This window comes from Streptomyces diastaticus subsp. diastaticus (assembly GCF_011170125.1).
GTDB lineage: Bacteria > Actinomycetota > Actinomycetes > Streptomycetales > Streptomycetaceae > Streptomyces > Streptomyces diastaticus.
In genome coordinates this window covers 57672-171162 of the sequence record NZ_BLLN01000001.1, presented here as the reverse complement: position 1 = coordinate 171162, position 113491 = coordinate 57672, and the positions used below count along the sequence as shown (strand labels likewise).

Genomic DNA, 113491 nt, shown 5'->3' with positions numbered 1-113491 from the left:
GGCGCGCCCCGTCCCGCTCGCCCGCTCCCGCCGGGCGGCCACACGCCGCACCTCCCGTCGCGGGGCACTGGCCGCCGGGGGCGCCGCCCTGCTGGTGGTCCTGCTGCTCGGGGGCGTGGCCGGACGTGCCGGCGGGATCGCCGGGGTGGGCCTCGGACTGGCCCTGTTCGCCGCCCTGGTGGCCACCGCCCGCCCCTGGCGGTACGTGCTGCCGCACTTCCTGGCCGGACTGTGGATCATCGGCTTCGCCTCCGCCGCCTTCCAGGACGCCCTGCTGCTGACGCGCGGCGAATGGGTCCCCGCCGTCGTCACCCGCGACCTGCACGCCCGCACCGGACCCCGCTGCGACCTCGCCGACCTCCAGGGCCACGCCCTGCCCTCCACCACCACCGGCTGCCGCACCCACCGCGTGGGCGAGCGGGTACGGGTCCTCGCCGATCCTCTGCGCCTCGTCCCCAGCCGCTTCGAGGCTCCGCCGGTCCGTGACGCCCGCCTGACCTGGGGGGTGGCCGGAGGCGTCCACGTGGTGGCGGGGGTGGCCGCCGGACGGGCCGGGCCGGGCCGCGTGTTCAGGCCGTACCGCGAACGGCGGCCGGGCCCCGCGTGACCTCGCCGGCCGGTGCCGCCGACGCGGTGCCAGGACGTTCCGGCACAGGCGGAACCACGTGTGCCGGCCCCCTTGTGACCCGCCCGGCTTTACGGTTTCTTGATCTCCTCGACCGTACGCCGACCGCGCCCCCGGGCGCGTCCACCACAGCGGGGAGCAGGCAGATGACGGAGACGGACGGCGCGGCGACCGCGCCACAGGCGGCGGACCCGGGGCCGCGCAAGGCGAGTTGGAAGTACATCGGCCCGGGCATCGTGGTCGCCGCCACCGGCGTCGGCGCGGGCGACCTGGTGGCGACGCTCATCGCGGGCAGCAAGTTCGGCTACACGCTGCTGTGGGCGGCGGTCGTCGGCTGCCTGGTGAAGATCTCGCTGGCGGAGGCCACCGGCCGCTGGCACCTGGCCACCGGCCGCACCATCTTCGAGGGCTGGCGCAGCCTCGGCCGCTGGACCACGTGGTACTTCGCCGTCTACATCGTGGTCTGGGGCTTCGTCTACGGCGCCACCGCCATGTCGTCCTCGGCGCTGCCGGTCGTGGCGCTCTTCCCCGACGGCCCCGGCCTGAAGGTGTGGGCCGCGATCACGGGCGTCCTCGGGCTGCTCTTCGTCTGGTTCAACCGGTACGCGGTCTTCGAGAAGGTCATGACCGCGATGATCGGCGTGATGTTCGTCGTGGTCGTCCACGTCGCCGTCCGGGTCGGCCCGAGCCTGCCGAGCACCTTCTCGGGCCTGGTCCCGGCGCTGCCCGACGGCTCGCTCCTCTACACGCTGGGCATCGTCGGCGGCGTCGGCGGCACCATCACCATGGCGGCCTACGGCTACTGGGTGAACGCCAAGGGCTGGACCACCAGCGGCTGGATGAAGGTGATGCGCCTGGACAACAGGGTCGCCTACGTCACCACCGGCATCTTCGTCGTCGCCATGCTGATCATCGGCGCCGAACTGCTGCACTCCACCAACCTCGTGCTGACCTCCGGCGACAAGGGCCTCGTCGACCTCGGCGACGTGCTGGAGAAGCGGTTCGGCTCCGCCACCGCCACCCTCTTCCTGGTCGGCTTCTTCGCCACCTCCTTCTCCTCGCTGATCGGCGTCTGGCACGGCGTCAGCCTGATGTTCGCCGACTTCGTGGAGCGGCTGCGCAAGGAGGCCGTGCGCGCCGAGGCGGCTGCGGAGGGCGGCGCCGCCGAGGTCGCCAAGGGCGAGCGGGAGAAGTCCGCACCGTTCCGCGCGTACCTGCTGTGGCTGACCTTCCCGCCGATGGCGCTGCTCTTCCTCGACCAGCCCTTCGGCCTGGTCCTGGTCTACGGCGTGCTCGGCGCCTTCTTCATGCCGTTCCTCGCCTTCACCCTGATCGCCCTGCTCAACTCCGACCGCACCCCGCGCGAGTGGCGCAACGGCCGGCTCAGCAACGTCATGCTGGCCGCCGCCGGACTTCTCTTCGTGGTCCTCTGCGTGCAGCAGATCCGCGACCTGTTCTGACGCACGGACGGCTGAGCGGCGGGCCCGGGGCGGCCCCCGGCGGGAACGCCGGGGAAATCGTCCCCGGCCCACCCCCAGGAGGCCCCCGGAGGAGACGGGGCGGGGGTGTGGCGCGGCGTACGCACCGGGTCCGGGACTCGGTGTCGGGCCTGGGCGGCCAGGTCCGCCCAGGCCCGCCGGTGCTCTCCCGCCGGCCGGGCTGACCTGGTACTTCGTGGCCCCCGGAGCTACCTTTCCCGCACCGCGAGGAGAGGGGAACCTGATGGAGCGCTCCGGGGCACAGGGCCGCGAGGTGCGGTCGGTGGAGGACGTGCTGCTGTTGCTGGACGGGTTGTTCACCGCGGACGCCGACCGGTGGACGGCCGGGGCCGCCTCCTTCTGGGACGGCTTCTACGCGGACCGCGAGCGGCCCGTCCCCTTCTTCGTGGCCGCACCCGACGCCAATCTCGCCCGCCACCTCGGCCGGGGCCTGGTCCGCCCCGGCGGGCGCGTCCTGGACCTCGGCTGCGGACCGGGCCGCAACGCGCTGCTCCTGGCGGCCGAGGGGTACCGGGTCGACGCCGTGGACCTGTCGCCGGCCGCCGTCGACTGGGCCCGCGACCGCGCCCGCGAGGCCGGGGCCGAGATCCGCTTCCACCTCGGCGACGCCTTCGCCCCCGACGCGGCCGGGCTGGACGGCCCGTACGACCTCATCCACGACTCGGGCTGTTTCCACCAGCTCCCGCCCCACCGCCGGGTCAGCTACCTCGCCCTGCTCGACCGGCTCCTCGCCCCGGGCGGCCACCTGGTCCTCAACTGCTTCGTCGCGGGAGCGGAGGGCTCCGGCACCTGTGCCTCCGACGCCGAGCTGTACCGCCGTCCCGGACTCCTGCGCGGCGGTCTCGGCTACACCGCCGACGCCCTGCGCCGGGTCTTCGCCGGGCTGGAGGAGATCGAGCTGTGCCGGATGGACGAGGAGCCGGTCGACTCCCCCCACTTCGGCGTGCCGTTCCTGTGGAACGCCCTCTTCCGCAGGCCCGGGGGCTGACCGGGCGTTCGCCGTGACCGCCGGCGCTCCCGCGCACGGCTCAGGAGAGCTGGACCTCGTCGAAGAGGGCGAGGGTTTCGGCGGGGTCCGGGCGCCCGAGGCTTCCCAGGCAGGCCCTCGTGATCTCCACCCTCCCGCCGGTCCGTGCCGACCTCCGTTCCCCGAACGCGCGGACGGTCTCGTCCAGAGCTTCGGGGCGGGCGGTGGTCCCGGCGTCCGCGGCACCGAGCGGAGTGCTCGCTCGCCCCGTGGGCACACCCCACAGACCGGCGGGGCCCGCGCGTCCCCGGGCCCGGCCGGCGCGCGACGCACCGCAGCGCCGCCGGGGGAGCGGCGGCGCTGCGGGGAGCGGGAGGAGCGGGTGCGGCGGCCCGGCCCGGTTACGGCAGGTCGTCGACGTGCGGGCCGACCGCGTTCGACCAGGCGTTCCCGTTGTCGGCGTCCCAGTTGGTCGACCAGGTCATGGCGCCGCGCAGAGCCGGGTAGGTCTTCTCCGGCGTGAACGAGCCGCAGTCGGTGCCGCGGGTCAGACAGTCCAGGGCGTCGTTGACGACGGAGGGCTCGACGTAGCCGCCGCCGGCCGCCTTCGGGGAGGCGGGGACGCCGATGCCGACCTGGGAGGCGTCGAGGCCGTTCTCCAGCTGGATGCAGGCGAGTGCGGTGAGGAAGTCGACCGTGCCCTGGGAGTAGACCTGGCCGTCGCAACCGAGCATCGAACCGCTGTTGTAGTACTGCATGTTGACGACGGTCAGGAAGTCCTTCACCGCCAGCGCCGTCTTGAAGTACTCGTTCTCGGGCGACTGCATGTCGATGGTCTGCGGCGCCATGGTGAGGACCAGGCCGTCCCCGGCCTTCTCGTGGAGCTTGGTGAGGGCCTCGGTCATGTAGGTGGAGTTGAGGCCGTTCTCCAGGTCGATGTCGACGCCGTCGAAGCCGTACTCCCGCATCAGGGCGTAGGTGCTGTCCGCGAACCGCTGGGCGGAGGCGCTGTCGTTGACGGCGACCGCGCCCTTCTCGCCGCCGACGGAGATGATGACCGACTTGCCGTCCGCCTGCTTGGCGGCGAGGTCGGCGCGGAACTGCTCGTCGGTGTAGCCGCCCAGCCCGGCCGAGTCGAGGGTGAAGGTGATCTCGCCCGGTTCGGCCGTCGCGTCGGCGAAGGAGACGGCGATGATGTCGTAGGCGTCCGGCACGTCGGCGAGGGTCTGCACGGTCGCGCCGTTGTTGAAGTTCTGCCAGTAGCCGGTGACCGCGTGCGCCGGCACGGCGGCCGGGGCGGCGACGGGCGCGGGCGCGGCCTCGGCGGCGCTCGCGGGTCCGGCGAGGGCCAGTCCGGAGGCGCCGATGACGGCCGCGGCGAGGGCGGCGGTGAGGCGGGCTCCGCGGTGCATACCGGGCGTGGTGGGGCGTCGGCCGGGGTGGGAGAGGGGGGAAGTGCGTGCCACTGCTGCCTCCGGTGGGGGGAGTCACGGACGTGGGGGGACGCGCCGGCGGGCCGCCGCCGGGAGAGGCGGGGGAGCCGGCGCACGGTGGCCACCGCGATGGGACCAAACTGGTCCAGACCAATGGGGTTGTCAAGGGTTCCGGCAGAGGCCGGGCAGCGGGGTGTGGGGCCGGTGATCCGGGGCCCTCGACGGGCGGGGCCCCGCCGACCGGTCAACTTCGGTGATTCTCCGTACGATTCCGGCCAAGTTGGGGGGCCGCCGGGGGTGGCGGCCCGGCGGCGTGATCCCGTCTGACCCGGATGAACCCGGTGGTGGCGGGCGGCGGCACCCGCGGGCGCGGAGGCGCGTGTGGCGGGGCGTGAGGCGGGAATCCGACCCCCACGGCGGGTGAACGCCCTTGACCGGAACGGAGGATACCGAAGTAGACACACGAACACCGGTGTGGCGGGACAGTTTTGCGGCCATGATGAGGGGCGTCCGGCCGCAGTCGGCGGGTGGCCCGACCGCCCCCGCCCAGGCGGACGGACGGACGGCGGGCGACCGCCGGGCAAGCACGGAGGCGGCCCATCCGGCCGCCGAGGGGATCGGGGGTGTCCTGGATGCCGACCGCCGTCGCGGTCACCAGTCCTGAACTGGTGCTGCCCTCACCCGACCGGCACACCCCGCCCGCCGCCGTCCTCCGGTCCACCGGCCCCGGCGAGCGCGGCGGCGGCCTGGAGCAGACGCTCACCGAGATCCACACCCTCGTCGAGCACCACGGCCACGTCCTCGTCGTCCACCCGGCCGCGGCCCCGTCCGCCCTCGTCCACCGGCTGCACGCCGCCCGAGCCGCCCTGGAGACCGACCGGCTCGCCCTCGTCGGCGTCGACCTGCCACCGCTCGGCACCGCGCTGCTCGCCCTGCAACTGCGTCAGCTCTCCATCTGCGACTTCTCCCCGGGCGTCCTCGCCAGCGCCGCCCGGCTGCTCGCCCACTACCTGCACGCCGGCGCGGTCCTCGGCTCCGTCGCCCGCCTGGACCAGGTCCCCGTCGGCCTGAAGGCGCACGCCAAGTCCTGGCTGCCCGGCAGCCAGTTCGCCGTCGTCGCCCGTCCCGAACCCCAGCTCGTACGTCTCGGCGGCGACCAGGACCCGCGGCTGGAGGGCCCCGGCTTCCCCACCCGCCTGGTCGTCGCCGAGGGCGGCCTGCCCGCCGAGCGGGTCACCGGCGCGCTCGCCCGCGCCTGGCGCGTCCGCGAGGTCACCCACGCCAGACTGCCCGCCGCGTCGCCCGGCTGGTGGGGCACGGCCAAGCTCACCGAGTTCGCCGCCGCCATCCCCGACATCTCCGTCCTCTACCAGCTCGTCTCCTCCGTCCGCCGCGAGGAGTGCCACTGGTGCGGCCTCGAACTCATCGGCGACCGCTGCGCCTTCTGCGCCGCCCCGCTGCCGCCCCCCGGCGAGCGAGGCCGCCGGGCCCTGCCCGCCACCCGCCCCGCCCCCGGCCGCCTGCGCGGCCGCGAACGCGCCCCGGCGCTCGACCGGACCGCCCCGGCGCCCCCCGACCGGGCCCTGCCCGCCGCCTCCGACCCGCGGTTCACCCCGGCCCTCGACCCCGGCGCGGTGCCACCCGGCGCCGCCACCCCGGCGGGCCCCACCGGCGGCCCCGCCACCGGCGTCCACGCCCTGCGCCCCGCCCACCGCGCCGCCCCCGCCGACTGGGGCCCGCAGCGGCCGCGGATCCCCGACCCCCGCCAGGCCGGCCCCGGCGCCCCGGCGCCCGCGCACCAGCCTCCGTACGCGGCGACGCCGCCCCACGAGGAACACGACCAGCCGCCCCACCAGCCACCGTCGCCGTCCCGATCAAGGAATCCCCGCCCATGAACGCACGCCAGCGTCGAGGTGTTCTGCTGCTGCTCCTGTCGGTGCTCTGCGCCGTCGGGGCCTTCGCCGGAGTGCTCTCGGTCGTCCGGGACGTCAACGCCAAGGTCGGCCCGGAGGTCCCCGCCTACCGGCTGAAGACCGACGTCGCGCCCTACAGGGAACTCTCCGCCGACCAGTTCGAGAAGGTGTCGATGCCCGAGCGGTGGCGCTCGGAGAACGCCGTCACCGACCTGCGCCAGATACGCGGCAAGATCGCCGTCACCACCCTGCGCCAGGGCTCCCTGCTCCAGACCGACATGATCGTCGCCCGCCCCGAGGTCCGCCCCGGCGAGCAGGAGATCGCCATCATGATCGACGCGGCCACCGGCGTCGCCGGCAAGATCACCCCCGGCTCGGACGTCAACATCTACGCCACCTTCAAGGCCGAGAACGACGGCGAGAAGGACCAGTCGCGGATCATCGTGGAGAAGGCCCGCGTCATCGACGTCGGTAAACTCACCGCCCTCGAACCCGATCAGGACGACCGGCGCCGCCAGCCCGTCGACGCCGTCCCCATCACCTTCGCCCTCTCGGCCGCCGACGCCCAGCGCGTCGCCTACGCCGAGTCGTTCGCCGCCCACGTCCGCCTCGCCCTGGTCGGGCCCGGCAGCGAAGAGGGCCTGCGCCGCGGCGACCGCACGTACACCCTCGACGAGGACAAGTGAGAGGCGGCCGATGACGCTACGCATTCTCCCCGCCGCCGGTGACCAGGACGCCGCCCGCGCCCTCGCCACCCTCCTCGCCCAGCTTCCCGACGCCGAACCGGCCCAGGCCCTGCCCGACTCGACCGCGCTGCTCGACACCCTCGCCGCGCTCGCCGCCGAGTCCCTGGACGAGTTGCCCGAGGTCGTCCTCGTCCACGAGCGGATGGGCCCGGCGCCCGCGCTCGACCTCGTCCGCGAGGTCACCCGGCGGTTTCCGTCGGTCGGCGTCGTGCTGCTCACCACCGACACCGGCACCGCCGTCATCACCGCCGCCATGGACGCCGGGGCACGCGGCATCGTCGCTCTCCCGATGAGCTACGAGGCGCTCGCCGAACGCGTCCAGGCCGCCGCCGCCTGGTCCCTCGACATGCGCCGCCACCTCGCCACCGGCAGCGGCCGCGAACTCCTCGCGGCGGGCGGCGGCGGCCGCGTCATCACCGTCTCCGGCGCCAAGGGCGGCGTCGGCACCACCCTCACCGCCGTCCAACTCGCCCTCGCCGCACAGGCGTCCGGACGTTCCACGGCCCTGCTCGACCTCGACCTCCAGTCCGGCGACATCGCCTCCTACCTCGACGTGCAGTTCCGCCGCTCGGTCGCCGACCTCGCCGCCATCCGCGACGTCACGCCGCGCGTCCTCGCCGACGTGGTCTTCACCCATGAGAGCGGCCTCGCCGTCATCCCGGCCCCCGCCGAGGGCGAACGCGGCGAGGACGTCACCGACCGCACCGCCCGCCAGGTCGTCACCGTCCTGCGAGGCCGCTACGACGTCGTGATCGTCGACTGCGGCACCCAGATGGCAGCGCCCAACGCCGCCGCCGTCGAACTCGCCGACGACGCCCTCCTCGTCCTCACCCCCGACGTGGTCGCCGTCCGCGCCGCCAAACGCCAGATCCGCCTCTGGGAACGCCTCCAGATCCGCAAGGCCGAGGAGACCACCACCGTCGTCAACCGGTACGGCAAGGGCACCGAGATCACCCCCGCCCTCGTCGCCCGCATCACCGGCACCCGTGTCGCCCGCACCACCGTCCCCGCCCACTACCGAGAACTCCAGTCCGCACTGGACGCCGGACGCGTCCAGGACCTCGACGCCAAGAGCACCGTCAAACAGGCACTGTGGGGCCTCGCCGGCGAACTGGGCCTCGGCCCGAGCACCCCCGAGCGCCCGGCGGGCCGCAAGCGCCGCGCCCACGGCGACCGGGGCGCCGTCACCCTCGAGTTCGCCGGGATCTTCCCCCTCGTCCTCGTCGTCCTCGCCCTGCTCTGGCAGTGCGCCCTGTACGGCTACACCTACAGCCTCGCCGGGAACGCCGCCGACGAAGGCGCCCGCGCCGCCACCGCCGCCCACGCCGCGGGCGACTCGGGCCCCGCCGCCTGCCGCACCGCGGCCACCCGGCACCTGCCCTCCGCCTGGTCCGGCGCCGCCGTCACCTGCACCGACGCGGGCTCCGTCTGGCAAGCCACCGTCAAGGCCGACGTCCCCCTCTTCTTCCCGGGCGTCAACCCCGGGTGGAAGGTCACGGGGCGCGCGGGGGCGGCCTTCGAGGGGGAGCGGTGAGGGGGCGGGGGCGGCCGCCCGCCAGGCCCGGCACCGGCCACGCACGGACGCCGCACGACCGGGGCGCCGCCGTCCTGGAGTTCGCCGGGTTCCTCCCGGTCCTCCTGCTGATCGGCCTCGCCGCCATCCAGCTCGGCCTCGTCGGCTACGCCGCCAACCAGGCCGGGTCGGCCGCGCGGGCCGCCGCGCGCGTCGCCTCGCAGGAGGACACCGGTGCCGGGACGGCGGCCGGACGGGCGGCCGTCGGCGCCGGGACGGACGTCAGCTTCAGCTGGGGCGGCGGCGACGGCACCACCAAGGCCACCGCCGCCGTCAAGGTCCCCACCCTGCTGCCGTTCGTCGGCACCGGCTGGACCGTGACCCGCTCGGCCACCATGCCCGACGACGACCGGTGACCCCGCCCGCCATGTCCCGCCCGCACCCCGCCCGCACCGGCCGCCCGGCCCCCGCCCGAGGAGGCGACACCGCATGAGCCTCAGGTCACGTATCACCGGCCCCCAGGAGCAGGGCGCCGCCCGGCCCGGGCGGGAGGACGGACACCTCGTCGCGGTGTTCCGGGCCAAGCTGCTGGAGGAGATCGACCTCGCCGAGATGTCCTCGCTCGCCGCCGCCGACCGGCGGGCCCGGCTGGAGCGCGTACTCGGCCACATCATCAGCCGGGAAGGGCCGGTGCTCTCCGGCGCGGAACGGACCCAGCTCATCCGCCGGGTCGTGGACGAGGCACTCGGACTCGGCGTCCTCGAACCACTCCTCGAAGACCCCTCCATCACCGAGATCATGGTCAACGGCCCGGACGCGATCTTCGTCGAACGAGCCGGCCGCGTCGAGCAGTTGCCGATGCGGTTCGCCTCGCACGAGCAACTGATGCAGACCATCGAGCGCATCGTCTCCACCGTCAACCGCCGCGTCGACGAGTCCCACCCCATGGTCGACGCCCGGCTGCCCTCCGGCGAACGCGTCAACGTCATCATCCCGCCGCTCTCCCTGACCGGCGCCACCCTCACCATCCGCCGCTTCCCCCGCGCCTACACCCTTCCCGAACTGATCCAGCTCGGCTCGCTCGACGAACACCTGCTGATGCTGCTCGCCGCCTTCGTGCGGGCCCGCCTCAACGTCATCGTCTCCGGCGGCACCGGCAGCGGGAAGACCACCCTGCTCAACGCCCTCTCCGGCCTCATCCCCGGCCACGAGCGCATCATCACCATCGAGGACTCCGCCGAACTCCAGCTCCAGCAGGCCCACGTGGTCCGCCTGGAGTCCCGCCCCGCCAACGTCGAGGGCAAGGGCCACATCACCATCCGCGACCTGGTCCGCAACTCCCTCCGGATGCGCCCCGACCGCATCATCGTCGGCGAGGTGCGCGGCGGTGAGACCCTCGACATGCTGCAAGCCATGTCGACCGGCCACGACGGCTCACTCGCCACCGTCCACGCCAACAGCGCCGAGGACGCCCTGATGCGGCTCCAGACCCTCGGCTCCATGGCCGAGGTGCAGATCCCCTTCGAGGCGCTGCGCGACCAGATCAACTCCGCCGTCGACGTCGTCGTCCAGCTCAGCCGCGCCGCCGACGGCTCCCGCCGCCTCGCCGAGATCGCCGTCCTCGTCTCGCACGGCCGCGAACCCTTCCGCATCGCCACCGTCTCCCGCCACCACCCCGGCCCCCCTGGCCCCGACCGCGCCGCCCCCGGCTGGTTCGAGCACCTCCCGCTGCCGCGTCCCGTCGCCGACCGCCTCCACCTCGCCGGCGAGGGCGTGCCCCCCGCCTTCGGCGTCACCGACACCGCCGACCCCGCCCACGTCCGAGAGGCGCTGGCATGACCGACCCCACCCGCCTCGCCCTCGGCGCCAGCCTGCTGTGCCTGCTGCTCGCCGTCGCGGGCGTCCACGTGTACGCCTCCGGGCGGGCCCAGCGCCAGGCCCTCGTCGACCGGCTCTCGGCCACCGCCGCACCGCCGGCCGGCCGGGGCCGCCGCTTCACCGCGCTCGACCGCCGGGTCCGCCGCACCCGCCTGGGACGCGACCTGTCGCTGCGGCTCTCCGCCACCGGCCTGGACGTCACCGTCGGCGAGTTCACCGTCTACGCCCTCGCCGCCACCGCCGCCCTGTGGCTCATCGCCTCCGCCGCCCTCGCCCCCTTCTTCGGGCCGATCGCCGCGCTCGCCGCCGCCTGGGGCGCCGTGGTCTTCCTCAACTGGCAGCGGCAGAAGCGCATCGAGGCGTTCATCAACCAACTCCCCGACGTGGCCCGGCTCCTCGCCAACGCCACCGCCGCCGGACTCGCCCTGCGCACCGCACTCGCCATGGCCGCCGAGGAACTGGAGGCCCCGGCGGGCGAGGAACTCTCCCGCGTCGCCGACCAGCTCGCCCTCGGCCGCTCCGTCGACGCCGCCCTCGGCGAACTCGCCGAACGGCTCCCCTCACGCGAACTGGTGGTCCTCGTCACGACCCTGGTCCTCTCCAACCAGGCCGGCGGCACCGTCGTCGCCTCGCTGCGCAACCTCACCGCCACCCTGGAGGAGCGCAAGGAGACCCGCCGCGAGGTCCGCACGATGCTCTCCGAGGTGCACGCCACCGCGCTGACCGTGCCCGCCCTCGGCCTCGGCTCGCTGCTGCTCATCAACTCCCAGAACGAGGGCGCCCTCGCCCGCGTCACCGGCTCCGCCCTCGGCCAGATCCTCATCCTGATCGCCCTGGGGCTGTACGCCGTCGGCTTCCTCGTCATCCGCCGCCTCGGGAAGATCGAGGTCTGACCGTGCCGACCGCCGCCGACACCACCGCCCCGCTCGCCGCCGGGCCCACCCTCCAGTCCCCGCTGCTCGCCCTCGGCCTGGCCCTGCTCGCCGCCGCCGCGGTCGCCGCCGCCCTGGCGGCCCTGCGGCTGCTGCGCGGCGAGGCGAGACTCCCCGACGACCTCGCCGTCGCCCTGGAGTCCGGCGCGGCCCGGGTCTCCACGGCCGAGTCCGCCGTCGACCGGCTCGGCATCCGCTTCGCCCCGCTCGTCCTCAAGCTGATGGGGCCGCGCCGCGTCGACGCCAAACGCCGCCGCATCGACATGGCCGGCAACCCCGGCGGCCTCACCCTCGACCGGTACGCCGCCCGCCGCGCCGTCTACGGCGTCTTCGGCCTCGTCCTCGGCCTGGTCTTCCTCACCAACGACTCGCTGCTCTTCGCCCTGCTGACCTTCGCCTTCGGCCTCACCGCCGCCGACGGCCTGATCTGGCAGGCGATCCGCGACCGGCGCGAGATCATCGACCGCACCCTCCCCGACTTCCTCGACGTCCTCGCCGTCGTCGTCAGCTCCGGCCTCGGCTTCCGCCAGGCCCTGGACCGCGTCGCCGAACGGTACGAGGGGCCCTGGGCCGACGAACTGCGCATCACCCTGCGCCAGATGGACATGGGGGTCTCCCGTCGCCAGGCCTTCGACGAACTGCGCCGCCGCAACTCCTCCGAGCAGGTCGCCCAGTTCGTCTCCGCACTCCAGCAGGGCGAGGAACTCGGCTCGCCCATCGCCGACACCCTCATCCAGATCGCCACCGACATGCGCCGCACCGACGCCCAGAACTCCCGGCGCCGCGCCGCCAAGACCATCCCCAAGGCCACCATGGTGACCCTCGTCTTCCTCCTCCCCGCCACGATGATCCTCATCGCCGCGGGCATGTTCCTCGGCTCGGGCTCCGACCTGGGCTCCATCCTCGGCGGATGAACGGGGACCGGGGGGCCGAGGGCGGCCACGAGGGCCCCGAGGAGCACGCGGGCCCCGGCGCGCACGAGGCGTACGAGGGTGCCGACGGGGGCCCGGCCCAGGCGGGGAACGCCGGCCGGGTGAACCGGAGGACGCCTGGCGACGGGGCCTTCCCGCCGGAGGAGCGCAGGGCGCGGGGGGCCGGAGGCGCCGGGGAAGCCGCCGGCGCGTCCTTCCCGCTGGCCCGGGACGCCCGGGACAGGCGACAGCCACCCGACCCCGACGAGGGCCCGTACGCCGCGACCCCGTACGCGGACGGGCGGCCGGCCCCTGCCCCCAGGCCCTCGCGTACCGACGCGCCCGAGGCCGCGAAGCCCCGCCCGGCCCCCTCGGCCGGGCGGGAGACGCACCGGGTGTTCGGCCTGGGCCCGTACCGGCTGCCCCGCTCCACCCCGCCCGGCCGACGGGACCGTACGGAATGGGGGCGCGCCGCCGCACCGGGCCGCCCGCCCCGCCAGCCCCCGACCGCCCCGCCCACCCTGTACGGCGGCCACGAGCCCGACCCCGGCCCCACCGCCTCCGCCCTCGCCGACGACGCCCCCGCCCCCAGCCCCCGCGTGCAGCTCAGCGCCCTCCAGGCCCTCTGCCGCCAGGTCTTCGGTGTCCGCCTCGCCCTGATCGCCCTCGGCACCCCCTTCGCCCTGCAGAACGCCGCCGACGGCGCCGCCCGCTACCTCGTCCTCGCCGCCGCGGTCACCGGCTTCATGGCCTCCTACGCCATGCTCCGCGACTGGGAGCGGTTCGGCCCCGCCGTCCTGCGCCACCCCGCCCTGCTCGGCCTCGACCTGTTCATCGGCGCCGTCCTCCTCCTCACCGCCTCACCCGCCTCCCCGCTCGGCTACGCCGCCGCCTGCACCCCGCTCCTCGCCGGCCTCCTCTACGGCTGGCGTGGCTCCGGCGTCCTCACCGGCTGCCAGCTCGTCGTCCTCCTCATCGCCCACCGTGCCTGGGGCGACGCCCTCACCAGCGGCGCGAGCACCCTTCTCGTCGCCGGCTTCTGCGTCGCCGCCGGAATCACCGGGGTGACCCTGCGCAACCTCATGTTCCGCTTCGGCGCCGCCACCACAGCCCTCGCCGAGGCCAACGCCCGGCTCGCCGTGGCCGGCGCCGTCGAGGCCGAACGCGCCCGCCTCGCCCGCGACCTGCACGACTCCCTCGCCAAGACCCTGCACGGCCTCGCCCTCACCGCCGACGCCCTCGCCGAAGGCACCGGCCACCTGCCGCCCGACACCCTCCGCGACCGCGCCGTCCAGGTCGCCGCCGCCGCCCGCCGTGCTGCCGCCGACTCCCGTGACCTGCTGGCCGGGCTGCGCCACGACGCGGCCGACCCCACCGACCCCGTCGACCTCGCCGAGACCCTGCGCGCGGGGCTGCCGCCCGGCACACCCCTCAGCACGGCCGGGCCCCTGCCGCCCGTGCCCCACGCCGTCGCCGGGCACCTGCTGGCCATCGCCGCCGAAGCCGTGGAGAACGCCCACCGCCACGCCGCCGGCCCCACCCGGGTCAGCCTCGCCGCCACCAGCCGTTCCCTGCGCCTCACCGTCACCGACGGCGGCCCCGGACTCCCGGCCGGTCTCACGCTCCGCTCCGCCGCCGAGACCGGCCACTTCGGTCTCGTCGGCATGGCGGAACGCGCCACCGCGATCGGCGGCCGGCTCCGCGTGGGACCCGCCGACGACCCGGCGACACACCACCCCGGCACGGAGGTACGGCTGGAGCTGCCCCTCGCCGGACTGGACGCGGCGCCACCGCCCCCGCGCCGCCCACCGACCCCGCCCGCGCCAGGAACGCCCCCTTCCGCCCGGCGGGAACACCTATCCGACCAAAACCCACCCACGAAGACCCCGGACTGAGGACACTCTTAACGCGAGCACCACACCCGGACCGCTCACATCCGGACGGAGCACCACCGACCCCGCCCCGAGAGGAGGCCACCATGCCGGACGCACCCCACACCGAGGCACACGGCCGAACCGCCGCACCCGAAGCGCGCACCACCCGCACCCGCCCGGACCCGCGCACGGCCCCTCTCCGCCCCCACCCCGCGCCCGGGGGCCGGACCCTGCGCGTGGTCGTCGCCGACGACAACCAGGTCGTCCGCGCCGGACTCAGCGCCCTGCTCGGCGCCCGCCCCGGCATCCGTGTCGTCGCCGAGGCCGGTGACGGCCACCGCGCCCTCGCGGCCACCCGCCACCACCGGCCCGACGTGGTCCTCCTGGACGTGCGCATGCCCGGCGTCGACGGCCTCGCCGCCCTGCCGCACCTGGTCCGCCTCGCCCCCGTCCTGATGCTCACCTACAGCCGCGAACGCGACACCGTCCAACGCGCCCTCGGGCTGGGCGCCGTCGGCTACCTCGTGCACGGCGAGTTCACCGCCGACCAACTGGCCCGCGCCGTACGCGACGCCCACGAGGGCCACGCGCACCTCACCCCGTCCGCCAGGAACGCCCTCCTCGCCCACTTTGTCGCGCCGGCCGTCCCCCACCGGCCACCCGTCTCGAACCCGCCAACCTCCGCCGAACCCCCTTCGCGACTGCAATCCGCTGTGGGAGAGTCGAACAGGGCAGCGCACGGGCTGAGTTCACGGGAGGTCGAGGTCATGGAACTGATCGCCTCGGGGATGAGCAACCAGCAGATAGCGGCGACGTGCTTCATCAGTGAGAAGACCGTCAAGAACCACATCAACCGCATCTTCGCCAAACTCCACGCCCCCAACCGCAGCGCCGCCATAGCGACGTGGCTGGGCACCAACCCGTCCTCGTCCCCCAGGACGGCACCGCGATGAACCGGCAGCCCCCTGCCCCGGGCACCGACGCCGGCCCGGACCGGCCCACCCGGGCCTCCGGTTGCGGCTCCGGTCGGCCCGCGCGCCCTTGTACCCCCGGCCAAAGGGCACGTCCCACCTCCGGCACCGGTTCCCACCCCGCTTGGGTCCCCGTGTGGGCCCCCGGGCCCTCCTCCGTTCGCCGCACCACCTCATACCGTCCCCGAAGCACCCCCGACCAAGGAGGCCCCCACCATGAGGAACTCGACCTTGAGGGCAGCACTGGCCCTGCACCGGGCGGCCCAGACCTGGACCACCCGCGCCCTGAACAGGGCGAACCGCGACCGGGGCGCGGGCTTCGTGGAGTACGCGGGGTTGATGATTCTGATCGCGGGGATCTTCGTTCTGATCGATCGACTGGCCTTGGATGCGAAGATTTCCGAAGCCATCGGGAAGGCGGTCAGCGACGTCGTCGGCCGTTGACTGTCGATACCCGGCGTCTTGACCAGGGGCAGGCCTTGCCTCTATTTATCTGGATTTCTGGGATGCTACTCTTCGTTGCATTCGCCTTCTTTGCATTTGCTCAAGCGGCGGTGGCCAGAAATGGCGCACAGTCTGCCGCTGATGCGGCGGCATTGGCTGCAGCGCAGGAGTCTCGTCTTGCCCTTTTCGACGGACTCGTGGAATCGATCGGCGACGGTGACGGATGGTTGGAATGGTTGTATGCGGAGTCCGCTGTCGGTGATGGGGCGGAGGTGGAGGCCAGCCGTCTAGCTTCCTTAAGAAGTCATCTCATTTGGTGAGCCTGCGGTAGCAGATGAGAGTGCAGGCGATGCTGGTGAAGGCGAGGAAGTGGTCGGCCTTGCGTTCGTAGCGTCGGTGGAGGCGGCGGCAGCCGGCAAGCCAGGCCATGGTGCGTTCCACGGTCCAGCGGTGACGGCCCAGCCGTTGCGAGGACTCGACTCCCTTACGGGCGATGCGGTGGGTGATACCTCGCTCGCGTAACCATCGCCGCAGATGGGCATAGTCGTAGCCCTTGTCGGCGTGAAGCTTGCCGGGCTTGCGCCGTCGTCGGCCGCGCCGCGAGCGGATTGGCGGGATGCCCTTCACGAGCGGGATCAGTGCCTGGCTGTCGTGGAGGTTGGCCCCGGAGATGCCGACGGAGACGGGCAGACCCGACCGTTCCGTGACCAGGTGGATCTTCGAGCCGTACTTGCCCCGGTCGACAGGATTCGGACCCGTCAGGTCCCCCTTTTCAGGGCCCGCATGTTCACCGAGTCGATTGCGCACCGCGACCAGTCCAGCTCCCCGCGGGCACCGAGTTCGTCGAGAACCAGGCGGTGGAGTTTGGCCCACACCCTGGCCTTCGACCACTCCGAGAACCGTCGGTGAGCAGTCGCTCCGGACGGGCCAAACGACGCCGACGGCAGCTGCTGCCAGGTACAACCCGACGTGGCTACGAAGACGATCGCGGCCAGCACCTCCCGGTCGCCGTGCCGACGCCGACCACCGCCCTGAGGTCGCGACGGCGCCTCCGGCACCACCCGCTGGAACAACTCCCACAACTCGTCCGGCACCAACCGCTCAACGATCCCCACCATGACGCACAGAATACCGAGTGCCCCAAATGAGATGGCCTCTAAATGGGGCTGACCTGGTTGGCTTCAGGGTGGAATCGAGGAAGAATCTTCCAGCTTTCTGGGCTCGAGTGCGGAACGTGGATGCGGTGGGGGAATCTGTTGTCCCCGGGACTGAGACTGCCAAAGCGAGCGCTGAAGCTGTCGCGGCGGTTGAGCCGCGTTGTGCGGTGGAGGAAGGAATTGATCCGGACGATGAGGTCGCCTTCCGCTGCGATGGCGAACGCTTCGTCATCGATCCGGAAGATTTCGACGAGAGTGACCTTCCGGAAGTCGACGAAATGTTCGCAGCTCGGCTAGTTGGGTGAGCCTGCACGTTTAGAGGGAGTCTCTGGTAATGGATCTTCGTGGCTTTACTGGAAGCCGTCATCGCGTTATGGCTGCGGCCTGCGCTGTGACGCTCTCCTTCGCCATCTCCGCCTGTGGAGGGAGTGAGGGAGAGGGAGAGGATGCGAAGGTTCCGAGTGCGGAGGTATCGAAGGCGCCCTCGGCTGACGTTGGCCGCAGCGCCCCCGAGGATGGCCCACTTGCTGAGGTGAATGGAAATGGAATCACTCTCACGGTCGATTCGGCAGTCCGGGACGGGGGTGGGTTTCTCACCGTCTCCGGAAAAGTGACGAATGGCAAGGGTTCATTTTGGACGGCGGGGGAATGGAAGAGTGATGAAAGCGAGTTGAGTAAGAGTGCTGGGTCCATGGCGGGGGCGACCATCGTCGACGCGGTTGGTAAAAAGAAGTACCTGATCCTTCGGGATACGGGAGGGCGATGCCTATGCACGCTGTTCGAAGGGGGAATTGACTCCAACGAGTCTGTTGACTGGTTCGCCCAGTTCCCGGCTCCCCCCGATGAGACGTCCAAGGTCCAACTGCAAGTCCCCACCATGCCCCCCGCCACCATCGAAATCTCCGAGGGGTGACCCCCGATGAAACCAGCACGCCATGTCGCTCTGGCCACTCTCGCCTGCTCGCTGGTTCTCTCGCTCGCTCTGCCCCTGCACGCGGCCCATGCCGACGATGACGACCCCGTGGCGCCGCCCGGCAGCACGACCAGTTCTCCGCCCCCGCGGATCTCCGAGGACAGCGCGGGGCTGAAGCTGGCGGACGGGGCGAAACTCGCGCCGCCGAAGGTGCTGGACATCAAGTCGGTGGTGGAGGATCTGGGAGGCGAGGAGCGCCGTGAGGACACCAACACCGATGTGAAGTTCGCACTCCAGGCCGAGGTCCTGTTCGGCAAGGACAGCGCCAAGCTGAACCCGGAGGCTCGCGGCCGCATCCAGGCCATCGCCGAGGAGGCGCAGGCTCAGCAGGCGAACAAGGTGCGGGTGTTCGGGTTCACCGACGACCTCGGCTCGTACGAGCACGGGAAGAAGCTGTCGAAGAACCGTGCCGACGCCGTCCACGAGGAACTGGTGAGGACACTCGGACCGAGTGTCACCTACGAGGTGCGCGGCTACAGCGAGGACTACCCGATCGCCGACAACTCCACCGAGGCCGGCCGGATGAAGAACCGCCGTGTCGAGGTGTCGTTCCCGCGCGGTGCCGCCGCTCCGCAGGCGCAGGAGTCCGGCGACCCGGCGGTGAGCTGATCCACCGCAGGGCCGCGTTGCCGGTGAGGATCAGGCCGACGCCGGCCAGGAACTTTTCGCGGGCGGGGCCGGCCCTGAGCTGCCCTGTGACGCCTCGGGTGAACGGGTAATGCTCGGCGTCGAGTTCGCCCCAGGTGTCGGCGACGGCGACGGCGTCGAGGTGGGCGGTGCGGTCGGTGCCGGGGGCACCGACCGGCTGCTCGCGGCGTCCTGCCCCGCCACCCCGAGGATGTAGCTCATCAGTGCCGGCGCGGAGGTGAACCGGGCGGTCTCCGGCACGCCCAGCGCCTCGACCTGGCGGCCGACGCGCTCGAAGACCCGGAGCAGGGGGACCGGCTTTCGGTGAAGTCGAGCTGCGGGCCGACCCACGGGGGTGGGCGTCCAGCGCGTCGAAGACGCCGAGCGTGAGCGTGCGGAGGGGCTTCCCGCGGGGCCGCTGCGGGGTCGGCCGGTGAGGCGGCGGGGGCGATGACGGCGTCGGGGGCGGCGGTCAGCGGTTCCGCCCTGCCGGTGACGTGCCAGTAGATCGCCCCGGGTCCGGTCGCGCGGCGCTCCGCCAGCGCGCGGAAGGTGAGGCCGCGCTCGCCCACCGTGTCGAGCGGTTCCGACGCGTGCGCCCCCTGGCCTCGGCGGCGACACCTCGTTATGTCGGCGTGGTCTTCGTGGAGACGTGGCTCTTCGACGGTGACGCGCGCCATCCCGGCGCGAAGGTGGTCGGTGGCGGCTCGATGACGGCGCTGGTGCCGGGCAGGGGGATCGTCGCCCACCGCGAGCCGGGCGGGGTGCTGCACACCTACGTGCAGCTCGCCCGGGGCCGGGCGTGGGCCGACGCCGCCGACCTCGCCGACCCGTCCGCGGTCGTACGGTGCGTCGCCGAGGAGTTCGAGGGGGTGGGCGCCGGAGCTGACCGCCCTCGTCACCGACGGGGACACCGCCCCGGTCGTACGCCTCCCGCACGCCTGCCCGCCGGGCACCGTTGGGCGCGGGTCCCGGGCGTCGCCCTGCTCGGCGACGCCGCCCACCTCGTGCCGCCCTCCGGTGAGGGCGCCAACCTCGCCCTGCCCGACGGCGCCGGACTCGGCGAGGCTCTCGCGGCCCCTCCCGGCGACGTCGAGGCGGCCCTCGCCGCGTACGAGGCGGCGCTCTTCCCGCGCGGCGCCAGGACCGCCGCCGACGCCGAGAAGGTTCTCACCCTCTGCGTCGGCGGCCGCGCCCCCTGCGGCCTCATCGAGATGTTCGCGGGGGCGGACGGGTGAGGAGAGGGGGGCGGGAGAAGCCCCTTCACTAATAGCCCGCGCTTGCAATCATCCCGCGTGTGCAATTAGTGTGTCCGCTTGTAAGGCGCTGTCAGCGGTTACCCGTCCTGTCGGGTCGAGCTCCTCGGAGCAGCGCTTCTCCCTCCCCTTCCAGGAAAGGCACACCCATGCCTCCAGCCCTCCTGGCCCTGGCCGTCGGAGCCTTCGGGATCGGTACCACCGAGTTCGTGATCATGGGCCTGCTCCCCGACGTGGCCGCCGACTTCGGCGTCACCGTCCCGACGGCCGGGCTGCTGGTCACCGGGTACGCGCTCGGCGTCGTCGCGGGCGCGCCGATCATGACCGTGCTCGGGACGAAGATCTCCCGCAAGCACATGCTGATGCTGCTGATGGGCCTGTTCGTCGCGGGCAACCTGCTCTCCGCCGCCGCCCCCGCCTTCGGCGTGATGCTGGCCGGGCGGATCGTCGCCTCCCTCGCGCACGGCGCCTTCTTCGGCATCGGCTCGGTCGTCGCCGCCGACCTGGTCGCCCCTCGTGAACGGGCCGGAGCCATCGCGCTGATGTTCACCGGCCTGACCCTCGCCAACGTGGCCGGTGTGCCGCTCGGCACCCTCATCGGTCAGAGCGCCGGCTGGCGGGCCACCTTCGTCGTCGTCGCCGGACTCGGCGTCCTCGGCCTGCTCGGTGTGGCCCGGCTCGTCCCGGCCCTGCCGAAGCCGGAAGGGGTGAGGCTGCGGCACGAGCTGGCGGCGTTCCGGAACGCGCAGGTCCTGCTGGCCATGGCGATGACCGTGCTCGGCTTCGGCGGGGTCTTCGCCGCCGTCACCTACGTGGCGCCCATGATGACCGAGGTCGCCGGCTTCGCCGACTCCTCGGTGACCTGGCTGCTGGTCCTCTTCGGTCTGGGCATGGTCGCGGGCAACCTGGTCGGTGGCAGGTTCGCCGACCGCGCGCTGATGCCGATGCTCCACGCCTCGCTCGGCGGCCTGACCCTGGTCCTCGCCCTGTTCACCGTCACCGCGCATCACAAGGCCGCCGCCGCGCTCACCCTCGCCCTGATCGGCGCCCTCGGCTTCGCCACCGTGCCGCCCCTCCAGAAGCGGGTCCTCGACCACGCCCACGGTGCCCCCACGCTGGCCTCCGCCGTCAACATCGGCGCCTTCAACCTGGGCAACGCCCTGGCCGCCTGGCTCGGCGGACTCGTCATCGCCTCCGGTCTCGGCTGGACCGCCCCGAACTGGGTCGGCGCCCTGCTCGCCGGCTCCGCGCTGCTGCTGGCCCTCCTCTCGGCCGCCCTCCAGCGCCGCGACGAGGCCCGCGCGGCCCGGGAGCCCGTGCCCACCGCCGCCACCCCGGCCGCCCCCGAACCCGTACACCACTGATGAAGGACAAGGCACAGCACGTGAACACCACTCCCGTCCCCACCGTCACCCTCCACAACGGCGTCACCATGCCGCAGCTCGGCTTCGGCGTCTTCCAGGTGCCCGACGAGGCGACCACGGCCGCCGTCGCCACCGCGCTGGAGGCCGGCTACCGCTCGATCGACACCGCCGCCGTCTACGGCAACGAAGCGGGCGTCGGCCGCGCTCTCGCCGGCTCCGGCATCCCCCGCGACGAACTCTTCGTCACCACCAAGGTGTGGAACGACGACCAGGGCTACGACGCCACTCTCACCGCCTTCGACGCCTCGCTCGCCCGGCTCGGGCTGGACCACGTCGACCTGTACCTGATCCACTGGCCGGCCCCGGCCCGCGACCGCTACCTCGACACCTGGCGCGCCCTGGAGAAGCTGCTCGCCGACGGCCGGACCCGTGCCATCGGCGTCTCCAACTTCCAGCCCGCCCACCTGACCCGCCTGATCGACGCCTCCGGCATCGTCCCCGCGGTCAACCAGATCGAGCTGCATCCCGGCCTCCAGCAGGCCGGCCTGCGCGCCCTGCACGCCGAGCACGGCATCGCCACCGAGGCGTGGAGCCCCCTGGCCCAGGGCGCCCTGCTGAAGAACGGCACGATCACCGGTCTCGCCGCCCGCCACGGCCGGACCCCGGCCCAGATCGTCCTCCGGTGGCACCTCCAGCTCGGCAACGTGGTGATCCCCAAGTCCGTCACCCCCTCCCGCATCCGCGAGAACCTCGACGTCCTCGGCTTCACCCTCACCGCCGACGAGATGGCCGCTCTCGCCACCCTGGACGAGGGGCTGCGCACGGGCCCCGAACCGGACAGCCTCGACTGAGCCCGCCCGCACCGGGCGGCGGACCACCGTCGAAGCTCCCTGCCCGGACCCGGGTCCGGGCAGGGAGCTTCGGCCGGCCGCCCCGGACTCAGCCGGGCAGCAGGCCCAGCGCCCCGGCCTCCTTGAGCCAGGAGGGGAACTCGGTCAGCAACGCGTCGTACAGCGCCTCGTCCGTCCAGGAGCCCGGCCGGGGCCCGGCCGCGAAGAACCCGGCGTTGTCGACGATCCGCCTCCTCGGTACGGCCAGCTCGTCCAGCTTGCGCAGGAAGGCGAACCGGTCGTCGCCGAAGCCGACGAACTGCCAGAACACCGGCAGGCGGGCGGCCCGGCACAGGACACGTTCCGCCTCCGGCCGGGAGTCGGGGCCGCCGTCGGTCTGGAAGATCACGAAGGCGGGAGCGGTCGCGCCGGAGGCGGTGTAGTGCTCGATCACCTCCAGCATGGCGGCCGCGTAGTTGGTCCTCCCCATGTGCCCGTACCGCTCGTGGAGTTCCTGGACACGGCCCTCGTAGGCGTCCAGGCTCACCTCGGTGGTGGGGTGGGCGTCGGTGTCGAAGAAGACCACCGGCACCGTGCCGTCGTCGTCCAGATGGGCGGCGAGCGCGAGGGCCTGTTCCGCCAGGCGCTGCACGGTGCCGTCGCGGTAGTAGCGGCGCATCGAGCCGGAGCGGTCGAGGACGAGGTACACGGCGGCCCGCACCCCCCGGTCGGCGAGGCCGCGCTTGCGCAGCGAGACGCCGGCGGTCTCGGTGAGGCCGACCAGACCGGGCGGGATCTTGTCGAGGCTGATCGGCATACAGGGCTCCCCTTGGCGCGGCGAAGGTCTCCGCATGGGGGGACGCTTGGTGGCGCACGGAGCCAGGAGCGGCAAGCTCCCGGCCCCATGGTGTGCCGCGCCGCCCCCGTCCGCAGGCGAACGCCCCAAGTACGGTCGGCGCACGCCCCGCCACCGCCGACCGCGCGCTCAGACGTGTACGGACTCCCCGGCCGGCGCCGGAGCGGCGCCCGGCGCCACCACCTCGCGGAACGCCGACGCGGCGAACAGGCTGACCGCGACCAGCACGGCCGCCGTCCAGAACGGGCCGCGGTCGCCGAGGGGCGTGGGGAGGGTGGCCGCGGCGGCGACGGGGCCGGCGGCGGCGCCGATGTTGAGGGAGGCCGTCGCGTACGAGCCCGCCATGGTGGGGGCGTGTGCCGCCTCGTGGAGGACACGGGTGATCAAGGTGCTGCCCAGCGCGAACGACAGCGCGCCCTGCACGAAGAGCAGGGGGAGCAGGGCGGCCGGCTCCCCGGCGAGCAGGGCCAGCGCGGGCCAGCCGGCGAGCAGCAGGGGGCCGGCGACCGCGACGACCAGGCCGGGCCGCCGGTCGGTGAGGCGGCCGGCGGCCGTCACTCCGGCGAAGGAGCCCGCGCCGAACAGGACCAGAGCGACGGAGATCCCCCAGGTGCCCAGCCCGGCCGTGCCGGTCACGACCGGGGCGAGGAAGGTGAAGGCGCCGAAGGTCGCCGCGTTCACCAGCGCGGTGAGCAGCATCACCAGGACCAGCCGGCCCCGGGCGAGCTGGGCGAGTTCCGCACGCAGGCTCGGGTGCGCGACCGCGTCCGCCCGTGCCCGCCCGGCCGGGACACCCAGCAGGACGCCGAGGGCGGCGGGCACGCAGAGCACGGCGACGGCGAGGAAGGTGGCGCGCCAGCCGAGCAGGGTGCCGAGCACCGCGCCGCCGGGGACACCGGCGACCGTGGCCAGCGTCGTGCCTCCCAGCAGCACGGCCAGTGCCCGGCCCTTCCGGGCGGGCGGCACCATCGACGCCGCGGCGGTCAGGGCGACGGCGAGGAACCCCGCGTTGGCGAGGGCGGCGACGACCCGGACGACGACCATGACCGGAAAGCTGGTCGTCACGGCCCCGACCACGTGCGCGGCCGCGAAGGCGAGGAGGAAGACGAGCAGGCTGGGCCGGCGGGGCCGGTCGCGGGCGAGCGCGGCCACCAGCGGGGCGCCGGCCACCATGCCGACGGCGAACGCGGAGGTGAGCACGCCCGCGGTGCCGACGGGCACGCCGAGGTCGGAGGCGAGGGCCGGCAGGAGGCCGGCCAGCATGAACTCCGAGGTGCCCATGGCGAAGACCGCCAGGGAGAGGAGGTGGAGAGGAAGAGGCATCGGGTGCTCCGAGGTGAGGGGAGATACGTGCACGGCATCTCGTCACCACGGCCGGGCCCCACCGGGCAGACGTGCCCCGCCGAGGGAGCGGCGGAACGGCAGGGCTGCGGGACCGGGGGTCAGGGGGCTGACGGCGGGTGACCGAAAGCCCCGACCCGGTCCGACTCAGGACACGACATGCCTGACACGCTACTCGGCCGAAGCCCGTCACCGCGCCCCGGTTCGCCGGACCGGGTCCCCGCCCGGAGGGAGACTCATGCCCCGTGCCCGCCTCGACGTCCTGCCCCCGTCCGCCCGTGCCCGCCTCCTCGCCCGTTTCGGCCCGGCCGCCGACGCCTGGTGCGACGCGCTTCCGGACCGGCTCGCCGCCCTGGCCGACCGCTGGGAGCTGGAACCACTGGCGGCCGGCGGCGGGAGCACCTCGCGGGTCTTGCGGTGCCGGCGGCGCGAGGACGGCGGAGCGGTCTGGCTGAAGCTGACGCCCGACCCGATGATCGCCGCCGAGGAGGCGGAGGCTCTGGCGGCCTGGGGGCGGACGCCCTCGGTGGTCCGCCTCCTCGCGGCCGACCCCGGAGCCGGGGCCCTGCTGCTGGACGGGGTGGCCCCGGGCGTGCCTGTGCACGGTCAGGACTGGGAGCCGGAGCAGCTCGCGACGCTGCTGCGCCGGCTCCGGGAGTGCGGGCCGGCCGAGCGCCCCTACGAGGGCTCGGCCGTGCGTCCGCTCGCCCACCGGGTCGGCTTCCTCTACGATCTCGCCCTGCGGCGGGCGGGCCCGGACCGGCCCGAGGCCGAGATCCGGCTCCGCAGGGCCCGCGCGCGGGCCCTGGAGCTGGCCGCCTCCGCGCCCGTGACCCGGCTAGTTGTATTGCCCTGTGAGGTTGGGGACGCGGCTGGCGGGTGGTTGCCCTTTCAGCGCGGTGTGTCCGCGGTGGTGATTGTAGGTGTGCAGCCATTGCGGGAACGCTTGGCGGCGCTCGGCTTCTGACCGGTAGGGGCGTGCGTAGGCCCACTCGTCCAGCAGGGTGCGGTTGAAGCGTTCGACCTTGCCGTTCGTCTGGGGCCGGTAGGGCCGGGTCCGCTTGTGGGCGATCCCGGTCGCTGCCAGGGCATCGCGCCAGTCGCGTGAGCGGTAGCAGGAGCCGTTGTCGGTCAGTACCCGTTCGACGGAGATCCCGGCCTGGGTGAAGAAGGTGTGGGCCCGCTGCCAGAAGGCGGTGGCGGTCTCCTTCTTCTCGTCCGCGTGGATCTCGCTGTAGGCGAGGCGGGAGTGGTCGTCGACGGCGGTGTGCAGGTAGCTGTAGCCGAGGTTGGGACGGCCGTGGACGGCGCGGGGCCGGGCGGGGTCGCGGTGCGCGGAGCTGTTGCGGCCGCCCTGAGCCCTGCCATGGACCTTGTGTCCGCCGCCGTCGGGGATGTTGCCCAGTTTCTTGATGTCGACGTGGACGAGTTCGCCGGGCCTGGCGCGTTCGTAGCGGCGCACCACGCGGCCGGTGGTCCGGTCGAGATGCGACAGGCGGGCCAGGCGGTAGCGGGTGAGCACGCGGTGCACGGTCGAGGGCACCAGGTGCAGGAAGTGCGCGATGCGGGCCGGTCCCCACCGGCGCAGCAGACGGACCTTGATGATCCGCCGCTCGGTACGGGTGGGAGTGCGGCCCGGGCTCGTGCGTGGGCGGCTGGAGCGGTCGGCCATGCCGGCTTCCCCCAGGCGGCGGTAGCGGTCGGCCCACCGCTGGGCGGTGGTGGGCGAGACCTGGAAGCGTTCGGCGGCCCGGCGCAGGGGCCAGCCGTCCTCGACCACGCAACGGGCCAGGCGCAGCCGTCCGGTCTCGGTCAGGGGTGCATTACGGTGGGGCACGAGGGCCTTTCTGGTTGGTGTAGACGTCGCAATCCACACCGAACCGGAAGGCCCTCACCCGTTCAAGATCCCTCGGCCGAGACCTGTCTCACCGTTCACAACCTCCCCGGACAGAACAGCTAGTCCACGGTGACCTGCACCCGGCCAACGTGCTGCACGGCCCCGGCGGCCGTCTGGTCGCCATCGACCCGAGACCCGCCTGGGGCGACCCCGACTTCGACGCGGTCGACTGGGCGCTGGACGGGGTCAGTTGTGCCGCTGAGCTGGCAGAACGGGCCGGGCGGCTCGCCGAGCTGGTCCCGGGGCTCCGCGCCGACCGGCTGCGTGACTGGGCGGGCGCGCTGGGCGCGCTGACCGGAGAGGCGCGCCTGCGGGCCGGGCACGAGGACGCACGCACTCGCTTCCTGCTGGGGTCCTGAGTACGCCCAGGAGGTGACCTCACCTGTCAGACAGGCCTTGGCCGGGTCGTCGCCTGCTCGCCCGGCCCACCGCCGTTTTCAGCGGGATCAGGGCCAGCCAGGTGTACATCGCGGCCGTCGGGTCGTGGAGGGCGACGAGCGCGGCGGCGCCGAACACCAGGACGGTCGAACCCGGTTCGGCGCTGAACCCCCAGGCGATGTGGCGGGGGACCGGGCGGGTACGCGGGCGGGGACTGCCGCGCAGCAGGGTGAACTGGGCGAGGTGGATCAGGTCGATCACGGCGCTCACGGCGGAGTACAGGGCCACGGCCACCGGCTCCCCGGTGTAGTCGGATTGCATGGAGGTCGGGAAGGGGACCAGGGCCACCGCCCCGAGTCCCAGCGCGGCCAGCCGGACGAAGCCCTCATCGACCTGGCGGACCAGTATGAGGATGCGCCGCTGGTCCTGCCAGAAGCCGACCAGCAGCGTGAAGCTCAGCCCGTAGGCGAGGAACTGGGGCACCGTGTCGCGCGGTTCGCGGTGGAACCGGCCGAGTCCCCTCGGGGAGGGAGAGGCCGAGGACGAGCAGGGTCATCGCGATCGCGTGGACGCCGTCGGAGAGTGCCGCCAGCCGCGCCGGGCCGCCCACCGCCATCGCCGAGGCGGCGGGGAGGCGTGCGCGGGAGGGGGCGACCACCGCGGCGGGGTACCTCGGGTACGGAACTCACCGCACGCGCACCCGGCGCACCCCACGCGCCCCGGTCCGCGCCCCGCGTGCGGCTCCGCCGTCCACTCCCCGCACACCCCCTCCTCGCACCGCCGCACCCGGACCCCGCCAGAAGGCCGCCGTGCCCGGGTGGCTCGCCCGATTGGGCCGACAGGCGGCGTGTCGCCGGGTCGCGCAGACGAGCCGTGGCGGTGCGCGCCGGGGGCGCGGACCTGCCGAGAGTGCTCCGGCGCACGCACCCGTAGGGGGTCCCTGACCCGTCAACCGGGGGGTATCCCCATGGAACGGCGCAGGCGGGGAGCTTACCGTCGGAGGGGGCCGGAGAGGGGCCGGCCCGCGCGTACGACCGTTCACGCGTCCGACCAGAGGGGGACCACCATGCGCCGCACCCGCAGTTCACCGGCCGGCACGGCCGCGTTCGCCGCGGTACTCGTCCTGGCCCTGGGCGGGCTCACCGCCTGCGGCCTGGCCCGGGCCGACGAGGCCCGCGACGACCAGCGGGTGGGAGGTGAGGTCAGCGCGGTCCGGATCGACTCCGCGGCCGGCGCCGTCACCCTGCGCGGTGACCGCGCCGCCACCTCGGTCCGCGTCCAGCGGGAGCTGCGTTACCAGGGGGAGAAGCCCGAGGGCGCCACCCACCGGGTCGAGGACGGCGTCCTCACCCTCTCCGGCTGCGGGCACCGCTGCTCGGTCGCGTACACCGTCGACCTGCCGGCCGGGGTCCCGGTCAGCGGCAGCACCGGCTCCGGGCGCATCACCCTGGCCAACGTCGGCGCGGTGGACGTCTCCACCACCGACGGCGCGGTCGAGGTGACCGGCGCCACCGGCAAGGTGTCGGTCCGCACCGGTGACGGCCGGGTCAAGGGGCGCGACCTGCACGGCGACGGCATCAGCGTCCGCACGTCGAACGGCGCCGTCGACGTCATCCCCGCCACCGCCCAGGACATCAGCGCCACCACGGCCAACGGCTCGATCATCGTCTCGGCCCCGCCCGCCGGCTACCGCATAGCCGCCGACACCGCCGGCGGCCGCAAGGCCGTCACCCTCACCGACGATCCGCACGGTGAGTACCGCATGGACCTGCGCACCGCCAACGGCGCGATCACGGTCCGGCCGTCCTGACCCGCCCTGACCCGTCCGGCGGGCCGGCGGTCCCTGCGGGCGTTCCGCTCCGGTCCGGGCCGTCGCGCCCGCCGGAGCGCTGCCGAGGCGTCGGCCGGACCGCGTGGTGCCGGAGACGGCGGGCTGACGGGGCACCAGGGGAGGAATGCGGGCAGACCGCCCCGGAGCGGAGTTGGTGATTCCGCATCGTTATCGAACGGGGCTCGTGGGGTGGCCGGCCCTCACGTAGGTTCAGACCATTGAGATGCGCGTCGGCGAAGGCGGCCGCTCCGAGTGCTGCTGCCGGAGCGCGTGCGCCCCGCGCGGATCACGGGCCCGGGGTGTCGTGCGGTGGAGGGGGCCGCACGACACACCCGCCGGGCCCCGGCTCCGGTCCGGATACGTCAAGTCGAGGACCGCAGGCGGCGTAACCCGTGCGGGTGGAGCGCGTCCCCTCCGTCACGTCCGGCCCGTACGCCCCACGGGCCGGGGAAACCGCCGGTGGGAGGGGGCTCGCTGCCCTGGGGGCGGCTCCCCGGCGCGTCGCGGGGCGACTGCGGAGCGTAATTTTTCTGCCGGAATGCACGCAGCATCACTTACGAAGGGTTATGGTGGAAACCCCCCCCTCGGGCCGGTCCGTAACCCCCCCCACGGACCGGCCCGCTTTCTTGGGTACGGCGCGCACCGCCCGTACCGCGAAGGGCGCCCCTCCACCGACGAGTCGGTGGAGGGGCGCCCTTTCCGCTGCCGGTCAGCTCCGGTCGGCCCAGATGTTGGTGCCCGGCGTCGAGACGGCGAAGGAGTCGATCTCCCGCAGCTCCTCGCCGGTGAGGGGCGGGCCCGAGAGCGCCGCCACGTTCTGCTCCACCTGGTGCGGACTGGAGGCGCCGATCAGCGCCGAGGTCATCCGCGGGTCCCGCAGCACCCAGCTCAGCGCGAGCTGTGCCAGCGACTGGCCGCGGCGGGCGGCGATGTCGTTGAGCCCGTTGAGGCGGCGGGTGACCTCCTCCGAGAGGAGGCCCGGGTCGAGCGACTTGCCCTGGGTGGCGCGCGAGCCCTCCGGGATCCCCTTCAGGTACTTGTCCGTCAGCAGCCCCTGCGCCAGCGGCACGAAGGAGATGCAGCCCATGCCGGCCGCCTCCAGCGTGTCGAGCAGGCCGTCGTCCTCGGTCCAGCGGTTGATCATGGAGTACGAGGGCTGGTGGATCAGCGGGCGCACTCCCATCTCGCGCAGGATGCGGGCGGCCTCGGCGGTCTGCTCGCTGTTGTAGGAGGAGACGCCGACGTAGAGCGCCTTGCCCTGCTGCACCGCGGTGGCCAGCGCGCCCATCGTCTCCTCCAGCGGAGTCTGCGGGTCGAAGCGGTGCGAGTAGAAGATGTCGACGTAGTCGGTGCCCATCCGCTTCAGCGAGGCGTCCAGCGAGGAGAGCAGGTACTTGCGCGAGCCCCACTCGCCGTACGGGCCGGGGTGCATGAGGTAGCCGGCCTTGGTGGAGAGGACCAGTTCGTCGCGGTACGGGGCGAAGTCCTGCTTCAGCAGCTTGCCGAAGTTCAGCTCCGCCGAGCCGGGCGGCGGTCCGTAGTTGTTGGCCAGGTCGAAGTGGGTGATGCCGAGGTCGAAGGCGCGGCGCAGGATCGCGCGCTGCGAGTCGAGGGAGCGGTCGTCACCGAAGTTGTGCCACAGGCCCAGCGAGATGGCGGGGAGCTTGAGGCCGCTGTGCCCGGTGCGCCGGTACTCCATGGAGTCGTAGCGGTCGGCCGCGGCCGTGTAAGGAGACGTGTCGGTCATGGTCACGAAACTACGGCAGGGCGGCCGGTTGTTCCGAAGGAGTTCCCTCCGCTCTCCCGGTACGGGGGCCGCGCCGCAAGGGTCCGGCGGGCGGCGGCCCGCGGCGCCCGGCCCCTTGCCGGGCCGAGGAGTTGAGGGAGGGCCCGGAGCAGGAGGAGGGGCCGCCGCCCCCCACGTCCACCGGGGGCGCGGTGCTATCGTCTCCACGGCGAACCCGGCGCATCCCGACGCGGCCACGCACCGCGCGGAGCGAGAAGCAGGCAGGCGCCACCTCTCCGGAACGTCCCCCCGCTCCCCGGGTGCGGAGCCGTCTCCGCCCGGGACGAGCACGCCGCACACGAACGGCCGGTTGCCGGCCGGCCGGGCCGGCGGCGGCACCCGGCGGTCCACACGTCCGCCAGGTCAGGCGAGCCAGGAGTCCGTTCCCGCGCACAGGAGCGGCGACAAACCCGACGACGGCCCCGACCGGCACAGCGATAGTGTGGCGGCCTCGGTGACCGGTCGATCCCAGGAGGGGCTGAACAGACGTGAATCTGCGCGACCTGGTGTACAAACTCTACGCACGCCGGGTGGAAGGCCGCCTCGACCACGACCAGGGCCCCGGCCACATCGGGGTCATCCTCGACGGCAACCGGCGCTGGGCCAAGGCGTCCGGCGGCACCACGGCGCAGGGCCACCGGGCGGGGGCCGACAAGATCACCGAGTTCCTGGGCTGGTGCGCCGAGACCAAGGTGCGCGTCGTCACCCTGTGGATGCTCTCCACCGACAACTTCGACCGGCCCGAGTCCGAGCTGACCCCCCTCCTCGGCATCATCGAGGACTCGGTCCGCGGCCTCGCCGCCGACGGCCGCTGGCGCGTCCACCACGTCGGCACCCTGGACATGCTCCCCGACCGGACCCGCACCGTCCTCAAGGAGGCGGAGGAGGCCACCGCCGCCAACCAGGGGATACTGGTCAACGTCGCCGTCGGCTACGGCGGCCGCCAGGAGATCGCCGACGCCGTCCGCTCGCTGCTGCTGGACCACGCCGAGCGCGGCACCTCCTTCGAGGAGCTGGCCGAGACCGTCTCCGTCGAGTCCATCTCCGAGCACCTCTACACCCGCGGGCAGCCCGACCCCGACCTCGTCATCCGCACCAGCGGCGAGCAGCGCCTCTCGGGCTTCATGCTCTGGCAGAGCGCCCATTCGGAGTACTACTTCTGCGAGGTCTTCTGGCCCGCGTTCCGCAAGGTCGACTTCCTGCGGGCGCTGCGCGACTACGCGTACCGCAACCGCCGGTTCGGCGGCTGACGGGCCCGCTCCCCACCCGCTGCGCGCCACCTGGACTCCCGGTACCGGACCCCCGTTCGGTGCCGGGAGTTCATCCGTGTGCGTGACACCGCCACGCATGGCGCGGCGACAAGGAGGGAATATCACTGCCAGGCCGGCGCCCGGGCAGTGCAGGGGCGGGCGCCGGAGCTCAGCGGGCGGCCCGGCCGTCCGCCCGGGAGGCCCTTTGCACCACCTCGACCGAGCCCTCGGCACGGACGGAGCGGAGGGCCGGCGCCCGGCCCGTGCAGGGGCCGCGCCCGGCCCGTCCTCCTCCTCGGGACACCTCCGTCCCCGGGGAGGCCCCCGCGACCCCGTCGCACCCCGACCTCATCCGAGGGGGTACGTCCTTCCGTGGTGACCAGCTCAAAGCGCCGCATGTCCGACAGGCGCACCTACGTACTCGACACCAGCGTGCTGCTGGCCGACCCGAACGCCATGATCCGTTTCGACGAGCACGAAGTGGTGCTCCCGATCGTCGTGGTCACGGAACTCGAGGCCAAGCGGCACCACCCGGAACTCGGCTACTTCGCCCGCCAGGCGCTGCGCCTGCTGGACGACTTCCGCGTCCGGTACGGCCGGCTCGACGCCCCCATCCCCCTGGGGGACCTGGGCGGCAGTCTCCGTGTCGAGCTGAACCACTCCGACCCGGGCGTGCTGCCCGCCGGATACCGCCTGGGGGACAACGACTCACGCATCCTCGCCGTCGCCCGGAACCTCCAGGCCGAGGGGTTCGACGTCACCGTCGTCTCCAAGGACCTGCCGCTGCGCATCAAGGCGTCGTCGGTCGGCCTGCTCGCCGAGGAGTACCGGGCGGAGCTGGCCGTCACCGACTCCGGCTGGACCGGGATGGCCGAGCTGTCCCTCTCCGGGGAGCAGGTCGACCTGCTCTTCGAGCAGGACGCCCTGCTCGTGCCCGAGGCCGCCGAACTGCCGGTGCACACCGGGCTGACCATCCAGTCCGAACGCGGCAAGGCGCTCGGGCGGGTCACCGAGAGCGGCGAGGTACGCCTCGTCCGGGGCGACCGGGAGGCGTTCGGCATCCACGGCCGCAGCGCCGAGCAGCGGATCGCGCTGGATTTGCTCCTCGACCCGGAGATCGGCATCGTCTCGATGGGCGGCCGGGCCGGTACGGGCAAGTCGGCCCTGGCGCTCTGCGCCGGCCTGGAGGCGGTGCTGGAGCGCGGCCAGCACAAGAAGGTGATGGTCTTCCGGCCCTTGTACGCCGTCGGCGGGCAGGAACTCGGCTTCCTGCCGGGCACCGAGGCCGAGAAGATGGGCCCCTGGGCGCAGGCGGTCTTCGACACCCTCTCGGCCGTCACCAGCCGCGAGGTCATCGAGGAGGTCGTGGCCCGCGGCATGCTGGAGGTCCTGCCGCTCACCCACATCCGGGGCCGCTCCCTGCACGACGCCTTCGTCATCGTCGACGAGGCCCAGTCCCTGGAGCGCAACGTCCTGCTGACCGTGCTGTCCCGGATCGGCGCCGACTCCCGGGTCGTCCTCACCCACGACGTGGCCCAGCGGGACAACCTCCGGGTGGGCCGGTACGACGGTGTGGTGGCCGTGGTGGAGAAGCTGAAGGGGCACCCCCTCTTCGCCCATGTGACGCTCACCCGCTCCGAGCGCTCCCGGATCGCCGCCCTGGTCACCGAGATGCTGGAGGACGGCCAGTTGTGACGGGGCCGACCGGGTGACCCGAAGCCGCCTGAACCGGGGCGAGTTGGGCACTCGGGTGGCGGTGCCCTGGGCCATTTGATCGGTAGGTCCGAAAAGTATGACCGGTGGTACAAAGTGCCGTCGCGGAAGGCCAAGCAGCCTAGCCCGGCGGCGCTTTGCTGCGCGCACGTTTCCAGCAACCCCATGGGGCAAACAACGTGTGAGGTTAAACACGCGGGAGAGAATTGCCTTGCGGCGGGGGCGTCCGGCAGAGTCTTGCTCCTGTCAGGCCCCGCATACGGCACGCGGTACCCCTAGCAGTACCAAGTAGGTCGAGAACTCCATAGAGACGCCGTATGCCACCCGAGTTGAACGGGGTGCTCCTCGCACGTGTGCGGGGGAGCCCTGTCGGGTCCGTGCTTCCCGTGACCACGTTCGAGAGGAAGCCAGCGACAAGGGCACGATTGCGTCCGCGAGGTCACCCATGCGGACGACGCTGGAAGGAAACCGTGTGAGCCGGATCTCGGTCCGGGGATTCGCTGTGGCATCGGCCACGGCGGTCACCACTGTCGGTGCTGTCGTGGGCGTTGCCTCCGGCGGTGCCCAGCAGCCCGCGAACGACTTCGAGGCAGCCGCAGGCGAGGCGACTCTCCTCGCGGACATCCCGGCGGGCCAGCAGGCCCAGGTGCAGACCGCGTCGCTGGCCCAGCAGGCCGACGCGCAGTCGATCGCCGCGGATGCCGTGACCAAGAAGGCCGTGGAGGAAGCGGCCCGCAAGGCCGCCGCCGAGGCGGCGACGGAGAAGAAGGCCGCCGCCGAGAAGGCCGCGGAGCAGGCCGAGCGTGAGGCCAAGGAGCGCAAGGAGGCCGAGGAGAAGGCCAGCCGCTCCGAGACCCGCGACGCCACCAGCTTCGCCACCCAGTCCTCGTACACGGTCGCCCAGGTGCAGGCCATGGCGCGGCAGATGGTCCCGGCGGACCAGTTCCAGTGCTTCAGCAACATCGTGAACCACGAGTCCACGTGGAACTACCGGGCCAGCAACCCGTCCTCCGGCGCCTACGGCCTCGTCCAGGCACTGCCCGGCTCCAAGATGGCCTCGGCCGGAGCCGACTGGCAGACCAACCCGGCCACCCAGATCAAGTGGGGCCTCAACTACATGGACCAGCGCTACGGTTCGCCGTGCGGCGCCTGGAGCTTCTGGCAGGCCAACAACTGGTACTAGGCCCGCGCAGGCCCTGAAGGCCCGGCTGCCGGACGCCTCACGACGGCTCCGCACCGTCAACCTTCCCCGGCCCCTCACCGTCCCTACGGTGAGGGGCCGCTGCCATGTACGGTCGACTCCGCGTTCTCGGGGTAACAGCACCGAACGCGGCACGGGGACGAGGGACGGGACGGAAGAAGATGTCACGACTGCCAGGGTGGCTGGAGCGCGCGGGCGCCGAGCTGACACGGATCGGTGAGGCGCTCGACGAACGCCGGGCCCGGGCGGAGGCGGCCGAGGAGGCCGCCGCCCACGGTGTCCCCCCGGTGCCGGAACGTCCCTCCGCGCCGCCCAAGCCCGCCGCGCCCCCGGTGGTCGGCGCCGTCCCCCTCGTCAAGGCCGGGGCGGAGGCCGAGGCGGAGGCCGCCCACGTACCGGCCCCGCCGGCCTACGCGCCGGCCGTCTCCGCGCGGCCCGACCCGGTCGACGCCGTGCCGTGGGGGATGCGGGTGGCCGCCGAGGCGGGGTGGCGGCTGCTGGTGCTCGCCGGGACCCTCTGGGTCCTGATGAAGATCATCACCTCGGTCCAGCTGGTCGTCTTCGCCTTCGTCGCCGCGCTGCTGGTGACCGCGCTGCTCCAGCCCACCGTCACCGCGCTCCGCCGGATGGGGATGCCCAGAGGGGTGGCGACCGCCGTCACCGCCGTCCTCGGCTTCGTCATCATGGGCCTGGTCGGCTGGTTCGTGGTCTGGCAGGTCATGGAGAACATCGACACGCTCTCCAGTCAGGTCCAGGACGGCATCGACGAGTTGCGCGGCTGGCTGCTGAACAGCCCGTTCCACGTGACCGAGGACCAGATCAACGACATCGCCAAGACCCTGCGCGACGCCGTCGGCACCAACACCGAGGAACTCACCTCGGCCGGGCTCGAGGGCGTCACCGTGCTGCTGGAGGTCCTCACCGGCATGGTGCTGGCGATGTTCTCCACCCTCTTCCTCCTCTACGACGGCAAGCGCATCTGGCGCTGGTCCCTCAACCTGGTCCCCGCGCAGGCGCGGCCGGGCATCGCCGGAGCGGGGCCGCGCGCCTGGCGGACCCTCACCGCGTACGTGCGCGGCACGGTGATGGTGGCGCTCATCGACGCGATCTTCATCGGCCTCGGCCTGTGGTTCCTCAACGTGCCGATGGCCGTGCCGCTCGCCGTCTTCATCTTCCTCTTCGCCTTCATCCCGCTGGTCGGCGCCGTGGTCTCCGGTGCGCTCGCCGTGGTGGTGGCGCTGGTGACCCAGGGCGTGGGGACCGCGCTGCTGGTCCTCGTGGTGGTGCTCGCCGTGCAGCAGATCGAGGGCCACATCCTCCAGCCGTTCATCCTCGGCCGGGCGGTCCGGGTCCACCCGCTCGCGGTGGTGCTGGCGGTCGCCGCCGGCGGCCTGGTCGGCGGGATCGGCGGCGCCGTCGTCGCCGTGCCGCTGGTCGCCGTCATCAACACGGTCGTCGGCTATCTGCGCGCCTACAGCCGGGAGACCGCCCTGCGGACCGCGCCCGGCCCGCACGGCGCCACCGCGCTGCCCGTCGCACCGGTCGGCGGCGACGGCCCGGACCGCGCGGACGCCCCCGTGCCGGGGTCCGGCGGGGCCGGCCGGGAAGGCGCTCCGGACCCCGAGACCGGTGGCACCACGCCGTCCCGGGGGGCCGGGGCCGGGGAGCGGGACGCCGAGGCCGGACAGGGCCCGCCGCCGCACGAGAAGTGAGGCGGTACGCAGCCGTGCCGAGAGCCCGGCCCCGCCCGCCGCGGGAGCCGGGCCCTCAGCCTTCCCGGACGCGCACCGGCAGCGGGCGCAGCGCCTCGCGCAAGGCGGCGGCCAGCTCCTCGTACTCATGGGCGCGGGCCGCGCCCGACCGCAGGACCAGGCCCACCCGGCGGCTCGGCGCCGGGGTGGTGAAGGTTCCGGTGAGGAGCTGCGAGCTGCGGCCCGCCTCGACCCTCAGGGCGGTACGCGGCAGCAGGGTGACACCCAGTCCGCCCGCGACCAGCTGGACCAGGGTGGCGAGGCCGGCGGCGCCGGTGGTGACCGGGCGGTCGGTGCGCCCGGCCTCGCGGCACACGTCCAGCGCCTGGTCGCGCAGGCAGTGGCCCTCGTCCAGGAGGAGCAGGTCGACGTCGCGCAGCGCCTCGCGGGGGACGCCCTCGCGACCGCCGAGCGGATGGTCCAGCGGGGTGATCAGGACGAAGTCCTCGTCGAAGAGGGGGAGTTCGTGCAGGCCCGGGACGCCGAGCGGGGTGGCGAGCAGCAGCAGGTCCAGCCGTCCGGCGAGCAGGCCCTCGACCAGGGAGGAGGTCTGCTCCTCGTGGACCTGGAGCTCCAGCCTGGGGTAGGCGGAGCGGATCAGGCGCAGCACGGTGGGGAGCAGGTAGGGGGCGACGGTCGGGATGACGCCGAGCCGGACGGTGCCGGTGAAGGGGGCGCGGACCGCCTCGGCCTCCTCCAGCAGGTTGCCGACCTCGTTGAGAACGGCCTTGGCGCGGGGGGCGAGCCGCTCTCCGGCGGGGGAGAGGAGCACCCGGCGGGTGGTGCGCTCCAGCAGGGTGACCCCGAGGATCTCCTCCAGGGTGGAGACGGCGCCGGAGAGGGCGGGCTGGCTCATCCCGATGGCGGCGGCGGCGTCCCGGAAGTGCAGGTGTTCGGCGACGGCGGCGAAGGCGCGCAACTGGGCGAGGGTCGGGCCCTTGGCGGCGCGGCCGGGGCGGGCCGGGGTGGGGCTGTGATGCATGGGGCTCAAGGTCTCCGGCCGGTGCTGCTGGTGCTGCTGGGTCGGCGGTCGGCGGTGCCGCCCGCCGCGTCCCCAGCCTACGGGCGGGGCGGGGTCCCGGGCCGGTGATGCCCGCCACGCCGGGGCGGCCGGCCGCGCGCGCCGGTGCCGGCAGGGTGGTGCCCGCCGGAACGCGGGCGGTAGGGCCGTCGGGCCCTCCTTCGATGCGGAGGGTGACCGTGCAGGCTGGCACTCCGGGCATGGAATGATGCCCTCCGGTCGCGTGCGGGGGTGCGTTCCGCCTTTCGGCGGCCGACGGCGCCGCGCTTCCGGCCGGGCGCGGGCGGTCCGGAGTCTTCGGGGAAAACGCCTGGTCGCGCGCGAGTGACTGATTCGTTCGCCCTATCGGTGGAACGTCACTGATCGATTTCTCGGCATGATCCTCCGTGTGGCACGCTGGGCCACAGTCCAACCCCTCAGCACTACCGGAGGACCACAGTGCTCACTGTCGGTGACAAGTTCCCCGAGTTCGATCTCACGGCCTGCGTCTCGCTGGAGAAGGGCAAGGAGTTCGAGCAGATCAACCACAAGACCTACGAGGGCAAGTGGAAGATCGTCTTCGCGTGGCCGAAGGACTTCACCTTCGTCTGCCCGACCGAGATCGCCGCGTTCGGCAAGCTGAACGAGGAGTTCGCCGACCGTGACGCCCAGATCCTCGGCTTCTCCGGTGACTCGGAGTTCGTGCACCACGCCTGGCGCAAGGACCACCCGGACCTGACCGACCTGCCCTTCCCGATGCTCGCCGACTCCAAGCACGAGCTCATGCGCGACCTGGGCATCGAGGGCGAGGACGGCTTCGCCCAGCGCGCCGTCTTCATCGTCGACCAGAACAACGAGATCCAGTTCACCATGGTGACCGCGGGCTCCGTCGGCCGTAACCCGAAGGAGGTCCTCCGGGTCCTCGACGCCCTCCAGACGGACGAGCTGTGCCCGTGCAACTGGAGCAAGGGCGACGAGACCCTGGACCCGGTCGCGCTGCTCTCGGGCGAGTGAGGTAACCCCATGGCTCTCGACGAACTCAAGTCCGCGATACCGGACTTCGCCAAGGACCTGAAGCTCAACCTGGGCTCCGTCATCGGCAACAGCCCCCTCCCGGAGCAGCAGCTCTGGGGCACCGTGCTGGCCTGCGCGATCGCCTCGCGCTCGCCGAAGGTGCTCAGCGAGCTGGAGCCGGAGGCCAAGGCCAACCTGTCGCCCGAGGCGTACCAGGCCGCCAAGTCCGCCGCCGCCATCATGGCGATGAACAACGTCTTCTACCGGACCCGGCACCTGCTGTCGGACCCCGAGTACGGGACGATGCGGGCCGGCCTGCGGATGAACGTCATCGGCAACCCGGGCGTGGAGAAGGTCGACTTCGAGCTCTGGTCGCTCGCCGTCTCCGCGATCAACGGCTGCGGCCAGTGCCTCGACTCGCACGAGCAGGTGCTCCGCAAGGCCGGGGTCGACCGCGAGACGATCCAGGAGGCCGTGAAGATCGCCGCCGTCCTCCAGGCCGTCGGCGCGACCCTCGACTCCGAGGCGGTCCTGGCGGGCGCGTGACGCGCCCCCGGTGACACCGGAACAGCACGGGAGCCCCCCACCGGCATCGGTGGGGGGCTCCCGTACGTCTCACGGACCGCGCGGGGTCACTCGGTCCGCAGGCCGTCCGGCCGGGTCATCCGCAGCAGCGGCGGCAGCGAGGCCAGCGTGATCAACAGGGTCACCCCGGCGCCCGTCAGCGCGTACGGCCAGAAGACCCACCAGGACTGGACGGGCTTGCCGATCACCCCGGTCATCACGGCGCCCAGGCCGAGCCCGCCGAGGACCGCCACGCCGATGCCGAGGACGACCGGGACGGCGGTCTGCCACAGCGTGGACCAGGCCAGCGTCCGGCGCGGCGTGCCGAAGGCGACCAGGGCGGCCAGCACCCGGCGCCGCTCCCGCAACTGCTCGGTCGTCGACACCAGCAGCGAGGCCGCGATCAGCACCAGCAGTACCGAGGCGCCGACCATGAGGGCGGTCTGGGCGCTGGCGTAGTTGCGGTCGCGGGTGACGGCGATGAAGTTGGTCACCCGCATCGTCGGGTCGATGGCGGCGGCGGTGTTGCGCACGTGCTCCACGCCGTCCGGGACCGACAGGTCCAGCTTGATCATGGCGGTGGTCATCGCCGGGGCGCGCTCCAGCTCCTTGCCGATGGCGCTCGGGGTGACGTAGATGCCGTCCCGGTGGTTGCCGCCCGGGTCCTTCCGGGTGCGGACCACGGGGCTGTCTGCGGGGAGGGTCCAGAGGATCTCGCCGGCCGGCTCGTGGTCGGAGAACCCGGCGTCCTCGGGGTTGTCACCGAGGTTGACCGGCTTGCCGGGGCGGGCCGACTGGTCGACCCAGGCGTTCATCTCCTCGTCCGGGCTGTGCGCGACGAAGGTGTCGCCGTCCTCGCACCGGTCGATCCGGGCCAGCTCGCGCAGGGTGGCGCAGTCGGCGACGTGCAGTTCGGTGGTGGGGCGGATGTCGCCCTTGTACGGGCCCGGCCGGGTCGCGTAGACGTTGACCGTGCCGATGACCTTCCGGACGCCCTCGGTGGCGCGGAAGTCGGCGATCATCCGCTGGGCCAGCTCGCCGTCGGCGTGGTTGGTGGCGACGCCGACCTCGGCGCGGGCCGGGTCCTGGCCGGTGAGCTTGATGAAGTCCTCGTGCATCGAACCGAGGAGCATCTGGATGGCGATGGCCCCCGCGACCGCCACCGTGATCCCGCCGACCGACCGGGAGACGGAGCCGCTCTCCAGCTGGAGCCGGCGGGTGGCGAGCTGCCAGGGGACGGGGCCGCCCCGCAGCCGCCGGACGACGGCCTCGACGGCCCAGGGAAGCAGGGCGATCAGGCCGATCAGGACCAGCGCGCTGCCGGCGCCGATCACGTACTCGCTGTACATGACATCGCGGAAGCCGACGTCCCCGCTGAACGGGAGCAGCAGGGCCACACCCAGCACCGGCAGCAGCAGGCGCCACCACAGGCGGCGGCGGCGCGGCTTGGCGTGGCGGACCACCCCGAGCGGTTCGATCGCCACCGACTTGAGCGAGACCAGCGTGACCAGCACCGCCGCGAGCGGCACCCCGAGGAGGACCACCAGGCCGAGCAGCGGGTCCGGCACCAGGTCGCCCGCGAAGACGCCGACGTCCCACACCTCGACGTACTGGGCCGGCGGCCGCAGCGCCAGGAACAGGACGCCGCCGACGGCGAGGCCCAGCAGCGCGCCGCCGAGTGCCTCGCCGGCCGCGATCCGGCGGACGGTGGGCCGGTCGGCGCCGACCAGGCGCAGCGCCGCGAGCCGGCGGTCGCGCCGCTCGCCGCCGAAGCGGACGGCGGTGGCGATGAAGACCGCGACGGGGGTGAGCAGGACCACGCACATCAGCGTGATCAGGATGACCAGCGAGGGAGCCAGGTCGTCCCCCTCGGAGGCCAGGCCGAACCCCTCGGTACGCCCGGCCTCCCCCGGGGTGAGCGCGTCGTGGCCCGCGTAGAAGAGGAGTTCGCGCGGGTTGACCAGCCCCGCGTCGCCGATGGTGCCGACGATCTTCTGGGGGAGGCGCTCGCGGAGGAGGGCGCCCTCCTCGGTGCCCAGCAGGTCGCGCAGGGCGGGCGAGGCGTACATCTCGCCGTCGGCGGGGAGCCCGGGCAGGCCCGGCGGGAGCGCCGGGGCGTTCCCCTCGGCCTTGAGGTACGTGCCCCAGATCGTCTCGGAGCGGTAGTCGGACTCCGTGGTGGAGTAGAGCACGGTGGAGTCGGAGCGTGCGGCGCTTCCCGGGTCCCTCACCGCGGAGGCGGTACGGGCGTCGCCGCGCGCGGCACGTTCGGCGAGCAGGTGCGGAGTGCTGGCGGCGCCGAGCAGCACGGCGACGGCGGCGCCGACCCCGGCGGCGGTCAGCAGCGTGCGCGACCAGCCCTCACGGCCGCCGCCGAAGGCGAACCGCAGGCCGGTGAGCAGGTCCTGGAACCATCCGCTGCGGCCGGAGCCGCGCGGGGCGGAGGGGAGTGGCGGCGCGGTTGCCGCCTGCGGTGCGGTGGTCGTCACACGTACCGCTCCATGTCCCGGCAGCGGCCGTCGCGGACGACGACCTCGCGGTCGGAGTAGGCGGCCACCCGGTTCTCGTGGGTGACCAGGACGACGGCGGTGCCGGCCGCCCGGGCCGACTCGGTGAGCAGTTCCATGACCCGCTCGCCGTTGAGGGAGTCCAGGGCGCCGGTCGGCTCGTCGGCGAAGACCACGCGCGCCCCGGTGACCAGGGCGCGGGCCACCGCGACCCGCTGCCCCTGGCCGCCGGAGACCTCGCCCGGACGCTTGTCGTGGACGTCGTCCACCTCCAGGCGCTCCAGCCAGGCGGTGGCGGCGGCCTCGGCGGTCCTGCGCCGCACGCCGTTCAGCCGGAGCGGCAGCGCCACGTTCTCCGCGCAGGTCAGCTCGGGGACGAGCCGGCCGAACTGGAAGACGAAGCCGAACTCGGTGCGGCGCAGCGCGCTCAGGCGCTGGTCGGACAGGTCGCCGAGTGGTGTGCCCTGGTAGGTGAGGGTGCCGCTGTCCGGGCGGACGACGCCGGCCAGGCAGTGCAGCAGCGTGGACTTGCCGGAGCCGGAGGGCCCCATGACGGCGACCACCTCACCGGCGTGGATGGAGAAGTCGGCGCCGTCCAGGGCGGTGGTCCGGCCGTACGTCTTGCGCAGCCCGGCGGCGGCCAGGAGCGAGCCGGCGGGGGCGGGGGCGGTCCCCGCCGGCGGTGAGGGGGAGGCAGCACTCACGCGCCGACCGCCTTTCCGAGGGCGCCGAGGCGGGCGGCGGTCAGTTCCAGCCAGCGCAGGTCCGCCTCCAGGTGGAAGAGGGCGTGGTCGCAGATGAGCTGGTCGGCGAGGTCGCCCTGACGCTTGCGGGCGGTCAGGGCGCGCATCAGCCGCAGGTGCTCGGCCCGCTGGGTGTCGAGCAGGTCACCGGCGTCGCGGCCGGTGAGCAGGGCGAGGACGACCTTCGTGTACAGGGTCGACTGGAGGTAGGGCTCGGGTTTCTCCGGGGTGGCGAGCCAGGCGGCGACATCGGTGATGCCCGCCTCCGTGATGGCGTACCGCTTCCGTTCGGGACCGGCGCCGGACTCCACCGCGTCGACCTCCACGAGGCCGTTCTTCAGCAGGCGGGACATGGTGGCGTAGACCTGGCCGTAGTGCAGGGGCCGGTCGTGGCCGAACTTGTCGTCGAAGGCGCGCTTGAGGTCGTAGCCGTGGCGGGGGCCGGACTCCAGCAGGCCGAGCAGGGTGTGACCGATGGACATGCCGCGCACTGTACATGGGGTGTATAGCCGGGGTGGATAGCGGGGTGGCCGGTGCGCGAACGCCCGCGCCGGGTGGGCCGAAGGGGTTCGGCCCACCCGGCGCGGGCGGTGGTGCGGGGGCGGTCAGCCGCCCGTCTCGGGCTCCTCGCGGCGGGGCGGGCGGCCGCGGCGCGGCAGGGGGCCGGTGGCCCCGGGGAGGCGGCCCGCTTCCAGGAGGGCGCGGCGGAGGAGGAACTCGATCTGCGCGTTGGTGCTGCGCAGGTCGTCGGCGGCCCAGCGGGCGAGGGCGTCATGGACGAGCGGGTCGAGCCGCAGCAGGACCTGCTTGCGCTGCCGGCGGGGGCGCCGCGGCCGGTCGGCCGCTCCGTCCTCCGTCGCCCCGGTCACTGGTAGAGCGTGCCCGTGTTGACGACCGGCTGGGCGGACCGGTCGCCGCAGAGGACCACCATCAGGTTGCTGACCATGGCGGCCTTGCGGTCGGAGTCGAGCTCCACGATGTCGTCCTCCTGGATACGGGACAGGGCCTGCTCGACCATGCCCACCGCGCCCTCGACGATCAGCCGGCGGGCGGCGACGACGGCACCGGCCTGCTGGCGCTGGAGCATCGCCGAGGCGATCTCGGGGGCGTAGGCGAGGTGCGTGAAGCGGGACTCGACGATCTTGACGCCGGCCGCCTCGACCCGGGCGTGCAGCTCGACGGCGAGCTTCTCGGTGATCTCCTCGGCGTTGCCGCGCAGGGACAGGCCGCCCTCGTCGTGGGCGTCGTAGGGGTACTCGATGGCGATGTGGCGGACGGCGGCCTCGGTCTGGGTGGAGACGAACTCCAGGAAGTCGTCCACCTCGAAGACGGCGCGGGCGGTGTCCTCGACCTGCCAGACGACGACGGCGGCCAGCTCGATCGGGTTGCCGTAGGCGTCGTTGACCTTGAGGACGGCCGTCTCGTGGTTGCGCACCCGGGTGGAGATCTTCTCGCGGGTGGTCAGCGGGTTGACCCAGCGCAGGCCGTCGGTGCGGATGGTGCCGCGGTACCGCCCGAAGAGCTGGACGACGCGGGCCTCGCCCGGCGCCACCATGTTCAGTCCGCACATCGCGAGGAAGGCGCCGATCGCCACCAGGATGCCGACGACGATCAGCACGGCCTTGACGGCGTCGGCGTCGGCCGCCGCGCCGAAGGCGATCAGGCCCGCCCCGACGACCAGGCCGAGGAGGCCGAGCAGCAGGGCCATCGCCCCGCCGATGCTGTGCGCCTGGAACTCGCGGACGGACGGCTGCGGCATGGCGGGCAGCTCCGGCGTCCGGTCGTCGGCTGGGGTGTGGGAGGAGGTGGTCACGGTGTCCCCGTTCCTGTGGTCGGTGCCGCGGTGGCCCTGCCGCGGTCGCGTTGCTCGCACTGGCCGATCAAACTGATATCACTTTATCGGAGTGGTGCTGCTCACGCCACCCCCGTCGCCGCCGCCGGGGGTGAAGGGGGCCTCCGCGCCTTCCCTGGCCGGAAATGAGCGGTGACGGCAACCTCGGGGCACGTTCGTGAGTCGGTTCCCTTGGTCGCGGGTGCTCATTCTCACGTCCGGAAAAGGCCGGATCGGCAACCGTTTGTCCTCGGCCGCGGTGTTAGCTTTCAAAGCTGACCGGACGGGTGTGGCCGCAGGGCACGGGTACCCGCCGAACGCGGATGTCCGGTCCAGCCGGGCGGGACCAGGCCCCGTACACCCCGGGGTTCTCGGAGCGGAAAGAAGCGGAGCGACTCATCATGAGCCGATCGGACGAAGGACGAGCGGGGCGGGGCGGCGACGGCCGGGCGCGCTCGTCGGGCGGCATACGCCGCTTCTTCACGCTCAAGAAACTGCTCGGTGCCTTCTTCACCGTCTGCCTGCTCGGGATGCTGGGCTTCGTCGGCCTCTACCTCGCCGTCGACGTGCCCGAGGGCAACGCCGACGCCACGCGCCAGAGCAACGTCTACAAGTACGCCGACGGCTCCCAGATCACCCACACCGGGTCCGTCAACCGCGAGATCGTCGGACTGGACCGGATACCCAAGGACGTGCAGCGCACGTTCGTGGCAGCCGAGAACAAGACGTTCTACACCGACGGCGGCATCGACCTGAAGGGCACCGCCCGGGGACTGGTCAACACCGTCTCCGGAAAGGGCAAGCAGGGCGGCTCGACCATCACCCAGCAGTACGTGAAGAACTACTACCTCACCTCCGACCAGACGGTCAGCCGCAAGGTGAAGGAGCTGGTCATCGCCCTCAAGGTCGACCAGCGGATGAGCAAGGACGACATCCTCGCCGGCTACATCAACACCAGCTACTACGGCCGCGGCGCGCACGGCATCCAGGCCGCCGCCCAGTCCTACTACGGCGTCGACGCCGACGACCTCACCGTCTCCCAGGGCGCCTACCTCGCGGCCCTCCTCCAGGCGCCCAGCCAGTACGACTGGGCCGTCGCCTCGGAGAAGGGCAAGAAGCTCGTCAAGGAGCGCTGGCGGTACGTCCTGGACAACATGGTCGACCAGGGCTGGCTCGACAAGGCGAGCGCCGCCGAGGAGGAGTTCCCCGTCCCGGACGAGCCGAAGCCCGCCCCCGGCCTCCAGGGCCAGAAGGGCTACCTCGTCAACGCCGCCAACAACGCCCTGCGCAAGCAGCTGATGGCCCAGGGCGCCACCGCCGAGGAGGCCCAGACCTCCGTCGAGGCCGGCGGCTGGACCATGACGCTCAACATCGACAAGAAGAAGCAGCGCGAGCTGGAGCGCTCGGTCGACAGCTCCCTCAACGACCAGCTCGACCCCGAGGCCCGCAAGGTCGACGCCCGCGTCCAGACCGGCGCGGCCTCCGTCGACCCGCGCAACGGCAAGGTCCTGGCCCTCTACGGCGGCCGCGACTACCTCGAGCACCAGCTGTCCAACGCCACGCGCCGCGACTACCAGGTGGCCTCGACCTTCAAGCCGTTGATCCTCGCCTCCGCCCTGGAGAGCGGTGCGAAGACCCAGGACGGCCAGGCCATCACCGCCGGCACCATCTACGACGGCACCAGCGAACGGCCCCTGGAGGGCTCGCCCACGCCGTACGCGCCGCCCAACGAGGACGACGTCGACTACGGTCCGGTCACCGTCCAGAAGGCGATGAACAAGTCCGTCAACTCCGTCTTCGCGCAGATGGGCGTCGACGTCGGCATGGACGAGGTGATGAAGACCGCGGGTGACCTCGGCATGGACGTCGACGGGCTGGAGGCGGTCCCCGCCCAGACGCTCGGCTCGATGGGCGCCAGCCCGCTGGAGATGGCCGGCGTCTACGCGACCTTCGCCAACCACGGCAAGCTGGTCACCCCGGCCGTGCTGAAGAGCGCCGAGAACCGCGACGGCTCCGTGGACCTGCCGAAGGCGGTCGGTGAGCAGGTGATCAAGCGCTCCACCGCCGACGCCGTCACCTCCGTCCTCACCGGCGTGGTCGACGACGGCACCGGCGCGGCGGTCCGCCACTCCGCGCAGGACGTGGCCGGCAAGACCGGCACCTCCGACGACAACAAGTCCGCCTGGTTCACCGGCTTCACCCCGAAGCTCGTCACCTCCGTCGGCCTCTTCGGGGAGGACATGGAGAAGAAGGGCCAGCAGGTCTCGCTTCACGGCGCGGCCGGCGGCGGCCGGGTCAACGGCGGCGGCTTCCCCGCACGGATCTGGGCCGACTACACCTTCGACGTGATGGGCACCCCGGTCGCCTTCGAGCTGGAGACCGACATGGGCGCGGGTGTCGCCCCGCCGCCGGAACCCGACCCGACGACGCCCCCGCCGCCGGAGGAGACGGAGCCCGCGGAGCCCAGCGGCGACCCCGAGCCCTCCGACGACCCGCCCTCCGAGGAGCCGACCGACCCGGACCCCTCGGACCAGCCCACCGGTGACCCGTCGGCCCCCGAGTCGCCCCCGGAGACCCCGCCGGGCCCGGAACTGCCGACCAACGACCCGGTCGCACCGGGCGCCGAGGAGTAGCGGCGCCCCGTCCCGGCGCACGGCCGCGGCCCGGCTCGCTTCCCCAGCGGAAGGGAGCCGGGCCGCGGCCGTCGGACACGGGGGCATCCCGCGGTGCGGGGTGCACGGACGCGGACGACACGCGGAGAGCACCGCCGCACCCCGTCGGGCGGTCAAGGCTCCCGTCAGGGCGTCGGCGACGCGGGCGGCCCGTCCGGTCCCCGACGTGCCAAGGCCGCCGGGGCGCGGCGAACCGGGGCACGCACGCCGTCCTCCTCACCCCGCCCGCTTGCCCGGGCGTCGCCCGGACCCGCCCCGGCCCCGCACGCGGCCAGGTGAGCCGGGCGCGGACGGGGCCGGAGGTGCCACGGGAGGCCGGCCACCGCTCAGGGCATCGACAGCTCGAACCAGACGATCTTGCCGTTGCTCAGCCGGGTCGCGTCCCAGCGCCGGGCCACCTTGTTGACCAGGTACAGGCCGCGCCCGCCCTCGTCGGTGGCGCGGGCCTGCCGCAGTCTCGGAAGCTGGGGCACGTCGTCGCCGACCTCCACCCGCAGCACGTCGGTACGGAGCAGCCGCAGCGTCACCGGGCGCGTGGCGTACCGGACCGCGTTGGTCACCACCTCGCTGACCAGCAGTTCCACCGAGTCCGTCAGCTCCTCCAGCTCCCACCGTGCCAGCGCCGCCCGGGCCAGGCGCCGGGCCCGGCCGGGCGCCGCCGGGTCGGGCTCCAGGAACCAGTACGCCACGTCGCTCGGCGCGATCCCGTCGAAGCGGGCCGCGAGCAGTGCGATGTCGTCGTCCCGGTCGCCCGGACCCAGCATGTCCAGCACGTCGTCGCAGAGCGCCTCCAGCGGCGGCGGATGGTCGGGGCCGGTCAGCCGGGCCGTCGCCGCCAGCCGCTCCCGCAGCTGCTCGATGCCGGTCCACACGTCCCGCAGCCGCGACTCCACCAGGCCGTCGGTGTACAGCAGCAGCGTCGCCCCGGCCGGCGCGTCCAGCTCGACCGCCTCGAAGTCGACCCCGCCGACGCCGATCGGCGCACCCGGCGGCACCCGCAGCACCTCCGCACGGCCCCCCAGGTGCAGCAGGACCGGCGGCGGATGCCCGGCGTTGGCCACCGTGATGCGGTGCGACACCGGGTCGTACACCGCGTACACGCAGGTCGCCATCCGGTCCGAGCCCAGCCGCTGCGCCTGTTCGTCCAGGTGGTGCAGCACCTCCTGCGGCGGCAGGTCCAGCCCCGCCAGGGTCTGCGCGGTGGTCCGCAGCTGGCCCATGATCGCCGCCGAGGTCATCGAGTGCCCCATCACGTCGCCGACCACCAGCGCCACCCGCGAGCCCGGCAGCGGGATCGCGTCGTACCAGTCGCCGCCGACGCGGGCCGACTCGGCGGCCGGCAGGTACCGGCTGGCCAGCCGGACCCCTGTCGCCTTCGGCAGGGTCTCGGGGAGCATGGTGCGCTGCAACTCGTCCGCGATGTACGCCTCGCGGCCGTACAGCACCGCCTTGTCGATGCCGAGCGCGCTGTGTGTCGCCAGTTGGGCCGCGACCAGCAGGTCGTCCGGATCGAAGGCGGGCCGGTCGGGGCTGCGCAGGAAGACGGCGGCACCGATCACCCGGCGGCGGCCGCGCAGCGGCGCCAGGATGGTGCGCATCCCGCCGGGCACCGTCGGCCCCTCGCCGAGCAGTTCGGGCAGGGCGGCGCGGGCCGCGGGCGTGTCGGAGAAGACCGGGCGCACCCCGCGCAGCACCTCGGCGAGGGCGCCGCCGGGGCGCACCTCGCACAGCTCGGGCGAGAGCAGCGCCTCCGGCGAGAGCGGGATCTGCGCGGCGAGCGAGCCCTCCCTCTCCTCCTCGGCCTCACCGAGGTGCCGCAGCCGGTCGGTGCGGCGCAGCCGCAGCACCAGCGGTCCCGCCGGCCGCTCGTCGCCGACCAGCAGCGGGTCGCTGAGGTAGACGAGGATGGCGTCGGAGAAGGTCGGCACCGTCGCCCGGCACAGGCCCATCACGATCTCGTCCGGGTCGATGCCGCGGGCGATGCGCCGGGTGGCCGCCCCGACGAACCTCAGCCGGTCGCCGTCGCGCCGCGCCGTGCCCGGCAGTTGGCCCGGCAGGTGGCCGCCGTCGCCGGGCCCGCCGCGCGGTGGCTCCTCGCGCGAGCCGCGGGCCGCGCCGGGGCCGGCCTGGGCGGGCGCGGGGCCGTGCTCGACGGGCGCGTCGGACGTGCCCTTACCGGACCGGCCGCGACCGCCGGAGCGTTTGGCGGGGGTGGTGGAGTCCTGCGCCGGTAAGGCCGCTGCGCGTCGGGAGCCGCCTTTGCGCCGCCGCCGTCCTTTGGCCGGGCGCGGTACGGGGGCCTTCTCGGTGCGGCCCCGTTCCGGTGGGCCGGCCGGCTCCTGGCCGTCCGCCCCCTCGGCTGGATCGGGGGTACGCAGGCGCGCCCCGCGCCGTTCGGCGGGGGCGGTCGGGCCGGCAGTTCTCTGCTGCCGGCCCTCGTGGGAGGTGGGGTGCTCCGTCACGCGTGTCGAATCCGTCCGTCCGGGGCTGCGCCGTGTCAGTCGCGCCGGCAGTTCAGGAAGAGCTGGTACTCGGGTGGGGCGTCGGTGCTGGCCGGCGCGTACGCGTAGTCGTCCTCGCCGGTGATCTCGAAGCCCGCTCCGGTCACCACCCGGCGCAGCTCCTCACGGAGGTAGCCGGAGACCCGCAGGGTGTGGCCGAGGAAGGGGATGCCCGCGTCGTCCAGGTCGGCCTCGACCATCGACAGGGCGAGATGACCGCCGGGAACCAGCAGCGAGCGGAGCATGCCGAGGGCGAGGGGGATCTCCTCGCGCGGCAGCATCAGCAGGGTGAAGAAACAGGTGATGCCGTCGAACCGGCCGAGCCCCCGCGGGCCGTCGGCCCTGAGCGAGGCCAGGTCGCGGTGGAGGAACTCGGCGCCGGGGACGTTGGTCCGGGCCAGCTCCAGCATCCCCGCGGAGAGGTCGACCCCGGTGACCCGGTGGCCGGCGTCGGTGAGCTGCCCGGCGGTCGGCAGGCCGGTGCCGCAGCCGACGTCCAGGACGCGTGCCCCGGCGGGGAGTTCGGAGAGCAGGCGCTGCACAGCGGCTATCTGGCCCTCCTTGTGCGGGAACGCCTCGTCGTACCGCTTGCCTATCGCGTCGAACGCCTCGGCCTGCCCGGTACGGTCCACGACCAGGCCCGCGGGGTAACCACCCGCCGCCGCGCCGCTCTGCTGCCCTGGACCCTCGTTCACGTCGTGTCCCGCCCCTCGATGCCTGTCTGCCTGACGTGCGCTTGTGCGTTGCGATCCTGCGACGGCGGGCGGCCCGGCCGGTAGGGGCCGGCCGCCGCCGTGTCGTGCGGTGCGGCCCACCGGTGGAGTCCGGGGGCTGCTGTGTCCTTGCGGACGACGATCCTACGTTTGGTGTACGGCCGTCTAGCAAGGGTCTCACGGCCCTTTGCCAGTGTCCGGCGGATCATGGCCGGGGCCACGGGGCCCGCTGGGGCACCTCGCCGCGCAGGTCGTGGCCTCCGCCACGGCTCAGGTCCACCGGCCGACCGGGTGCCCGGCGGATACCGCACGGTACCCGTCAGCCACCGCCCACTCGTACGCCCGTGCGATCCCAGTCGCCGGGGAGTACCGGAATCGGCCATCCCGGGTCGGGCCGCCACTCGGGCCAGCCGCCGTTGAACGGGGCCTCCCAGGCGGCGATCCGCTCCACCGCCCGGGCCCCGGCCTCCCGCACCGCGCGTGCCTGTTCCGCCCCCATCAGCCCGGCCGCCTGCGCCTCGGCGAACTCGTCCTCGTCCAGCCACCGCCAACTGCGGTCCGGGGCCACCGCGATGTCCAGGAAGTGGTCCTGGGAGTCGACGCCCTCGGACCACCTCTCCAGCGGCTGCTCCAGATTGACGTACCAGTTCTTGAACCGCCAGCCGGGTTCCCAGAAGAGCCACACCGACCACGGCTCGCCGGGGCGGGCCAGCTTCAGCACGCCGGTGCCGAACCAGTGGTCCCGGCGGACAGCGCGGGGCTTGGTGTACCGCGTCCGCAGCGGCTCGCGGTGCAGGGGGGTTCCGTCGGCGAGGACCGGGCGGACCACCTCGGTGCCCGGCGCCATCCACACGGCGAGCAGGTCGGGGGTGTCGCGGACCACCGTGACCGGGCGGCAGATGTGGAACCGCTCCCCGGCGTTCTCCCGGTACCGCCACAGGATCGGGGTGCCCGGCGCCCACCGCCCGCCCCGCGCCGCCGCACCGCCTGTCGCGCTCTCCGTCTCTGCCATGGCCAGATATTAGGCGGTGTCCCGCCGTCCGGACGGGCGCGCGGCGCACCCGCCGGTGCGCCGCGGGCCCGTCCGGCGGGCAGCCCCCACCGTCCCGCCGCAGGTCAGGGCCGGGTCATCCGCAGCACGTCGAGCGCCTCGTCGAGTTGTTCCAGCGTCAGGTCGCCGCGCTCCACGTACCCCCCGTCGAGGACCACCTCGCGGATGGTGCGGCGCTCGGCCAGCGAGCGCTTGGCGACCTTGGCCGCCTCCTCGTAGCCGAGGTACTTGTTGAGCGGGGTGACCACCGACGGGGAGGACTCGGCGTACTCGCGGGCGCGTTCGGCGTCGGCCGTGACGCCGTCCACGGTGCGGTCGGCCAGCAACCGGGAGACGTTGGCCAGCAGCCGGATCGACTCCAGCACGTTCTTGGCGATGACCGGGAGCATCACGTTCAGTTCGAAGTTGCCGGCCGCGCCGGCCGTGGCGACCGTCGCGTCGTTGCCGGTCACCTGGGCCGCCACCATCAGCACCGCCTCCGGGACCACCGGGTTGACCTTGCCAGGCATGATCGAGGAGCCCGGCTGGAGGTCGGGCAACCGGATCTCGGCCAGGCCGGTGCGCGGGCCGGAGGCCATCCACCGCAGGTCGTTGGCGATCTTGGTGAGGCCGACCGCGATCGTCCGCAACTGCCCGCTGGTCTCCACCACGCCGTCCCGGGCACCCTGCGCCTCGAAGTGGTCGCGCGCCTCGGTCAGTTCGAGGCCGGTGGCCCGCGCCACCTCGGCGATCACCGCGGCCGAGAACCCGGCCGGCGTGTTGATCCCGGTGCCCACGGCCGTCCCGCCCAGCGGCAGTTCGGCCAGTCGCGGCAGCGAGGCCCGCAGTCGTTCCACGCCGTACGACACCTGCGCGGCGTACCCGCCGAACTCCTGGCCGAGGGTGACCGGCGTGGCGTCCATCAGGTGGGTGCGGCCGGACTTCACCACGTCCGCGAACTCCGCCGCCTTGCGCCCCAGCGCCGCCGCCAGGTGCTCCAGGGCGGGGATCAGGTCGCGGGTGACGGCGGCGGTGGCGGCGATGTGGATCGAGGAGGGGAAGACGTCGTTGGACGACTGCGAGGCGTTGACGTGGTCGTTGGGGTGGACCGGGCGGCCGAGGCGCTCGGTGGCCAGGGTCGCCAGCACCTCGTTCATGTTCATGTTGGACGAGGTGCCCGAGCCGGTCTGGAAGACGTCCACCGGGAACTCCGCGTCCCACCGGCCTCCGGCCACCTCCTCGGCCGCCGACGCGACGGCCCGCGCGACCTCCTCGTCCAGCACCCCGAGCCGGGCGTTGACCGTGGCCGCCGCGCCCTTGATCCGGGCCAGCGCCTCGATGTGGGCCCGCTCCAGGCGCTGCCCGGAGACGGGGAAGTTCTCCACGGCGCGCTGCGTCTGCGCCCGCCACTTGGCCTCGGCCGGGACGTGCACCTCGCCCATCGAGTCGTGCTCGACCCGGAAGCCGCCGGCCGTCGCGTCCGTGCGGGAAGCGTCACTCGTCATGTCGTCCTACCTTCCGAAAACCGGCGGGCGAGGGGAGGCGCCGGGGGCGGGAAAGGACCTCTGGCGCGCGGGGCCCGCCGAGAAGTTGAGCGATTGTCTGGTTCTGCGTATTCCCCTCACCTCTACCGACCAGTAAAAACCCTCGGTAGCACCGGTACCCGCAACGTCACCGGACCCGTGGGGGATGTCCGGCACGGACACCCCGCACGGGCCACACGTGCCCCCTGGAGACGCCATGAAGCGCACCAGCACCGCCCGAGAGCCGTACGCACTCCGCGGACCACGCCGCGCGGCCGCCGCCCTCGCCGCCTCCGCGGCCGTCCTCGCCGCCCTGCTCACCCCGGCGACCGCGAGCGCCGCCCCCGCCGCCTCGTCCGCCGCCCCGCTCCCCGCCGAGCTGGAGGCGGTCCGCGCCGCCGAGGCCACCGCGCTCTACGGCGACCCGGCCGAACGCCCCCTCGACCAGCGCAAGACCTCCCTGATCTCGCTCGGCGACAGCCAGATCTCCGGCGAGGGCGTCGGCAACTACGAACCGGGCACCGACGGGCCCACCAACTGGTGCCACCGTTCCAAGGACGCCGCCGTCCACCGGACCAGCATCCCTGCCGACGTCACGTACAACGTCTCCTGCTCCGGCGCCAACTCCACCAACATCCGCATCGGCGGCACCCGCCAGTACGCCGACGAACTGGTCCAGAGCGACAGCCTCGCGATCAAGGCCCGCAACACCCGGATCAAGCAGGTCCTGGTGGTCGCCGGAGCCAACGACGACCTCCAGTTCGGCCCCGTCATGACCGACTGCGTCACCCGCTACCTGCTCCTCCAGGGCGCCTGCAACCCCAAGTACGACCCCGGCTGGCAGGGCCGCGTCGACGGCCTGATCCCCAAGGTCACCGCCACCCTCGGCGACCTCAGGAAGGTCATGGCCGACGCCGGCTACGCGGACGGCTCCTACGAACTCGTCCTGATGAGCTACTCCAGCCCCATCACCCCGGACTTCCGCGACAACCCCAAGTTCCCCGGCAAGCTCCCCGGCGGCTGCGTGGGGTACGACGCGGACGCCCGCTGGGGCCGCGACACCGCCGTGCCCGCCTTCCAGAAGGGGCTGCGCACCGCCGCCCGGCAGGCCGGCGCCACCTACCTCGACGGCTCCCGCCTCTTCCAGGGCCATGAGGTCTGCACCGACAACACCTGGGTCCGCGGCCTGACCGTCGACCTCTCGAACCCCTTCCCGCCGGACGCCAACTCCGTCCGCCAGTCCTTCCACCCCAACGGCCGCGGCCACGCCGCCTTCGCCGCCTGCCTCAGCGCCCTGCACGGCACCGGCCTGCGCGAGGCGAGCTGCGCCGACCCCGGCTCCACCGGCCAGGCCGTCCTGCGCGCCGGCGCCTGGGACGACGCCTTCGAGCCGCTGCGCGCCGGCACCGGCGTCTGCCTCGACGCCAAGAGCGGCGCCACCCTCAACGACACCGCCCTGATCGGCTGGGACTGCGCCGGTACCCGCAACCAGGGCTGGTGGCTGAGCCCCGACACCGGCAGCGTGCACATCGAGGCCACCCACGACCGCTGCCTCGACGTCCCCGGCGCCGACTACCGCGCGGGCCGCGCCCTCGTCCTCTACGACTGCGCCGGCCAGCCCAACCAGAAGTTCACCCGCACCGGTACCACCCTGCGCCCCACCGCCGCCCAGAACCTCTGCGTCACCCTGCCCGCCAAGGACGCCCCGGCCCGCCTCCAGAACTGCGACGGCTCGGCCGCGCAGAGTCTGGCGTAGCCCTCGTCCGTCCGGCGCCCGTCCCCGTACGGCAGGGGGCGGGCGCCGGCCCGTCAGGGCGAGAGCGAGGAGACCAGCGCCACCAGCACGTGGTCGAGGAACCGCCGCACGGGATGGACGAGGAAGTCCGCGAGCCCGGCCGCCTCGTGGAAGGCGAGGGCGAAGGCGACGGCCGCCTCGTCCTCGGGGGCGAGGGGCGCCCCGGGCAGCGACCAGCCACCGGACCCGCGTACGGCGAGGGGCAGGCCCGCTTCGTCCACCAGCACCACGCCGTCCCGCAGCCGGAACCACCAGGAGGTGCCGTCGGCGTGCCGCACCTCGACACCCCGGAGCCGCTTACGCCAGGCCCGGTGCCCGGTGATCCGGACCGGGCCGCCGCCGGTGTGCCCGTCCACGCCCGCGCGTACGTCGGCGAGCAGCGCCTGCCACGGCGGGCGGACCCGTTCCACGCGGCCCAGTTCGGCGCCGCCGCGCAACAGGAACCAGTCCTCCGCGCCGTGCAGCCGGGCCGCGAAGGAGGGCCCGGCCGCCGGGGCGCGGACGACGGAGGCCGCCTCGCCCCCGGGCAGCGTCACGCGCCCGCAGGCCAGGCGGCCCGGCACCGGACGCACCCAGGTGAGCCGGGGAACCTCACGGGCGAACAGGGAGTCGCGCGGGGTGCGCCGGGTGTCTGTCACGGGTGGGTCAGGCCAGCCCCGGCCCCCGCACCGGAATCGAGGTGAAGGTCGGCGAGGGCGCCGGCTCGGTGAAGAAGTCGTTGCCCTTGTCGTCGACGACGACGAAGGCGGGGAAGTCCTCGACCTCGATGCGCCAGACGGCCTCCATGCCCAGCTCCTCGTACTCCAGGACCTCGACCTTCTTGATGCAGTCCTGGGCGAGGCGGGCGGCGGGGCCGCCGATGGAACCGAGGTAGAAGCCGCCGTGGGCGTCGCAGGCCTCGGTGACCTGGCGGGATCGGTTGCCCTTGGCCAGCATCACCTTGGAGCCGCCCGCCGCCTGGAACTGCTCGACGTAGGAGTCCATCCGCCCGGCCGTGGTCGGGCCGAAGGAGCCGGAGGCGTAGCCCTCGGGGGTCTTGGCGGGGCCGGCGTAGTAGACCGGGTGGTCCTTGAGGTACTGCGGCATGCCCTGGCCCGCGTCCAGCCGCTCCTTGATCTTGGCGTGGGCGATGTCGCGGGCGACGACCAGCGGGCCGGTCAGCGAGAGACGCGTCTTGACCGGGTACTTGGTCAGCTCGGCCAGGATCTCGTCCATCGGGCGGTTGAGGTCGATCTTGACGACGTCGCCCGACTCGTCGAGGTGCTCCTCGGTGGTCTCCGGGAGGAAGCGGGCCGGGTCGGTCTCCAGCTGCTCCAGGAAGACGCCCTCGGCGGTGATCTTGGCGACGGCCTGGCGGTCGGCCGAGCAGGAGACGGCGATGGCGACCGGGCAGGAGGCGCCGTGGCGCGGCAGCCGGACCACGCGCACGTCGTGGCAGAAGTACTTGCCGCCGAACTGCGCGCCGATGCCGATCTTCTGCGTCAGCTCGAAGACCTTCTCCTCCAGCTCCTTGTCCCGGAAGCCGTTGCCCAGCTCGGAGCCCTCGGCGGGCAGCTCGTCCAGGTAGTGCGCGGAGGCGTACTTGGCGGTCTTGAGCGCGAACTCGGCCGAGGTGCCGCCGACCACGATCGCCAGGTGGTACGGCGGGCAGGCGGCCGTGCCGAGCGAGCGGATCTTCTCCTCCAGGAACTTCATCATGGAGGACTCGTTGAGGACGGCCTTGGTCTCCTGGTACAGGAAGGACTTGTTGGCCGAGCCGCCGCCCTTGGCCATGAAGAGGAACTTGTAGGCGTCGCCGTCGGTCGCGTACAGCTCGATCTGCGCGGGCAGGTTCGAGCCGGTGTTCTTCTCGTCCCACATGGTCAGCGGGGCCATCTGGGAGTAGCGCAGGTTGAGCCGGGTGTACGCGTCGTAGATGCCGCGCGAGAGGGCCGTCTCGTCGCCGCCCTCGGTGAGGACGTGCTGGCCGCGCTTGCCCATGACGATCGCGGTGCCGGTGTCCTGGCACATGGGCAGGACGCCGGCGGCGGCGATGTTGGCGTTCTTCAGCAGGTCCAGGGCGACGAACTTGTCGTTGGAGGACGCCTCGGGGTCGTCGATGATCTTGCGGAGCTGGGCGAGGTGGGCCGGGCGCAGGTAGTGCTGGATGTCCTTGATCGCCTCGGCGGCGAGCTTGCGCAGCGCCTCCGGTTCGACCTTGAGGAAGGTGCGCCCGTCGGCCTGGAAGGTGGAGACGCCCTCGGAGGTGACCAGCCGGTAGGGCGTGGTGTCCTCCCCGGTCGGCAGCAGATCGGTGTACGCAAACTCCGGCATTTCGCCCATTCCTCACTCAGGGGTCGCAGGCTGTCCTCCCTCGGGCAGCGCTCACCAGCGTAAGACGCACCGCGGACACCGGTCCTGTGAGGTAAGGCTCAGTGGGGGCGGGCCCCGGCGGCGGGACCGGAGGGGGCCGCTCCGGCCGGCCGCCGGGAAACCGCCCGTCCGCTCACGCCTCGGAAGCGTGACGGGCCGTCTAATCTGGCGGGGTCCATGAAGCGCACAGGGGGGTCGTATGCACGGCGAAGGCAGATCCAACCAGCCCGGCGGCGGGCCGGCGCCCGGTCCGCCGGCCCGCCACACCGTGATCGACGACCGCTACGAGCTGCTGGAGCCGGTCGGCAGCGGCGGGATGGGCGAGGTCTGGAAGGCGTACGACCGGCGGCTGCGGCGGTACGTCGCCGTGAAGGGGCTCCTCGACCGCACCGCGATGGCCGCCGAGACCCAGCAGACGGCGATGCAGCGGGCCCGGCGCGAGGCGGAGGCCATCGCCAAGATCGAGCACCAGAACGTGGTGACCGTCCACGACCAGGTCGAGACGGACAACCAGGTCTGGATCGTGATGAAGCTGCTGGAGGCGCGGTCCCTCGCCGACCTGCTGCGCGCTGAGCGGGTCCTGGGGGTGCCCCGGGCCGCCGACATCGGCCTCCAGATCGTCCAGGGCCTGCGGGCGGTCCACCGGGCCTCGGTCCTGCACCGCGACGTGAAGCCGGGCAACGTCCTCGTCCGCGAGGACGGCCTGGCGATCCTGGTGGACTTCGGCATCGCCACCTTCACCGGCGCGGACCGGGTGACCCGGCACGGCAGTGTCATCGGCACACCCCCGTACCTGGCGCCCGAGCTGTTCGCCCCCGCGTCCCCAGGCCCCACGCCCGCCTCCGACCTGTGGGCGCTGGGCGTCACCCTCTACGAGATGGCCGAGGGGCGGGTGCCCTTCGGCGGCCAGGAGGTGTGGGAGGTCCAGGAGAACATCCGGCAGTCCCCCGACCCCGTCATCCGGTACGCCGGTCCGCTCGCCCCGGTCATCCAGGGGCTGCTGATCACCGATCCGGCCGAGCGGCTGGACGCGGCCTCGGCCGAGGCGATGCTCCGAGAGGTCCTCCAGGACGACCCCGCCGCGCCGCACGCCGCCGTGGCCGCGCGCCCCACCCAGGCGGCCGACGGCCCCGCGCCGGAGTCCGCGGAGTCCGCCCCGGCCCCGGTCCCGCCCGCTCCCGGGCAGCCGTCGGCGGCGCCGGAGGCGAAGGCGGGCGGGGCCCGGGGTCTGAAAGCGGTGGCGGCCGTGGTGGCCGCCGCCCTGCTGGCCGGCGGCGGCTGGTTCCTCGCGCGCAACGCCGGCGGGGACGACCAGGCCGGTCCGCCGGGAGGCGGCGGCGAGGGGGCGGCCGGCAACGCCGCCGGGCAGCAGTGGGCGCAGTGGCGGAAGGACCACCCCGACCTGCGGATCGGCGTCAAGACCGACCAGCCCGGACTGAGCCTGTACGACAAGAAGGCCGACGCCTACGAGGGCTTCGACGTCGCCATGGCCCACGCCGTCGCCGATCACCTCGGCTACGGCGAGGACGAGGTCGTCCTCCGACAGGTGACCACGGACAACCGGAGCAGCAAACTGGCCAACGGCGACGTGGACCTGGTCGTCGCCTCGTACAGCATCACCGACGGCCGCAAGGAGAAGGAGGGCGTCGACTTCGCCGGCCCGTACTACAAGGCGGGCCGCAGCTTCCTCGTCCGGGAGAAGTCCAGGATGTACGACCTCGACAGCCCGCTCGACCTGAAGGTGAACAAGGTCGAGGTGTGCACCGCCCAGGGGTCGACGTACGAACAGGACCTGACCAAGCAGGGCTTCACCATGCGCAAGTGGCAGCCCGCCACGTACCAGGAGTGCGTGGACGAACTGCTGGACCCGAAGTCCGACGTGTACGCGGTCGCCTCGGACGACGTCCTTCTCGCCGGGTACGCCAACGACCGCCCCGGCAAGCTCAAGCTCCTGGAGAACGGCCGGGGGACGGAGGGCTACGGCGTCGCGATGCGGCTCGGCGACGGGACCCTGAAGCACAAGGTCTGCGAGGGACTCCAGGACATCCTCACCGGAAGCGGCTGGGAGGAGATGTACGAGGAGCACCTGGCCGGACTCATGAAGAACAAGCCGCAGCCGCGCAAGCCCCAGCCGCCGGAGTGCGCGAAGCCCTGACACCGGGCGGCGGCGGGCCATCCCGGGCGAGCGGCCCTTGCGCCGGGGCCAGTTCGGCCGGATTGGCCCGGCGCCGCCCCTGGTCGCGATCTATCGCGTCTGGGTACCCTGGCGGGGTGGACCTCCAGAAGCAGCCCCAGAGCTCACCCGAAGCGACCCCGCCGCCCCCCGCCCCGGTCACGGCGGAAGCGGAGCTGCGCGCCTCCGACGCCGACCGCGACCGCATCGCCGATCTCCTGCGCGACGCGCTCGCCGAGGGCCGCCTGACGGCCGAGGAGCACTCCGAGCGCATCGACGCGGTCTACGCCGCCCGCACTCTGGGCGAACTGGAGCCGCTCGTGCGGGACTTGCCCGGGGCGCGGCCCGCCCAGGCCCCCGCCGCCGGACCGGGCGCGGTCCCGGCGGAGCCGGACGAGAACCTCGTGGCCGTCTTCTCCAGCGCCGTCCGCAAGGGCCGCTGGCGCCCCGGCCGCCGCACCCACGCGTACGCGGTCTTCGGGAACGTCGAGATCGACCTCAGCGAGGCCCTGTTCGAGCACCAGCACATCGTCGTCAAGGCGTTCTCCGTCTTCGGGAACGTCGAGGTGACGGTCCCCGAGAACGTCACCCTGCGCGGGTCGGGCGGCGGCATCCTCGGAAACTTCGAGGTCGACCACCTGGAGTCCGGTGAGCCAGGCGCCCCGGTCGTGCAGATCAGCGGCATGGCCGTCCTCGGGAACGTCGAGGCCAAGCCGAAGCGCGGCTCGGTCCTGCGCGATCTGCACCACAAGTTGCGCAAGCATCTGGGCGGTTGAGTCCGGCGGCCGGTCGCGGTGTCCGGTGAGCGGTCCGGTACGTCCTGACGGCGGTGCGTGCCAACGCAGTGCATAGGCCCGCGCACAGCGGGTATTGCTTGGGGCATCGCCGCTCGCTCGCGAAGCCGTCGTCAGGAGTAGACCGTGCAGCATCCGCCGCGTCAGTCCCTGGTCGCCACCGTGCCGCCCCAGCGGGTGCCCGTGCGGGAACGCGATCAGGACACCCCATGGCATTCGGACGCCGTCTGCCGCCGGGACGAAGCGGGCCTCTTCTTCGCCCCCTCCAAAGAGCCCACCGCGGCCCGCCTCGCCCGCGAGGAGGCCGCCAAGCGGGTCTGCGCCCAGTGTCCCGTCATGATCCAGTGCCGCGAGCACGCCCTGCTCCAGCCCGAGCCGTACGGCGTCTGGGGCGGCCTCACCGCCGCCGAGCGCCGCGTGGTCCTGGCCCGCCGCAGGCGCCGCGACCTCGACCTCGCCCCGGGCCCGATAGCCGCCGCGGGCTGACGCCCGCACCGAAGGGGCGCCCCTCCGGCCGGGGGGCGCCCCTTCGGCATGTCCGCACGGGCCGGGTCTCCGGGCGCCACCGCACATGGCGCTCCCGGGCCCGGGTGCTACTTCGCCCGGTCGAAGTCCACCGCGCTGTAGGCGCGCAGCTTGGAGAGGCGGTGGGTGGAGTCGATGCGGCGGATCGTGCCCGACTTGGAGCGCATCACCAGCGAGGAGGTGGTGGCCGAGCCGGCGCTGTAGCGCACGCCCGGCAGCAGCTCGCCGTCGGTGATGCCGGTGGCCACGAAGAACACGTTCTCACCACTGACCAGGTCGTCGGTGGACAGCACCCGGTCCAGGTCGTGCCCGGCCTCCAGGGCGCGGGCGCGTTCCTCGTCGTCCTTGGGCCAGAGCTTGCCCTGGATGGTGCCGCCGAGGCACTTGATGGCGCAGGCCGAGATGATGCCCTCGGGGGTGCCGCCGATGCCGAGCAGCATGTCGACGCCGCTGCCCTCGCGCACCGCCATGACCGAGCCCGCCACGTCACCGTCGGAGATCAGCTTGATCCGGGCGCCCGTCTCCCGGATCTCCCGCATGATCCCCTCGTGGCGCGGCCGGTCCAGGATGACCACGGTGACGTCCTCGGGCGTCGCGCCCTTGGCCTTGGCGACCCGGCGGATGTTGACCGGGACGGGCGCGTCGATGTCCACGTAGTCGGCGGCGGCCGGTCCGGTGACCAGCTTGTCCATGTAGAAGACGGCCGACGGGTCGAACATCGTGCCGCGGTCGGCGGCGGCCAGCACCGCGACGGCGTTCGGCTGGCCCTTGGCGGTGAGCGAGGTGCCGTCGATCGGGTCGACGGCGATGTCGCACTCGGCGCCGGTGCCGTCGCCGATCCGCTCCCCGTTGAAGAGCATCGGGGCTTCGTCCTTCTCGCCCTCGCCGATGACGACGACGCCGTTCATCGAGACGGTGGAGACGAGGGTGCGCATGGCCTTCACGGCCGCGCCGTCGGCGCCGTTCTTCTCACCGCGGCCGACCCAGCGGCCGGCGGCCATGGCGGCGGCCTCGGTGACCCGTACGAGTTCCAGCGCGAGGTTGCGGTCGGGGGCCTCCGGAGAGACCTCGAGGGGGGCGGGCAGATGGTGCTCGGTCATCGGGCGCACCTTTCTGTACGACGACGGCCGGATGAGGGTGATGAACGGACTCTATCGGTAGGCCGACAATATGAGCAGACCGGGGCACGGATGAGCAGATCGTCCGGTCTTCCTACCGGTGAAGTCCGGAAACCGCTGCTCAGGGCGGGTTGGTCGGGGTGGGGGAGGGGTGGTCCGGAGCACCTGCGACGATGGTCCCGTGGCAGGTATGAAAGGCAAGCAGACGGTCAAGGACATGATCCTCTCGATGGCCGCCATCGGCATCGTGGTCGCGGGGATCTACGTCTTCATCCCGCACGACGGGACCGAGAGGCCCCCGGAGGCGATCAGCTACGACGTCGAGCTGAGCACCGCCCGGCGCGCGGCCTCGTACCCGATCGCGGCCCCGGTCGGACTGCCGGACGACTGGCGTGCGACCACCGTGCGCTACAAGGGCGACGACGGCGAGCGCTGGCACCTCGGCCTCCACACCCCGGACGGCAAGTACGTCGGGGTGGAGCAGTCGGTGGACAAGCCGGAGCGCTTCATCAAGGAGGCCACGCAGAACGCGGAGGCCACCGAGATCACCCAGACCATCAAGGGCGAGCCGTGGAAGCGGTACGAGGGTGAGCGGTACGACGCCCTGGTCCGCCAGGACGGCGACGCCACCACGGTCGTCACCGGCAGCGCCTCCATCGGCCAGCTCAGCAAGGTCGCGGCCGCCCTGGAGACGGCCCCGCCGGAGGATGCGGAGGGCCGGGCCTCCTGACCCCGCCCGCGCGGACGCGGGCACGGAAACGGCCACGCGAAAGGCTCCGCACCCCGGAGGGGGTGCGGAGCCTTTCGCGTGCCGGGTGGGCGAGCGGGCGAAGCGCGCCGAGCCGGAGAGGTCAGACCGTGGTGACGACCTCGTCGTACGCCAGGCGGGGGGAGCGCGGGAACCAGGCGTCCTCGCCGGGCTTGCCGATGTTGACGACCATCAGCGGGGTGTGGTCGGCGTCGAGGAACTCCTTCTGGACGCCGTCGAAGTCGAATCCGGTCATCGGGCCCGCGGCCAGACCGGCGGCGCGGACACCGACGATGAAGTAGCCGGCCTGGAGGGCGGCGTTCAGGGAGCCGGCGGCCTCACGGACGGGGCGCTCGGAGAAGAAGGTCTCGGCGAGGCCCGGGGCGTGCGGCATCAGCTTGGGGAGCTCCTCGTGGAACTCGTGGTCCGTCGAGAGGATGGCGACCAGCGGGGCCGTGGCGGTCTTCGGGCGGTTGCCCTCGGCCATGTGCCGGACCAGGCGCTCCCGGGCCTCGGGCGAGCGGACCAGGGTGATGCGCAGCGGGTTCTGGTTGAACGCGGTCGGGCCGTACTTGACCAGGTCGTAGATGGCCTGGACCTGCTCATCGGTCACCGGCTCGTCGGTGAAGGTGTTCGCGGTGCGGGCTTCGCGGAACAGCAGGTCCTGTGCGGCGGAGTCAAGGACGAGAGACATGCGTGGGGAACCTCTTCGTGTGGTGCGGTGACGTGCGTGACCGACCGTACGATGCGGACGTTTAAACTTCAACAAAAGCTGGGGGGCTGTGAGGGGGCTCACTCGGCACTGCCCTTGCCCGCCTTCCCCTCTGCGCGTATGAGCTGGCCTTTTACCCGCGCTTGGTGATCAAGGCCCGCCGGAGCCTCACTCCGCCTCGCCCTCCTCGGCCGCCTCCTCGGCCAGGGCCGCGTCCAGACGGGCGCGGGCGCCGTCCAGCCAGCGGCGGCAGACCTTCGCCAGCTCCTCGCCGCGCTCCCAGAGCGCCAGCGACTCCTCCAGCGTGGTGCCGCCGGCCTCCAGCTTGCGGACCACCTCGATCAGCTCGTCCCGCGCCTGCTCGTAGCCGAGCGCCGCCTCGCCGGTGGTGGGTGTCGTGGTCATCGTGTGGTCCTTCTCCCGGCCCGGCGCTCGGCCGGCCCGTCGTCGTCTCGGTGGCCTCGCGGCCTGTCGTGTCCCTGCCCCGGCGGACCCGCCCGCCGTCTTCCGGCCCGGCGGCGCACCCCGCCGGCCCCGGCTCACCCCGCGGCGTCCCCGGCCGCCTCCTCGGCACCCTCGACCCTGCGCACCACCAGCTCGCCCTCCGCGACCCTGGCCCGCAGCTCCGCGCCGTACGCCACCTCGGCCGGAGCCCGCACCACGGCGCCCTCGGCCGTCTGGAGGACCGCGTACCCCCGCTCCAGCGTCGCCGCGGGGGAGAGGGCCACGACCCGGGCGCGGGTGTGGGCCAGCTCGGAGTCGGCGCGGTCCAGGAGGTGGCCGAGGGTGCGCCGGGAGCGGCCCAGCAGGGCCGACACCCGCTCCTCGCGCTCCTCGACCATGCGGTACGGGTCCTGTATCGAGGGGCGGGCCAGTGCGTGGGCGAGGCCGCGCTCCTCGCGGTCGACCAGGCCGTGTGCGGCGCGGCGGGCCCGGTCGCGGAGCTGGCGTACCCGCTCGTGCTCCTCGCCGACGTCCGGGACGACCTTCTTGGCGGCGTCGGTCGGCGTCGAGGCGCGCAGGTCCGCCACCAGGTCCAGCAGCGGGGTGTCCGGCTCGTGGCCGATCGCGGAGACCACCGGGGTCCGGCAGCCGGAGACCGCGCGGATCAGCTCCTCGTCGGAGAAGGGCAGCAGGTCCTCCACACTGCCGCCGCCGCGCGCCACCACGATGACGTCGACCTCCGGGTGGGCGTCCAGCTCGCGGACCGCACCGGTGACCTGCGCCACCGCGTGCACGCCCTGCACCGCCACGTTGCGCACCTCGAAGCGGACGGCGGGCCAGCGGTGCCGGGCGTTCTCCAGGACGTCCCGCTCCGCGGCCGAGGCGCGGCCGCAGACCAGGCCGATCAGCTGCGGCAGGAAGGGCAGCGGCCGCTTGCGCTCCAGCGCGAACAGACCCTCCGCCGCCAGCGCCTTGCGCCGCTGCTCCAGCCGGACCAGCAGCTCACCCACGCCGACCGGGCGGATCTCGGCGGCCCGCAGCGACAACTGCCCCCGCGGCGCGTACCACTCGGGCTTGGCGTGGACCACGACGCGGGCGCCCTCGGTGACCACGTCGGCCACCGCGTCGAAGACCTTGCGGTAGCAGGTCACGCCCACCGAGATGTCGTGCGCGGGGTCGCGGAGCGTCAGGAAGACCACGCCCGCCCCCGGCCGCCGTGAGAGCTGCGTGATCTGCCCCTCGACCCAGACCGCGCCCAGCCGGTCGATCCAGCCCCCGATCAGCCGGGAGACGGCTCCGACGGGCAGCGGCGCGTCCGCAGACGTATTGACACCCATGCGCCCGAGCGTAACGGCCGCCACCGACACCGCGGCCGGGAGCAGGACGGTCCGGTCCAGGGACAGGACGGTCCGGTCCAGGGCCGGGGCGAGGACACCCCTACCCCTCGATCCCGCGTCCCCGCTGCACGAACAGCACCACCAGGCCGACCGCCAGCCACACCAGACCCACCACCTGCGCCGCCCCCGACGCCTCGACGATCACCGCGATCGTCACCGCCGCGCCCAGCACCGGCAGCAGCAGGTGCCGCCACCAGCTCACCGGCCCGCCGCCGCGCTTCACCACGAACCACCCCACGACCGAGGCGTGCAGCAGCGTGAAGGCGGTCAGCGCGCCGATGTCCACCACCGAGACCAGGTGGTCCAGCCCCTCCGCCTGGTCCGCCGCCCACACCGCCGCCACCATCGTCACCAACGCCGCGCTCAGCAGCGCCACCCTCGGCACCCCGGAATCGGTCCGCGCCAGCGCCTTCGGCAGCCGCCGCTCCCGCGCCATCGCGAACAGCAGCCGGCCCGCCGCCGCCTGCCCCGCCAGCGCCGCGAAGGCCGCCCCGATCGCCTTGCTCACCGCCACCAGGTCGTGCAGCCAGGTCCCCACCGAGGCGTCCACCGCGTCGTAGAAGGCCGAGCCCTGCTGCTCCGGCCGGTCCGCCAGCTCCGCGGAGGTGACCGGCTCCAACAGCGCCACCAGGTACGTCTGCACCACGAACAGCGTCCCCGCCAGCACCAGGCAGAGCAGCACGGCCCGCGCCACCCGCCGCGAGCCCCCGGTGACCTCCTCGGCGAACGAGGCGATGGCGTCGAACCCGAGGTACGACAGGACCGCCACCGAGACCGCGCCCAGCACGGCGCCCAGCGAGAACCCGCCCTGCGTCCCGTCCCCGGTCAGCGGCGACCACCAGTCCCGCGCCGCGCCGTCCTGGACCAGCACCACCACGGCCGCCGCCACGAAGACGAGCAGCACCGCGACCTCCATCGCCAGCACCGCGAAGCCGACCCGCGCCGCCGCCCGCACCCCCCACAGGTTGAGCAGCGTCGTCACGACCACCGCCAGCGCCGTCCAGACCCACGAGGGGACCGCCGGCACCAGCGCGTTCATCGCGATGCCGGAGAAGAGGTACGCCACCGCCGGGATCAGCAGGTAGTCGAGCATCGCCATCCAGCCGGCGATGAACCCCGTACCCCTGCCGAGCCCGGCCCGCGCGTAGGCGAAGACCGACCCGGCGCGCGGCACCACCCGCACCATCTGGGCGTAGCTGTAGGCGGTGAACGCCATCGCCACCGTGGCGCACAGGTAGACGAGGGCCACCGCGCCGTGCGACCGGGCGTCCAGCGCCCCGTACACGCCGACCGGCGCCATCGGCGCGATGAAGAGCAGGCCGTACACCACCAGGTCGCGGAAGCCCAGTGTCCGCCGCAGTCCGTCGCGCTCCGTCCCGGCCGACGCGCCCGCCGCACCCGCTCCGCTTCCGCCGTCCGCACTCGCCATCGGGCCGCACGCCTTTCGCCTGGCTGCCCCGCACGCCCCGGCGCACGGGCTGGAACCCCCTCCTCCACCGGCACCAGTCTCACCGCCGGGGCGCCCGCCGGGCCGTCCGACACGGCCTTACGATGGGTCCATGACTGCTACGCCCAGCCCGTCGCCCACCGCCAAGCGTGTCCTGCTCGCCGCTCCCCGGGGGTACTGCGCGGGTGTGGACCGTGCCGTGATCGCCGTCGAGAAGGCCCTGGAGCAGTACGGCTCCCCGATCTACGTGCGGCACGAGATCGTGCACAACAAGTACGTCGTCCAGACCCTGGAGCGGAAGGGCGCGATCTTCGTCGAGGAGACCGCCGAGGTCCCCGAGGGCTCGATCGTGATGTTCTCCGCGCACGGGGTCGCCCCGACCGTCCACGCCGAGGCCGCCGAACGCAAGCTCGCCACCATCGACGCGACCTGCCCGCTCGTCACCAAGGTCCACAAGGAAGCCGTCCGGTTCGCCCAGGACGACTACGACATCCTCCTCATCGGTCACGAGGGTCACGAGGAGGTCATCGGCACCTCCGGCGAGGCCCCCGACCACATCACCCTGGTCGACGGCCCCGAGGACGTGGCGAACGTCGAGGTCCGCGACGACTCCAAGGTCGTCTGGCTCTCCCAGACCACCCTCTCCGTGGACGAGACCATGGAGACCGTCGACCGGCTCAAGGAGAAGTTCCCGAAGCTCGTCTCCCCGCCGAGCGACGACATCTGCTACGCCACCCAGAACCGCCAGATCGCCGTCAAGCAGATGGGCGCCGAGGCCGACCTCGTCATCGTCGTCGGCTCCAAGAACTCCTCCAACTCGGTGCGCCTGGTCGAGGTCGCCCTCGGCGCCGGCGCCCGCGACGCCCACCTGGTCGACTTCGCCGAGGAGATCGACGAAGCCTGGCTGGAGGGGGTCGGCACGGTCGGTGTCACCTCCGGCGCCTCGGTGCCGGACGTCCTCGTCGAGGGCGTACTCGAATGGCTCAGCGCCCGGGGCTTCGCGGACGTCGAGGTGGTCAAGGCGGCCGAGGAGTCCATCACCTTCTCGCTGCCCAAGGAACTCCGCCGCGACCTGCGCGCCGAGGCCGCCGCTCTCGGCACGGCCGAGTAACACCCGCCCCACCGCGCACACCCGCACCGGGTGCCCCGGGCACCCGGTGACGGAGCGTGTTTCGCCGTACCGTGGACCGTATGCAGATCTTCGGCGTGGACATCGGCGGTTCCGGCATCAAGGGCGCCCCAGTGGACCTGGAGCGCGGGGACCTGGCCCAGGAGCGGCACAAAGTCCTCACCCCGCGGCCGGCCACCCCGGACGGCGTGGCCGACGGTGTCCGCGAGGTCGTCCGGCACTTCGACTGGCGGGGCCCGGTCGGCGTCACCTTCCCCGGCGTCGTCACCGGAGGCACGACCGTCCGCACCGCGGCCAACGTCGACAAGGCGTGGATCGGCGTCGACGCCGCCGCCCTCCTCTCCGAGCGCCTCGACGGCCTGCCGGTCACCGTCCTCAACGACGCCGACGCCGCCGGAGTGGCCGAAATGCGCGGGGGCGCAGGCCGGGGCCGCACCGGAACCGTCATCATGCTCACCTTCGGCACGGGTATCGGCAGCGCCCTGTTCACCGACGGCCACCTCGTGCCCAACACCGAGCTGGGCCACCTCGAACTGCACGGCCACGACGCGGAGAAGCGCGCCTCCACCAAGGCCAAGGAGGACCACGACCTCAGCTGGGAGCACTGGGCCCGCCGCGTCCAGAAGTACCTGACCCACGTCGAGATGCTCTTCTCGCCGGAACTCTTCATCATCGGCGGCGGCATCAGCCGCAAGGCCCACAAGTTCCTGCCGCTCATCGAGGGCGTCCGCGCCCAGATGATCCCGGCCGAGCTGCGCAACAACGCCGGGATCGTCGGAGCGGCGATGGCCGCCTCCGCCGCCGGCGCGGCCCCGGTCCTGGCCGTGGCGGAGAGCACCGAGGGCTGGGCCGAACCGGAAGGTCTGGCCTGAGCGGTGCGGCGGCCGAGCGCGCGGGACTTCCCGGCTACCGGGCCGCGTGGCTGCGTGGGGCCCGCTGCCCGGCGTCCGCCTGGACGGGGCGGGGCTCGACGGCCGCCCGCCGCTGCCCGCCGGGAGCGCCGACGGCACCCCTCGTCCGCCCCGCGGCCCGCTCGGCACGCCCCTTCCGGCGCGCCGCCCCCATCAGCCGCACCTTCCGTACGGTCACGATCACCCCGGCGACCAGGGTCCCGCCGTACAGCCACCCCGCGTTCAGCGCCAGCGTCGTCACCAGCCCCATCACCTGGCCGGTGAAGCCCCCGCCGCCCTCGGCCACCGGCAGGACACCGATCGCGTAGGCCGGCGGGACCACCACCGGTCCCATCGCCAGGTCGGCTGGCCGCACCCACAGCCCGGTCAGCGCGCAGACCGGCAGGAACAGCACACCGAACACCACGGTCTGCGCCCCGGCGGGCAGCAGCCACGCCAGCCCCCCGGCCACCACCATCGCCACGGTCGACAGCAGTCCCGCCCCGAGCCCCGTCAGCCGGGGCCTGGGCATCCGCCGGACTCCGGCCCGGCCACGCGCGGCCGGACCGGCGCCGGGCCGCGCCGGGCGAGCGGGACGGGCGGGACGCGGCCGGGCGCCACGCGCCGCCTCCTGACCCCGGCGGGGCGCCGGAGCCGTGGGCGGACGCGTGTCGGCGGGGGCGCCCTGCGCGGGCAGGGGTGCGGGGCGGCCGGCTTGCTGGGCAGGTGTGCTGGGTTGCTCCACCGGGCCAACGTAGGGGGCCGCCGGCGCCCACCCGCACCAGGAACACGCGTTTCGGCCGAGCTTGCCCGCACCTGGCGGGCACAGGGCAACCGGTACGGCGTACCCCCTTCGCCCGTCCGGCCGTCACCCCGGTGCCGGACCGGTCACCGGCGGGCCGCCGTAGACTGGGCCACCGGTCCGGCGCAGGACGCCGCCCGTACTACGCCACTCCACACACCACACCCTGGGAAGTCGCCACCGTGTCGCTCACGATCGGAATCGTCGGCCTGCCGAATGTCGGCAAGTCGACCCTGTTCAACGCCCTGACCAAGAACGACGTGCTGGCGGCCAACTACCCGTTCGCCACCATCGAGCCGAACGTCGGCGTCGTCGGCGTCCCCGACCCGCGTCTGGCCAAGCTCGCCGAGATCTTCGGCTCGGCCAAGATCCTCCCGGCCACCGTCGACTTCGTCGACATCGCCGGCATCGTGCGCGGCGCCAGCGAGGGCGAGGGCCTGGGCAACAAGTTCCTCGCGAACATCCGCGAGTCCGACGCCATCTGCCAGGTCATCCGTGCCTTCAAGGACGAGAACGTCGTCCACGTCGACGGCAGGATCTCGCCCAAGAGTGACATCGAGACGATCAACACCGAGCTGATCCTCGCCGACCTCCAGACCATCGAGAAGGTCCTCCCGCGCCTGGCGAAGGAGGCCCGGGTCAAGAAGGACGTCCAGCCGAAGGTCAAGGCCATCGAGGAGGCCAAGGAGATCCTGGAGACCGGCCAGACCCTCTTCGCCGCCGGCGTCGTCCAGGGCACCGAGAAGGCCGAGCCCCTCCACGACCTCCACCTCCTCACCACCAAGCCCTTCCTCTACGTCTTCAACGTCGACGAGGAGGAGCTGACCGACGACGCCTTCAAGGCCGAGCAGCGCGCCCTGGTCGCCCCCGCCGAGGCGATCTTCCTCAACGCCAAGCTCGAAGCCGACCTCGCCGAACTCGACGACGACGAGGCCCTCGAACTCCTCCAGTCCGTCGGCCAGGAGGAACCGGGCCTCGCCACCCTCGCCCACGTCGGCTTCAACACCCTCGGCCTCCAGACCTACCTCACGGCAGGCCCCAAGGAGACCCGCGCCTGGACCATCAAGAAGGGCGCCACGGCCCCCGAGGCCGCCGGAGTCATCCACACCGACTTCCAGAAGGGCTTCATCAAGGCCGAGGTCATCTCCTTCGAGGACCTGGTCGAGACCGGCTCCGTCGCCGAGGCCCGCTCAGCCGGCAAGGCCCGCATGGAGGGCAAGGAGTACGTGATGCGGGACGGGGATGTGGTGGAGTTCCGGTTCAACGTGTGACGGGTGACATGACACCACGTCGCTGAAGTGGCGAACATGCTGGTCGGATGGGGTCCGACCCTTCGGGGTCGGGCCCCTGGTTTTTTCCCGTGCTGGGATGGCGCTGGGGTGGCTGACCCCTCGTCACCTGTCGTCATCCCTGGGGACGTGGCCCGGTGGGCGAGGCGGGCCACCCGGGCCCGCAACGACCTGGCGCACGAGGGCAGAGCCCCCTCCCACCGCGACGAGGAACTGATCGCCGTCGTGGAAGTGACCACGGCCGTCGTGATCCTCAACCTGCTGCACGAGCTCGGGCTGCCCGCCGACCGGCAGCGCGAGATCGCGCGCGAGCATCCGCAACTCAAGGCGACGTCCCGTGCCGCCCACGCATACCTGGGCACGCCCGGCGGCTGATGGTCCAGGCCGCCCGCGACCGGGGCGCGCACAGCTTCGTGCCGCAGGGGCTTCGGAGGCTCACGGGCCGGCTCTTCCGGGCTGTCCCTCGGCCGTCCGCAGTGGCGGACATCTGTCCCATCCGCTCGCGAGCGCGCTCCAGGCGCCCACCCGAAGCCCCCGTGCGCACCTCCGCCCTCTGCTACCGTGCCCCCGAATCCGCGAGCACGGGGGGACGGATGGGAGGCGGCGGGCGGCGCCGGACCGGGGTGCGGGAGCGGGAGGGGCGTCAGGAACGGGCCCGGATCCTGCGGTACTGGCGGGCTGTGGAGTACTTCTCGCCGCCGAAGGTCGAGTCGGTCAATCCCCGGAAGCACCTCTACGCCGTGGGGGCGGGGCGGCCGTTGCCGTGGGAGGCCGGGTCGGCGGTCAGCCGGGTCCCGGCCCGGCCGAACCTGGTGTGGCGGCACACGGTCCACGCGGGGATCTTCAGGGTCGACAAGGTGCGGGACGTCTTGTTGCAGGCGTTCCGGGCGCCCGATTCCGAGCAGGATCTCGACGGGCGGAACGGTGGCGAGAGCGCCGTTCTCTGTTTCACGGTGAACCAGGACGGGCGGCTGGTCAAGGACAGCGTGACGCTCTCCTCGTGCGCCTGGGCGGTCGGGCGGACCTTGAGTCCGGGGCCGCACAGCGACCGGTGGCTGAGCGGGTTCGACGAGGACAGCGGGCGGCTGCTGGGGCGGCTGCTGGACCTCGGCGACGGGAAGGTCCAGGTCGAGCGGCGGTCCCCGGACGGTTCCGGTGGACCGGAGCAGGGGCTCGGGCCGGTCGCGGGGGTGATGTCCCGCCTCGTCGTCAGCGCGGCGAAGGGCGGGCTGGGGGTGGTGGCCGGGGCCGCGGGCGCGGGCCTGGGGCCGGTCGCGGGGGCGGTGGCCGCGAAGGTGATCGAGGAGGTCGGCGGGGAGCTGATCGACTCGGCCGCCGCCCGGTTGGCCCCACGGGTCCAGGGCGACGGTGCGGCGGCCGGGCCGGGCGAGGACGAGGGTGACGGGCAGGGGGACGCGGCCGAGCAGCGCACGGCCGAGGCGGAGGGGCCGCCGTCCGAGGTGGGTGTGAAGGTCCTGGACGTGGACGACCTGGCGGCCGTCACCCGGTGGGTGGCCGAGCAACTCGGTGTCGCCGTGGCGCTCCGGCCCGACGCCATCCGCGTCAAGAGCTACCAGGTCGCGGCCCGGAACGCGGACGAGAGCGGCGGTGACGCATTCCTCAACAGCTTCTACGCCGACGACCTGGAACAGGTCGCCGACGCCGTGGCGGCGGGCGGAGCCGGCACCGCCCTGCTGGACTACCTGCGGGCCGAGGCGGATCTGGACGCGATGCCCCGCTTCGACGTGCGGAGCCTGCCCGAGGTGGTACGGGAGAGCGTGCAGCCGTCGAGGATGCCGCTCGGGCGGTGGCCGGCCGATTCCGGCAAACCCCTGGTACTCAGTCAGCAGTTCGCGGTCAACCGCGTCATGGCGAGCCTCGGGCAGGACGAGGGCCGCGGACTGTACGCGGTCAACGGGCCGCCGGGGACCGGCAAGACGACGATGCTGCGCGACCTGATCGCGGCCCTGGTGGTCCAGCGGGCGGAACGGCTGGCCGTGCTGGCCCGGCCGGAGGACGCCTTCGCCCGGAAGCCGCGTACCTGGCGGACGGAGGAGACCGCGGGGAAGACCTACGCACGCGCCATCCACCCGCTGATCCCGGAGCTCACCGGCTTCGAGATCGTGATCGCCTCCTCCAACAACGGGGCGGTGGAGAACGTCACGCTGGAGGTCCCCGGCGCACGGTCGGTCGGCGAGGCGTGGCGCGGCCGCGCCGAGTACCTCGCGGGCCCCGCCACCCTCGCGCTGGAGGAGGACGCGTGGGGAGCGATCGCGGCACGGCTGGGACGGCGCGGCAACCGCTCCGACTTCGTGCAGCGCTTCTGGTGGGGTGAGCAGCCCAAGGGCAACGGCGCACCGAAGCGGGACGGGGAGGGGCGCGGGGGTCAGGACGACCCGGTGCTGGGCCTGCACAAGCTGTTGCAGCTCCAGGCCGGCCATCACCGTGCCGCCGCCACCCGCGACACCCCGCGACCGGGTCCGGAGGCGGACACGGCGCCGCCGCTGGGGCGGGAGACCTGGAAGCAGGCCGTACGGCGCTTCGACCGGGCCCGGGAGCAGGTACGTGCGCTGGCCGCGGAGCGGCAGGAGGTCGCGGAGCTGCTCGACCGGCTCGCGGGCCCCGACGCGCTCCTGGAGGAGCTGGAGACCAGGGAGTCCGGAGCCCGGAGCGCGCTGCTGCTCCTGCGGCAGGAGCAGCAGCGGCTGGCCGCCGAACTCACCGGCCACCGTGAGGAGTACGCCCGGCGCCGGGCCGCGGTCCCCGCCGAGCGGGCCCGGCTCGACCACGCCGAGGCCGCCGTCCGCCAGGGCGAGGAGGCCGTCCGGGTGGCGGAGTCCGCCCTCCACGCCCATGGCGAGGCCAGGCCCGGCCTGCTCAGGAGGGTGGTCACCCGCGAGCCCATGCGGCAGTGGGAGGCCGCGCGCCTGCCTCTGCTGGGGCGACGGGAGGCCGCGGACACCCGCCTCGCCGAGCTGGAGTCGGCTCGGGCCGCGCGGCAGGCCGTGCTGCGTTCGGCCCAGGCGGAGAGGGATCAGGCCCAGGGAGCGGTACTGCGCGCCGAGGCCCGGGCCGCCGCCTGTGAGCGGGCCGGTGCCCGTCAGGTCGCCACCGCCACCGATGCCGGGCAGCGAGTGGCCGGCCGGCGCCGCGAGCGGGAGGCCGAGCAGCGGCGGCTGGCCGAGGCCAGGGCGCGCTGGGGGGACCGGGTACCGGGTGACGCGTGGCTGGCGGCCCCGGACGACCGGGGGGCGATGGAGGCCCGGGAGCAGTCGGCGCCCTGGATGGACGCCGCGTTCGCCGACGCCCGCTCGGAACTCTTCCTCGCGGCCCTGGACCTGCACCGCGCGCTGCTGGCCACGGCGCCCGAGCGGATGCGGAAGAACCTGCTGGCCGCGATGGAGGTCGTCAAGGGCCAGGCACCGGGGGACCTGGACGCCGGGACCGTGCTGGCCGCCTGGCAGATGCTGTTCCTGGTGGTGCCCGCGGTCTCGACGACCTTCGCCTCGGTGGGCCGCATGTTCGCCGGCCTGGGCAGTGAGGCGCTGGGCTGGCTGTTCGTCGACGAGGCCGGGCAGGCCGCCCCGCAGGAGGTGGTCGGTGCCCTGTGGCGGGCGCGCCGGGCCGTCGTCGTCGGCGACCCGCTGCAACTGGAACCCGTCGTACCCCTGCCGTGGACCGGTCAGCGGCGTCTGGCCGGGCACTTCTCGGTGGACCGGCGGTGGGCCCCGGCTGCCGCCTCCGTCCAGACCCTCGCCGACCGGCTCAACCCGTACGGCACCTGGTTGAAGGACCAGGAGGGCGAGAACATCTGGCTCGGCTCGCCACTGCGGGTGCATCGCCGGTGCGACCGGCTGATGTTCGACATCAGCAACAAGATCGCCTACGACGGGATGATGGTCTACGGGGTCCACCGGGACCAGGACGACTTCGCGCTGGCCCAGCGCAGTGTGTGGTGGGACGTCCCGGCGCTGCCGGGCGAGGAGAAGTGGAACCCGGAGGAGGGGCGGGCCCTGGAGGCCACCCTCGAACGGATCCGTGCCCGGATCGAGGAGGCGGTCCGTCAGGAGTGGGGAGGCACGGGCGAGGTGGCCGGGAGCGGCCTTGTCGCGGAGCACAGGCGCCGCCTGAACGAGTCCGTCTTCGTCGTCAGCCCGTTCCGGGACGTCGTCCACGGCCTCGGCCGGGTGGTCGGCGGGTCCCTCTCCCCCAAGCGCTACGGCACGGTGCACACCACCCAGGGCAAGGAGGCGGACATCGTGATCCTGGTGCTGGGCACCGGAGCCGGGCAGGCGGGGTCGCGGGACTGGGCCGCCCAGAAGCCCAATCTCCTGAACGTCGCCGTCACCCGTGCCCGCCGGCGCCTCATCGTCATCGGTGACTTCGACGCCTGGTCGCGCCACCGGTACTTCGAGGACCTGGCGGGGCACGAGCTGATGCGCAAGTGGACCCCCCGGCGCTGAGCCGCCCGGCGACGCCGCGAAGCGGCCCGCCACCAGGGAGCCGGAGGCGGGGAGGAGGGACGTACGCGGGCGCGCCGGGCGGTCACGGCGTGACCGTGGACGCACGGTGCGGTCGTGGGGGAGCCCCCGCCCCGCCGGACGGTGCTCCGTGGGAGGCCGACAGGTGAGGCGGCGGGGGTCGGTGTGATGATGAGAGGCGGAGTACCACACGTACGGCGAAAGGCCCCGCATGGCACCGCGCATCCTGTTGGCCCGGCACGGACAGACCGAGTGGTCGCGGTCGGGGCGGCACACGGGCCTGACCGATCTCCCGCTGCTCGACGAGGGCCGGGCCGACGCCGGGCTGCTCGGCGGGCGCCTGGAGGCGGAGCCGTTCGCCGGGCTGCCCCGTGCCGAGGTGCGGACCAGTCCGCTGGTACGGGCGGGCGAGACCGCCGAACTGGCCGGATTCGGTCAGCGGGCGACGCCCTGGGACGCGCTCGTCGAGTGGCGGTACGGGGACTACGAGGGGCTGACCTCCGAGGAGATCCACGCCCGGCGGCCGGGCTGGCTGGTCTGGCGGGACGGGGCGCCCGGCGGCGAGAGCCCGCAGGAGGTCTCCGACCGGGCCGACGAGGTGGTCGCCTGGGCCAGGTCGGCCGACCGCGACGTGCTGCTCTTCGCGCACGGCCACATCCTGCGTGCCCTCGGCGCCCGCTGGCTCGGGCTGCCCGTCTCCTTCGGTGCCCGCATCCGGCTGGCGCCCGCCTCGCTCTCGGTGCTCGGCTGGTCGTACGGCGAACCGGCGCTGGAGTCCTGGAACGACACCGGCCACCTCGCGGCCTGAGGCGGCCCGACGCGGCGGCCTCACACCGCCAGCGCCTCGTGGCGGTCGAGGAAGGCGCCCACCGGGCGGTGGCGGCGGTGCGGGCCGAGCAGTTCGGCGGTGGCCGCCAGCCGTGACTGGACCCGGCTGGACCGCACCTCTCCCAGGAGGGCCAGGACGCGCGTGCCGGCGTCGGCTGCCTCGTCGGGGCGTCCGGCGCGGGCGAGGCCGGAGGCCAGCTCGGTGGTGTACAGGGCGATGTTGCGCGTCAGGTGAGGGGTGCGGGTCGCCGCCTGCGAGGCGGCGCGCCCGGCGTGTCCGGTGGCCCGGGTGTGGTCGCCGAGCGTGCCCCAGCACTGCGCCTGGAGCATCTCCAGCTCGGCCTCGCCGAAGAACGACATCCACTCCGGGTCGGCGTCGCGCGGCCCCCGGCCGAACAGCTCCCCGGCCCGCGCCACCGCGCCCGCGCAGCCGGCCCGGTCGCCGAGCCCGGCCCAGCCGCCCGCCTCGCGCAGCGTCAGCAGCGCCAGCAGGCGGGGCGAGCCGAGCCTGGCCGCGGCGCGCTGGGCGGCCTGGGCGGCGCGGACGGCCTCGCGGTGGCGGCCGGTGTCGCGGGCGAGGAAGGCGGTGTTGCAGAAGGCGTGGGCCTCCAGCGCCGGGTCGCCGGACATCCGGGCGGTGGCGAGGGCCTCGGCGTAGTGCGAGCGGGCCTCCTGATGACGGCCGGAGTCGTGGGCCAGCCAGCCCACCGAGATGGCCAGTTCACCGGCCCCGGCGTGCAGCCGGTCGGCGGTGGACCGGCGGGTGGTGCCGGCGTCGAGCAGGGCGTAGGCGGTACGCAACTGGCGGGCGGCCCTGCGGTACAGGCCGTCGGCGCCGTGCCGGTCGTCCAGCGTGCGGATCAGGCGTACGGCGTCCTCGACGGCGCCCGCCTCGGCCTCGCCGGGGCGTCGGCGCGGAAGGACGGGTGCGTCGCCTGTGAGGGTGCCGAGCGCACCCAGGGAGGCCGCCGCCACGGTGGCGGTCGAACCGGTCATGAACGCGCGCCGTTGCACGTCGCTCTCCTCGCGCATGGGTCGCCCGGAACCCGGGGGTGAGTCCGAAGGCTCCGGGGGGATCGGGTACTCGTACGGGGTGTCCGAAGGAGGGAGCGCGCCGCGCGAGGCGGCTCTGCCCCGCACGGCCTGGCGCGGGGTGAAGCCGAGCGCGGTGAGGTCCCGGCCGGGGAACATGTGCCGGAACACCCGTTCGTAGGCGTAGTTGGGGCAGCGGATCTCCCCTGCCTCCACCCGGCCCACGTACCGGGCGTCGCAACTCACCCTCTCGCCGATCTCGCGGCCCGCCCTGCGGACCGCGGCGGCGAACTCGGCCGGTGAGAGCTGACCGCGCAGTTCCCGGAAGACCCTGTTGGGCCTCGGGGGCTGGGCGGAGGATGCCACCGGTGACGACGTCATGGCCGACCCCTCTCCTGCGGATCACGCCGGAACGGTGACCGCCGGCTGCGGACCGTGTTCCGACGGAGCAGCAACGTACCTTCTGTGACCGGACGGGCACGCAGGGTTTGACTACAAAAGGGATATCCCTCCCGCGATCTGCCATGAAGTGCCATCCTTTGCGGCCAACCGGTGCCGTAGCCGTTGACGCTCCGGGGCGTTGGTTCTCCCGGAGGGGAGCGAAGCGGCCGCTTCCCGCGAGGAGGGATTCCCTTGTTGGACGCCGGAACGCACACCCACGCCCCCCGGACGCCCGCGCCGGACGGCCGGCGCGACGACCGTCGGCCCTGCGACCTGGTCACCGTCCCCGCCCGTCAGGGGCTGGAGGCGGTCGACATCCTCCGCCGGTGCACCGAGCCGGCCGTCGGACCCGTCCTGCTCGTCGGCCGCTGCGACACCCTCGGCTTCCTGGTGCCCCCCGGCACCGCCGAACGGTGGGACATGGCGGGCAGCGCCTGCACGACCGCCGGGCGCCGTCCCGGCGGGGCGCCCGCCGTCGCCGGGACCGGCTGGCTGCTGCCGCCCGGCGAGGGCGGGGCCGTCACCGATCCCGCGAGGCTCCGGGCGGCCCTGGACGAGGCGGCCCGGCTCATCGCCGCCGCCGACCGGCGTCGCTGACCGCGCTCCGCCCGGCCCGCCCGCGCCTGCCGGGACCGGCCCCCGCAGAATGGGGCCATGGCACGAGGCAGGGCGGGCAAGGACCGCGACCGGGGGCGTGACCGGGGCGAGGGGCGGCGGCGCGGCGGCCGGGATTCCCTGGTCGAGCCCGTCGACGGCGGCACCGCGGAACTCCGGCCCGACCCCGAGCGGCCCGAGGGCTGGACGCTGCTGATCGACGGGGCGCCGCAGTCGCACGTCGACCTCGCCGACCCCGCCCACCTGGCCTTCCCCTACCAGCGCCGGCTCGGCCACCTCATCGACCTGGCCGCGCCCGCCGGACGCCCCCTGCGTGTGCTGCACCTCGGCGGGGGAGCCCTGACCCTCGCCCGGTACACGGCGGCGACCCGGCCACGCGCCACCCAGCAGGTGATCGAGAAGGACGCGGCCCTCGTGCGGCTGGTCCGCCGGGCCCTCCCCGTCGACCCGCAGGCCCGGATCAAGGTCCGGGAGCAGGACGCCCGCGAAGGGCTCGGGCGGATCGCCGACGGGTGGGCGGACCTCGTCGTCGCCGACGTCTTCAGCGGGGCCCGCACCCCGGCGCACCTCACCAGTACGGAATTCCTCACGGAGGTGCGGCGGGTGCTCGCGGCCGGGGGCTGGTTCACGGCCAACCTCGCCGACGGGCCGCCCCTGGCCCATCTGCGCGGGCAGGTCGCCACCGCCGCCGCCGTCTTCCCCGAACTGGCGCTCGCCGCCGATCCCGTGGTGTGGCGCGGCAAGCGCTTCGGGAACGCGGTGCTCGTGGCCGCGGGGCAGCCGTTGCCCGTGGGGGAGTTCACCCGGAGGGTGGCGGGGGACCCGCATCCCGGGCGCGTGGAGCACGGGCGCGGGTTGCGGGACTTCACCGGGGGTGCGGGGGCGGTCTCCGACGCCGTGGCCAAGGCATCGCCGGTGCCGCCGGCCGGGGCCTTCGACTGAGTGGGGCGCTGCTCCGGCCAGGGTGCGGCGGGGGGCCTCCCACGCCGGCCGGGCTTGGTCGGCCTCCCACGCCGGCCGGGCTGGGGGTCGGCCTCAAGCACCGGCCGGCGGTGGGTGGCCGGCCGGGCTCAGACGGGGCTTTCGGTTCCGTCGACCGTGCCGGTCAGAGATGGCCTCAAGCACCGGCCGGGCGGTGGGTGGCGCGACCAGGCTGTGGAGGCTCGGGAGACGGCCGGCCAGGCTGTGGATGGTCGGGCCGGCTCCGTCGGGCGGGCCGGATGGGGCTCACTGTTCGTCGATGTCCACCCGTGGGGGGTACCCGTTCCAGGAGCAGAAGACGGAGGAACTCCTCTCGCCGTGGGTGAAGGTGACGCGGATCCAGGAGCCCCCGCTCTCCTCGCGGGTCCACACCTGCATCGTCCAGCCGGGGGACGGGGTCGCCGAGACGAAGTCGGCGGAGTCCGGGCCGATGTCGAGGACGACCTGACCGCCCGCCACGGTGTAGCCCTTGACGCCGGTGGCCGGGTCGTCCGCCGGTTCGGCGGGCGGGGGTTCGGGGGACGGCGGCGGGGGCTCGGGCGTCGGGGTGGCGGGGCGGCTCGGGGGGGCGGGCGTGGGGGAGGGAGGTGTGCGGCTCGGGGTCGGCGTGGGGGAGGGGCTCGGCTTGGGGCGGTGGGTGGAGGCCGCCTGCGGCTCGGGGGCGACCTCGGTCAGCGGCAGGGCGCGCGGCCGGTCGTAGACCGTGCCGGAGAGGACGGTGTGCACGCCGAACCAGGACACCGCGACCGCCGCCCCGGTCGCCGCCGTCCACGCCAGAGCGTGCAGCACTCCCCTCCGCATGGGCGCCATCCTCCCGCGGCCGCCGCCTCGTTGTCGCCCCGCGCACCTCGTCAAGTCCGCGCCTTCCGCTTCCCCCGTATGGCGTACGGTGCCGCCCATGCCCCATGTGCTCGTGGTCGAGGACGACCAGTTCGTCCGCTCGGCGCTGATCCGCCATCTCACCGAGGCGTCCCACACCGTACGCAGCGTCGGCACGGCGCTCGAAGCGCTGCGCGAGGTCGCCCACCACCGGTACGACGTGGTCGTCCTCGACCTGGGGCTGCCCGATCTCGACGGTGCCGAGGCGCTGAAGATGCTCCGGTCGATCACCGACGTCCCGGTCATCGTCGCCACCGCGCGCGACGACGAGAACGAGATCGTCCGGCTCCTCAACGACGGCGCGGACGACTACCTCACCAAGCCCTTCTCCGTCGCCCATCTCTCCGCCCGGATCGCCGCCGTGCTGCGCCGCGCTCGCCTCGCCGGTCCCGAGGCGCCGCCCGACCGCGTCCTGCGGGTCGGCGGGCTCGCCGTCGACCCGCTGCGCCGCCAGGCCGAACTCGACGCCGTGCCCCTGGACCTGACACGCCGCGAGTTCGACCTTCTCGCCTACCTGGCCGGGCGCCCCGGCGTCGTCGTCCCCCGCAAGGAACTCCTCGCCGAGGTCTGGCAGCAGAGCTACGGCGACGACCAGACCATCGACGTCCACCTCTCCTGGCTCCGCCGCAAACTGGGCGAGACCGCCGCCGCCCCCCGCTACCTGCACACCCTGCGCGGGGTGGGCGTGAAGCTGGAGCCACCGGCGTGAGATGGGCGCTGGTGAAGGTGTGCCTGGCGGTCACCGCGATGGTGGTGGTGGCCTTCGCCGTGCCGCTCGGCCTGGTGGTCCGCGAGACGGCCCGCGACCGCGCCGTCTCGCACGCCGAGCGACAGGCGGCGGCGCTCGGCCCGGCCCTGTCGGTCACCACCGAACGGGCCGCCCTGGAGCGGGCCGTGCAGTTCACCACCGCCGGGGCCGAGGGCCGGATGGCGGTGCACGTCCCCGCCGACGGCGACCGCCCGGCGCTGACCGTGGGCACCGCCCGCGCCTCCTCCCGCGACCTGGCCTCTACCCGCCGCCTGGCCCGCGCCGTCACCACCGCCACCCCGGGCGGTCAGCTCCTCCTCCAGCCGACGGCGCTCAGCGGCTCGCGCACCGCGGTGGTCGAGGTCTACGTCCCCGAGGCCGAGGCCGACCGGGGCGTCGCCGCCGCCTGGCTGACGCTGGCCGGGGTGGCCGTCGCCCTGGTCATCGGCTCGGTCGCGGTCGCCGACCGGCTCGGGGTACGCATGGTGGGGCCCGCCCGGCGGCTGGCCGGTGCCGCGCACGCCCTCGGCGAGGGGTCGCTCGGCGTGCGGGTCCCCGAGGAGGGCCCGGCCGAACTGCGGCAGGCGGCGGTGGCGTTCAACTCCATGGCCGACCAGGTGGTCGAACTCCTCGCCAACGAACGGGAACTGGCGGCCGACCTCTCGCACCGCCTGCGGACCCCGCTGACCGTGCTCCGCCTCAACGCCGCCTCCCTCGGCGAGGGGCCGGCCGCCGAGCAGACCCGGGCCGCCGTCGAGCAACTGGAGTGCGAGGTGGACGCCATCATCCGCACCGCCCGCGAACAGAAGCCCCGCACCCAGGCCGACGGCTCCGGCGCGGGGTGCGACGCGGCGGAGGTGGTCCGGGAGCGGATGGAGTTCTGGTCGGCGCTGGCCGAGGACGAGGGCCGCACCGCCCGGGTCGCGGGCGTGGACCGGCCGGTACGCATCCCGGTGGCCCGGGGCGACCTGGCGGCTGCCCTGGACGCGCTGCTCGGCAACGTCTTCCGGCACACCCCGGTGGGTACCCCCTTCGCGGTCGACCTGCACGACGGCGGTGAGGACACGCACTCGGTGATCGTGCTCGTCTCCGACGCGGGCCCCGGCATCGCGGATCCCGAGGCGGCGCTGACCCGCGGCCGGGACGGGGCGGGCGGCGCACCCGCGGGCGTCGGCTCGACCGGGCTCGGCCTGGACATCGCGCGCCGCCTCGCCGAGTCGACCGGCGGGGACGTACGGATCGGCCGCTCGGTGCTGGGCGGCACCGAGGTCCGGCTCTGGCTCCAGCTCCGGCACACCGGGGAGGGCCCGGTACCGGCGGAGCGCCGGGCCAGGCGGCGCGAGACGCGGAGGGGACGCCCCGCGCGGCACGGAGTTCCCCATTCCTCTTAACGGCGTCCGAGTGCCACCTCAAGAGAACCTTAAGAACCGGACCGCCTGTCCGGTCCGTCCGTTTCGCGAGGCGTCCGGCGGCTAACGTCTTCCTCGTCGGCGCCCCACCGCCGGCCCACGGACGTCCACCACATCTGCCCGCACCCACGACCACCAGCCACGACTCCGGCCCCGCCCAGGCCGCGCGGCCCCGCGCGGACCCGGGCGAAGAAAGTTCCGCCCGTCCAGGCATCCCGGCGCTCACCCGGGGTACACGGGCGGTACCCCACGGGATCCGGAGCACCACTCCCCCCACAGGAAAGAACGTGCCCCGGCCGGGCACCATCCCCCCACCCCGGCCGGGGCACGACCTTGTTCCGGGCGCCTACGCGCCTGTGGCCACGAAGGGCCGAGCGGTGGCGCGCAAGGGCCTGCCCGGCAGTCCCCGCCTGCCTCGCGACGCCGTGCACCCACTCCCGCCGCACCGGGCGCGGAGCCGGGTACATCCCGTACGAGGCTCCACGCCCGGCACGCCGGGAGCGCGGCCCCCGCCGCCGCGAGGGCCGCACTCCGGGCGACGACGCGCATCGTCCGACAGGCCCCGGGGCGGGCCCGCGCCGCCGCCCGCCCCTGCCGCCGCGACGGTCAGCCCGCGTCCTCCGGGCGGAAGTCCGCCGGCGGCAGCACCCCGTCGCGGGCCGCCCGCGCGTACCAGTGGGCGCTGGACCTGGGCGTGCGCACCTGCGTGTCGTAGTCCACGTGGACCGCGCCGAACCGCTTGCCGTAGCCGTAGGACCACTCAAAGTTGTCCAGCAGCGACCAGAGGTAGTAGCCGCGCACGTCGGCGCCGTCGCGGATCGCGTCCAGCACCGCCGAGAGGTGGCCGTGCAGGTAGCGGATGCGGTCCGGGTCGTGGAAGCGCCCCTCGGCGTCGGGCGCGTCCGGGTAGGCCGCGCCGTTCTCGGTGACCAGCAGCGGCACGCCCGGCGCCTCGGCCGCGTACTTCATCAGCAGGTCGTACAGGCCGCTCGGGTCCACGCCCCAGCCCATCGCGGTCCGTTCGCCCTGCGCCTGGTGGAAGGTGACGTCGTCGGCGGCCGGCCACGGCGAGTGGGCGCTCGCCCCGTGCCCGTCGTCGCGCGGCCCGTCCACCAGGCCGCCGGAGACGATCGCCGGGGCGTAGTAGTTGATGCCCAGCAGATCCAGCGGCTGGCCTGCCGTTCGCGCGTCGCCGTCCTGGACGAAGGACCAGTCGGTGAGCCGCGCGGTGTCCGCGAAGAGGTCCTCCGGGTACGCGCCGTGCAGCATCGGCCCGGTGAAGACCCGGTTGGCCAGCGCGTCGATGCGGCGGCGCGCGTCCTCGTCCTCCGGCGCGGCCGTACGGGCCCGCACCGCGCTCGGGTTGAGGCTCACCGCGATCCTCGGGGTGCGCCCGGCCGGGACCGAGGCGCGCAGTGCCTGTGCGCCCAGGCCGTGCGCCAGGTTGAGGTGGTGGGCGGCGCGCAGCGCGTCGACCGGGTCGGTGCGGCCGGGGGCGTGCACCCCGGAGCCGTACCCGAGGAAGGCGCTGCACCACGGCTCGTTGAGCGTGGTGAACAGCTCGACCCGGTCACCGAGCGCCTCCCCGACGAGGGCCGCGTACTCGGCGAACCGGTGGGCGGTGTCCCGCTCGGGCCAGCCGCCCGCGTCCTCCAGCTCCTGCGGCAGGTCCCAGTGGTACAGCGTCACCATCGGCCGGATGCCGCGCGCCAGCAGGTCGTCGACGAGCCGCCGGTAGAAGTCCAGGCCGCGCCGCTCGGCGGGGCCGCGCCCGGTCGGCTGCACCCGGGACCAGGAGACGGAGAAACGGTACGTGCCGAGGCCGAGCCCCGCCATGAGCGCCACGTCCTCGGCGCTGCGGTGGTAGTGGTCGACGGCCGTGTCACCGGTGTCGCCGTTCTCCGTCTTCCCCGGGGTGTGGCTGAAGGTGTCCCAGATCGACGGCGTCCGGCCGTCCTCGGCCACCGCCCCCTCGATCTGGTACGAGGCGGTCGCCGCGCCCCAGAGGAAGTCGGTGGGGAACCTGCCCTGCCGGGCCAGGGCGGCCGCCTCCCGGGGCACCTCCCCGTCGGCGGGTGTGGTGGAGGTGGCTGCGGTGGGGACTGAGGTCAAGACGTACTCCCGTTCTCACTTGGGTGGGGGAAGGGCGGGGCGGGCGGCGGGTGGTCGGGTCCGCCGCCCGTGGACAGGGCTGCTCAGCCCTTCACCGCGCCCTGCATGATGCCGCCGACGATCTGCTTGCCGAACACCACGAAGGCGATCAGCAGCGGCAGCGTGCCGAGCAGTGCGCCGGCCATGATCACGGACTGGTCCGGGATGTATCCCCGGCCGAGGCCGGTGAGGGCCACCTGCACGGTGGGGCTGCCGTTCTGGGTCAGCGCGATGATCGGCCAGAAGAAGTCGTTCCAGGACTGCACGAAGGTCAGCATCCCGAGCACCGCCATCGCGGGCCGGGCCGCCGGGAAGACCACGTGCCACAGCACGCGCAGGCTGTTGGCGCCGTCCACGCGGGCCGCCTCGATGATCTCGGTGGGCAGCGCCTGGAGCAGGTACTGCCGCATGAAGAAGACCCCGAAGGCGGTGACCAGGGTCGGCAGGATGACCGCCTGGAGCTGGTCGGACCAGGACAGCTTCGCCACCATCATGTACAGCGGTACGACGCTGAGCTGGGGCGGCACCATCATCGTGCCGATCACCAGCAGCAGCAGCGCGTTCTTGAACCGGAACCGCAGCTTGGCGAAGGCGAAGCCGGCCAGGGTGGAGAAGAGCACCGTGCCGACGGAGACCGTGCCGGCCACCACCAGGGTGTTCAGCAGGGCCGAGCCCATGTTGGCGTCGGTCCAGGCGATCTCCAGGTTCTTGAAGAGGTTCCCGCCGAACCAGAACGGCGGCGGCGTCTCGGCCAGCCGCGTGTTGTTCCGCGAGGCGGCGATGGCCGTCCACACCAGCGGGAACAGCGAGACGAGGGTCACCACGCCGAGTACGGCGTACGTGATGCGTCCGCCGTGCAGCTGGCGCCCGGCCCCGCTGCGGCGCGGGCGGCGGCCCGGCTTCGCGGGCCCGGGGTCGGCGGAGCGGGGAGCGGACTCCTCGCGGGCGGGCGATGGTGCGATGCTCATGCTTTCCCCTCGCCTCGGCGCAGCCACCGGGTGACCGCGAGAGAGACCAGCCCGATCACGATCAGCAGCAGGAACATGGCCCAGGCGATGGCGGACGCCCGGCCCAGGTGCAGGTTGGTCCAGCCCTGCTCGTACAGGTACAGGCCGAGGGTCTGGAACTGGTGCTCGGAGCCGCCGGTCGCCCCGCCGCCGCCGTTGAACAGCAGCGGCTCACCGAACAACTGGATGGCGCCGATGGTCGAGACGACCACGGTGAACAGGATGGTCGGCCGCAGCGAGGGCAGCGTCACGTGCAGGAACTGCTGCCAGCGCGAGGCGCCGTCCAGCGCCGCCGACTCGTACAGGTCGGAGGGGATGGACTGCATCGCGGCCAGGTAGATCAGCGCGTTGTAGCCGGTCCACCGCCACACGACGATGGAGGAGACCGCCAACTGCGAGGTGAAGGTGCCGTTCTGCCAGTCGATGTGCTCGAACCCGGCCAGCGACAGGAACCAGTTGATCATCCCGTAGTCGCGCCCGAAGAGCATGACGAAGACCAGTGTCGCCGCCGCCACCGAGGTCGCGTACGGGGTGAGCGCCGCCACCCGGAAGAACATCGAGCCGCGCAGCCGGTAGTTGAGCAGGTGCGCGATGCCCAGCGCCATCAGCAGCTGCGGCACCGTGGAGAGGATGCCGATGGTGAAGGTGTTCTGGAGCGCGTTCCAGAAGAACTCGTCGTCGAGCAGGCGCGTGTAGTTGCGCAGCCCGATCCACTCCATGTCGTTGGGGGCCGTCAGCTCCACCCGGTGGAGCGAGGCCCACCCGGTGTAGAGCAGCGGGAAGAGGCCGAAGGCCGCGAAGAAGAGGAAGAACGGCGCGATGAACGCGTACGGGCTCCACTTCACGTCCCGCCGGTACCAGCGGGAGCGCCGCTCGCGCCGCCGCCGGTCGGCCGCCTGACTGCCGGGGTCCTGGGGCGGCCCCGCGGCCGCCGCCACCCCGCTCGCGGGGGCCGCCGCGCCCTCCTCCACCGGGGAGGGCGCGGCCGCCGAGAATTCACTCGCCATCGCGGGTCACTGGTCCAGCGCGTTGTCGATCGCCTTGACCGCGGCCTTCCAGCCCTCCTCGGAGGACTTGCCCTTCTGGTCGACCTGGAGCATGCCCACGTCGGCCAGGTTCTGCGCGATCACCAGGTCCTTCGGGCCGAGGATCTGCACCGGGGCGCCCTCGGCGGCCTCGGCGAAGATCTTGCCGATCGGCGCGTCGTCGAAGTACTCGTGCTTGGCGTCGGCGATCTCCGGCAGGTCGAAGGCGGCCTGCGCGCTCGGGAAGGAGCCGCGCTCGGCGAAGAGCTTCGCCTGCTGCTCCGGCGCGGTCAGCCACGCCGCCAGCTTCGCCGCCTCCTCCGTGTTCTTGCCGGCCGAGGGGACCGTCAGGAAGGAGCCGCCCCAGTTGCTGGGCTTCGGCGCCTGGGCGACGTCCCACTTGTCGGCGCCCTTCTCACCGCCCTTGTCCTGGATGTAACCGAGCATCCAGGCGGGGCAGGAGACCGTGGCGAAGGTGCCGTTGGAGAAGCCCTGGTCCCAGCCGGGCGTGAACTGCTGGAGCTTGGCGGTCAGCCCCTCGGAGGCGAACTCGGCCGCCAGGTCCCAGGCCTCCTTCACCGCCGGGTTCGACTTGTAGACGACCTCGCCCTTGTCGTCGTAGAAGCGGGTCTCGGCGCTGCCGGTCACCGCCGCCATCACACCGGGCGCGCCGTCGACGAACTTGGCGCCCTTGGGAGCGTTCTTCTTGAACTTCCGGCCGGCGTCCAGGTACTTGTCCCAGTCGCCCGCCCACAACTTGCCGACCTCCTCGCGGTCGGTCGGCAGGCCGGCCTTCTCGAAGAGGTCCTTGCGGTAGCAGATGCCCTGCGGCCCGGTGTCCGTGCCGAGCGCCACCGTCTTGCCCGCCTCGGTGGTGCCCTGCTCCCACTTCCAGTCCAGGAAGGCCGACTTGTCGGCGCCGGGGGCCTTGGAGAGGTCCTCCAGCTTGTCGCCCTGGGTCAGGACGATCTCGGCGATGTTGTTGGCCTCGACGGCCTGGATGTCGGCGAGGCCGCTGCCGGTGCCCAGGTGGGTGAGGAGCTGCGGGTAGTAGTTCTCGTTCCGCTCGATGGACGTCTGCTTGATGACGACGTCCTTGTTCTCCTTCATGTACTGGTCGTAGAGCCCGGCCTCCTTGAGGCCGAACGCACCGAAGACCCCGACCGTCAGCGTGGTCTTCCCCTTGTCCGAACCGGACGCGCTCCCCGCGGCCCCGGGCTCGTCGTCGGACGCGCAGCCCGCGAGCAGGCTGGTCCCCAGGGCGGCGACGGCCGCCAGGACCACCGCCTTGCGGGCCGTACGGCTTCTCGTACGCATGGTCTCCTCCTGACGCCGGTCCGGTCCCGGCCCGTCAACCCCCTTGCGGGCGGCTGAAGTCGGCTCCTCCGGGTCGAACCAGGGAATGTACGGGTGTTGGAGTGGCAGCTAGGGTGGGAGCGCTCCCACCCGTGATGTCGTGAAGGGTTGCGGCTACGGACAGGAGTGTCAAGACACCGGACGCCGCCAGGTCCGGTCGGTTATCGGGCTGTTACGGTCTCCTCCGATCCTGGGGCACGAGACGGGCGCGTGCCCACTACTGGGAGGCAACGGATGACGGCTGGTCGGAGCAACGGGCGCAGCGGAGGCCGCCCCACCCTCGAAGAGGTCGCCGCCCGCGCCGGAGTCGGCCGCGGCACGGTCTCCCGCGTCATCAACGGCTCCCCCCGCGTCAGCGAGACGACCCGCGCCGCCGTCGAGGCCGCCGTCGCCGAGCTCGGCTACGTCCCCAACACCGCCGCCCGCGCGCTGGCCGCCAACCGCACCGACGCCATCGCCCTGGTCGTGCCGGAACCCGAGACCCGCTTCTTCACCGAGCCGTACTTCTCCGACATCCTCAGCGGCATCGGCGCCGCCCTCGGCCCGACCGACCTCCAGCTCCTGCTCACCTTCGCCGACGGTGCCCGCGAACGCCGCCGCCTCGCGCAGTACCTCGCCGCCCACCGCGTCGACGGTGTCCTGCTGGTCTCCGTCCACGCCGACGACCCGCTGCCCGACCTCCTCTCCCAGCTGGACATCCCGGCCGTGATCAGCGGTCGCCGCAGCGAGGAGGAGCCGCTGGCCTCCGTCGACACCGACAACTACTCCGGCGCCCGCGCCGCCGTCACCCACCTGCTGGAGCGGGGCCGCACCACCATCGCCACCATCAGCGGCCGCCTCGACGTGTGGGGCGCCCAGCGCCGCCTCGACGGCTACCGCTCCGCCCTCGACGACGCGGGCCGCCACCCCGAGGAGAGCCTGGTCGCCGCCGGGGACTTCACCGAGGAGGGCGGCCGGCACGCCATGCGCCTCCTCCTCGACCGCCACCCCGGCCTCGACGCCGTCTTCGCCTGCTCCGACGTGATGGCCGCCGGCGCCCTCCAGACCCTCCGCGAGGCCGGCCGCCGCGTCCCCGAGGACGTCGCCCTGGTCGGTTTCGACGACTCGGCCGTCGCCCGCCTGATGGACCCTCCGCTCACCTCCGTCCGCCAGCCCACCGCCGCGATGGGCCGCGCCATGACCGAGGCCCTCCTCGCCGAGATCGCCGAGGGCAGACCCGGCACGCCCCGGCTGCGGGGACCCCGTCAGGTGGTGCTGGACACCGAGCTGGTGGTGCGGGCCTCGTCCTGAGGGCGCGGAACGCCCGTGGGCCACACCCTCCAGCCTCCCGCCCCCGGCGGCCCGGGCGCCGTAGCATCCCCCGGGTGGAACTCCCCGACTACCTGATCAGGCTTCAGCGCTCCGCCGACGACGAGGGGCGACGGCTCGAACACCTCGACGAGGACGAGCGTGACGCACAGCGGCGCGTCTACTTCAACGCCGCGGCCGAGGTCGACGTGGCCGTACGCGACTTCGCCGCCTCCGCCGGGCTCGACCGCCACACCGTGGAGAAGGAGCTGCGCCAGCGGGCCCGGCAGCCCCACACGGAGTGAGCGGCCCCCGCTGTCGGACCCCGGGAGTACGGTCGGCCCCATGAGCACCCGTACGGACATCGCGTCCCGCCCCGCCGCCGTGGTCAACGCCGAGATCCGCGCCCTCCTCACGCGCCGCGGCGGCCTGAGCGCCACCGAGCGCACGGCGTACGAGGGGCTGCTCGTGGAGTGGGCCCGGGCGGTCCGCGCCGAGGTGGTCGTCGCGGCCTGACCCTTTTCCGCAACCGCCCGGCCCCTTCCCTCGTCATGATCGACAAAGGTCACGTGCGAGAGAGGTAACCGTGAGCAGGCACAAACGCCGATTCGGCGTCGTCCCGGTCGTCCCCGTCGTCCTGGCGGCGTCCGCGCTGCTGGTCACCGGCTGCGACAGTCCGTCCGGCGCGCCGGACGCCAAGGAGTCGCGGGCCGCCGCCGACAGCGGCGGCCCGCCCCCCGGCCTCGAAGCCTTCCACGCGAAGGACTGCCCCGCACTGACCGAGGGCGAGCAGGCGAACGGCAACCTCATCAGCCTCTCCCACGACCAGCCGGAGAAGGGCGTCACCGTCCGCCCCGGCGGCGCCCCCGCCACCGTCCTCGTCAAACTCTGCAACACCACGGACCGGCCCCTGACCAACATCGCCCTCTCCACCCAGCTCGAATGGAGCGACGCCGGAGAGCGGAGCCCCGGGCTGAAGGTGGAGCGCAGGGAGACCCCCGACGGCACCTGGCGGGCGGCCGAGCTGGTCGTGGCCAACGACCACCAGCCGCTCACCGGCGCCGACGGGGCCCGCGACCTGGCACCAGGTGCGACCCGGGTCGTCGAGTACCGGTTCCGCGCCGCCGAGGACGCCCCGTCCGGCGCGCGACCGCTCACGATCCACGCCGTCCGCGCTGACGCGGACCCCGGCGACATCGAGGAGCTGCGCGGCGGCGGCACCGGCAGCCTCCCTCTCCGCGTCCTGCCCCGGGACTGACCTCCGGGCGCCGGACGGAGCCGTACGCGCACCATCCTGGCCGGCTTCGCCACCCGCCGCCGACGCGCACAGGAGCCGCACCGTTCCGTCCGCGCCCCGCCCGGCCCCGCTCCGGGGTCTTTCCGCCCGCGCAGGGTCACGGGGTCTTCTCCGTCCGCGTCCCGCCCCGGGGTTTTCCGAGAGCGGTGGCGAGGCTCAGCCCGCGTGCTCCAGTACGTCGTCCGCGACCTTCTTCCGCAGCGCGGCCCGGACGAGGGCGGCGGCGAGGACGGCGGGCCCCGCGTCCCCGGCCAGCCGTTCGAGGCGCTCGGGGTCCTGCGGCAGTCCGAGCCGTTCGGCGCCCCGGAGGGCCTTGCCGTCGAAGTGGGGCGCGAACTCGGGCCACACGGCCTGGGCCTCGCGCAGGAAGATGTCCGCGCCCGTCGGTCCCATGCCCGGCGTCTCCCGCAGGCCCGAGACCACCGCCTTCTCGTCGCCGCGCGCCCCCTCGCGCACCCGCCGCAGATCCCCGCGGTGCTCCTCCAGCAGCAGCTCGGCGCCGTCACCGAGCTGGGTGGCGGTCCGCTCGTCGTACCGCCGGTAGCCGCCCTCGCCGAGCGCGTCCACCCGGTCCTGCCAGGACGCGTCGGCCATGGCGCGCGGGTTGCGCATGCCGTCGTGGAAGAGGGCGCGCGCGGCGTCCACCGCCACGGAGGCCCGGATGCGGGCGCTGAGCAGGGAACTCAGCACGAGGAGCTGGTAGAGCGGCTGCGGGGTGTCCTTGAGGGTGATCCCCGCCTCGCGCGCGTAGGTGGTGCCGTGCCGGTCGAGGAGCGTGGCGGCGACGGCGGACTGCGAAGCACTCACGTCCGGTCTCCCTTCGTACGTGCTTCTCGTACGTCCTTCCCACTGTGACGCGGATCAGGCGGGGACGCGCGCGCAGCGGGGACCGGACGACGAAGAGGCCCCTCCTTCCGTGTCTCCACGAAAAGAGGGGCCTCTCCCACAGGGTGAGTGACGGGACTTGAACCCGCGGCCACCTGGACCACAACCAGGTGCTCTACCAACTGAGCTACACCCACCGCGTCCGGTCGTTTCCGACCGGCCGAGAAAAAGTGTACAGGGTCCGAGGGGGTGCTCGCGCACACCTTTTCCCAGGGGCGTGCGGGAGCCTTATTCGGAGGTCAGCACATGCTTGGCGGCGATGGCCTTCGCGGTGTCGGAATCGGGTCCGGGCTGCGGCACGAAGACCGCCTCGCGGTAGTAGCGCAGCTCGGCGATGGACTCGCGGATGTCCGCGAGTGCCCGGTGGTTGCCGTTCTTGTCGGGACTGTTGAAGTACGCCCGCGGGTACCACCGGCGGGCCAGTTCCTTCACCGAGGAGACGTCCACGATGCGGTAGTGGAGATACCCCTCCAGCGCCGCCATGTCCCGCGCGAGGAAGTTCCGGTCGGTGCCGACCGAGTTCCCGCACAGCGGAGCCTTGCCGGGCTCCTTGACGTGCTCGCGGACGTACGCGAGGACTTGCGCCTCCGCGTCGGCCAACGTGGTGCCGCCCGCCAGTTCGGCGAGGAGCCCCGAGGCGGTGTGCATCTTGCGCACCACCTCGGGCATGGTCTCCAGCGCCTCGTCCGGCGGACGGATCACGATGTCCACACCGTCGCCGAGCACGTTCAGTTCCGAGTCGGTGACCAGCGCGGCCACCTCGATGAGTGCGTCGTCCGCCAGCGAGAGCCCGGTCATCTCGCAGTCGATCCACACCATGCGGTCGTTCATACGGCTCAGCCTACGGGGCGCTCCCGTTGGCCCGGGAGTGCCGTGCGCCCCTGAAGGTACGCCTCCGGCCCTCCTCTGCCCGGGTCCCCGTGGTGGGCACCGACTCCCTGCGGCGTCCGGCGGAGCTGCGGCGGGAGCGGCCCGTCGAAGACCTGCACCGGCTGTGCGGGCTGCACCGGCTCGGGCCGCTGCTCCGACTGCGGACGGCGGGCCCGGTAGGCGGCCCGGTACGCGGCGGGGGAGGAGCCGAGCTGGCGGCGGAAGTGCCCGCGCAGGGCGACCGGCGACCGGAAGCCGCAGCGGCCGGCGACCTCGTCCACCGAGTAGTCGGAGGTCTCCAGCAGGCGCTGAGCCTGGAGGACGCGCTGGGTGATGAGCCACTGGAGCGGCGCGCTGCCGGTGAGCGAACGGAAGCGCCGGTCGAAGGTCCGGCGGCTCATGTACGCGCGCGCGGCCAGCGTCTCCACGTCGAACTGCTCGTGGAGGTGCTCCAGCGCCCAGGCGACGACCTCGGCGAGCGGGTCGGCACCGATCTCCTCAGGTAAAGACCTGTCGAGGTAGCGCTCCTGCCCGCCGGCCCGGCGCGGCGGCACGACCAGGCGGCGCGCCAGGGCGCCCGCGGCCTCGCTGCCGTGATCGGTGCGGACGATGTGCAGGCAGAGGTCGATCCCGGCGGCGGTGCCGGCCGAGGTGAGCACGTCACCGTCGTCGACGAAGAGCTCCCGCGGGTCCACGTGGACCGAGGGGTAGCGCTTGGCCAGCGTCGGCGCGTACATCCAGTGGGTGGTCGCGGGCCTGCCGTCCAGCAGTCCGGCGGCGGCCAGGACGAAGGCGCCGGTGCACAGCCCGACGATGCGCGCGCCCTCCTCGTGCGCACGGCGCAGGGCGTCCAGCGCGGCGGCGGGCGGGGGTGAGGTGATCGACCGCCAGGCGGGCACCACCACCGTCCCGGCCCGGGCCAGCGCCTCCAGGCCCTGAGGCGCCGTCAGTTCCAGTCCGCCGGTGGTCCGCAGCGGTCCGTCCTCTCCGGCGGACACCAGCAGCCGGTAGCGCGGCACGCCGGCGTCCTGCCGGTCGATGCCGAAGACGGAGAGCGGGATGGAACTCTCGAAGATCGGGCCGCCGCTGAAGAGGAGAACGGCGACGATCTCCTTGCGGCGCCGCCCGGAGAGTTTGCGGCCCGCGAAGTCCGCCGTGACGGTGGAGTCGTGGCTCATGTCGCTAAGCCCCCCTCGGTGGCCGTGTCACTCCAGTCCTGTCGGATCTGTCGCTCCTGCACGTTTCCCCTCGGTCCTGCGCGTGTCCCCCGCCAAAGACAGTCATGATCGAATCTACTGCGTCCCGTGGTGCCGCCGTGACCAGTTGAGCAGACGCCGGAATGTCGACAAGGCAACGTGGCGTGAAGCATTCGATCACGAAGCGTCGCACTCCTGCGCTCGACTGGGAAGTGCGTCTCCCCCGGGTGGCCGGTCCCCGTAGGGTGCGAAGGCGTCGCGTGACCCTTTCCCCGCAGGTCGTGCCGGGGGTGCGGAGGGTGTACCGGGCCCGGTCCGACGGTCCGTCAACTTGGCTGAAAACATACGGGCGCGTGCGTGCGAACCGGTCAGCTCTCCAGTGCGCCGAAAACGCGCTGCCGACCGCCCCCGTGCGCCCCCGCGGGGTCAAGCCGGATGGCCCCCCGCCGGGCCGTCCACGCCCGCCGCGCCCCGCTCCGACCGGCGCAGCAGCAGCCGGCAGAGCCCGGTCACCGCGGCCAGCACCGCCGCCACCCAGAACACCCCGCCCGCGGACGCCCCGTAGACCACCAGCACCACCGGTACGAGCACGCAGCCGAAGGCGGCCCACCGGGCGGCGGCGCTCACCGGGTCGGCCGCCGCGCCCCGGGCCGCGGTGGAGGCGGCGGGCGCACAGGCCGGGTGGGGCACCGCGAGCGGGCCTCCGGCCGTGGAGCGGCCCGGACCGGCTCCCGGACCCGGGCAGGCGGCCCCGCGCGCCCGCACGCCGCGTCCCGGCGCCGCCGCCCGCCCGCCGCCTCCCCGTGGCACGGGCGGGGAGCCCGGCGGCACCCGGGTGTCTTCGGCGGGGCGCCGCGCGGGCGCGGTGCGCGGGAGGGCGGCGGGGTCCGGGAGGGAGGTACGGGGGACGGGCACGGGGTGCTCCCAGTCAGGCGGGTTCCCCCTTTCAACGCTCCGGACGCCCGCGGGTCACTCCCCGGCAGTGGGGAATGGGCCGCCCGGGGCACCGCGTCCCCCGGGCGGCGGGACCGGCCGGCCGTTGCGATCGGGGCCCGGCTCGGGCATGCTCCGTCCAGCGCGCCGCCCGGCGGGAGCGTCCGGGCGGTCGCATCGGGCCGGTTCGAGTCCCTCCGGGGGCTTCCGCCGGGCGGTGCGCGGCGGTCCGCCGGAACCCGGCATGGGGGAGCCTTGTTCTGGGTACGGGCCGTGCAAGGCCTGAATACGGGAGAAGTGGCGCCGTACCCTTGGGGCGAGTGATGGGGAAGATGCTTCCCGGACACAACGGGCCGGTCCTCCCGGCCGGCTGTCGTCCTCCCGCGCGCCACCGGCACCGCCGTTCGACCCCCGGCCCCAGGGTTCCCCCTGGAGCCGTGCCCATCCCGTCAGCCGTCCCTTCCCCACGAGGACCTTCCCGCCGAGACACCGATGGCCGGTCACGAATCCTTTGAACCAGCGGACCGCAAGCGGCAGGTGGCCGATCCCTCGGCCCAGCCCCTGGCGGCGGAAGAAGCACGTCAGCCCTGCGATCCGGCCTTCCGGCACGGCGTCGTCGTCGGATTCGACGGGTCGACCTCCAGCGAGCGCGCCCTCGCCTACGCGATCGGCATGGCCCGGCGCTCCGGCTCGGGCCTGATCATCGTCCACGTGGCCAACCGGCTGCCCACCACGGTGTGGGCCGGCTGCGAGCCCCCCGTCTTCGTCGACGTGCCCGACCACCGGACCGAGGTGCTGGGGCTGGAGCTGGCCTGCGCCGAGTACCTGGGGGACGTGCCCTGGATCCTGGTCGAGCGCGGCGGCGACATCTGCCACGAGCTGGAGGAGGTCGGCATCGAGTACGAGGCCGACGCCATCGTGGTCGGCTCCAGCCAGGGCGTCGTCGGGCGGCTCTTCGGCTCGGTCGCGGGCCGGCTGGCCCGGCGGGCGCGGCGGCCGGTCGTCGTCATCCCCTGAGCGGGGCCGTGCCTGGACCGGCCGGCGTACCCCGGTCCGCGTTCCGGGCCGCGGGCGGGTGGGGGCCGGCCCCACCGGGTAGTCCTTCCTCGCCGGGGTCCGCCCGCGCGGCGGCCGCCCGGCGTTCGCCGCCGCCGTGGGAGTGACGGCCGACGGGGCGGTGGGACCGGGCCGGGCACCCGGTCCACCAGGGGCGGTCCGCCGCCCGTTCCGGCCGACCGCTCGGGCGAGCGGCCGGCCGGACTCAGGTGTGCGCGGGCGGCTGTCGTCTACTCGACGGTGACGGACTTCGCCAGGTTGCGCGGCTTGTCGATGTCGCGGCCGAGCTTGAGCGCCGTGTGGTACGCCAGCAACTGGAGCGGGATGCCCATCAGGATCGGGTCCAGCTCGTCCTCGTTCTTCGGCACGACGATGGTGTGGTCGGCCTTCTCCTGCTCGCGGTGGGCGACGGCGAGGATCTTGCCCTCGCGGGCCTTGATCTCCTCCAGGGCCGCCCGGTTCTTCTCCAGCAGGTCGTCGTCGGGGACGATCGCCACGGTCGGCATGGCGGGCTCGATCAGCGCGAGCGGGCCGTGCTTCAGCTCGGAGGCCGGGTACGCCTCCGCGTGGATGTACGACACCTCCTTGAGCTTCAGCGACGCCTCGCGGGCCACCGGGTAGCCGCGCACCCGGCCGATGAAGAGCATCGAGCGGGCCCCGGTGAACTCCTCGGCCAGCTTCTCGATCTCGTCCTCGCGGGAGAGGATGTCGGCGATCTGCTCGGGCAGCCTGCGCAGACCGGCGATGATCCGCCTGCCGTCGGCCACCGACAGGTCGCGGGTGCGGCCCAGGTGGAGGGCGAGCAGGCCGAAGGCGACCACGGTGTTGGTGAAGCACTTGGTGGAGACCACGCACACCTCGGGCCCGGCGTGCACGTACAGCCCGCCGTCGGCCTCCCGGGCGATGGCCGAGCCGACCACGTTGACCACACCGAGGACACGGGCGCCCTTGCGCTTCAGCTCCTGCACGGCGGCGAGCACGTCGTAGGTCTCGCCGGACTGCGAGACGGCGATGTAGAGGGTGTCCGGGTCGACGACCGGGTTGCGGTAGCGGAACTCGGAGGCCGGTTCGGCGTCGGCGGGGATGCGGGCCAGCTCCTCGATGAGCTGCGCGCCGATCTGCCCGGCGTGGTACGAGGTGCCGCAGCCCAGGATCTTGATGCGGCGGACCCCGCGCGCCTCGCGGGCGTCGAGGTTGAGGCCACCGAGGTGCACGGTGGAGAACCGGTCGTCGATCCGGCCGCGCAGCACCCGGTCGACCGCCTCGGCCTGCTCGGAGATCTCCTTGTGCATGTACGTGTCGTGGCCGCCCATGTCCCAGGACTCGGCCTCGTACTCCACGGTGGTGGGCGTGGCGGAGGTGCGCGAGCCCTCGGTGGTGTAGGTGCGGAAGTCGTCGGCCTTGAGGGTGGCCATCTCGCCGTCGTCCAGGGTGACGACCTGGCGGGTGTGGGAGACCAGCGCGGCGACGTCGGAGGCGACGAACATCTCCTTCTCGCCGATGCCGAGGACGACCGGCGAGCCGTTGCGGGCGACGACGATCCGGTCCGGGAAGTCGGCGTGCAGCACGGCGACGCCGTAGGTGCCCTCGATCTGGCGGACGGCCTCGCGGACCTTGCTCTCCAGGGTGTCGGCCTCGGAGCGGCCGATGAGGTGGGCGAGGACCTCGGTGTCGGTCTCGGAGGCGAAGACGACACCGTCCGCGGTGAGCCGGGCGCGCAGGTCGGAGGCGTTGTCGAAGATGCCGTTGTGGACGACGGCGACCTTGGAGTCGGCGTCCAGGTGAGGGTGGGCGTTCTCGTCGTTGGGGGCCCCATGGGTGGCCCAGCGGGTGTGGGCGATGCCCACGCTGCCCTTGAAGCGGGCGGGGACCTTGGCCTCCAGGTCGCGGACGCGGCCCTTGGCCTTGACCGACTTCAGCCCGGTGGACCTGGTGCCGGACCTGCCGTGGATGGCGATGCCGGCCGAGTCGTAGCCGCGGTACTCCAGACGCTGGAGCCCTTCCAGCAGCAGCGGCGCGACATCGTCGCGACGGCCGATGTATCCCACGATTCCGCACATAGGTGTTACCCCTCCGAGACGTGTTCCGGCGGGCCGGTGGGCCCGCCCGGGTGCTCGACGCTCCGGCATGAGGGTGCCGGGGCCGCCGGGGTGCCGGTCAGCCGTAGACGATGCGCCGGAGCTGGCGCAGGGAGAGTGCCGGAGGCGCCACCGCCCTGCGCGGCAGCTCCTCGGCGATCCGCGCGAAGATCTCCGCGTTGCCCAGACCCTGGGCCTGGAGTTCGCGGTGGCGGCGGCGGACGCACTCCTCGGTCGTCTCGTCGAAGTACGCCAGGACGTCCATGACCACCCGCCCGGCCTCACCGCGGTTCAGCGGTGTGGTGCGGACCAGGTGGTCGACGAGGTCGTCGTGGTTCGTACGGCGTTCGAGCACGGATCGATACTGGGACTCGGGGCAGGGTTTCGCAACACTCCTGCCCGATATCGGGCAGGATCGCGGGGGAAGTGGGGCGGAATGGGGGATTCCGGCGGCTGCGGTCCGTGGGCCCTCGCGCCGGCGCCCTTCACAGCCGCCGCAGCACCGCCTGCTTGGCGAGGGCGAACTCCTCCTCCGTCAGCACCCCGTCCCGGTGCAGCTCGCCCAGCTCCCGCAGGCGGCGCAGCAGGGCGTCCGGGTCGTCGGCGGCGGCCGGGGCGGGCGACGGCGGGAGCTGGGCAGGCGGTTCGGCCTCCGGGAGCGCGGCAGGCTCCACCGCCGCCTCGCCCCGGGCCTCCAGTGCCACCAGGACCGCCGCGGCCACCAGGACGGCGGTGTGTTCCTTCTTGGACAGGCCCCACAGGTCCAGGGCGTGCGGGTCGTGCTCGGCGGCCACCGACTTGCCGCCGCCGGAGCGGGTCAGGAAGCGCAGATGGCCGTTCTCCAGGCCCTGGGCGGGCACCCAGGAGACGCCGGTGAGGTCGGCGAGCGGCAGGGTGACGGGGCCGCCGGAGGTCTTGGTCTCCTTGCCCTTCCAGTTCCAGGTCAGCCGCGCCTCGCGTCCGTCGAAGGCGGCCGTGCCGTCCCCGCCGCCGCCCGAGACCGGCAGGGAGGGGCCGGGCAGCAGGAACCGGTCGGCCGGCCCCTCGGCGACCTGCTCCAGCAGCAGCGCCTGGCGCACCTCGGCCACGATGTACTCGGCCAGGTCCTCGCGGCCCGCCTCGACCACCAGCCGGTACGGGTCCGCGCCCTCGGGCAGCCGCCCCTCGGCGGCGCGCACCACCGGACAGGCCCCGTCGCGCAGCCGTAGTCTGAGCCGCCCGCCCTTGCGGTCCCGCTCGAAGGTGATCCCGGCGACCGCCTCCAGCGGCACCACCACCTCACCGAGCACCTGCCGCACCGGGTGGGCCTTGGTTCCCGGCACGATCCGTATCCGCCCGTCGTCGTAGGCCCAGGAACCGTCGCGCTGCGTGATCTCCGCCATGCGGGTGATTCTCTCAGCCCCGGGGGCCCCGGCGGTGCCCGGCACGGAGGTCGGGCGGGCGGTGCGAAGAGAACGGCGGGCGCCGCCCGGGGACCGTACCCGGGGGGCGCCCGCCGTGGCGCGGGGCGGGCGTCAGCGGCCCGCGAGCGGGTTGACCAGGTCGCCGACGAGTTGCAGGGCGCCCGAAGGGTCGGCCAGGTCGACCATCTGCTGGTTGTCGCGCAGCTGGAGCCGGTTGAGGCAGGAGAGCGCGAACGTCGGCGCGAACAGGTCGTACTGGGCGAACTTGTCGGCCAGGTGCGGCACGGACTCCTGGTACCCCCGGACCGACTCGGCCGCCGTCCGCCAGAAGGTGTCCTCGTCGAGGACGCCCTCGGCGGCCAGGATGGCGTTGAGGAAGCGCAGGAAGCAGTCGAAGACGTCGGTGAGGATCGAGAGGACCTTCATCTCCTCCGGCACCTCGGCCCTGATCCGCTCCACGGCCGGCGGCAGCACCGCGTCCGGGTCCATGACGCAGATCTCCTCGGCGATGTCCTTGAAGATCACCCGGTCGACGACGCCGTCCTCGATGACGAGGATGACGTTCTCACCGTGCGGCATGTACACCAGGTCGTACTGGTAGAAGGAGTGCAGCACCGGCGTGAGGTACGCGTCCAGGTAGCGGCGCAGCCACACCTCGGGCGCCAGGCCCGACTCGGCGATCAGCGCGCCCGCCAGCGAGGCGCCGCCGGCGTCGGTGTGCAGCAGCGAGGCCATGGTGGCCGGCCGCTGCCCCTCGCCGAGCGAGGGGACCGGGCTCTCCCGCCAGAGCGCGGCCAGCATCTTGCGGTACGGCGAGTACCGGTCGGTGGCCCGCTCGTACTGGCGGTGGTGGTAGCCGATGGCGGCGCGCTCGCGGATGATCGAGAAGCGGGCGGCCCGGAAGACCTCGTCGCCGGCGACGAGCTGGGCGAGCCAGTCGTTGATCGCCGGGGTGGCCTCCATGTAGGCGGCCGACAGTCCCCGCATGAAGCCCATGTTCAGCACCGACATCGCGGTCTTCACGTAGTGCTTGTCGGGGTGGCTGGTGTTGAAGAAGGTCCGGATCGACTGCTGCGCCAGGTAGGTGTCGTCCCCCTCGCCGAGCAGGACCAGACGCTGCTGGGCGACCTCGGCGGCGAAGGTGACGGAGAGCTTGTTCCACCACTGCCAGGGGTGGACCGGAAGCAGGTGGTAGTCGGCCGGGTCCAGGCCCTGCCCGGTGAGGGTGGCGGCGAACCGGGCCAGCGTCGCCGGGTCCAGCTCCCCCTTGACCAGGGTGTCGTAGTCGAGCCCGGCCCCACTGGTGAAGGTGGAGCGGTCGCGGCGGGCGGCGAGCCAGAGCAGCCGGACCGGGGAGGCGGTCTCGGGGGCGTACTGGTGGTACTCGCGGACGTCGAAGCCGATCCGCCCGTTGTTGGCGACGAAGCAGGGGTGGCCCTCGGTCATCCCCGTCTCGATCGCCTGGAAGCCGGCGCGGGCCAGCTCGGCGGCGCTGGGGCGGGCCTGGGCCAGCTTCCAGGCGGCGCCGGAGAGGGTGGCGGAGATCTCCTCCAGGTACACCGGGAGGATGGCGTCGCCGATGCCCAGCGCGGTCCGCGTGTCGAGAATGAAGTCGAGGGCGTCCAGCGGGAGTTCGGTGCCGTCCGCGCCCTGCCGGGTGATCGACTCGGCGTCGATGTCCCAGTGGTCCAGGGCGAAGAGCCGGGCGGCGAACCGGTACTCGGTCACGCCGTCGTCGGCCACCACGCGATGGACGGTCCGGCCGTCCGCGTCCGGCTCGGCGCCGGGCAGCGGCTCGGGCGTGAACAGCCGTTCGTGGGAGAACTCGGCGAGGCCCTTGCGGACCAGATGGCGGCCGGCGGCGGCCCACAGTTCCGGCGTGAGGTGCGCGGTGGGGGCGGCGAGCCGGTCGGTGGGGGTGGTCTCACTCATCGCGGAGCCTGCTCCTTCGTCTCGTCCCCCGCCTGTGCTGTCGCCGCCTTCTTCCGCGCCGCCTCGAAGGCGTCCCGGGTGCAGACGCTCAGGTAGGCCTCCTTCTCGGGCTTGGCGATCTTCTCGACGACCTCGAAGCCGACCGCCTCGTTGAGCGCGTGGACGGCCGTGTTCCGCACGTCGGGCTCGACCACCACGCGGACGGTGTCCGGGTCGGCGAAGAGGTACTCCATGACGGCGAAGATCACCGCGCGGGTGAAGCCGTGCAGCGGCGTGCCGGCCGGCGCGCACAGGAAGTGCATGCCGGCGTCGCCGGGCTCGGGGTCGTAGAGGCCGACCAGCTCCACGTGGGCGGGGTCGTACCGCTCCATGAGGAAGGCCGGGGAGCCTTCGTACAGGCCGATGAAGGCGTCGTGGTGCGGGTTGGCCGCGATCGAGGCGTACTCGGCGCGGACCTCGTCGACGCTGAGCCCCTGCATCAGCCAGAAGGCCGATTTGGGGTGGGTGACCCAGCCGTGCACCAGGCCGGCGTCGGCGTCGAGGTCCAGCGGGCGTATCGCGAGCCGGTCGGGGCGGACTGTCGCGGTGCGGGGGGCGGTCATACGGCGAACTCCTGGAAGGCGATCGACTTCTCCACCGCGTAGGGGGCGGTGCCCAGCAGCTCCCGCAGGATCACGGAGTTGCGGTAGGCGCCCATGCCGAGGTCGGGGGAGGTGAGGGCGTGGGTGTGGACTCCGGCGTTCTGCACGAAGATGCCGCGCCCGGTGGTGTCGACGCTGTAGTTGCGGGCGATGTCGAACCGGCCGCGCCCGTCCCAGCGGATGCGGTCGCGGACCGGCTCCAGGAAGTCGGGGACGCGGTACTGGTAGCCGGTGGCCAGCACCAGGCCCTCGCTGCTCAGCTCGAAGTCCTTGCCCTGCTCCTCCTGGCGCAGCCCGAGGGTGTACGCACCCTCGGACTCGTCCCAAGCGGCGGTCTCCAGGGCGGTGTTGGTGAGCAGCCGGGTGGGGACGGGGCCGCGCACGTTCTTCTCGTAGAGCAGGTCGAAGATGGCGTTGATGAGTTCGCCGTCGATGCCCTTGAAGAGGTTCTTCTGCTTCTGCTCCAGGCCGTACCGGGTGTCCTCGGGCAGCGCGTGGAAGTAGTCGATGTACTCGGGGGAGGTCATCTCCAGCGTGAGCTTGGTGTACTCCAGTGGGAAGAACCGGGGGGAGCGGGTGACCCAGTTGAGCTGGTAGCCGTGCACGTCGATCTCGGCGAGCAGGTCGTGGTAGATCTCCGCCGCGCTCTGGCCGCTGCCGACCAGGGTGATCGACTTCTTGGCCTGGAGGGCCGCTTTGTGTTCCAGGTAGCGGGAGTTGTGCAGCACGTCTCCGCCGAGGCCCTGGCAGGACTCGGGGACGTACGGCGGGGTGCCGGTGCCGAGCGCCAGGTGGCGGGCGCGGTAGGTGTCGCCCTGCGCGGTGGTGGCGGTGTAGAGCGCGCTCTCCTCGTCGTACGTCACCTCGGTGACCGTGGTCGAGAAGCGCACCGAGCTGAGGCGGGCGGCGGCCCAGCGGCAGTAGTCGTTGTACTCCGTGCGCAGCGGGTAGAAGTTCTCCCGGATGTAGAAGGAGTACAGCCGCCCCGACTCCTTCAGGTAGTTGAGGAAGGAGTACGGCGAGGTCGGGTCGGCGAGGGTGACCAGGTCCGACATGAACGGCGTCTGGAGGTGGGCGCCGTCCAGGAACATGCCGGAGTGCCAGTCGAAGTCCGGCTTCGTCTCCAGGAAGAGCGTGTCGATCTCGTCCAGCGGCTCGGCGAGGCAGGCCAGTCCGAGGTTGAACGGGCCCAGGCCGATGCCGAGCAGGTCCAGCGGCTCGGCGGGGTCGGCGGAGGCGGGGCGGGACGATCGCTCAAGAGGCGTGGACAAGGGACTCTCCCAGGTACTGCTCGGCGTGGCCGGCTATGAGGTCGAGGACGGCGGCGATGTCGGACGCCTTCGTCTCGGGGTTGAGAAGGGTGAACTTGAGGTAGTGCCGCCCGTCCACCTTGGTGCCCGCCACGACGGCGTCACCGGAGGCGAAGAGCGCTTTGCGGGCGTAGAGGTTGGCACGGTCGATCTGCGCCGGGTCGGTGGGCCGGCCGGGCAGGTAGCGGAAGACGAGGGTGGAGAGCGAGGGCTCGACGACCACGTCGAAGCGCGGGTCGGCGACGAGCAGCTCCCAGCCCTCGCCCGCGAGGTCGCAGACCTCGTCGAAGAGCTGGCCGATGCCGTCGGCGCCCATCACGCGCAGCGTCATCCACAGTTTCAGGGCGTCGAAGCGGCGGGTGGTCTGAAGCGACTTGTCGACCTGGTTGGGGATGCGCTCCTCGGCGGCCCGGCGCGGGTTGAGGTACTCCGCGTGGTACGTGGCGTGCCGCAGGGTGGTGCCGTCGCGGACCAGCAGGGCGGAGGAACTCACCGGCTGGAAGAACGACTTGTGGTAGTCGACGGTGACCGAGTCGGCGTGCTCGACGCCGGTGAGCCGTCCGCGCCTGGTGGGGGAGACGAGCAGTCCGCAGCCGTACGCGGCGTCGACGTGCATCCAGGTGTTGTGGCGGGCGCAGAGTTCGGCGATCTCCGGGAGCGGGTCGATCGAGCCGAAGTCGGTGGTGCCGGCGGTGCCGACGACGGCCATCGGCACCAGGCCCTCGGCCTCGCAGCGGCGCAGCTCGGCGGCGAGCACCTCGATCCGCATGCGGCGCTCGCGGTCGGTGGGGACGACCACCACGGCGTCCGGGCCGAGACCCAGCAGCGTCGCCGACTTGCGGACGCTGAAGTGGCTGACGTCGGAGGTGAAGACGCGCAGCTGGGTGGGGTGCGCTGCCTTGGCCTCCTCGCGGGCGAGCAGCATGGCCTGGAGGTTGGACTGCGAGCCGCCGCTGGTGAAGACGCCGTCGGCGCTCTCGCCGAGGCCGATGCGGCCGGCCGTCCAGTCGATGAGGCGCCGTTCGATGAGGGTGCCGCCCGCCGACTGGTCCCAGGTGTCCAGGGAGGAGTTGACCGCCGAGAGGACCGCCTCGCCGAGGACGGCCGGGATGACGACCGGGCAGTTGAGGTGGGCGAGGTAGCGCGGGTGGTGGAAGTAGACGGCGTCGCGCAGGTACACCTCGGTCAGCTCGTCCAGGGCGGCGGCGGTGTCGCCGAGCGGCCGGTCGAGATCGACGGCGTCGACGACGGGGGCGAGCGCGGCCGGGGTGACGCCGGTGAACGGGCTGGTGGCACCTGACAGCTGAGCGGCCACACGCTCGACACCTTCGGTGACGGAGCGGCGGTACGCCTCGACGTTCAGGTCGTTCAGCAGGTGAGACCTGGGCGCGAGGAGACTCATGAGCGGTCCTCCCGGTGAGGGGGCAAGTGATGCTCCTGGGGGTGAGCACCACACGGGGTGTGATGAACTTAGGTGAGCCTAACCTAATGCCGACCGGTGGGAGTCCACAGGGGGCCGTTTCCGTCAACTGTGGCCGGATGCATCGCCGTTGGCCGTGATCCGCCCATCCGGGCCCGGTTTGTGGGGTGCCCGCCCCTCGGTGTCCCCCTTGTCCGGCCGGTCGGGCTCCGTGGCGGCCGCGCGGCGACGACCTGCGTGCCTGACGGCTCGTCAGCCCACTTGCCCGCAAAGAGCCCCGCGCGGCCCTCTCCGGACGCGCGGGGCGGGATCCCCTCAGGCGGTGCGCCGCTTGCCGGTCGCCAGCGACTCGGCGCGCAACTGCTCCTCGCTCGTGCCCTCGCGCCAGTACCCGACGAAGGTCACCGCGCGCCGGTCGATGCCGCGCTCGCCCACCAGGTGGCGGCGGAGCGTCCGCATCCGCCCCGCCTCCCCCGCGATCCACACGTACGGCTCGCCCGCGGGCAGTTCGGCCGCCCGGACCGCGTCGGCCGCCGAAGGGGCACCCTCGTCCGCGACCAGCCAGGTGATCTCCGCGGCGGCGGCCGTGGCCAGTTCGCGCCGGTCGGCGGCGTGCGGCACCTCGATCCACAGCCGCACCGGGAAGCCGGCCGGCAGCCACTCCAGGATCGCCTCGGTGGCCGGCAGGGAGGTCAGGTCCGCCCACATCAGGGCCCACCCGGCCGACGCCGGCGGCCGGAACCGCACCGAGACGTTCTCCGTCACGGCCGGGCCCAGCACCACCACACGGTCCCCGGGCAGCGCGGACGCCGCCCACCGGCAGGCGGGGCCGCCGTCGCCGTGCAGCGCGAAGTCCACGTCGATCTCGGTCGTCCCGTCGTCGGCCCGCCGCTGCGCCCGCACCGTGTACGAGCGCATCACCGCCCGCTCCTCCTCGGGCATCGCCCGGTAGACCGCCCACCAGTTCTCGCCCGCCTCCACCGGTACGCGCGGCTCGCGCTGCCCGGGGTGCGGCAGGAACAACGAGAGGCTCTGGTCCCGCCCGCCCGACTCGAAGAGTGCCAACTCCTCGCCGCCGAAGGTGAGTCGCACCATCGAGGGGGAGAGGTGGCGGGTGCCGCGCACCTCCACGCCGAAGAACCGGAAGGGCGTGCGGGCGGGGGCGGTGGGCGTGGTGGTCATGGGACGGGCCTTCCCTCGGCGTCGAATGGCGCTGAGGTAAGCCTAACCTCATCGGAGGCGGCTGGGGAGGGGGAGGGGGCGGCGGGCCGTCGCCGCGGCCGGGATCAGCGGGGCAGCCCCGCCGCCGCGATGGCCAGCACCTCGCTGATGACCTGGCCCGGGGTGGTCGTACCCCGCTCCTCGTTCCAGGCCCATTCCTCGACGGCCACGCGCAGCGCGCTGTTGAGGAGGGCGGCCTGGACCCGGGGGGCGAGGGCGTCGGGCGGGAGGCCGGTGCGGGACGCGAAGACGCGGGCGAGGACCGGTTCGGCCGCGTGGTGGACCTGGAGCCAGACCGCGCGCAGCCCCGGTTCGGTGCGCACCAGGCGGACCAGGTCGCGCAGGGCCTGCTCGTCGTCGGCGAGGGCGGCGGCCGAACGCCCCGGCGGGTGTTCGCTGATGCCGTCGGTCAAGGCGCGTTCGCGCGGCCAGGAGGTGAGCCGTTCGGCGGCCGTGTCCAGGGCCGTGGTCAGCAGGGGGCTGACGCACTCCTCCTTGGACGAGCAGTACCGCCACAGGGTGCGGGGGGAGATCCCGGCCGCCGCCGCGATCTCGTCGGCGGTGGTGGCCGCGACCCCCCGGGCCGCGAAGAGGCGCACCGCCTCGCGGGCGATCTCCAGCCGGGTCGCCGCCCTGCGCCGCTCGGTCAGCGGTGGCCGGCCGATCCGGGCACCCGGTGCGCCGTCCTTGCCTGCCGCCACGCTCGCGCCCCGTCCCGTATCGCAGTCGTCACCTGCGGCGATCCTACGTCGGAGTGCCGGTCGTGGGCCTTGTTGGCGCGCTCTGCCTTCATGGCGCTCCGCGCCACAAAGGGGGTACCGTCGAGCGTGTACACCCCCCTGACGTGTACACCCCCTGAATCCAGGAGCACCCATGAGCACCACCACCGGCCTCGCGGGCCGCGCCGTCGTCGTCACCGGAGCCGGCTCCGGCATAGGCAGGGCGGCCGCCCTGCGCTTCGCCGCCGAGGGCGCCAAGGTCCTCCTCGCCGACCTGAACGGCGAGGCCGCCGAGGCCGCGGCCCGGGAGATCACCGAGGCCGGCGGCACCGCCGTCACCGTCGTGGGCGACCTCGGCGACCAGGCGGTCGTCGACCGGGTCGTCGCCACCGCCGTCGAGCGGTTCGGCTCCCTCGACGTCCTCGTCAACAACGCCGGGATCATGGACCGCATGTCGGCCGCCGGGGACACCGGGGACGCCGAGTGGGAGCGGGTCATCCGGGTCAACCTCACCGCCCCCTTCCTGCTGACCCGAGCCGCGTTGCCGCACCTGCTCGCCACCGGCAGGGGCGCGGTCGTCTTCACCGCCTCCGAGGCGTCCCTGCGCGGCAGCGCCGCCGGCGCCGCGTACACCGCCGCCAAGCACGGCGTCGCCGGACTCACCAAGTCCGTGGCCGTCATGTACCGCGAGAAGGGCCTGCGCGCCAACGCCGTCGCGCCCGGCGGCACCGCCACCAACATCCAGGTCGACGCCGACCGCGAGGCCCACGGCCCGGCCGTCCTCGGCTCCTACATGCGCAACATCGGCAGCCCCGCCCAGGCCGAGGAGCAGGCCGCCGCCATCGTCTTCCTCGCCTCCGACGCCGCCAGCAACATCAACGGGGTGATCCTCCCGGTCGACGGAGGGTGGGCGGCGGTCTGAGCCCCGGGCTCAGCCTTACGGTCCGCCGCGGTGAAGGGTGTGGCCCCGTGCGGGGCCGCACCGCCGCGATCACGTGGGGAGCCGCCGTGGACCAGGACGAGCAGCGGGTCCGCCGCCCGCCCGAGGAGTGGGCCTCGGCCGTGCGCCGGCGGAGCCTTCCGGCGTGGTCCGCGACCCCACGAGCAACCGCGTGAGGTCCGGGTGCCGCCCCCCCTCGGACGAGCGCTCCCGCGGCCTCGACGCGCTCCTGGCGAAGGTCAGCAGGCCCAGTCCGGTCACACGGCCAGGTAGGGGGCGGACCAGAGCCGGCCCTCCCGGACGATCCGGCACCCACGTGCCCGAGTCCGGCCCTCGCCGGTCCCCGGCCGGCAGTGAAAGGCGAACGGGGCCGGCTCGGGCTTCGGCTCGCCCCGCGCCTCGGCCTGTTCGTGACGGGGCCGGAGGCGGGGTCGCGTGCGCCGTCCGTCGGCCGTCGGCGGCGCTCGGCCCGGTCGTGCCGGGGAGTGGGCCCTGCGGGGCAGCGCCCGGAAGCGGCTCACGCTCCGTCCGGTCTCCCGGGTGGTGCCGTCAGGCCGGCCAGGATGAAGGTGATCACCGTCGCGGTCGCCGGGAAGGAGACGTTCTCCGCCGGGCCCTTCGCCATCGGGCGCCCGTAGGTCTCCATCACCAGGGTGAAGGCCAGCGCGCACCGTTCGCTGACCTCCTGCGGTGCCAGCTCCGGCAGGGCGCGGCCGACGCGTACCTCGAAGGGCGCCGGGGTGAAGGCGGTCGGGGCGTTCGGGAGCTGGCCGGAGGGGAGTGCCGTGCGGGCCAGGAGATGGCACATGACCCGGCCGTCGCGCGTGGTGACCAGGTCGGCGAAGGGCTCGACCAGCCCCGCCACCAGCCGGCGGATCTCCGGCTCCCCGGTCGTCCGCCCGTGCTCGTCGGCCCAGCGGGCGTTCCAGACCGGCCCCAGCTCCTGTTCCAGCAGGGCGGACACCAGGCCCTCGCGGGAGCCGAAGTGGTAGTGGACGGCGCCCGGGTTGAGCCCCGCCTCGGCGTTGACGGCGCGCAGGGAGACCTGGTCGGCCCCCTTCTCCAGGAAGAGCTGCTTGGCCGCCGTCAGGAGGCGCTGGCGGGTCGAGGCGTCCACTTGCGTCACGCCGGACATTCCATCACAGCCGTGGCCTCGGCCGACGCCGATTCAATCAGTGATTGGTTTATGTTTGGAAGGGGGGCGGATCGCAGGACGCGGTCCGGCACCGACCAGAAGAACGCAAGGAGCACGGCCATGGGTACATACGCGGTCACCGGAAGCGCCTCGGGCATGGGGGCCGCCAGCGCGGCCCGGCTGCGGGAGGCGGGGCACGAGGTCGTCGGCGTCGACCTGCGGGACGCGGACGTCACCGCCGACCTCGGCACCGCCGACGGGCGCCGCCACGCCGCCGACGAGGTCCTGCGGCTGAGCGGCGGGGTCCTGGACGGCGTCGCCGCGGTGGCGGGCGTGGGCCCGAACCTGCCCGACGCGGCCGCCGTCGCCTCGATCAACTACTTCGGCCCCGTCGCGCTGCTCGACGCCCTGCGCCCCGCTCTGGAGCGCGACGGCGGCGGCCGCGCGGTGGTCATCGGCTCCAACTCGGCCACCACCGTGCCGATGATCGACGACCGCCTCGTCGGTCTGCTCCTCGCCGGTGACGAGGAGGCCGCCCGCGCCCACGCGGCCGGCGCGCAGCGCTCCCTTCCCGCCGCACTCGCCACCAGCCCCAGCATCAGCGCCTACGCCACCTCGAAGTTCGCCCTGGCCCGCTGGGCCCGGCTGACCGCTGTCACGCCCGAATGGGCCCGGCGCGGTATCACCCTCAACACCATCGCCCCCGGCGCCGTCGTCACTCCGCTGATGACCGGCTCCACCATGTCCGAGGACGACCTGGACCCGGACGCCTTCCCCACTCCGATGCCGCGCGGGATCTTCGGCCGGCCCGCCGACATCGCCTTCTGGGTCGCCCAGTTCCTCAGCCCGGAGGCCGGTTTCACCACGGGAGCGCTCCTCACCGTCGACGGCGGCACGGACGCCGCCATGCGCCCCGACGCCCAGCCCACGGCCATGCCCCGCTGACCCGCGCTCCAGCCGGCCGGGGCGGCTGCCGCCCGCGGCGGGACTCTCCGTACGCTGGGCGCCCCGCCGCCCCGCGCACCCGCCCCGGTCAGCACAGGAGCCCTCACATGGACCAGCCAGGCCGGCAGAGGCCGTACCAGAACACGCCCGACGTGGACCTCTCCGTCACATACCGGGAGGAGCCGCCCCGCGCCTGGACCCGGATCTGCCTCGTTGCGTACGCCGGCTGGGCCGCCTACCAGGCGCTCCAGCTCCTCCCGGACGACCTCACCGCCTGGCTGGTGGTCTGTGCCATGTCCTCGCTCCTTCTCCTGTGCCTCCTCGCGGTCCCGCTCTCCAAGCGCCTCTACCACCGCATCCACCTGGACGGCGGCGAACTGCGGGTCGGCCGTGAACGTCTCCCCGTCGCCTCCCTCACCCCCGTCTCCCTCGCAGCCGCCGCCAACGAACCGGGCCGCGCGGGGCTACGCGAATACCGGGCCTCCCTCACCCCCGACCAGCTCAGGGAAGCCCGCCGCCGCAGCAACGCCCTCACTCGCCCACGGCTGGTGGGCGGCGCGTGGGCGGTCCCGCTCGGCATGGAGGAACTGGTGGTGGAGACGGCGGAGGGGGCGTCCCTGGTCATCGCGACGCGCGACCGGGCGGGGTTGCTGCGGGCGTTGACGCGGGCGCGGGGGGTCTGAGGCTGTCGACGGGAGATCGTAGCCTGGCCTGGATGACGGGTCGACGAAGGTGCGGAGGGCCGGGGCATGGCTCAGGCAAATGGGGGGGGGATCAGGCGACGACCTACGGGCGCGCGGTGACGTACGAGGAGAAGCTGCCGAAGCGGTGGACGGTAGGCACTCTGCTGGTACTGACAGCCTGGGTGATCTGGCAGGGCACGAAGCTCCTCCCCGATGACAGCACGGTGTGGTGGGTGATCGTCGGCTCCTCAGCCCTCCTCGCCGTCGTCTTCAACGGAGCCCCCCTCTCCAAACGCCGCTACAACCGCATCCGCGTGCGGGACGGTCAACTGACCGTGGGCCGGGAGACGATCCCGGTCGCCTCGCTCACCCCGGAGTCGATACGGGAGGCGCGCGAACAGCCTCCGGCGTCCGAGCTGATGGCCCTCCTGAAGTCCAGCACGCCGGACGAGTTGGCGGAAATGCGCCGTAGGAACCGGGAGTTGGGGCCACCGAGGCTCGTGGGCGGGGCTTGGGCGGTGCCCTTGGGCATGGAGGAGTTCGCGGTGGAAACTGAGGAGGGGGAGTCCCTGCTGATCGCCACCCATGACCGGGAGCGGTTGCTGGAGGCGCTCACCCGGGCGCGGCAGGAGAGCTGAACTGCCGATCACTGCACTGAAGTTCGCTGGGTACCGTGTTCGCATGCCTGTGCTCCTCCCTCCTCAGGGGAGGGGTCCGGCGCCGGACATCACAAGGAGCTTCCGTGACAGGCAAGCCGAACAGACTGGTCAACCCGAAGGACCTGGAGCAGCTCGCCAAACTGCTCGACGGACGGGGAGGGTTGTCGGACAAGCTCGACGAGGCGTTCACTCGGGCGTCCTCGCTCGGGGTGTCGGGTAAACTCAGCTCGCTGCGGCCCATGCGGACCTGGGTCTCGGACACCGGGCCCGAACTGCGCAAGAAGGCGGCGTACGCGCGCCTGGAGGACGGTGATCCGCTCGCTGGGCTGCTGCTGGCGGGGTTCACGCCCGAGCAGTTGAAGAACAAGAACCTCCCTCCCGACCTGCTGCTGGTGGCCAATGCGGCAGCGGCGAACGAGGGAGCTGGACAACGACTGGCTGAAGAAGAAGAACGACGAGACTCTCGACGACTGGCTCGTGCGCGTGCAGGGTGACGCGGTCACCCAGATGACGGGGAACGAGAAGCTGGGGAAGGCGGTCTCGACCTACATTGAGGGCGCGGCCAACCTCTCCGCCTTCTTCACCTCGTCGACGACGGCGATACTGGGCAGTAAGTCGCTGATCTCGTACTTCAAGTCGTCCAAGGTGCTCAACGCCCCTGGCACGCTCACCGCCCGCCTGATCAACAGTCGCTGGGACAAACTGGGCAGGGTCCCCAGGGCGGGCAGCTGGCTCGCCCGGCTGCCGGTCGGCGCGCTCTCGGGCTCGGACGAGGCGGCGATGCTCGCGGGGTACATGCGCAAAGGGTCCTTCTACTTGCCGACGGCGAGTGAGGCCAACCTCCTGCGCGTCGCCCAGCGTGGTGGCCTCGCCAACGCCGCCAAGGCCGCCGGCTGGATGCGAGGCGCCGGTGTTGTCGGTTCCGGCCTCGCCACCGCCTGGGGCGTGGCCAACCTGGCGACGATGGACCACGGCAAGGCCTGGAAGGAGGACAAGGCCAAGTACCTCTCCAACTGGACCGGTACGGCCTTCAACGCCTCCCTCACCGCCGCCATGGTCGCCCCCAACCCGGTCACCATCGGCCTCGCGGTCGGCACCGGCGTCGCCTACGCGGGCACTCTCGTCTGGGACAACTGGGACGACATCAGCAAAGGTGCCGAGAAGGCGAAGGACTGGGTCGGTGACAAAGCTGAGAAGGCAGGAAAGGCCCTGTCCGACGGGGCCTCGAAACTGGGCAGTGCCCTCAACCCGTTCGACTGACAGCGGACGGCCCGCAGCCGCGTCGGCCGGTGCGATGGGAAGGAACCATGGAAAAGCAGACATTCACGCTCGGCCGCTGGGAGGACCGGTCGGGCCACCGCCTCGACTGGAAGTTCGGGTACCGGGGCGAAGCGTCGTCCTTCGGGCGCATCGAGGTGGTCTATCCGGCCCGCAGGCACGGCGATCACCACGTGACCGAGGTGACCGGGGACCTCGTCCCCACCACCACCTTCGACGGGTGGGCGTACGTGCGTACCCCCTCCCTGTTGTTCGCCTCCCTGACCGTCGGGGGAGCCGGGGTCCGGCTGCGGCGGAACCGGTGGGCGCAGACCAGGGCGGGCCGCGCCGTCAAGATGCAGGTCGAGGGCAGGAGCTACCGGTACCAAGCCACCAGTGGGGGCACGAAGAACCACGCCCTGATCCGCGACGGGGTGGAGATCCGTACCCAGCACCACGGACGCGGCAAGGCCAAGAAGGTCACGTTCACCATCACCGGAGCGGCAACGCCGACGGACGTGGCCCTGGCAGCCGTGATGGTGGGCGTCGACACCCGCAACCTCACCCGGAACGGCGCGATCCGCTCCGTTTTCTCCCGCTCTCTCACCTGGCTGGACTGAGGAGCGGACCGATCCTGCGCTCCGCCCATCTGCCGAAAGTGACACATCATGCCCTCCTACGACAGCACCCGAGGCCGTTTCCGCCTCGCTGAGCAGCACCTCGCCGTCCTCGGACACCGCATCGAAGGGGAGGAGGTCCCGGCTGAGCTGGCCGGCCCCGACCGTGAGCTCCGGGAGACCGGCCTGACCGACGAGGCCGGCGACTTCTCCATACTGCTAGCCCCGCTCGTCAGCACCCTGCGCGCCCCGGCCGTGGTCCTCCACGTCGAGGCGCTCGGGGAGCACGGCACCCTGCACCACGGCGTGACCATCGGCGACGGGTACGTCTACTCGCACGAGTCGTGGCCCGGCTCCGAGGAGTCCGAGTACGTCCGGCTGGAACCGAACATGCTCGTCTGGGCGCTGGCCCGGATGGTCAATCTCCAGGGCGAGGAGTATGAGGAGGTCGCCACCCCGGTCGTGGAGACGACCATGGCCGTGCTCGACGCCGGGCTCGACACGCTGGACGGCCTGCCCGGGCTGAGCGCCGAGGACGGACTCGCCCGGATCGCGGAGGCACTCAGGGGCGCGGGGCTCACCCGGAAGCCTCAGGTGGCCACCCTCGCCAAGCTCGTCGCGGGGATGCGGTCCAGCTGGCGGATGACGGCCGCCTGGAAGGGCCACGACGAGGGCAAGCCGGCTATGCAGGTGCGCGGCTTCGCCGTCTGGGACTGCGGCCCGCTCGGCTACTGGCACCGCGAACTGCCCAGCGAGCCGATCCTGCCTGGCCAGGTGGACGACACGACCCCGCTGAAACTGGTCCGTGTCGACCCGAAGCAGGTGTGGCAGCTGATCACCGACCTGCTCCCGACCGAGGAGGAGTTCGCGCCGGAGCCCGTCGGCGCTGCCAGAGCGCGGCGGGACGCACTTCCGGGCGCCAATGATCGGAGGGAAGCCCCGCCCGGTCCTCCGAGGAGGGCTGGGCGGGGCCGCCAGATGCCGGGGTAGGCGGGGCGACTCGGAGGTGTGGCTTCGATACCTGTCCGGAGCTGATGCCGGCGGTCGTTCTTCCGGACTGTGGGCGGGCTCCGGAGGGGGCTTTGCTACCCCCGCCCCCCGCCCACCCCCAACTCCCGTGCGATCAGCATTCGCTGGACCTCGCTCGTGCCCTCGCCGATCTCCAGGATCTTGGAGTCGCGCCACATGCGGGCGACCGGGTACTCGTTCATGAAGCCGTAGCCGCCGTGGATCTGGGTGGCGTCGCGGGCGTTGTCCACGGCGACGGTGGAGGAGTGCAGCTTGGCGGCGGCCGCCTGCTTCTTGAAGGGTTCGCCGGCGACCAGGCGGCTGGCGGCGTCGCGCCAGGCGAGGCGGGCGGTGTAGGCGCGGGTGTCCATGTCGGCGATCTTGAACTGGATGGCCTGGTTGGCGCCGATGGGCTTGCCGAAGGCGTGGCGTTCGGCGGCGTACTTGACCGACTCGTCGACGCAGCCCTGGGCGAGGCCGGTGCCCAGCGCGGCGATGGCGATGCGGCCCTCGTCGAGGATGCGCAGGAACTGGGCGTAGCCACGGCCCCGTTCGCCGAGGAGGTTGGCGGCGGGGACGCGGACCTCGTCGAAGGAGAGCTCACGGGTGTCGGAGGCGTTCCAGCCGACCTTGGAGTACGGCGGCGCCACGGTGAAGCCGGGCGTGCCGGACGGGACGATGATCGCGGAGATCAGCGGGGAGCCGTCGGGCTTGCGGCCGGTGACGGCGGTGACGGTGACCAGGCCGGTGATGTCCGTACCGGAGTTGGTGATGAAGCACTTTCCGCCGTTGATCACCCACTCGTTCGTCGTCTCGTCGAGGCGGGCGGTGGTGCGGGTGCCGCCCGCGTCGGAGCCGGCGCCGGGCTCGGTCAGGCCGAAGGCGCCGAGGATCTCGCCGGAGCACAGGCGCGGCAACCACTCGCGCTTCTGCTCCTCGCTGCCGAAGAGGTGGATCGGCATGGCGCCCAGCGAGACGCCCGCCTCCAGGGTGATGGCCACCGAGGAGTCGACACGGGCCAGTTCCTCCAGGGCGATGCCGAGGGCGAGGTAGTCGCCGCCCATGCCTCCGTACTCCTCGGGGAAGGGCAGGCCGAACAGGCCCATGCGGCCCATCTCGCGGACGATCTCGTAGGGGAACGCGTGGCGCTCGTAGAGGTCGCCGATCTTGGGGGCGACGACGTCGTGGGCGAACGCCTCGACGGTACGGCGGAGTTCCTCGTGTTCGGCGGAGAGCCGGTGGTCCAGGGACATCGGGTACGACTCCTAGTGAGCTGCGGCGACAGGGTACGGCGGCAGAGCAGGGGGAGCGCGCTACTCCTGGTGGGAGAGGGCGCGGACGGTGCGGGACGGGCTGGGGCGGCCCAGCCGCCCGGCGAGCCAGTCGCTGGTGGCGACGAGCGCGCCGAGGTCGGTG

At 73.3% G+C, this 113491-nt stretch carries 103 protein-coding genes, 1 tRNA gene and 2 pseudogenes (2 of these 106 only partly in view); 57 read left to right on the top strand and 49 right to left on the bottom strand.

What is annotated here, in order from left to right; translation table 11 throughout:
* From Sdia_RS00735 to Sdia_RS00725, 3 genes are all read left to right on the top strand, one after another.
* Window positions 1–607, top strand: the 3' portion of a protein-coding gene (locus tag Sdia_RS00735; RefSeq protein ID WP_189500478.1) for a hypothetical protein. 200 nt of this gene lie to the left of the window's left edge; the window shows 607 of its 807 coding nt (coding positions 201–807); its start codon lies beyond the left edge, outside the window; its stop codon occupies window positions 605–607.
* Between the two features lie 164 nt (window positions 608–771).
* Window positions 772–2085, top strand: coding sequence for an Nramp family divalent metal transporter (locus Sdia_RS00730; RefSeq protein ID WP_115069819.1), 1314 nt, complete (start codon window positions 772–774; stop codon window positions 2083–2085).
* Window positions 2086–2347: 262 nt separating this feature from the next.
* On the top strand, window positions 2348–3112 hold the full coding sequence (locus Sdia_RS00725; RefSeq protein ID WP_189500479.1) for an SAM-dependent methyltransferase: 765 nt from the start codon (window positions 2348–2350) through the stop codon (window positions 3110–3112).
* Window positions 3113–3492: 380 nt separating this feature from the next.
* Here the strand turns inward: Sdia_RS00725 and Sdia_RS00720 are convergent, their stop codons facing one another.
* Entirely contained in the window at window positions 3493–4557 is a 1065-nt protein-coding gene (locus tag Sdia_RS00720; protein ID WP_100452557.1) for a chitinase, read from the bottom strand.
* Between the two features lie 599 nt (window positions 4558–5156).
* Here Sdia_RS00720 and Sdia_RS00715 point away from each other — a divergent pair.
* The 11 genes from Sdia_RS00715 to Sdia_RS00665 all read left to right on the top strand — a co-directional run bounded on the left by Sdia_RS00715 (window position 5157) and on the right by Sdia_RS00665 (window position 16026).
* Window positions 5157–6419, top strand: a complete 1263-nt coding sequence (locus tag Sdia_RS00715) for a hypothetical protein (protein WP_196190061.1) — start codon at window positions 5157–5159, stop codon at window positions 6417–6419.
* Window positions 6416–7123, top strand: coding sequence for a Flp pilus assembly protein CpaB (cpaB, locus tag Sdia_RS00710; RefSeq protein ID WP_100452559.1), 708 nt, complete (start codon window positions 6416–6418; stop codon window positions 7121–7123). The genes Sdia_RS00715 and cpaB overlap by 4 nt, the downstream gene beginning before the upstream one ends.
* Before the next feature lie 10 nt (window positions 7124–7133).
* Window positions 7134–8717: a CpaE/TadZ family protein gene (locus Sdia_RS00705; RefSeq protein WP_100452560.1), complete on the top strand. Its 1584-nt coding sequence runs from the start codon at window positions 7134–7136 to the stop codon at window positions 8715–8717.
* The gene (locus tag Sdia_RS00700; protein ID WP_100452561.1) at window positions 8714–9112 is read left to right on the top strand and encodes a TadE family protein; all 399 of its coding nucleotides are present in this window, start codon (window positions 8714–8716) and stop codon (window positions 9110–9112) included. Before Sdia_RS00705 ends, Sdia_RS00700 begins: the two co-directional genes overlap by 4 nt.
* A gap of 73 nt (window positions 9113–9185) precedes the next feature.
* Window positions 9186–10535: a TadA family conjugal transfer-associated ATPase gene (locus tag Sdia_RS00695; protein ID WP_189500480.1), complete on the top strand. Its 1350-nt coding sequence runs from the start codon at window positions 9186–9188 to the stop codon at window positions 10533–10535.
* Window positions 10532–11467, top strand: coding sequence for a type II secretion system F family protein (locus tag Sdia_RS00690; protein ID WP_100452563.1), 936 nt, complete (start codon window positions 10532–10534; stop codon window positions 11465–11467). Before Sdia_RS00695 ends, Sdia_RS00690 begins: the two co-directional genes overlap by 4 nt.
* Before the next feature lie 62 nt (window positions 11468–11529).
* Entirely contained in the window at window positions 11530–12420 is an 891-nt protein-coding gene (locus Sdia_RS00685; RefSeq protein ID WP_181844165.1) for a DUF5936 domain-containing protein, read from the top strand.
* Between the two features lie 218 nt (window positions 12421–12638).
* Window positions 12639–14312 carry a sensor histidine kinase gene (locus Sdia_RS00680; RefSeq protein ID WP_370464595.1) on the top strand — a complete coding sequence of 558 codons (1674 nt, stop codon included), beginning with the start codon at window positions 12639–12641 and terminating at the stop codon, window positions 14310–14312.
* A gap of 83 nt (window positions 14313–14395) precedes the next feature.
* Window positions 14396–15244: a response regulator transcription factor gene (locus tag Sdia_RS00675; protein WP_191835330.1), complete on the top strand. Its 849-nt coding sequence runs from the start codon at window positions 14396–14398 to the stop codon at window positions 15242–15244.
* Window positions 15245–15478: 234 nt separating this feature from the next.
* Window positions 15479–15706, top strand: a complete 228-nt coding sequence (locus tag Sdia_RS00670; RefSeq protein ID WP_191835329.1) for a hypothetical protein — start codon at window positions 15479–15481, stop codon at window positions 15704–15706.
* A complete protein-coding gene (locus Sdia_RS00665) occupies window positions 15703–16026 on the top strand; it encodes a pilus assembly protein TadG-related protein (protein WP_308692521.1) in 324 nt (107 codons plus the stop codon). Before Sdia_RS00670 ends, Sdia_RS00665 begins: the two co-directional genes overlap by 4 nt.
* Here Sdia_RS00665 and Sdia_RS00660 read toward each other — a convergent pair.
* Window positions 16016–16824 (bottom strand): IS5 family transposase gene (locus tag Sdia_RS00660; RefSeq protein ID WP_371874218.1). Its coding sequence is split into 2 segments (ribosomal slippage): window positions 16016–16476 and window positions 16476–16824, totalling 810 coding nucleotides; the frame shifts between segments, so codons are not numbered across the junction. The genes Sdia_RS00665 and Sdia_RS00660 overlap by 11 nt on opposite strands.
* A gap of 116 nt (window positions 16825–16940) precedes the next feature.
* Between Sdia_RS00660 and Sdia_RS00655 the strand changes: the two genes are divergently transcribed.
* From Sdia_RS00655 to Sdia_RS00630, 7 genes and pseudogenes are all read left to right on the top strand, one after another.
* Complete coding sequence (locus Sdia_RS00655; RefSeq protein ID WP_191835328.1) at window positions 16941–17168, top strand: hypothetical protein; 228 nt, start codon at window positions 16941–16943, stop codon at window positions 17166–17168.
* A gap of 305 nt (window positions 17169–17473) precedes the next feature.
* Entirely contained in the window at window positions 17474–17776 is a 303-nt protein-coding gene (locus Sdia_RS30560; protein ID WP_308692520.1) for a hypothetical protein, read from the top strand.
* Window positions 17777–17782: 6 nt separating this feature from the next.
* Complete coding sequence (locus tag Sdia_RS00645; protein WP_115069823.1) at window positions 17783–18445, top strand: OmpA family protein; 663 nt, start codon at window positions 17783–17785, stop codon at window positions 18443–18445.
* A gap of 109 nt (window positions 18446–18554) precedes the next feature.
* Window positions 18555–18680, top strand: a complete 126-nt coding sequence (locus tag Sdia_RS29850) for a hypothetical protein (protein ID WP_258057171.1) — start codon at window positions 18555–18557, stop codon at window positions 18678–18680.
* A gap of 328 nt (window positions 18681–19008) precedes the next feature.
* Window positions 19009–19701 (top strand): annotated as a pseudogene (locus Sdia_RS00640) (FAD-dependent oxidoreductase); the annotation flags it as partial.
* 167 nt (window positions 19702–19868) lie between these two features.
* Window positions 19869–21083, top strand: coding sequence for an MFS transporter (locus Sdia_RS00635; protein ID WP_115069824.1), 1215 nt, complete (start codon window positions 19869–19871; stop codon window positions 21081–21083).
* A 20-nt stretch (window positions 21084–21103) separates the two neighbouring features.
* The gene (locus Sdia_RS00630; protein WP_276529932.1) at window positions 21104–21934 is read left to right on the top strand and encodes an aldo/keto reductase; all 831 of its coding nucleotides are present in this window, start codon (window positions 21104–21106) and stop codon (window positions 21932–21934) included.
* Between the two features lie 88 nt (window positions 21935–22022).
* Here the strand turns inward: Sdia_RS00630 and Sdia_RS00625 are convergent, their stop codons facing one another.
* The 3 genes from Sdia_RS00625 to Sdia_RS00610 form a co-directional block, all read right to left on the bottom strand.
* Entirely contained in the window at window positions 22023–22730 is a 708-nt protein-coding gene (locus Sdia_RS00625) for a VWA domain-containing protein (RefSeq protein ID WP_189500482.1), read from the bottom strand.
* Between the two features lie 168 nt (window positions 22731–22898).
* Window positions 22899–24092, bottom strand: a complete 1194-nt coding sequence (locus Sdia_RS00620; protein WP_100452571.1) for a Cmx/CmrA family chloramphenicol efflux MFS transporter — start codon at window positions 24090–24092, stop codon at window positions 22899–22901.
* A gap of 856 nt (window positions 24093–24948) precedes the next feature.
* Complete coding sequence (locus tag Sdia_RS00610) at window positions 24949–25947, bottom strand: IS481 family transposase (protein WP_191835326.1); 999 nt, start codon at window positions 25945–25947, stop codon at window positions 24949–24951.
* Between the two features lie 83 nt (window positions 25948–26030).
* Between Sdia_RS00610 and Sdia_RS00605 the strand changes: the two genes are divergently transcribed.
* Complete coding sequence (locus Sdia_RS00605) at window positions 26031–26366, top strand: aminoglycoside phosphotransferase family protein (protein ID WP_191835332.1); 336 nt, start codon at window positions 26031–26033, stop codon at window positions 26364–26366.
* 19 nt (window positions 26367–26385) lie between these two features.
* On the opposite strand, the gene Sdia_RS00600 is transcribed toward Sdia_RS00605, so the two are convergent.
* Both Sdia_RS00600 and Sdia_RS29845 read right to left on the bottom strand, forming a co-directional pair.
* On the bottom strand, window positions 26386–26868 hold the full coding sequence (locus tag Sdia_RS00600) for a TMEM175 family protein (RefSeq protein WP_262417642.1): 483 nt from the start codon (window positions 26866–26868) through the stop codon (window positions 26386–26388).
* The gene (locus Sdia_RS29845) at window positions 26771–27001 is read right to left on the bottom strand and encodes a TMEM175 family protein (RefSeq protein ID WP_258057251.1); all 231 of its coding nucleotides are present in this window, start codon (window positions 26999–27001) and stop codon (window positions 26771–26773) included. The genes Sdia_RS00600 and Sdia_RS29845 overlap by 98 nt, the downstream gene beginning before the upstream one ends.
* A 450-nt stretch (window positions 27002–27451) precedes the next feature.
* Between Sdia_RS29845 and Sdia_RS00595 the strand changes: the two genes are divergently transcribed.
* Window positions 27452–28195, top strand: coding sequence for a DUF4097 family beta strand repeat-containing protein (locus Sdia_RS00595; protein ID WP_115069828.1), 744 nt, complete (start codon window positions 27452–27454; stop codon window positions 28193–28195).
* A gap of 730 nt (window positions 28196–28925) precedes the next feature.
* Here the strand turns inward: Sdia_RS00595 and mgrA are convergent.
* Window positions 28926–29963 (bottom strand): L-glyceraldehyde 3-phosphate reductase, encoded by a 1038-nt coding sequence (gene mgrA / locus Sdia_RS00590; RefSeq protein ID WP_124287203.1) that lies wholly within the window; start codon window positions 29961–29963, stop codon window positions 28926–28928.
* Between the two features lie 527 nt (window positions 29964–30490).
* Here mgrA and Sdia_RS00585 point away from each other — a divergent pair.
* The 4 genes from Sdia_RS00585 (at window position 30491) to Sdia_RS00570 (ending at window position 35878) form a co-directional block, all read left to right on the top strand.
* Entirely contained in the window at window positions 30491–31252 is a 762-nt protein-coding gene (locus Sdia_RS00585) for an isoprenyl transferase (protein WP_100452575.1), read from the top strand.
* Between the two features lie 372 nt (window positions 31253–31624).
* Window positions 31625–32947 carry an RNA 5'-3' helicase PhoH2 gene (gene phoH2 / locus Sdia_RS00580; RefSeq protein ID WP_100452576.1) on the top strand — a complete coding sequence of 441 codons (1323 nt, stop codon included), beginning with the start codon at window positions 31625–31627 and terminating at the stop codon, window positions 32945–32947.
* A gap of 490 nt (window positions 32948–33437) precedes the next feature.
* Window positions 33438–34148, top strand: a complete 711-nt coding sequence (locus tag Sdia_RS00575; RefSeq protein ID WP_010638255.1) for an aggregation-promoting factor C-terminal-like domain-containing protein — start codon at window positions 33438–33440, stop codon at window positions 34146–34148.
* 179 nt (window positions 34149–34327) lie between these two features.
* The gene (locus tag Sdia_RS00570) at window positions 34328–35878 is read left to right on the top strand and encodes an AI-2E family transporter (protein WP_100452577.1); all 1551 of its coding nucleotides are present in this window, start codon (window positions 34328–34330) and stop codon (window positions 35876–35878) included.
* A 55-nt stretch (window positions 35879–35933) separates the two neighbouring features.
* Here the strand turns inward: Sdia_RS00570 and Sdia_RS00565 are convergent, their stop codons facing one another.
* Entirely contained in the window at window positions 35934–36899 is a 966-nt protein-coding gene (locus Sdia_RS00565; protein ID WP_100452578.1) for a LysR substrate-binding domain-containing protein, read from the bottom strand.
* 477 nt (window positions 36900–37376) lie between these two features.
* On the opposite strand from Sdia_RS00565, the gene Sdia_RS00560 reads away from it, so the two are divergent.
* The gene (locus tag Sdia_RS00560; RefSeq protein ID WP_030265371.1) at window positions 37377–37931 is read left to right on the top strand and encodes a peroxiredoxin; all 555 of its coding nucleotides are present in this window, start codon (window positions 37377–37379) and stop codon (window positions 37929–37931) included.
* A gap of 9 nt (window positions 37932–37940) precedes the next feature.
* Window positions 37941–38477, top strand: coding sequence for an alkyl hydroperoxide reductase (locus tag Sdia_RS00555; RefSeq protein WP_100452579.1), 537 nt, complete (start codon window positions 37941–37943; stop codon window positions 38475–38477).
* Between the two features lie 86 nt (window positions 38478–38563).
* On the opposite strand, the gene Sdia_RS00550 is transcribed toward Sdia_RS00555, so the two are convergent.
* From Sdia_RS00550 to Sdia_RS00530, 5 genes are all read right to left on the bottom strand, one after another.
* A complete protein-coding gene (locus tag Sdia_RS00550) occupies window positions 38564–40984 on the bottom strand; it encodes an FtsX-like permease family protein (protein ID WP_115069830.1) in 2421 nt (806 codons plus the stop codon).
* On the bottom strand, window positions 40981–41706 hold the full coding sequence (locus tag Sdia_RS00545; RefSeq protein ID WP_115069831.1) for an ABC transporter ATP-binding protein: 726 nt from the start codon (window positions 41704–41706) through the stop codon (window positions 40981–40983). Before Sdia_RS00545 ends, Sdia_RS00550 begins: the two co-directional genes overlap by 4 nt.
* Window positions 41703–42227: a PadR family transcriptional regulator gene (locus Sdia_RS00540; protein ID WP_100452582.1), complete on the bottom strand. Its 525-nt coding sequence runs from the start codon at window positions 42225–42227 to the stop codon at window positions 41703–41705. The genes Sdia_RS00545 and Sdia_RS00540 overlap by 4 nt, the downstream gene beginning before the upstream one ends.
* A 123-nt stretch (window positions 42228–42350) precedes the next feature.
* A complete protein-coding gene (locus Sdia_RS00535) occupies window positions 42351–42614 on the bottom strand; it encodes a type II toxin-antitoxin system antitoxin (protein ID WP_100452583.1) in 264 nt (87 codons plus the stop codon).
* A complete protein-coding gene (locus Sdia_RS00530) occupies window positions 42611–43504 on the bottom strand; it encodes an SPFH domain-containing protein (RefSeq protein WP_100453316.1) in 894 nt (297 codons plus the stop codon). Before Sdia_RS00530 ends, Sdia_RS00535 begins: the two co-directional genes overlap by 4 nt.
* A gap of 473 nt (window positions 43505–43977) precedes the next feature.
* Here Sdia_RS00530 and Sdia_RS00525 point away from each other — a divergent pair, with 473 nt between their 5' ends.
* Complete coding sequence (locus Sdia_RS00525) at window positions 43978–46209, top strand: transglycosylase domain-containing protein (protein ID WP_100452584.1); 2232 nt, start codon at window positions 43978–43980, stop codon at window positions 46207–46209.
* Window positions 46210–46574: 365 nt separating this feature from the next.
* Here the strand turns inward: Sdia_RS00525 and Sdia_RS00520 are convergent, their stop codons facing one another.
* The 4 genes from Sdia_RS00520 to Sdia_RS00505 form a co-directional block, all read right to left on the bottom strand.
* On the bottom strand, window positions 46575–48710 hold the full coding sequence (locus Sdia_RS00520; RefSeq protein WP_100452585.1) for a SpoIIE family protein phosphatase: 2136 nt from the start codon (window positions 48708–48710) through the stop codon (window positions 46575–46577).
* A 35-nt stretch (window positions 48711–48745) separates the two neighbouring features.
* Window positions 48746–49444 (bottom strand): class I SAM-dependent DNA methyltransferase, encoded by a 699-nt coding sequence (locus tag Sdia_RS00515; RefSeq protein WP_100452586.1) that lies wholly within the window; start codon window positions 49442–49444, stop codon window positions 48746–48748.
* A gap of 337 nt (window positions 49445–49781) precedes the next feature.
* Window positions 49782–50474 (bottom strand): cytidylyl-2-hydroxypropylphosphonate hydrolase, encoded by a 693-nt coding sequence (fomD, locus tag Sdia_RS00510; protein WP_100452587.1) that lies wholly within the window; start codon window positions 50472–50474, stop codon window positions 49782–49784.
* 104 nt (window positions 50475–50578) lie between these two features.
* A complete protein-coding gene (locus tag Sdia_RS00505) occupies window positions 50579–51997 on the bottom strand; it encodes a class II fumarate hydratase (RefSeq protein ID WP_100452588.1) in 1419 nt (472 codons plus the stop codon).
* A gap of 235 nt (window positions 51998–52232) precedes the next feature.
* Between Sdia_RS00505 and Sdia_RS00500 the strand changes: the two genes are divergently transcribed.
* Entirely contained in the window at window positions 52233–53771 is a 1539-nt protein-coding gene (locus Sdia_RS00500) for a ricin-type beta-trefoil lectin domain protein (protein WP_100452589.1), read from the top strand.
* Window positions 53772–53824: 53 nt separating this feature from the next.
* Here the strand turns inward: Sdia_RS00500 and Sdia_RS00495 are convergent, their stop codons facing one another.
* Both Sdia_RS00495 and Sdia_RS00490 read right to left on the bottom strand, forming a co-directional pair.
* Window positions 53825–54448: a hypothetical protein gene (locus tag Sdia_RS00495; RefSeq protein ID WP_189500430.1), complete on the bottom strand. Its 624-nt coding sequence runs from the start codon at window positions 54446–54448 to the stop codon at window positions 53825–53827.
* 7 nt (window positions 54449–54455) lie between these two features.
* Entirely contained in the window at window positions 54456–56132 is a 1677-nt protein-coding gene (locus Sdia_RS00490) for a fumarate hydratase (protein ID WP_115069837.1), read from the bottom strand.
* 229 nt (window positions 56133–56361) lie between these two features.
* Between Sdia_RS00490 and Sdia_RS00485 the strand changes: the two genes are divergently transcribed.
* From Sdia_RS00485 to Sdia_RS00475, 3 genes are all read left to right on the top strand, one after another.
* Window positions 56362–58317 carry a serine/threonine-protein kinase gene (locus Sdia_RS00485; protein WP_189500429.1) on the top strand — a complete coding sequence of 652 codons (1956 nt, stop codon included), beginning with the start codon at window positions 56362–56364 and terminating at the stop codon, window positions 58315–58317.
* Window positions 58318–58433: 116 nt separating this feature from the next.
* Window positions 58434–59111, top strand: coding sequence for a DUF1707 SHOCT-like domain-containing protein (locus tag Sdia_RS00480; RefSeq protein ID WP_100452593.1), 678 nt, complete (start codon window positions 58434–58436; stop codon window positions 59109–59111).
* Between the two features lie 144 nt (window positions 59112–59255).
* Window positions 59256–59615 carry a WhiB family transcriptional regulator gene (locus tag Sdia_RS00475; protein WP_100452594.1) on the top strand — a complete coding sequence of 120 codons (360 nt, stop codon included), beginning with the start codon at window positions 59256–59258 and terminating at the stop codon, window positions 59613–59615.
* A gap of 107 nt (window positions 59616–59722) precedes the next feature.
* On the opposite strand, the gene glpX is transcribed toward Sdia_RS00475, so the two are convergent.
* Entirely contained in the window at window positions 59723–60754 is a 1032-nt protein-coding gene (gene glpX, locus Sdia_RS00470) for a class II fructose-bisphosphatase (RefSeq protein ID WP_100452595.1), read from the bottom strand.
* Window positions 60755–60962: 208 nt separating this feature from the next.
* On the opposite strand from glpX, the gene Sdia_RS00465 reads away from it, so the two are divergent.
* Entirely contained in the window at window positions 60963–61502 is a 540-nt protein-coding gene (locus Sdia_RS00465; RefSeq protein ID WP_115069838.1) for a DUF4245 domain-containing protein, read from the top strand.
* 121 nt (window positions 61503–61623) lie between these two features.
* Here the strand turns inward: Sdia_RS00465 and Sdia_RS00460 are convergent, their stop codons facing one another.
* The 4 genes from Sdia_RS00460 to Sdia_RS00445 all read right to left on the bottom strand — a co-directional run bounded on the left by Sdia_RS00460 (window position 61624) and on the right by Sdia_RS00445 (window position 65502).
* Entirely contained in the window at window positions 61624–62214 is a 591-nt protein-coding gene (locus tag Sdia_RS00460) for a malonic semialdehyde reductase (RefSeq protein WP_100452597.1), read from the bottom strand.
* A 186-nt stretch (window positions 62215–62400) separates the two neighbouring features.
* Window positions 62401–62637 carry an exodeoxyribonuclease VII small subunit gene (locus Sdia_RS00455; RefSeq protein WP_100452598.1) on the bottom strand — a complete coding sequence of 79 codons (237 nt, stop codon included), beginning with the start codon at window positions 62635–62637 and terminating at the stop codon, window positions 62401–62403.
* Window positions 62638–62771: 134 nt separating this feature from the next.
* A complete protein-coding gene (gene xseA, locus Sdia_RS00450; RefSeq protein ID WP_115069839.1) occupies window positions 62772–64013 on the bottom strand; it encodes an exodeoxyribonuclease VII large subunit in 1242 nt (413 codons plus the stop codon).
* 100 nt (window positions 64014–64113) lie between these two features.
* A complete protein-coding gene (locus Sdia_RS00445) occupies window positions 64114–65502 on the bottom strand; it encodes an APC family permease (RefSeq protein WP_189500428.1) in 1389 nt (462 codons plus the stop codon).
* A gap of 130 nt (window positions 65503–65632) precedes the next feature.
* Here Sdia_RS00445 and Sdia_RS00440 point away from each other — a divergent pair, with 130 nt between their 5' ends.
* The gene (locus Sdia_RS00440) at window positions 65633–66631 is read left to right on the top strand and encodes a 4-hydroxy-3-methylbut-2-enyl diphosphate reductase (RefSeq protein WP_100452601.1); all 999 of its coding nucleotides are present in this window, start codon (window positions 65633–65635) and stop codon (window positions 66629–66631) included.
* Between the two features lie 80 nt (window positions 66632–66711).
* On the top strand, window positions 66712–67521 hold the full coding sequence (ppgK, locus tag Sdia_RS00435; protein ID WP_100452602.1) for a polyphosphate--glucose phosphotransferase: 810 nt from the start codon (window positions 66712–66714) through the stop codon (window positions 67519–67521).
* A gap of 34 nt (window positions 67522–67555) precedes the next feature.
* Here ppgK and Sdia_RS00430 read toward each other — a convergent pair whose 3' ends face one another.
* Window positions 67556–68071: a DUF6542 domain-containing protein gene (locus Sdia_RS00430; protein ID WP_100452603.1), complete on the bottom strand. Its 516-nt coding sequence runs from the start codon at window positions 68069–68071 to the stop codon at window positions 67556–67558.
* 452 nt (window positions 68072–68523) lie between these two features.
* On the opposite strand from Sdia_RS00430, the gene ychF reads away from it, so the two are divergent.
* From ychF to Sdia_RS00410, 4 genes are all read left to right on the top strand, one after another.
* Window positions 68524–69612 (top strand): redox-regulated ATPase YchF, encoded by a 1089-nt coding sequence (gene ychF / locus Sdia_RS00425; RefSeq protein ID WP_100452604.1) that lies wholly within the window; start codon window positions 68524–68526, stop codon window positions 69610–69612.
* Between the two features lie 108 nt (window positions 69613–69720).
* Window positions 69721–70005: a HEPN domain-containing protein gene (locus Sdia_RS00420; protein WP_202854043.1), complete on the top strand. Its 285-nt coding sequence runs from the start codon at window positions 69721–69723 to the stop codon at window positions 70003–70005.
* A gap of 218 nt (window positions 70006–70223) precedes the next feature.
* Window positions 70224–74093, top strand: a complete 3870-nt coding sequence (locus tag Sdia_RS00415; protein ID WP_189500427.1) for a DEAD/DEAH box helicase — start codon at window positions 70224–70226, stop codon at window positions 74091–74093.
* A gap of 229 nt (window positions 74094–74322) precedes the next feature.
* Window positions 74323–74919, top strand: coding sequence for a histidine phosphatase family protein (locus Sdia_RS00410; RefSeq protein WP_100452606.1), 597 nt, complete (start codon window positions 74323–74325; stop codon window positions 74917–74919).
* A 20-nt stretch (window positions 74920–74939) separates the two neighbouring features.
* On the opposite strand, the gene Sdia_RS00405 is transcribed toward Sdia_RS00410, so the two are convergent.
* Window positions 74940–76352 (bottom strand): NsdA family TPR-like regulatory protein, encoded by a 1413-nt coding sequence (locus Sdia_RS00405; protein ID WP_185393009.1) that lies wholly within the window; start codon window positions 76350–76352, stop codon window positions 74940–74942.
* Window positions 76353–76607: 255 nt separating this feature from the next.
* Between Sdia_RS00405 and Sdia_RS00400 the strand changes: the two genes are divergently transcribed.
* A complete protein-coding gene (locus Sdia_RS00400; RefSeq protein ID WP_115069842.1) occupies window positions 76608–77009 on the top strand; it encodes a hypothetical protein in 402 nt (133 codons plus the stop codon).
* Window positions 77010–77066: 57 nt separating this feature from the next.
* Window positions 77067–77969 carry a spermidine synthase gene (locus Sdia_RS00395; protein ID WP_115069843.1) on the top strand — a complete coding sequence of 301 codons (903 nt, stop codon included), beginning with the start codon at window positions 77067–77069 and terminating at the stop codon, window positions 77967–77969.
* A gap of 285 nt (window positions 77970–78254) precedes the next feature.
* Here the strand turns inward: Sdia_RS00395 and Sdia_RS00390 are convergent, their stop codons facing one another.
* The gene (locus Sdia_RS00390; RefSeq protein WP_164379887.1) at window positions 78255–78809 is read right to left on the bottom strand and encodes a hypothetical protein; all 555 of its coding nucleotides are present in this window, start codon (window positions 78807–78809) and stop codon (window positions 78255–78257) included.
* Between the two features lie 97 nt (window positions 78810–78906).
* On the opposite strand from Sdia_RS00390, the gene Sdia_RS00385 reads away from it, so the two are divergent.
* Complete coding sequence (locus tag Sdia_RS00385; RefSeq protein WP_100452611.1) at window positions 78907–79596, top strand: response regulator transcription factor; 690 nt, start codon at window positions 78907–78909, stop codon at window positions 79594–79596.
* Window positions 79593–81026 carry a sensor histidine kinase gene (locus tag Sdia_RS00380; protein ID WP_185393007.1) on the top strand — a complete coding sequence of 478 codons (1434 nt, stop codon included), beginning with the start codon at window positions 79593–79595 and terminating at the stop codon, window positions 81024–81026. Before Sdia_RS00385 ends, Sdia_RS00380 begins: the two co-directional genes overlap by 4 nt.
* A 624-nt stretch (window positions 81027–81650) precedes the next feature.
* On the opposite strand, the gene Sdia_RS00375 is transcribed toward Sdia_RS00380, so the two are convergent.
* The 4 genes from Sdia_RS00375 to Sdia_RS00360 form a co-directional block, all read right to left on the bottom strand.
* Entirely contained in the window at window positions 81651–83156 is a 1506-nt protein-coding gene (locus Sdia_RS00375) for a GH1 family beta-glucosidase (RefSeq protein WP_100452613.1), read from the bottom strand.
* Between the two features lie 83 nt (window positions 83157–83239).
* On the bottom strand, window positions 83240–84163 hold the full coding sequence (locus Sdia_RS00370; RefSeq protein ID WP_100452614.1) for a carbohydrate ABC transporter permease: 924 nt from the start codon (window positions 84161–84163) through the stop codon (window positions 83240–83242).
* Window positions 84160–85209 carry a carbohydrate ABC transporter permease gene (locus tag Sdia_RS00365; RefSeq protein WP_185393006.1) on the bottom strand — a complete coding sequence of 350 codons (1050 nt, stop codon included), beginning with the start codon at window positions 85207–85209 and terminating at the stop codon, window positions 84160–84162. Before Sdia_RS00365 ends, Sdia_RS00370 begins: the two co-directional genes overlap by 4 nt.
* Window positions 85210–85215: 6 nt before the next feature.
* Window positions 85216–86544, bottom strand: coding sequence for an ABC transporter substrate-binding protein (locus Sdia_RS00360; protein WP_100452616.1), 1329 nt, complete (start codon window positions 86542–86544; stop codon window positions 85216–85218).
* 273 nt (window positions 86545–86817) lie between these two features.
* Between Sdia_RS00360 and Sdia_RS00355 the strand changes: the two genes are divergently transcribed.
* The 4 genes from Sdia_RS00355 to Sdia_RS00340 all read left to right on the top strand — a co-directional run bounded on the left by Sdia_RS00355 (window position 86818) and on the right by Sdia_RS00340 (window position 89128).
* Complete coding sequence (locus Sdia_RS00355) at window positions 86818–87873, top strand: LacI family DNA-binding transcriptional regulator (protein ID WP_100452617.1); 1056 nt, start codon at window positions 86818–86820, stop codon at window positions 87871–87873.
* Window positions 87874–87947: 74 nt separating this feature from the next.
* Complete coding sequence (locus Sdia_RS00350) at window positions 87948–88175, top strand: hypothetical protein (RefSeq protein ID WP_100452618.1); 228 nt, start codon at window positions 87948–87950, stop codon at window positions 88173–88175.
* Window positions 88176–88215: 40 nt separating this feature from the next.
* Window positions 88216–88386, top strand: coding sequence for a hypothetical protein (locus tag Sdia_RS00345; RefSeq protein ID WP_185393005.1), 171 nt, complete (start codon window positions 88216–88218; stop codon window positions 88384–88386).
* 70 nt (window positions 88387–88456) lie between these two features.
* Window positions 88457–89128, top strand: coding sequence for a COG1361 family protein (locus Sdia_RS00340; RefSeq protein WP_189500426.1), 672 nt, complete (start codon window positions 88457–88459; stop codon window positions 89126–89128).
* Between the two features lie 195 nt (window positions 89129–89323).
* Here the strand turns inward: Sdia_RS00340 and Sdia_RS00335 are convergent, their stop codons facing one another.
* From Sdia_RS00335 to Sdia_RS00315, 5 genes are all read right to left on the bottom strand, one after another.
* A complete protein-coding gene (locus Sdia_RS00335) occupies window positions 89324–89974 on the bottom strand; it encodes an HhH-GDP family DNA glycosylase (protein ID WP_115069849.1) in 651 nt (216 codons plus the stop codon).
* Window positions 89975–90116: 142 nt separating this feature from the next.
* Window positions 90117–90189, bottom strand: a tRNA-His gene (locus Sdia_RS00330).
* A 91-nt stretch (window positions 90190–90280) separates the two neighbouring features.
* A complete protein-coding gene (orn, locus tag Sdia_RS00325; protein ID WP_115069850.1) occupies window positions 90281–90883 on the bottom strand; it encodes an oligoribonuclease in 603 nt (200 codons plus the stop codon).
* 5 nt (window positions 90884–90888) lie between these two features.
* Window positions 90889–92100, bottom strand: a complete 1212-nt coding sequence (locus tag Sdia_RS00320) for a helix-turn-helix domain-containing protein (RefSeq protein ID WP_100452622.1) — start codon at window positions 92098–92100, stop codon at window positions 90889–90891.
* A gap of 444 nt (window positions 92101–92544) precedes the next feature.
* Entirely contained in the window at window positions 92545–92808 is a 264-nt protein-coding gene (locus tag Sdia_RS00315; protein ID WP_229831558.1) for a hypothetical protein, read from the bottom strand.
* Between the two features lie 735 nt (window positions 92809–93543).
* Here Sdia_RS00315 and Sdia_RS00310 point away from each other — a divergent pair.
* Window positions 93544–94068 (top strand): universal stress protein, encoded by a 525-nt coding sequence (locus tag Sdia_RS00310; protein WP_100452623.1) that lies wholly within the window; start codon window positions 93544–93546, stop codon window positions 94066–94068.
* A gap of 269 nt (window positions 94069–94337) precedes the next feature.
* Here the strand turns inward: Sdia_RS00310 and glmS are convergent, their stop codons facing one another.
* From glmS to Sdia_RS00265, 9 genes are all read right to left on the bottom strand, one after another.
* Entirely contained in the window at window positions 94338–96167 is a 1830-nt protein-coding gene (gene glmS / locus Sdia_RS00305) for a glutamine--fructose-6-phosphate transaminase (isomerizing) (RefSeq protein WP_100452624.1), read from the bottom strand.
* 97 nt (window positions 96168–96264) lie between these two features.
* The gene (locus tag Sdia_RS00300) at window positions 96265–96540 is read right to left on the bottom strand and encodes a hypothetical protein (protein ID WP_100452625.1); all 276 of its coding nucleotides are present in this window, start codon (window positions 96538–96540) and stop codon (window positions 96265–96267) included.
* 130 nt (window positions 96541–96670) lie between these two features.
* Window positions 96671–97567, bottom strand: a complete 897-nt coding sequence (locus Sdia_RS00295; protein ID WP_100452626.1) for a DUF4429 domain-containing protein — start codon at window positions 97565–97567, stop codon at window positions 96671–96673.
* A gap of 132 nt (window positions 97568–97699) precedes the next feature.
* Window positions 97700–99520 (bottom strand): IucA/IucC family protein, encoded by a 1821-nt coding sequence (locus tag Sdia_RS00290; protein WP_100452627.1) that lies wholly within the window; start codon window positions 99518–99520, stop codon window positions 97700–97702.
* Window positions 99517–100122: a GNAT family N-acetyltransferase gene (locus tag Sdia_RS00285; RefSeq protein WP_124287193.1), complete on the bottom strand. Its 606-nt coding sequence runs from the start codon at window positions 100120–100122 to the stop codon at window positions 99517–99519. The genes Sdia_RS00290 and Sdia_RS00285 overlap by 4 nt, the downstream gene beginning before the upstream one ends.
* Window positions 100119–101432 carry a lysine N(6)-hydroxylase/L-ornithine N(5)-oxygenase family protein gene (locus tag Sdia_RS00280; RefSeq protein ID WP_189500425.1) on the bottom strand — a complete coding sequence of 438 codons (1314 nt, stop codon included), beginning with the start codon at window positions 101430–101432 and terminating at the stop codon, window positions 100119–100121. Before Sdia_RS00280 ends, Sdia_RS00285 begins: the two co-directional genes overlap by 4 nt.
* Window positions 101416–102873 (bottom strand): pyridoxal phosphate-dependent decarboxylase family protein, encoded by a 1458-nt coding sequence (locus tag Sdia_RS00275; protein ID WP_100452630.1) that lies wholly within the window; start codon window positions 102871–102873, stop codon window positions 101416–101418. The genes Sdia_RS00280 and Sdia_RS00275 overlap by 17 nt, the downstream gene beginning before the upstream one ends.
* Window positions 102874–103206: 333 nt before the next feature.
* Complete coding sequence (locus Sdia_RS00270) at window positions 103207–104073, bottom strand: siderophore-interacting protein (protein WP_185393003.1); 867 nt, start codon at window positions 104071–104073, stop codon at window positions 103207–103209.
* Window positions 104074–104177: 104 nt separating this feature from the next.
* Window positions 104178–104813, bottom strand: a complete 636-nt coding sequence (locus tag Sdia_RS00265) for a TetR/AcrR family transcriptional regulator (protein ID WP_229831557.1) — start codon at window positions 104811–104813, stop codon at window positions 104178–104180.
* A gap of 172 nt (window positions 104814–104985) precedes the next feature.
* On the opposite strand from Sdia_RS00265, the gene Sdia_RS00260 reads away from it, so the two are divergent.
* Complete coding sequence (locus Sdia_RS00260; RefSeq protein ID WP_100452632.1) at window positions 104986–105753, top strand: SDR family NAD(P)-dependent oxidoreductase; 768 nt, start codon at window positions 104986–104988, stop codon at window positions 105751–105753.
* A 535-nt stretch (window positions 105754–106288) separates the two neighbouring features.
* Here the strand turns inward: Sdia_RS00260 and Sdia_RS00255 are convergent.
* Entirely contained in the window at window positions 106289–106897 is a 609-nt protein-coding gene (locus Sdia_RS00255; protein ID WP_100452633.1) for a TetR/AcrR family transcriptional regulator, read from the bottom strand.
* 129 nt (window positions 106898–107026) lie between these two features.
* Between Sdia_RS00255 and Sdia_RS00250 the strand changes: the two genes are divergently transcribed.
* The 6 genes and pseudogenes from Sdia_RS00250 to Sdia_RS00225 all read left to right on the top strand — a co-directional run bounded on the left by Sdia_RS00250 (window position 107027) and on the right by Sdia_RS00225 (window position 112057).
* The gene (locus Sdia_RS00250) at window positions 107027–107851 is read left to right on the top strand and encodes an SDR family oxidoreductase (protein WP_115069854.1); all 825 of its coding nucleotides are present in this window, start codon (window positions 107027–107029) and stop codon (window positions 107849–107851) included.
* 107 nt (window positions 107852–107958) lie between these two features.
* A complete protein-coding gene (locus Sdia_RS00245) occupies window positions 107959–108534 on the top strand; it encodes a hypothetical protein (RefSeq protein WP_100452635.1) in 576 nt (191 codons plus the stop codon).
* 116 nt (window positions 108535–108650) lie between these two features.
* Window positions 108651–109172, top strand: coding sequence for a hypothetical protein (locus Sdia_RS00240; protein WP_189500424.1), 522 nt, complete (start codon window positions 108651–108653; stop codon window positions 109170–109172).
* 104 nt (window positions 109173–109276) lie between these two features.
* Window positions 109277–110453 (top strand): annotated as a pseudogene (locus Sdia_RS00235) (hypothetical protein).
* Between the two features lie 47 nt (window positions 110454–110500).
* Window positions 110501–111070, top strand: a complete 570-nt coding sequence (locus Sdia_RS00230; protein ID WP_181844150.1) for a hypothetical protein — start codon at window positions 110501–110503, stop codon at window positions 111068–111070.
* A gap of 48 nt (window positions 111071–111118) precedes the next feature.
* Window positions 111119–112057, top strand: coding sequence for a hypothetical protein (locus Sdia_RS00225; protein ID WP_229831556.1), 939 nt, complete (start codon window positions 111119–111121; stop codon window positions 112055–112057).
* 95 nt (window positions 112058–112152) lie between these two features.
* Here the strand turns inward: Sdia_RS00225 and Sdia_RS00220 are convergent, their stop codons facing one another.
* Both Sdia_RS00220 and Sdia_RS00215 read right to left on the bottom strand, forming a co-directional pair.
* On the bottom strand, window positions 112153–113328 hold the full coding sequence (locus tag Sdia_RS00220) for an acyl-CoA dehydrogenase family protein (protein ID WP_189500423.1): 1176 nt from the start codon (window positions 113326–113328) through the stop codon (window positions 112153–112155).
* A 60-nt stretch (window positions 113329–113388) separates the two neighbouring features.
* Window positions 113389–113491, bottom strand: partial view of a hydroxymethylglutaryl-CoA lyase gene (locus Sdia_RS00215; protein WP_115069856.1) — the 3' portion only. Its footprint extends 875 nt past the window's final position; the window shows 103 of its 978 coding nt (coding positions 876–978); the start codon falls outside the window, past its right edge; it ends in the stop codon at window positions 113389–113391.

Coding starts and splice junctions, on each gene's coding strand:
- Sdia_RS00690 (WP_100452563.1), top strand. CDS start 10,532: ATGACCGACCCCACCCGCCTCGCCCTCGGCGCCAGCCTGCTGTGCCTG.
- Sdia_RS00635 (WP_115069824.1), top strand. CDS start 19,869: ATGCCTCCAGCCCTCCTGGCCCTGGCCGTCGGAGCCTTCGGGATCGGT.
- Sdia_RS00485 (WP_189500429.1), top strand. CDS start 56,362: ATGCACGGCGAAGGCAGATCCAACCAGCCCGGCGGCGGGCCGGCGCCC.
- Sdia_RS00440 (WP_100452601.1), top strand. CDS start 65,633: ATGACTGCTACGCCCAGCCCGTCGCCCACCGCCAAGCGTGTCCTGCTC.
- Sdia_RS00730 (WP_115069819.1), top strand. CDS start 772: ATGACGGAGACGGACGGCGCGGCGACCGCGCCACAGGCGGCGGACCCG.
- Sdia_RS00595 (WP_115069828.1), top strand. CDS start 27,452: ATGCGCCGCACCCGCAGTTCACCGGCCGGCACGGCCGCGTTCGCCGCG.
- Sdia_RS00345 (WP_185393005.1), top strand. CDS start 88,216: ATGAGCACCCGTACGGACATCGCGTCCCGCCCCGCCGCCGTGGTCAAC.
- Sdia_RS00220 (WP_189500423.1), bottom strand. CDS start 113,328: ATGTCCCTGGACCACCGGCTCTCCGCCGAACACGAGGAACTCCGCCGT.
- Sdia_RS29850 (WP_258057171.1), top strand. CDS start 18,555: ATGCTCGGCGTCGAGTTCGCCCCAGGTGTCGGCGACGGCGACGGCGTC.
- Sdia_RS00320 (WP_100452622.1), bottom strand. CDS start 92,100: ATGAGCCACGACTCCACCGTCACGGCGGACTTCGCGGGCCGCAAACTC.
- Sdia_RS00430 (WP_100452603.1), bottom strand. CDS start 68,071: ATGCCCAGGCCCCGGCTGACGGGGCTCGGGGCGGGACTGCTGTCGACC.
- Sdia_RS00645 (WP_115069823.1), top strand. CDS start 17,783: ATGAAACCAGCACGCCATGTCGCTCTGGCCACTCTCGCCTGCTCGCTG.
- Sdia_RS00290 (WP_100452627.1), bottom strand. CDS start 99,520: ATGAGTGAGACCACCCCCACCGACCGGCTCGCCGCCCCCACCGCGCAC.
- Sdia_RS00695 (WP_189500480.1), top strand. CDS start 9,186: ATGAGCCTCAGGTCACGTATCACCGGCCCCCAGGAGCAGGGCGCCGCC.
- Sdia_RS00540 (WP_100452582.1), bottom strand. CDS start 42,227: ATGTCCATCGGTCACACCCTGCTCGGCCTGCTGGAGTCCGGCCCCCGC.
- Sdia_RS00620 (WP_100452571.1), bottom strand. CDS start 24,092: ATGCCTCTTCCTCTCCACCTCCTCTCCCTGGCGGTCTTCGCCATGGGC.
- Sdia_RS00445 (WP_189500428.1), bottom strand. CDS start 65,502: ATGGCGAGTGCGGACGGCGGAAGCGGAGCGGGTGCGGCGGGCGCGTCG.
- Sdia_RS00385 (WP_100452611.1), top strand. CDS start 78,907: ATGCCCCATGTGCTCGTGGTCGAGGACGACCAGTTCGTCCGCTCGGCG.
- Sdia_RS00555 (WP_100452579.1), top strand. CDS start 37,941: ATGGCTCTCGACGAACTCAAGTCCGCGATACCGGACTTCGCCAAGGAC.
- Sdia_RS00625 (WP_189500482.1), bottom strand. CDS start 22,730: ATGCCGATCAGCCTCGACAAGATCCCGCCCGGTCTGGTCGGCCTCACC.
- Sdia_RS00530 (WP_100453316.1), bottom strand. CDS start 43,504: ATGCCGCAGCCGTCCGTCCGCGAGTTCCAGGCGCACAGCATCGGCGGG.
- Sdia_RS29845 (WP_258057251.1), bottom strand. CDS start 27,001: ATGGCGGTGGGCGGCCCGGCGCGGCTGGCGGCACTCTCCGACGGCGTC.
- Sdia_RS00705 (WP_100452560.1), top strand. CDS start 7,134: ATGACGCTACGCATTCTCCCCGCCGCCGGTGACCAGGACGCCGCCCGC.
- Sdia_RS00285 (WP_124287193.1), bottom strand. CDS start 100,122: ATGACCGCCCCCCGCACCGCGACAGTCCGCCCCGACCGGCTCGCGATA.
- Sdia_RS00275 (WP_100452630.1), bottom strand. CDS start 102,873: ATGAGTCTCCTCGCGCCCAGGTCTCACCTGCTGAACGACCTGAACGTC.
- Sdia_RS00670 (WP_191835329.1), top strand. CDS start 15,479: ATGAGGAACTCGACCTTGAGGGCAGCACTGGCCCTGCACCGGGCGGCC.
- mgrA (WP_124287203.1), bottom strand. CDS start 29,963: ATGACCGACACGTCTCCTTACACGGCCGCGGCCGACCGCTACGACTCC.
- Sdia_RS00390 (WP_164379887.1), bottom strand. CDS start 78,809: ATGCGGAGGGGAGTGCTGCACGCTCTGGCGTGGACGGCGGCGACCGGG.
- Sdia_RS00725 (WP_189500479.1), top strand. CDS start 2,348: ATGGAGCGCTCCGGGGCACAGGGCCGCGAGGTGCGGTCGGTGGAGGAC.
- glmS (WP_100452624.1), bottom strand. CDS start 96,167: ATGTGCGGAATCGTGGGATACATCGGCCGTCGCGACGATGTCGCGCCG.
- glpX (WP_100452595.1), bottom strand. CDS start 60,754: ATGACCGAGCACCATCTGCCCGCCCCCCTCGAGGTCTCTCCGGAGGCC.
- fomD (WP_100452587.1), bottom strand. CDS start 50,474: ATGGCAGAGACGGAGAGCGCGACAGGCGGTGCGGCGGCGCGGGGCGGG.
- Sdia_RS00465 (WP_115069838.1), top strand. CDS start 60,963: ATGAAAGGCAAGCAGACGGTCAAGGACATGATCCTCTCGATGGCCGCC.
- Sdia_RS00570 (WP_100452577.1), top strand. CDS start 34,328: ATGTCACGACTGCCAGGGTGGCTGGAGCGCGCGGGCGCCGAGCTGACA.
- Sdia_RS00505 (WP_100452588.1), bottom strand. CDS start 51,997: ATGACGAGTGACGCTTCCCGCACGGACGCGACGGCCGGCGGCTTCCGG.
- Sdia_RS00245 (WP_100452635.1), top strand. CDS start 107,959: ATGGACCAGCCAGGCCGGCAGAGGCCGTACCAGAACACGCCCGACGTG.
- Sdia_RS00715 (WP_196190061.1), top strand. CDS start 5,157: ATGCCGACCGCCGTCGCGGTCACCAGTCCTGAACTGGTGCTGCCCTCA.
- Sdia_RS00405 (WP_185393009.1), bottom strand. CDS start 76,352: ATGACGTCGTCACCGGTGGCATCCTCCGCCCAGCCCCCGAGGCCCAAC.
- Sdia_RS00525 (WP_100452584.1), top strand. CDS start 43,978: ATGAGCCGATCGGACGAAGGACGAGCGGGGCGGGGCGGCGACGGCCGG.
- Sdia_RS00370 (WP_100452614.1), bottom strand. CDS start 84,163: ATGAGCATCGCACCATCGCCCGCCCGCGAGGAGTCCGCTCCCCGCTCC.
- Sdia_RS00460 (WP_100452597.1), bottom strand. CDS start 62,214: ATGTCTCTCGTCCTTGACTCCGCCGCACAGGACCTGCTGTTCCGCGAA.
- Sdia_RS00410 (WP_100452606.1), top strand. CDS start 74,323: ATGGCACCGCGCATCCTGTTGGCCCGGCACGGACAGACCGAGTGGTCG.
- Sdia_RS00675 (WP_191835330.1), top strand. CDS start 14,396: ATGCCGGACGCACCCCACACCGAGGCACACGGCCGAACCGCCGCACCC.
- Sdia_RS00415 (WP_189500427.1), top strand. CDS start 70,224: ATGGGAGGCGGCGGGCGGCGCCGGACCGGGGTGCGGGAGCGGGAGGGG.
- Sdia_RS00490 (WP_115069837.1), bottom strand. CDS start 56,132: ATGGGCGAAATGCCGGAGTTTGCGTACACCGATCTGCTGCCGACCGGG.
- Sdia_RS00395 (WP_115069843.1), top strand. CDS start 77,067: ATGGCACGAGGCAGGGCGGGCAAGGACCGCGACCGGGGGCGTGACCGG.
- Sdia_RS00230 (WP_181844150.1), top strand. CDS start 110,501: ATGGAAAAGCAGACATTCACGCTCGGCCGCTGGGAGGACCGGTCGGGC.
- Sdia_RS00565 (WP_100452578.1), bottom strand. CDS start 36,899: ATGCATCACAGCCCCACCCCGGCCCGCCCCGGCCGCGCCGCCAAGGGC.
- Sdia_RS00500 (WP_100452589.1), top strand. CDS start 52,233: ATGAAGCGCACCAGCACCGCCCGAGAGCCGTACGCACTCCGCGGACCA.
- Sdia_RS00355 (WP_100452617.1), top strand. CDS start 86,818: ATGACGGCTGGTCGGAGCAACGGGCGCAGCGGAGGCCGCCCCACCCTC.
- Sdia_RS00260 (WP_100452632.1), top strand. CDS start 104,986: ATGAGCACCACCACCGGCCTCGCGGGCCGCGCCGTCGTCGTCACCGGA.
- Sdia_RS00250 (WP_115069854.1), top strand. CDS start 107,027: ATGGGTACATACGCGGTCACCGGAAGCGCCTCGGGCATGGGGGCCGCC.
- Sdia_RS00360 (WP_100452616.1), bottom strand. CDS start 86,544: ATGCGTACGAGAAGCCGTACGGCCCGCAAGGCGGTGGTCCTGGCGGCC.
- orn (WP_115069850.1), bottom strand. CDS start 90,883: ATGAACGACCGCATGGTGTGGATCGACTGCGAGATGACCGGGCTCTCG.
- Sdia_RS00310 (WP_100452623.1), top strand. CDS start 93,544: ATGGCCGGTCACGAATCCTTTGAACCAGCGGACCGCAAGCGGCAGGTG.
- Sdia_RS00295 (WP_100452626.1), bottom strand. CDS start 97,567: ATGGCGGAGATCACGCAGCGCGACGGTTCCTGGGCCTACGACGACGGG.
- Sdia_RS00365 (WP_185393006.1), bottom strand. CDS start 85,209: ATGGCGAGTGAATTCTCGGCGGCCGCGCCCTCCCCGGTGGAGGAGGGC.
- ppgK (WP_100452602.1), top strand. CDS start 66,712: ATGCAGATCTTCGGCGTGGACATCGGCGGTTCCGGCATCAAGGGCGCC.
- Sdia_RS00455 (WP_100452598.1), bottom strand. CDS start 62,637: ATGACCACGACACCCACCACCGGCGAGGCGGCGCTCGGCTACGAGCAG.
- Sdia_RS00270 (WP_185393003.1), bottom strand. CDS start 104,073: ATGACCACCACGCCCACCGCCCCCGCCCGCACGCCCTTCCGGTTCTTC.
- cpaB (WP_100452559.1), top strand. CDS start 6,416: ATGAACGCACGCCAGCGTCGAGGTGTTCTGCTGCTGCTCCTGTCGGTG.
- Sdia_RS00225 (WP_229831556.1), top strand. CDS start 111,119: ATGCCCTCCTACGACAGCACCCGAGGCCGTTTCCGCCTCGCTGAGCAG.
- xseA (WP_115069839.1), bottom strand. CDS start 64,013: ATGGGTGTCAATACGTCTGCGGACGCGCCGCTGCCCGTCGGAGCCGTC.